89 protein-coding genes, 1 pseudogene and 1 riboswitch (1 of these 91 running past the window's edge) are annotated in these 110,164 nt (G+C 33.7%); of the genes and pseudogenes, 57 read left to right on the top strand and 33 right to left on the bottom strand.

Translation table 11 applies throughout. The features are described 5' to 3' along the window. The 9 genes from HGP29_RS23480 to HGP29_RS23525 all read left to right on the top strand — a co-directional run. Positions 1-179: the end of a hypothetical protein gene (locus HGP29_RS23480; RefSeq protein WP_168884898.1), read on the top strand. The gene continues 295 nt to the left of window position 1, outside the view; the window shows 179 of its 474 coding nt (coding positions 296-474); its start codon lies beyond the left edge, outside the window; the stop codon is at positions 177-179. A gap of 520 nt (positions 180-699) precedes the next feature. Beyond that, positions 700-1,059 (top strand): hypothetical protein, encoded by a 360-nt coding sequence (locus HGP29_RS23490; protein ID WP_168884900.1) that lies wholly within the window; start codon positions 700-702, stop codon positions 1,057-1,059. 43 nt (positions 1,060-1,102) lie between these two features. After that, the gene (gene bioB / locus HGP29_RS23495; RefSeq protein WP_168884901.1) at positions 1,103-2,092 is read left to right on the top strand and encodes a biotin synthase BioB; all 990 of its coding nucleotides are present in this window, start codon (positions 1,103-1,105) and stop codon (positions 2,090-2,092) included. 65 nt (positions 2,093-2,157) lie between these two features. Then, on the top strand, positions 2,158-3,348 hold the full coding sequence (locus HGP29_RS23500; RefSeq protein WP_168884902.1) for an aminotransferase class I/II-fold pyridoxal phosphate-dependent enzyme: 1,191 nt from the start codon (positions 2,158-2,160) through the stop codon (positions 3,346-3,348). Beyond that, positions 3,326-4,003 carry a pimeloyl-ACP methyl esterase BioG family protein gene (locus HGP29_RS23505; protein ID WP_168884903.1) on the top strand — a complete coding sequence of 226 codons (678 nt, stop codon included), beginning with the start codon at positions 3,326-3,328 and terminating at the stop codon, positions 4,001-4,003. Before HGP29_RS23500 ends, HGP29_RS23505 begins: the two co-directional genes overlap by 23 nt. Further along, a complete protein-coding gene (bioC, locus tag HGP29_RS23510; protein ID WP_168884904.1) occupies positions 3,993-4,745 on the top strand; it encodes a malonyl-ACP O-methyltransferase BioC in 753 nt (250 codons plus the stop codon). The genes HGP29_RS23505 and bioC overlap by 11 nt, the downstream gene beginning before the upstream one ends. A gap of 1 nt (position 4,746) precedes the next feature. Further along, positions 4,747-5,382: a dethiobiotin synthase gene (gene bioD / locus HGP29_RS23515; protein WP_168884905.1), complete on the top strand. Its 636-nt coding sequence runs from the start codon at positions 4,747-4,749 to the stop codon at positions 5,380-5,382. Next, positions 5,375-6,685: an adenosylmethionine--8-amino-7-oxononanoate transaminase gene (gene bioA / locus HGP29_RS23520; RefSeq protein ID WP_168884906.1), complete on the top strand. Its 1,311-nt coding sequence runs from the start codon at positions 5,375-5,377 to the stop codon at positions 6,683-6,685. Before bioD ends, bioA begins: the two co-directional genes overlap by 8 nt. Positions 6,686-7,326: 641 nt before the next feature. Then, positions 7,327-8,535 (top strand): BamA/TamA family outer membrane protein, encoded by a 1,209-nt coding sequence (locus tag HGP29_RS23525; RefSeq protein ID WP_168884907.1) that lies wholly within the window; start codon positions 7,327-7,329, stop codon positions 8,533-8,535. Between the two features lie 69 nt (positions 8,536-8,604). On the opposite strand, the gene cysQ is transcribed toward HGP29_RS23525, so the two are convergent. Together cysQ and HGP29_RS23535 are read right to left on the bottom strand one after the other, a co-directional pair. Next, on the bottom strand, positions 8,605-9,363 hold the full coding sequence (gene cysQ, locus HGP29_RS23530) for a 3'(2'),5'-bisphosphate nucleotidase CysQ (protein ID WP_168884908.1): 759 nt from the start codon (positions 9,361-9,363) through the stop codon (positions 8,605-8,607). A 62-nt stretch (positions 9,364-9,425) separates the two neighbouring features. Next, a complete protein-coding gene (locus HGP29_RS23535) occupies positions 9,426-10,328 on the bottom strand; it encodes a bestrophin family protein (protein WP_168884909.1) in 903 nt (300 codons plus the stop codon). Positions 10,329-11,052: 724 nt separating this feature from the next. Between HGP29_RS23535 and HGP29_RS23540 the strand changes: the two genes are divergently transcribed. Genes HGP29_RS23540 through HGP29_RS23550 form a run of 3 tightly spaced genes read left to right on the top strand, consistent with a single transcriptional unit; the run spans position 11,053 to position 13,818 of the window. Beyond that, positions 11,053-12,213 carry a MalY/PatB family protein gene (locus HGP29_RS23540; protein WP_168884910.1) on the top strand — a complete coding sequence of 387 codons (1,161 nt, stop codon included), beginning with the start codon at positions 11,053-11,055 and terminating at the stop codon, positions 12,211-12,213. A 47-nt stretch (positions 12,214-12,260) separates the two neighbouring features. Next, complete coding sequence (locus HGP29_RS23545; RefSeq protein ID WP_168884911.1) at positions 12,261-13,052, top strand: PCMD domain-containing protein; 792 nt, start codon at positions 12,261-12,263, stop codon at positions 13,050-13,052. A 4-nt stretch (positions 13,053-13,056) separates the two neighbouring features. Continuing rightward, a complete protein-coding gene (locus HGP29_RS23550) occupies positions 13,057-13,818 on the top strand; it encodes a porin family protein (protein ID WP_168884912.1) in 762 nt (253 codons plus the stop codon). Positions 13,819-13,873: 55 nt separating this feature from the next. Here the strand turns inward: HGP29_RS23550 and HGP29_RS23555 are convergent, their stop codons facing one another. The 3 genes from HGP29_RS23555 to HGP29_RS23565 form a co-directional block, all read right to left on the bottom strand. Next, positions 13,874-15,286 carry an MBL fold metallo-hydrolase gene (locus HGP29_RS23555; protein ID WP_168884913.1) on the bottom strand — a complete coding sequence of 471 codons (1,413 nt, stop codon included), beginning with the start codon at positions 15,284-15,286 and terminating at the stop codon, positions 13,874-13,876. A gap of 31 nt (positions 15,287-15,317) precedes the next feature. Continuing rightward, on the bottom strand, positions 15,318-17,054 hold the full coding sequence (locus tag HGP29_RS23560; protein WP_168884914.1) for a SulP family inorganic anion transporter: 1,737 nt from the start codon (positions 17,052-17,054) through the stop codon (positions 15,318-15,320). A 178-nt stretch (positions 17,055-17,232) separates the two neighbouring features. Then, positions 17,233-21,984 (bottom strand): T9SS type A sorting domain-containing protein, encoded by a 4,752-nt coding sequence (locus HGP29_RS23565; protein WP_168884915.1) that lies wholly within the window; start codon positions 21,982-21,984, stop codon positions 17,233-17,235. A 285-nt stretch (positions 21,985-22,269) separates the two neighbouring features. Here HGP29_RS23565 and HGP29_RS23570 point away from each other — a divergent pair, with 285 nt between their 5' ends. Then, positions 22,270-22,548 (top strand): co-chaperone GroES, encoded by a 279-nt coding sequence (locus tag HGP29_RS23570; protein WP_168884916.1) that lies wholly within the window; start codon positions 22,270-22,272, stop codon positions 22,546-22,548. Positions 22,549-22,642: 94 nt separating this feature from the next. Then, positions 22,643-24,280 (top strand): chaperonin GroEL, encoded by a 1,638-nt coding sequence (gene groL / locus HGP29_RS23575; RefSeq protein WP_168884917.1) that lies wholly within the window; start codon positions 22,643-22,645, stop codon positions 24,278-24,280. 62 nt (positions 24,281-24,342) lie between these two features. On the opposite strand, the gene HGP29_RS23580 is transcribed toward groL, so the two are convergent. The 3 genes from HGP29_RS23580 to HGP29_RS23590 all read right to left on the bottom strand — a co-directional run bounded on the left by HGP29_RS23580 (position 24,343) and on the right by HGP29_RS23590 (position 26,732). After that, entirely contained in the window at positions 24,343-24,996 is a 654-nt protein-coding gene (locus tag HGP29_RS23580; protein ID WP_168884918.1) for a hypothetical protein, read from the bottom strand. A 158-nt stretch (positions 24,997-25,154) separates the two neighbouring features. Beyond that, positions 25,155-26,141: a YhdH/YhfP family quinone oxidoreductase gene (locus HGP29_RS23585; RefSeq protein ID WP_168884919.1), complete on the bottom strand. Its 987-nt coding sequence runs from the start codon at positions 26,139-26,141 to the stop codon at positions 25,155-25,157. Positions 26,142-26,264: 123 nt separating this feature from the next. Beyond that, positions 26,265-26,732: a SixA phosphatase family protein gene (locus tag HGP29_RS23590; protein WP_211093394.1), complete on the bottom strand. Its 468-nt coding sequence runs from the start codon at positions 26,730-26,732 to the stop codon at positions 26,265-26,267. Between the two features lie 190 nt (positions 26,733-26,922). Here HGP29_RS23590 and HGP29_RS23595 point away from each other — a divergent pair, with 190 nt between their 5' ends. The 5 genes from HGP29_RS23595 to lpxB all read left to right on the top strand — a co-directional run bounded on the left by HGP29_RS23595 (position 26,923) and on the right by lpxB (position 32,558). Beyond that, the gene (locus tag HGP29_RS23595; protein ID WP_168884921.1) at positions 26,923-28,104 is read left to right on the top strand and encodes a putative type IX sorting system protein PorV2; all 1,182 of its coding nucleotides are present in this window, start codon (positions 26,923-26,925) and stop codon (positions 28,102-28,104) included. Between the two features lie 139 nt (positions 28,105-28,243). Next, positions 28,244-29,287, top strand: coding sequence for a tetratricopeptide repeat protein (locus HGP29_RS23600; protein ID WP_168884922.1), 1,044 nt, complete (start codon positions 28,244-28,246; stop codon positions 29,285-29,287). Positions 29,288-29,295: 8 nt separating this feature from the next. Further along, positions 29,296-30,816 (top strand): PD40 domain-containing protein, encoded by a 1,521-nt coding sequence (locus tag HGP29_RS23605; RefSeq protein WP_168884923.1) that lies wholly within the window; start codon positions 29,296-29,298, stop codon positions 30,814-30,816. A gap of 72 nt (positions 30,817-30,888) precedes the next feature. Beyond that, complete coding sequence (locus tag HGP29_RS23610; protein ID WP_168884924.1) at positions 30,889-31,308, top strand: 6-pyruvoyl trahydropterin synthase family protein; 420 nt, start codon at positions 30,889-30,891, stop codon at positions 31,306-31,308. A gap of 119 nt (positions 31,309-31,427) precedes the next feature. Next, entirely contained in the window at positions 31,428-32,558 is a 1,131-nt protein-coding gene (gene lpxB, locus HGP29_RS23615) for a lipid-A-disaccharide synthase (RefSeq protein ID WP_168884925.1), read from the top strand. 41 nt (positions 32,559-32,599) lie between these two features. Here the strand turns inward: lpxB and HGP29_RS23620 are convergent, their stop codons facing one another. The 3 genes from HGP29_RS23620 to HGP29_RS23630 form a co-directional block, all read right to left on the bottom strand. Beyond that, positions 32,600-33,403, bottom strand: coding sequence for a DUF4292 domain-containing protein (locus HGP29_RS23620; RefSeq protein WP_168884926.1), 804 nt, complete (start codon positions 33,401-33,403; stop codon positions 32,600-32,602). 129 nt (positions 33,404-33,532) lie between these two features. Beyond that, positions 33,533-36,160 (bottom strand): valine--tRNA ligase, encoded by a 2,628-nt coding sequence (locus tag HGP29_RS23625; RefSeq protein WP_168884927.1) that lies wholly within the window; start codon positions 36,158-36,160, stop codon positions 33,533-33,535. A 234-nt stretch (positions 36,161-36,394) separates the two neighbouring features. Next, entirely contained in the window at positions 36,395-37,342 is a 948-nt protein-coding gene (locus HGP29_RS23630; protein WP_168884928.1) for a D-2-hydroxyacid dehydrogenase, read from the bottom strand. Positions 37,343-37,406: 64 nt separating this feature from the next. On the opposite strand from HGP29_RS23630, the gene HGP29_RS23635 reads away from it, so the two are divergent. From HGP29_RS23635 to HGP29_RS23660, 6 genes are all read left to right on the top strand, one after another. Then, positions 37,407-37,835 (top strand): SRPBCC family protein, encoded by a 429-nt coding sequence (locus HGP29_RS23635; RefSeq protein WP_168884929.1) that lies wholly within the window; start codon positions 37,407-37,409, stop codon positions 37,833-37,835. 66 nt (positions 37,836-37,901) lie between these two features. Continuing rightward, a complete protein-coding gene (locus HGP29_RS23640) occupies positions 37,902-38,402 on the top strand; it encodes a hypothetical protein (RefSeq protein WP_168884930.1) in 501 nt (166 codons plus the stop codon). Positions 38,403-38,406: 4 nt separating this feature from the next. Then, positions 38,407-38,826, top strand: coding sequence for a thiol-disulfide oxidoreductase DCC family protein (locus tag HGP29_RS23645; protein ID WP_168884931.1), 420 nt, complete (start codon positions 38,407-38,409; stop codon positions 38,824-38,826). 51 nt (positions 38,827-38,877) lie between these two features. Beyond that, positions 38,878-39,984, top strand: a complete 1,107-nt coding sequence (locus HGP29_RS23650; protein ID WP_168884932.1) for a leucine-rich repeat domain-containing protein — start codon at positions 38,878-38,880, stop codon at positions 39,982-39,984. Positions 39,985-40,131: 147 nt separating this feature from the next. Further along, positions 40,132-42,021 carry an amidophosphoribosyltransferase gene (locus tag HGP29_RS23655; RefSeq protein WP_168884988.1) on the top strand — a complete coding sequence of 630 codons (1,890 nt, stop codon included), beginning with the start codon at positions 40,132-40,134 and terminating at the stop codon, positions 42,019-42,021. Between the two features lie 76 nt (positions 42,022-42,097). Beyond that, on the top strand, positions 42,098-42,697 hold the full coding sequence (locus tag HGP29_RS23660; protein ID WP_168884933.1) for a hypothetical protein: 600 nt from the start codon (positions 42,098-42,100) through the stop codon (positions 42,695-42,697). Positions 42,698-42,779: 82 nt separating this feature from the next. Here the strand turns inward: HGP29_RS23660 and gldC are convergent, their stop codons facing one another. Next, positions 42,780-43,124 carry a gliding motility protein GldC gene (gene gldC, locus HGP29_RS23665; RefSeq protein WP_168884934.1) on the bottom strand — a complete coding sequence of 115 codons (345 nt, stop codon included), beginning with the start codon at positions 43,122-43,124 and terminating at the stop codon, positions 42,780-42,782. 97 nt (positions 43,125-43,221) lie between these two features. Between gldC and HGP29_RS23670 the strand changes: the two genes are divergently transcribed. After that, positions 43,222-43,509 carry a putative quinol monooxygenase gene (locus HGP29_RS23670; RefSeq protein ID WP_168884935.1) on the top strand — a complete coding sequence of 96 codons (288 nt, stop codon included), beginning with the start codon at positions 43,222-43,224 and terminating at the stop codon, positions 43,507-43,509. A gap of 56 nt (positions 43,510-43,565) precedes the next feature. On the opposite strand, the gene queD is transcribed toward HGP29_RS23670, so the two are convergent. The 7 genes from queD to carB all read right to left on the bottom strand — a co-directional run bounded on the left by queD (position 43,566) and on the right by carB (position 52,831). After that, positions 43,566-43,922 carry a 6-carboxytetrahydropterin synthase QueD gene (queD, locus tag HGP29_RS23675; protein ID WP_168884936.1) on the bottom strand — a complete coding sequence of 119 codons (357 nt, stop codon included), beginning with the start codon at positions 43,920-43,922 and terminating at the stop codon, positions 43,566-43,568. A gap of 54 nt (positions 43,923-43,976) precedes the next feature. After that, a complete protein-coding gene (holA, locus tag HGP29_RS23680; protein WP_168884937.1) occupies positions 43,977-44,996 on the bottom strand; it encodes a DNA polymerase III subunit delta in 1,020 nt (339 codons plus the stop codon). Between the two features lie 121 nt (positions 44,997-45,117). After that, the gene (locus tag HGP29_RS23685) at positions 45,118-46,179 is read right to left on the bottom strand and encodes a hypothetical protein (protein WP_168884938.1); all 1,062 of its coding nucleotides are present in this window, start codon (positions 46,177-46,179) and stop codon (positions 45,118-45,120) included. A gap of 105 nt (positions 46,180-46,284) precedes the next feature. Beyond that, entirely contained in the window at positions 46,285-48,177 is a 1,893-nt protein-coding gene (locus HGP29_RS23690) for a cytochrome c oxidase subunit I (RefSeq protein ID WP_168884939.1), read from the bottom strand. A 38-nt stretch (positions 48,178-48,215) separates the two neighbouring features. Further along, on the bottom strand, positions 48,216-49,241 hold the full coding sequence (locus tag HGP29_RS23695) for a cytochrome c oxidase subunit II (protein WP_168884940.1): 1,026 nt from the start codon (positions 49,239-49,241) through the stop codon (positions 48,216-48,218). 219 nt (positions 49,242-49,460) lie between these two features. Further along, entirely contained in the window at positions 49,461-49,916 is a 456-nt protein-coding gene (locus HGP29_RS23700; protein ID WP_168884941.1) for a deoxycytidylate deaminase, read from the bottom strand. 98 nt (positions 49,917-50,014) lie between these two features. Next, entirely contained in the window at positions 50,015-52,831 is a 2,817-nt protein-coding gene (gene carB / locus HGP29_RS23705) for a carbamoyl-phosphate synthase large subunit (protein ID WP_168884942.1), read from the bottom strand. A 172-nt stretch (positions 52,832-53,003) separates the two neighbouring features. Between carB and hisF the strand changes: the two genes are divergently transcribed. The 4 genes from hisF (at position 53,004) to rfaE2 (ending at position 55,979) form a co-directional block, all read left to right on the top strand. Beyond that, entirely contained in the window at positions 53,004-53,759 is a 756-nt protein-coding gene (gene hisF / locus HGP29_RS23710) for an imidazole glycerol phosphate synthase subunit HisF (RefSeq protein WP_168884943.1), read from the top strand. A gap of 247 nt (positions 53,760-54,006) precedes the next feature. Then, entirely contained in the window at positions 54,007-54,357 is a 351-nt protein-coding gene (gene panD / locus HGP29_RS23715; RefSeq protein WP_168884944.1) for an aspartate 1-decarboxylase, read from the top strand. A gap of 127 nt (positions 54,358-54,484) precedes the next feature. Beyond that, positions 54,485-55,504 (top strand): lysylphosphatidylglycerol synthase transmembrane domain-containing protein, encoded by a 1,020-nt coding sequence (locus HGP29_RS23720; RefSeq protein WP_168884945.1) that lies wholly within the window; start codon positions 54,485-54,487, stop codon positions 55,502-55,504. Continuing rightward, positions 55,491-55,979, top strand: coding sequence for a D-glycero-beta-D-manno-heptose 1-phosphate adenylyltransferase (gene rfaE2 / locus HGP29_RS23725; protein WP_168884946.1), 489 nt, complete (start codon positions 55,491-55,493; stop codon positions 55,977-55,979). Before HGP29_RS23720 ends, rfaE2 begins: the two co-directional genes overlap by 14 nt. Before the next feature lie 46 nt (positions 55,980-56,025). Here rfaE2 and HGP29_RS23730 read toward each other — a convergent pair whose 3' ends face one another. The 4 genes from HGP29_RS23730 to HGP29_RS23745 all read right to left on the bottom strand — a co-directional run bounded on the left by HGP29_RS23730 (position 56,026) and on the right by HGP29_RS23745 (position 59,242). Beyond that, positions 56,026-56,277: an acyl-CoA-binding protein gene (locus tag HGP29_RS23730; RefSeq protein ID WP_168884947.1), complete on the bottom strand. Its 252-nt coding sequence runs from the start codon at positions 56,275-56,277 to the stop codon at positions 56,026-56,028. 37 nt (positions 56,278-56,314) lie between these two features. Continuing rightward, positions 56,315-56,704 carry a DUF2147 domain-containing protein gene (locus tag HGP29_RS23735; protein ID WP_168884948.1) on the bottom strand — a complete coding sequence of 130 codons (390 nt, stop codon included), beginning with the start codon at positions 56,702-56,704 and terminating at the stop codon, positions 56,315-56,317. A gap of 159 nt (positions 56,705-56,863) precedes the next feature. After that, positions 56,864-58,753, bottom strand: coding sequence for a phosphoglycerate dehydrogenase (gene serA, locus HGP29_RS23740; protein WP_168884949.1), 1,890 nt, complete (start codon positions 58,751-58,753; stop codon positions 56,864-56,866). A 138-nt stretch (positions 58,754-58,891) separates the two neighbouring features. Next, positions 58,892-59,242: an MmcQ/YjbR family DNA-binding protein gene (locus tag HGP29_RS23745; RefSeq protein WP_168884950.1), complete on the bottom strand. Its 351-nt coding sequence runs from the start codon at positions 59,240-59,242 to the stop codon at positions 58,892-58,894. Positions 59,243-59,513: 271 nt separating this feature from the next. Here HGP29_RS23745 and HGP29_RS23750 point away from each other — a divergent pair, with 271 nt between their 5' ends. The 17 genes from HGP29_RS23750 to HGP29_RS23830 all read left to right on the top strand — a co-directional run bounded on the left by HGP29_RS23750 (position 59,514) and on the right by HGP29_RS23830 (position 82,957). Continuing rightward, positions 59,514-61,916, top strand: coding sequence for a TonB-dependent receptor (locus tag HGP29_RS23750; RefSeq protein WP_168884951.1), 2,403 nt, complete (start codon positions 59,514-59,516; stop codon positions 61,914-61,916). A gap of 123 nt (positions 61,917-62,039) precedes the next feature. Further along, a riboswitch (SAM riboswitch) is annotated at positions 62,040-62,145 on the top strand. 127 nt (positions 62,146-62,272) lie between these two features. Further along, complete coding sequence (locus tag HGP29_RS23755; protein ID WP_168884952.1) at positions 62,273-63,319, top strand: homoserine O-acetyltransferase family protein; 1,047 nt, start codon at positions 62,273-62,275, stop codon at positions 63,317-63,319. Between the two features lie 75 nt (positions 63,320-63,394). Continuing rightward, complete coding sequence (locus HGP29_RS23760) at positions 63,395-63,577, top strand: hypothetical protein (protein ID WP_168884953.1); 183 nt, start codon at positions 63,395-63,397, stop codon at positions 63,575-63,577. Positions 63,578-63,720: 143 nt separating this feature from the next. Then, positions 63,721-64,548, top strand: a complete 828-nt coding sequence (locus HGP29_RS23765) for a CheR family methyltransferase (RefSeq protein WP_168884954.1) — start codon at positions 63,721-63,723, stop codon at positions 64,546-64,548. Between the two features lie 11 nt (positions 64,549-64,559). Continuing rightward, positions 64,560-65,168, top strand: coding sequence for a chemotaxis protein CheB (locus HGP29_RS23770; protein WP_168884955.1), 609 nt, complete (start codon positions 64,560-64,562; stop codon positions 65,166-65,168). Positions 65,169-65,217: 49 nt separating this feature from the next. After that, positions 65,218-66,258, top strand: a complete 1,041-nt coding sequence (locus HGP29_RS23775; RefSeq protein WP_168884956.1) for a GAF domain-containing protein — start codon at positions 65,218-65,220, stop codon at positions 66,256-66,258. A gap of 75 nt (positions 66,259-66,333) precedes the next feature. Further along, on the top strand, positions 66,334-69,774 hold the full coding sequence (locus HGP29_RS23780; RefSeq protein ID WP_235958340.1) for a PAS domain S-box protein: 3,441 nt from the start codon (positions 66,334-66,336) through the stop codon (positions 69,772-69,774). A gap of 129 nt (positions 69,775-69,903) precedes the next feature. Then, positions 69,904-70,452 carry a SiaB family protein kinase gene (locus HGP29_RS23785; protein WP_168884958.1) on the top strand — a complete coding sequence of 183 codons (549 nt, stop codon included), beginning with the start codon at positions 69,904-69,906 and terminating at the stop codon, positions 70,450-70,452. Positions 70,453-70,461: 9 nt separating this feature from the next. Further along, positions 70,462-70,824 (top strand): DUF1987 domain-containing protein, encoded by a 363-nt coding sequence (locus tag HGP29_RS23790; RefSeq protein ID WP_168884959.1) that lies wholly within the window; start codon positions 70,462-70,464, stop codon positions 70,822-70,824. Positions 70,825-71,012: 188 nt separating this feature from the next. Continuing rightward, complete coding sequence (locus HGP29_RS23795) at positions 71,013-74,159, top strand: ATP-binding cassette domain-containing protein (RefSeq protein WP_168884960.1); 3,147 nt, start codon at positions 71,013-71,015, stop codon at positions 74,157-74,159. 59 nt (positions 74,160-74,218) lie between these two features. Then, positions 74,219-75,124: a hypothetical protein gene (locus tag HGP29_RS23800; RefSeq protein ID WP_168884961.1), complete on the top strand. Its 906-nt coding sequence runs from the start codon at positions 74,219-74,221 to the stop codon at positions 75,122-75,124. Positions 75,125-75,159: 35 nt separating this feature from the next. Then, a complete protein-coding gene (locus tag HGP29_RS23805; RefSeq protein ID WP_168884962.1) occupies positions 75,160-75,591 on the top strand; it encodes a hypothetical protein in 432 nt (143 codons plus the stop codon). A 151-nt stretch (positions 75,592-75,742) separates the two neighbouring features. Then, entirely contained in the window at positions 75,743-76,816 is a 1,074-nt protein-coding gene (gene pheA, locus HGP29_RS23810) for a prephenate dehydratase (protein WP_168884963.1), read from the top strand. 66 nt (positions 76,817-76,882) lie between these two features. After that, on the top strand, positions 76,883-78,097 hold the full coding sequence (locus HGP29_RS23815) for a hypothetical protein (RefSeq protein ID WP_168884964.1): 1,215 nt from the start codon (positions 76,883-76,885) through the stop codon (positions 78,095-78,097). Between the two features lie 780 nt (positions 78,098-78,877). Beyond that, positions 78,878-80,425, top strand: coding sequence for a PD40 domain-containing protein (locus HGP29_RS23820; RefSeq protein ID WP_168884965.1), 1,548 nt, complete (start codon positions 78,878-78,880; stop codon positions 80,423-80,425). Positions 80,426-80,427: 2 nt separating this feature from the next. Beyond that, positions 80,428-81,000: a YfiR family protein gene (locus HGP29_RS23825; RefSeq protein ID WP_168884966.1), complete on the top strand. Its 573-nt coding sequence runs from the start codon at positions 80,428-80,430 to the stop codon at positions 80,998-81,000. Further along, the gene (locus HGP29_RS23830; RefSeq protein ID WP_168884967.1) at positions 80,987-82,957 is read left to right on the top strand and encodes a HAMP domain-containing hybrid sensor histidine kinase/response regulator; all 1,971 of its coding nucleotides are present in this window, start codon (positions 80,987-80,989) and stop codon (positions 82,955-82,957) included. The genes HGP29_RS23825 and HGP29_RS23830 overlap by 14 nt, the downstream gene beginning before the upstream one ends. A 51-nt stretch (positions 82,958-83,008) precedes the next feature. On the opposite strand, the gene aroQ is transcribed toward HGP29_RS23830, so the two are convergent. Further along, complete coding sequence (gene aroQ, locus HGP29_RS23835) at positions 83,009-83,428, bottom strand: type II 3-dehydroquinate dehydratase (protein WP_168884968.1); 420 nt, start codon at positions 83,426-83,428, stop codon at positions 83,009-83,011. A 111-nt stretch (positions 83,429-83,539) separates the two neighbouring features. On the opposite strand from aroQ, the gene HGP29_RS23840 reads away from it, so the two are divergent. After that, positions 83,540-85,069 carry a hydroxymethylglutaryl-CoA reductase gene (locus HGP29_RS23840; RefSeq protein WP_235958341.1) on the top strand — a complete coding sequence of 510 codons (1,530 nt, stop codon included), beginning with the start codon at positions 83,540-83,542 and terminating at the stop codon, positions 85,067-85,069. A gap of 89 nt (positions 85,070-85,158) precedes the next feature. Here HGP29_RS23840 and HGP29_RS23845 read toward each other — a convergent pair whose 3' ends face one another. The 4 genes from HGP29_RS23845 to HGP29_RS23860 form a co-directional block, all read right to left on the bottom strand. Then, positions 85,159-87,729: a DNA gyrase/topoisomerase IV subunit A gene (locus HGP29_RS23845; RefSeq protein WP_168884970.1), complete on the bottom strand. Its 2,571-nt coding sequence runs from the start codon at positions 87,727-87,729 to the stop codon at positions 85,159-85,161. A 253-nt stretch (positions 87,730-87,982) separates the two neighbouring features. Further along, positions 87,983-88,795, bottom strand: a complete 813-nt coding sequence (locus HGP29_RS23850) for a 2,3,4,5-tetrahydropyridine-2,6-dicarboxylate N-succinyltransferase (protein ID WP_168884971.1) — start codon at positions 88,793-88,795, stop codon at positions 87,983-87,985. Positions 88,796-89,060: 265 nt separating this feature from the next. Then, on the bottom strand, positions 89,061-89,618 hold the full coding sequence (locus HGP29_RS23855; protein WP_168884972.1) for a DUF1269 domain-containing protein: 558 nt from the start codon (positions 89,616-89,618) through the stop codon (positions 89,061-89,063). A 112-nt stretch (positions 89,619-89,730) separates the two neighbouring features. After that, the gene (locus HGP29_RS23860) at positions 89,731-91,383 is read right to left on the bottom strand and encodes a glycoside hydrolase family 10 protein (RefSeq protein WP_168884973.1); all 1,653 of its coding nucleotides are present in this window, start codon (positions 91,381-91,383) and stop codon (positions 89,731-89,733) included. 75 nt (positions 91,384-91,458) lie between these two features. On the opposite strand from HGP29_RS23860, the gene HGP29_RS23865 reads away from it, so the two are divergent. From HGP29_RS23865 to HGP29_RS23885, 5 genes are all read left to right on the top strand, one after another. Further along, positions 91,459-92,025 carry a hypothetical protein gene (locus HGP29_RS23865; protein ID WP_168884974.1) on the top strand — a complete coding sequence of 189 codons (567 nt, stop codon included), beginning with the start codon at positions 91,459-91,461 and terminating at the stop codon, positions 92,023-92,025. 108 nt (positions 92,026-92,133) lie between these two features. Beyond that, complete coding sequence (locus HGP29_RS23870) at positions 92,134-94,488, top strand: S9 family peptidase (protein ID WP_168884975.1); 2,355 nt, start codon at positions 92,134-92,136, stop codon at positions 94,486-94,488. 245 nt (positions 94,489-94,733) lie between these two features. After that, positions 94,734-94,970 (top strand): sulfurtransferase TusA family protein, encoded by a 237-nt coding sequence (locus HGP29_RS23875; protein ID WP_168884976.1) that lies wholly within the window; start codon positions 94,734-94,736, stop codon positions 94,968-94,970. A gap of 23 nt (positions 94,971-94,993) precedes the next feature. Beyond that, positions 94,994-95,596, top strand: a complete 603-nt coding sequence (locus HGP29_RS23880) for a DsrE/DsrF/DrsH-like family protein (RefSeq protein ID WP_168884977.1) — start codon at positions 94,994-94,996, stop codon at positions 95,594-95,596. Positions 95,597-95,612: 16 nt separating this feature from the next. Further along, positions 95,613-96,692 (top strand): PP2C family protein-serine/threonine phosphatase, encoded by a 1,080-nt coding sequence (locus HGP29_RS23885; protein WP_168884978.1) that lies wholly within the window; start codon positions 95,613-95,615, stop codon positions 96,690-96,692. Between the two features lie 3 nt (positions 96,693-96,695). Here the strand turns inward: HGP29_RS23885 and HGP29_RS23890 are convergent, their stop codons facing one another. The 5 genes from HGP29_RS23890 to HGP29_RS23910 all read right to left on the bottom strand — a co-directional run bounded on the left by HGP29_RS23890 (position 96,696) and on the right by HGP29_RS23910 (position 104,059). After that, entirely contained in the window at positions 96,696-97,760 is a 1,065-nt protein-coding gene (locus HGP29_RS23890; protein WP_168884979.1) for an SMP-30/gluconolactonase/LRE family protein, read from the bottom strand. A gap of 85 nt (positions 97,761-97,845) precedes the next feature. Continuing rightward, positions 97,846-98,982, bottom strand: a complete 1,137-nt coding sequence (hemW, locus tag HGP29_RS23895; protein ID WP_168884980.1) for a radical SAM family heme chaperone HemW — start codon at positions 98,980-98,982, stop codon at positions 97,846-97,848. Between the two features lie 1,054 nt (positions 98,983-100,036). Continuing rightward, on the bottom strand, positions 100,037-100,738 hold the full coding sequence (locus HGP29_RS23900) for a hypothetical protein (RefSeq protein WP_168884981.1): 702 nt from the start codon (positions 100,736-100,738) through the stop codon (positions 100,037-100,039). A gap of 125 nt (positions 100,739-100,863) precedes the next feature. Then, on the bottom strand, positions 100,864-103,245 hold the full coding sequence (locus tag HGP29_RS23905) for a polysaccharide biosynthesis tyrosine autokinase (protein WP_168884982.1): 2,382 nt from the start codon (positions 103,243-103,245) through the stop codon (positions 100,864-100,866). 1 nt (position 103,246) lies between these two features. Next, positions 103,247-104,059, bottom strand: a complete 813-nt coding sequence (locus HGP29_RS23910) for a polysaccharide biosynthesis/export family protein (RefSeq protein WP_168884983.1) — start codon at positions 104,057-104,059, stop codon at positions 103,247-103,249. A gap of 638 nt (positions 104,060-104,697) precedes the next feature. Between HGP29_RS23910 and HGP29_RS23915 the strand changes: the two genes are divergently transcribed. The 4 genes and pseudogenes from HGP29_RS23915 to HGP29_RS23930 all read left to right on the top strand — a co-directional run. Continuing rightward, positions 104,698-108,126 carry a hypothetical protein gene (locus tag HGP29_RS23915; protein WP_168884984.1) on the top strand — a complete coding sequence of 1,143 codons (3,429 nt, stop codon included), beginning with the start codon at positions 104,698-104,700 and terminating at the stop codon, positions 108,124-108,126. 99 nt (positions 108,127-108,225) lie between these two features. Next, on the top strand, positions 108,226-108,732 hold the full coding sequence (locus HGP29_RS23920) for a UpxY family transcription antiterminator (RefSeq protein ID WP_168884985.1): 507 nt from the start codon (positions 108,226-108,228) through the stop codon (positions 108,730-108,732). A 418-nt stretch (positions 108,733-109,150) separates the two neighbouring features. Next, entirely contained in the window at positions 109,151-109,675 is a 525-nt protein-coding gene (locus tag HGP29_RS23925) for an ArsR family transcriptional regulator (protein WP_211093395.1), read from the top strand. Between the two features lie 25 nt (positions 109,676-109,700). Then, positions 109,701-110,164 (top strand): annotated as a pseudogene (locus HGP29_RS23930) (nucleotide sugar dehydrogenase); the annotation flags it as partial.

Below are 110,164 nucleotides of genomic sequence, written 5' to 3' on the forward strand. Positions count from 1 at the left end.
CCATTGATAAACTAAATAGTAATATGATGGGATTTGGCCCAGCATGGCAGGATGCATTAAGAGATGCTAAAGAAGAAGTAAAAGAAATCGAAGAAGGAAATAAATCATTTATGAAAAAAGTATTACCAAAAGGATTATTTGGTGGTACTACCTACGAACTTGGAGAAGGGGATCAATAGATCTCCTTTTTTTGTAACACAATAAATAGCTCGTTACCATTAACTTATATTAAAGTAATTATATATAGAGATACATAGTCATTAACATCAACTAAAGCTTAGTTACCTATTCTTTTTTTAATTTTGATCATACCTAATGACCTAAAATTATCATCAAAAACTACGAAAAAAATGAATATTTACAGATGGGCTTTAATAATAATCGCTGCGATTGTTGGTATTGGTAACATTATGCTAATTGACAAAAACAATCTTAGCTTTGAAAACAATGTTTTTGAATATCTTGGTAGTGTAAGCATGTTTGGTGTATCTATTTGGCTAGCCACACAGAACCTTTTTCATAAAAATGAAAAAAAGTCATTTTAATCATAATTAAAGCCATTTTTCTTTACCCGAGACAATCATTGTCTCTTAATTTTATTCCAAAAGGTGACAAGTTTCACCATAAATTATTCAAGTTAATACTTGGACTATCTCCCCTCTTGATTAAATTGCAGGCAAAATAAATTATTTTACTGCAATGGCATTATTTAAAAGATGGTCACGTAAGGGTTATGCAATCTTTAACTCTCTGAAAAGAGAGATTAAAATTTGTGTGCTTAATGTAGCCATGCACAACAATGCACCTGCTTTAATAAGAGAAGTAAACCAATATCAAACTAGTATCACTAGAGAAAGTGAAGATGATGACTTTCCGGATATTGATGAAATACTTTTAAATCTTATACCGCAGGATATTCTTTCAATAGAAGTTGAGAGTGGATCTGGTTCTGTTTTATCTGAAATTTATAACTTAGGACACCCCAAAAGGCTACTCTCTGCCCATCTATTTCCTTCCAATTTTAGCAATTATTTTCCCGGATTTTTTTCAACGATATAATCGTCATGGAACCGGTATGTCCTAACATATATAAATTAAAGAGATGCAAACAGAAATCAGAAACAACTGGACTAAGCAAGAAGTAGAAGAAATCTACAACATGCCTTTGATGGAACTCATGTATAAGGCATCAACAATCCACAAAGAATTTCAGAAAACAGGTGAAGTACAAGTATGTACTCTTCTTTCTGTAAAAACAGGTGGTTGTAAAGAAGACTGTAGCTATTGCTCACAATCTGCACGCTACAACACTCATGTTCAGCCTCATAAATTAATGAGAACTGATGATGTAGTTCAAAAAGCAAAACAAGCGAAAGAAAATGGCTCAACAAGATTCTGTATGGGTGCCGCTTGGAGAGAAGCTAGAAGCAATCGTGACTTTGAAAAAGTCTTAGGTATGGTTTCCGAAATCAACGATATGGGTATGGAAGTTTGTGCAACATTAGGTATGCTAGATGTTGAGCAAGCTGAAAAGCTAAAAGAAGCTGGTCTTTACGCATATAACCACAACCTAGATACAAGTAGAGAATATTACGATAAAGTAATTACTACAAGAACTTTTGATGATCGTTTAGAAACTATCGCTAACGTTCAAAAGGCAAAAATCTCTGTTTGTTCAGGAGGTATTATTGGTCTTGGTGAAACAGACAAGGACAGAATCGGAATGTTGTATACTTTAGCAACTTTACCTCAACATCCTGAGTCGGTACCTGTTAACGCACTAGTTCCTGTAGAAGGCACACCTATGGAAGGTAACAAAATGGTCTCTACTTGGGAAATGATCCGTATGATTGCTACAGCAAGAATCTTAATGCCTAAAGCAATGGTACGTCTATCAGCAGGTAGAACTGAAATGACAACTGAAGCTCAAGCTTTATGTTTCATGGCTGGTGCTAACTCAATCTTTGCAGGAGATCAACTTTTAACGACTCCTAACCCTGAAGAAGATGCTGATAAAGTAATGTTCAATTTATTAGGTCTTACACCTAGAGCATCCTTTAAAGAAGTAAAAGAAGAATCAGTATCCGTATAGGTTACAAAAGAAATAGATTCAAGGTGTGGTATTTATTTACCACACCCTTCACTTATTAGGTAAATATGGACATTAGAGAGCAATTGATGCTCCTTCAGGATAATCACCAGCTTCGTTCTTTAAAAACGGTAGACCGACTTCAAAATGGTCATATCGATAAGAACGGTAAATCACTAGTGAGTTTTATATCCAATGATTATTTAGGAATAGCATCAGATCGAGAATTGCATGAAGATTTTATCCAAAATTATCTTCCTGTAAATTTCCATCATGGGTTTAGTAGTGCATCTTCTAGATTACTAGAAGGAAATGCTAGCATATTTGGTTTATTAGAGGATAAAGTAGCTGCTTCTTATCAAAAAGAGTCATGTATCTTTATGAACAGTGGATATCATGCCAATTTAGGAGTACTTAGTAGTTTACCTCAAAAGGGTGATCTAATTTTATCCGATAAGCTCAACCATGCTAGTATTGTTGATGGGCTAAAATTAAGTAAGGCCCATTTCGAAAGATACAAACACTTGGATTATCATCATTTAGAAAGGTTATTAGAGAAGAATGCTTCACTATTCAGAAATATATATATCGTTTCTGAAGCCCTTTTTAGTATGGATGGTGATTCGGCTGATATTCCTAAACTTGTTGAGTTAAAAAAGAAATACAATACCCAATTAATCATCGATGAAGCACATAGTATCGGTGTTTATGGTGAAAATGGTCTGGGTCTTTGCGAAGAAAATAATGTGATTAATGACATCGATGTCATCATTGCTCCTTGTGGAAAAGCTTTGGGAGGTGTAGGTGCATTGGTTATTACTTCTTCATTAATCAAAGAGTACCTGGTAAACCATTGTAGATCTTTTATCTTCACTACTGCCCTACCTCCAATAAATGTTGCATGGTTATCCTTTATTTGGCAACAACTACCTAATTATAAATCGACAAGAAATAAGGTTTTCAAATTGATAGACCATTTCAAATCGATTATGTCTGCAGGTGACTTCGATTTGGTCTCAGATTCCTATATACAACCCTTTGTTGTGGGAGAAAATCACAAAGCAATAGACCTTTCTAATTTTTTGGAAGAAAAAGGGTTTTATGTTGCTCCTATACGATATCCAACGGTACCTAAAAATTCTGCTCGACTTCGAATTTCTATCACAGCTAATCATTCTATAAAAGAAATAGATCAGCTCGCTGAAATCTTATTGAACTATTTAAAAGCACATAATTATGAAAACGAGTTGGTTGATTAATGCAGGTAATAAAGAGCTTCTAATCTTCTTTGCAGGTTGGGGACAATCGCCAGACTACTTTAAGAAATTCAAGAGTGATCAATTTGATGTTCTAATGGTTTACCATTATCAAAATATTGAATTTGAACTCATCAACAACATAATAGAAGGCTATCAGACTACACATTGTCTAGGGTGGTCTTTTGGTGTAAAAGTCTGTGATCTTTTTATCGATCAAGCTGAAATTAGTGGTGATAAAATGGCCTTAAATGGAAGTTTTCTCCCAGTTCATGAAGAGTATGGCATACCTAAAGCCATCTTCCAAGGGACACTAGATGGATTGTCTCAAAAAAATTGGGAGAAATTCATGTTCCGAATTTGTGGTAATAAAACACTCGCAGAAGAGTTGGTAAATTACAACCTTAGAAGTATTGATACTTTAAAAGAGGAACTACAATACCTTGGAGAGATCTCCAACCTTCCTTCTTCGAATAATTTCAACAGTGTGCAAATCAGTAATAAAGATCGAATTTTTCCAATAAGTAATCTTAAAACTGCTTGGGAAGAAAAAAATGCAAATCTTGTTACTACCAACTTACCACACTTCCCTTTTGAATCAATAACATCTTGGGAAGAGATTGTTTCACCTCAGCCTGAAGTATGCCATGGTAATTAATAAAGAGATCGTAGCACAAAGATTTGGCAAAAATGTTTCTACCTATAACACTGAAGCATTCATACAAAAGAGAATTTGTAAGGAACTGTACAGAAAGCTTATCTCTGTAAAAGATTCTTACAATAGTGTTTTTGAAATCGGATGTGGTACAGGCTTTTTGAGCAAACAAGCCATTCCTCATGTAAGTGATACTTATTTTGCTAATGACCTGGGTGTTTCTTGTACTCATCAGTTATTAAAGGACTACCCAAGCATTAACTTTATTGAAGGGGATGCGGAAAATGTTAAGTATCCAGAAAGGTTAGACTTAGTACTATCAAGCTCAGCATTTCAATGGATGACAGATAGGGAAAGATTACTAAAAAGAATCAATCAAAGTCTAAATAAAGATGGTTTACTAGCATTCAGTACTTTTGGTCCTTCAAATTTTGAAGAGTTAAAAACTACTTTGAATGAAGGATTAGAATATGGCACACTTACACATTGGAGGAGACTTACAGAGGAAGCAGGCTTCGAAGTGTTATCAGCTTGGGAATGGAAAACACAACTGATTTTTTCTCAAGGAACAGATGTATTAAAACATATCAAAAAAACTGGTGTTGGAGGATGTGCAAATGCCAATAGCATCTGGACAAAATCAAAACTGATTGCCTTTAACGACAAATATCAATCACATTTTCCAAAAGAAAATGGAGTGCAATTAACTTATCATCCCATATTTATCATCGCAAAGAAAAAATAGTATGAATATCTTTTTAACAGCCATCGGAACTGATAGTGGAAAGAGTGTTGTGTCAGCCATTCTTACAGAAGCTTTACAAGCAGATTACTGGAAGCCGATTCAAGCAGGATTTCCAACAGATACTGAAACGGTTCATCAGTTATTACCTACAAAAAAAGAAAAGCTAGAGGAAGCTTATTTATTAAAATATCCTATGTCTCCTCATGCATCTGCAAATAAAGAGGGGGTTTATGTTGACCTAGAGACCATTAAGATACCCTCGCACAAAAATGAAAATATGATCATTGAAGGTGCTGGTGGAATTATGGTGCCATTAAATAATAAGGATATGGTCATTGATATTGCTGAGAAATTTAAACTTCCTGTAATTCTTGTAAGTAACATATATCTCGGAAATATCAATCATACGCTTCTTTCAATTAATGAATTAAAAAGACGCGGTTTAAAACTGGCAGGTATCGTATTTAATGGAGACAGAAATATTGACACCGAAAATGTCATTTTAGAACATGCAGAAGCTCCATGTTTATTTCACCTTCCTCAATTAGATCAAGTAACTCCCGATAGTATTAAAAGAGTAGCTGAAGAAGTAAGGCCTCAATTATATCAACTTTTAAATATTGAAAACTATGCATAAGGACTTACTTCAGAGGGACCAACAATATGTTTGGCATCCATTTACACCGCAAACTTTAGCTCCAAAACCACTTGGCGTAAAAGCGGCAAAAGATTGTAAAATTATCCTTGAAGATGGTAAAGAAGTCATTGATGCTATCTCTTCTTGGTGGGTGAATATACATGGACACGGTAATGAAGAACTTGCTGAAACTTTAAAACAACAAGCTTTAAACCTTGATCATATAATTTTTGCAGGTTTCACGCATGAACCTGCAGTAACACTAGCTGAGAAATTAATCCCATTACTACCGGGTAAGTTCGATAAATGCTTTTTCTCTGATAACGGTAGTACTTCAACAGAAATAGCTTTAAAAATGGCTATCCAATACTTTTGGAATACCGGTGACAAAAAACGAAAAAAAGTAATTGCTTTTGAAGGGGCGTATCATGGCGACACTTTTGGAGCAATGTCTATGGCTGGAAGAACTCCATTTTCGGCCCCATTTGAAGAGTTCCTTTTTGATGTCAATTACCTACCATTTCCAACAGCAGAAAATTGGGAAGAAGTAAAAAGCTTAATGGTAGAGTATACAAAAAATGAAGATGCCTGTTGCTTTATTTTTGAACCATTAGTGCAAGGAGCTAGTGGAATGAGAATGTACAAAGCCGAACAGTTGGATGAATTGATTGGAATTGCACAAAGTCATGGTACTTTGTGTATTGCAGATGAAGTGATGACTGGGTTCTATAGAACAGGAAAGTTATTTGCTACCAACCATCTGATAAACCATCAGCCTGATATAGTTTGTATGTCCAAGGCATTAACTGCAGGTATTTTACCTTTGAGTCTTACTTTTTGTACTCAGAAAATCTATGATGCTTTTCTAGTAGATGACATGATGAAAACTTTTTTCCATGGGCACTCCTTTACTGGAAATCCATTGGCATGTGCCGTTGCGATTAAAAGTCTTGAGATGCTTTTAAGTGAAAAAAGGCAAAATCAAATTGATCACATTATTAAGTCACATCAAAAGTTTGCTGAGATATTATCCACTCTACCATTTGCAAAAAATATTAGACAAACAGGTACCATCCTAGCTTTTGATTATGACACGGAAAAAGATACATCATATTTCAACTCGATTCGTGATGAGCTTTATAATTTCTTTTTAAGTAAAGGTATCCTTCTTAGACCATTAGGAAATACCGTTTACTTCCACACTCCTTACACCATCACGCAAGAAGAGTTAGATCATATTTATAACATTGTACATCGTTTATTTAAAGAGGGATTATCAACAATGAAAGCTGATAGATGTTAATTAGTTTAATATTTAACTTTCATCAAATTAACACTTCTTTTATTGCATGAGAAATGATACATTTAAATGTTTTCCAGATATTTTTATACTTTTTCTTGCATAATTGATAAAAAATCCCGTATTTAGTTTACGAAAACAGCAATAAGAAATAGTTTTTGGGTTATTAAAGGAATTGAAAAGGTCTTCACTTTGTGAAGGCCTTTTTTTGATTCACCTTACCATTGTTAAAAAATTAACAGAAAATCAACTTAATGTGAATCCAAATTGTATAAAATCAAGAATATCCAATTAAAAAACGTAATAATCACATTTTTTCTTGCAAAGTTTAAAATAATGTCATTAATTAGTAAACGAAAACAGCAATAAGAAATAGTTTTTGGGTTATTAAAGGAATTAAAAAGGTTCTCATTTTGTGAGGACCTTTTTTTATTTTTCACTAATAAGATTAAATGTTACAACTTTTCATGTCCTTTGCCGTGTTATTCTTGTTACGTGTTATTGATATGCGATAATCTCTTTATATTTTCGTATGATTTTTATTTATGCCAAACTGCAAGTAAAAATTTTTTATATTAGATAGACATAAAGAGAAGCTTATCTATCACTTAGTTTTTCGACATCATTTAACTACCTCAATTTAGATGAAATTTAATTTCATAAAACGTCTTGCTGTTATTTGCTTGATACTTATAAATGTTCAAGTCTTTGGACGAAGCTTTAGCCATTTAAATGACAGTACTAATACATTAAAAAAGGATACAACTAAAGTTGAAAAGAAAAGAAAAAACTTACGTTTTAGTATTCTTGGTGGACCTGGCTATACCCCCGATTATGGTTTCTTAATTGGTGCCAGTGCTTTATTTACGTTTTCAACAGATACAACAGATAAAAAGATGAACCGTTCGGTAGTGCCTATTGCCGGCGCATGGTTGTCATCTGGTGGATTTAACTTGCTAATAAAACCACAACTTTTCTTTAACCATGATCGGTTTAGGTATTTTGGTCAGATCCAATATTTGAACAATATCAACAACTATTATGGTGTAGGATTCGATAATAATCAGAATATCGAAAGAGGGCCTGAAACCACTGAGTATTTCATGAACTCATTTCTTACTTTTGGTTCCTTCCTTTTTAGAATAGGAGATTCTGATTTCTTCTTGGGCCCCTCTTATGATGTAGGCTACAGAAGGTTAAGCGATATTGCCGCAGCAATGGCTGAAGACCCTGTATATATGAAACAGGCAGAAATGTTGGGAGGTGGTGATGAAGGAATGGAACTTTTCAATGTAGGTATAGGATTTGAATTATCTTATGACACAAGAGACATCCCTGCCAATGCATGGTCTGGTATTTACTTCGATCTTACAGCTAGATATTATGATAAATGGTTAGGATCAGATACTCAATGGGGCTTTCTAACTGCTGAATACCGCCAATATAAATTACTACCTTTCTTAGGAGAAAGAAGAGTATTAGCATGGACTGCTAAGGTAAGATCTTCATTCGGTGATGTTCCTTTTACAGAAATGTCGATGATTGGTTCTCCTTTTGATTTAAGAGGGTATTACCAAGGGCAATATAGAGATAAGTCAATGGGCTATGCAATGGCTGAATACCGTCATATGTTCAACTCTAAATCCAAATTACTCAACCGTCTTGGTTTTGCATTCTGGGGAGGTGTAGGTATGGTTGGCCCTGAAGTTTACAACCCAGGTGGAGTACTTCCCAACTTTGGTGGAGGCCTTAGAATTGAAGTACAACCAAGAATGAACTTCCGTATTGATGTAGGTAAAGATCCGATTGCGAATCAAACATTATTATACTTCAATATGACTGAAGCATTCTAATAAAAAATTAATACACAAAAAAGGCCTTGATGTTTATTCAAGGCCTTTTTTGTGTATTACAATCGACGACTATTTACCTAAAACTAGGAAACTGCCATTCAATAAATTCTCTTTATTATAACGGAATAACTCGTCTTCAGTATTTCCTGTATATACATGACCTCCAGCAGCCTCAACAACTGCTTGACCTGCGGCTGTATCCCACTCCATTGTAGGACCATGTCTATAATATAAATCTGCTTTACCTTCTGCTACCATACAGAATTTTAAAGAACTACCTACTGAAATTGATTCCGTTGCACTGTATTTACCAATGATCTCTTCTTCAGCTGGGTTTGCATGTGACTTAGAACGAACAGCAACTCTATTGCCTTCTTTCCATTTCACTTCAATTGGATCTAATATTCCTGCTTCACCTTTCTTCGCTCCAATACCATCAATACCAATATAGATCACTCCTTTTACAGGAACATAAACTACACCTAATACTGGTTTTTTCTCGTGAATCAGAGCTATATTTACAGTGAACTCTCCATTTCTATTAATAAACTCTTTAGTGCCATCAAGAGGATCTACACACCAATAGGTAGTCCAATCTTTACGCTCATCGTAAGACATTTCTTTGCCTTCCTCAGATAAGATTGGGTATTCTAACTTAGTAAGGCCTTCCATTATTACTTCATGTGAAGCCTTATCTGCTAGTGTTAAAGGAGAATTATCGTCTTTAATTTCAACGCCTAAATCTTCTTTTTGATAAATTTCCATGATTGCATGACCTGCATCAATTGCAATTTGCATACAATCCTCAGATAATTTTTCTAAGTTCATTCTTTATGGATTTTGTTAATTGAGATACAAATATAAAAAATAAGTCAAGAGTGTAAACCTTCCTACATTAATACATAAGGAGTTTCTGGCTTCCAAGGGTCAGGTAAATCTCTTTCTTTCAACTCATCTTTAATATTGATCTCTATCGTTCTTGAAAGAGTTAACATCGGTGTATCTGAAGATTTATCTTCAAAAGGGTCTTGCAAGTAAGTGGCAATCCTTTCGATAATAAGAAAAGCCATAGCAAGTGTAACACTAGTTACCAATAACACAACACCATTAGTCTCTACCAAACCATAGGGAACAGAAAAAATGAAAAAATAAATCAGTATCTCAAGTAACAATGTATACATACTTGGGAAGACTGTATTTTTAATTCGCTCACATTTACCCATTGCATCCGTCAACTTACAGAGGGTGGTATCCAATTGAACTAGCTGATAAGTATCTAAATACTTCTCTTTATATAGTTTTCGTAGTAATTGACCTTGTGTAAATAACAATGCATTGGGAACATTCTTACTTGTTTTTAACTCTTCAATCTCCTCTTTGGGCAATAAATGATTGATATCCATTGTTGTATTCTGCTTCCTTAAATGCCTTGTCAAAGCAAAACACCAAGCTGCCTGACGGTATGACATTTCTGTAAGAAGTTCTTTTAACTCCGGATTATTAGGTAAGAAAGTCATGAGTTGTCTTACCCAACTTCTCGAATCATTTACTATGGCACCCCAAACTTGCCTTGCTTCCCACCATCTTTGATAAGATGAGTTGGTTCTAAAAGCCAATAGTAAAGAAATTGCTGTACCAGGGACTGTGATAATACCCAGAGGTAAACTTAAATTGCTTAACATGTGTTCATCATCTAAAATTGATAAGAACAACATATAAATAACAATAAGTAAAACGGAGAACCATAAATCTTTGAAAAGTCTCTTCCAAGGAATGTAAAGTCTTGTAACCATAAATTGGAATTAGAAAAAAGTAATAGTGTTTAAATTCGTATAACAAGTATATAAATTATGCTTTAATATTCTGATTTCAAAAAGTCAGCTTCATAAAATATTGTATTGCCTTTTTTTCGAAGTTTTAATCTAACCATTTTTAGGTATTTTATAATCTAATATTTAATCCATAACATTTTATAGACATTTTGTTTGTGTAATACATCGCTAGTTTTTACATTTGATTTGTGATTTTAGATACCCGAGTTTATAAAATTTAGATATTATTCTTTACCTAGTCAAACGAAAAGTATTCACTTCTTCTTGTCAAAGAATAATCTGATAAAACAGATTAGGGTAAAAAAATTAATTTTTGAAATTTGAATTCATATTCTTATTTTGAAAAATAAATTGTAATACTAAATTCACAGTTGTTTCATAAATATGAAGCGACATTTAATTAGATATAATATTATTATTAAAAAATAGATTATTAGTAGTTAGTTTATCAAAAAGACGAAAGGTTACCTCATATTGAGATAACCTTTTTTAGTTTCATAAATGCATTAATAAACCCAGTTTCTCTGAAATGATAATGTTTTCAAGAAATTTGAAAGGATATAAGAATATACCAAAACCGTTATTTTCAATACATTACGCATTTAAGTAATTAATATTTATTCTATTTCAATAAATACGTTTATCCCTTGTATATTTATATATAGAATAAAATACGATAGATAATATGAAATACGATTTTGATCAAATAATCAACAGAGAAGGATATTCTACTGTAAAATATGATCTTCGAGAAGTAATATTCAACGAAAAAGATATTATTCCTTTATGGGTAGCAGATATGGATTTTGCTACTGCTCCAGAAATTGTTGATGCTCTTCAAAAAAGAGTCTCGCACCCTATATATGGATACACTTTACAAAATGATGAGTTTTGGAATGCAATCATAAATTGGACCTATAAGAGACATCAATGGAAAGTCATCAAAAATGAGTTGGTGTTTGTTCCTGGTATTGTTCCGGGTTTAGGTATGTTAGTACAAGCTTTGACAAATGTGAATGATAAAGTAGCGTTATTCTCTCCGGTATACCCTCCATTTTATGAAAATATCGAGAAAAACAAACGCGAGCTAGTCAATATCCCACTTATCAATAATGATAATTATTACTCTATAGATTTTGGTACATTTGAGGACGAATTAAAAAAGGGCTGCAAGCTTCTTATGTTTTGTAATCCTCATAACCCCTCGGGTAGAGTTTGGAAAAAGGAAGAATTGGAAAAACTATTAGACCTTTGTGATCAATACGATTGTAATATTATTTCTGATGAAATCCATGCCGACCTTACTCTATTTGGCAATAAACATGTTCCATTTGCATCATTATCTGCAATCGCTGAAAAAAGAGTGATCACATGCATGGCTCCGTCTAAAACATTTAATCTAGCTGGTTTAAACTGTGCTTATTTAATCTTTAAAAACCCAAAAATCAAAAGCTTATACCTTGATGAAGTAAAACATATGCATCTAGATTTTGGAGGAACAATTGGAACCGAAGCATTAAAAGCTGCTTATAACCATGGTGAAGATTGGTATCAGGAACTTTTAAAATATATAGAAGGAAATATCAAATATGTTCAAGAAGAATTAAAAGATACACCCATCAAAATAATGCCTATTGAGGCGACTTATTTATTATGGTTAGATTGTCGAGGTATTAATGAAAGTGCTTCAATGATTGTCAACTTTTTTCACCAAAAGGCAAAAGTTGGCGTTCAGGATGGAAGACATTTTGGATACACTGGAGCAGGGTTTATGCGATTAAATACGGCATGCCCCAGATCAGTACTAGAAGAAGCTATAAAAAGAATAAAAGGGAATTTAGAATAGTTTCCTATATTTACTTAAACAACAACTCTTCAATTTATTAAAATATCATGAAATTAACCTTCAAGCTCTTAAGTCTAGGCCTATCATCTTTATTATTATTTAGCTGTGACAGTGATAGTGACGACACTCCACAAGCTGAACCTTATTTTGAAGATAATTTAAGTCTCGATACTTGGGAAGTAACAGAATTTGGAGCAGACAAAACTTACGAAACACCCATCGGTTGGGAAACTTCAAACCCCGGAACATCTTTTTTAAGCTTTGTAAATACCACTCAGGAAACAAGTGATGTTGTTAGTGGAAGTTCTGCTAGAATGGAAACTATTGCTATTCCTTTAACTGGTATTGCAGCAGCAACAGTATATACAGGGAAATTTCAATTGAATACTTCTGACCCCGCTCAAAGTGCTATCCTTGGCGTAGAGTATACAAAGAGACCTAAATCGATGTCTTTTAATTACAAATACACTCCTGGAGATGAATATTTACAATTTGATGGTGCGGTAAGCTCACCTGTAGAAGGTGCTGTTGACTCTTGCCTAGTCTATATGTACCTACAAAAAAGAGAAGGAGAGTCTATTCAAAGAATCGGTACAGCTGCTATGCAACATAGTGATACTGTAACAGAATGGACAAAAGAAAAATTAGAGGTGATTTATGGTGAGATTGAGAACCCTGTACCAGGTTTTCGTTTAAGACCTGAAGAAACGGGTTGGGCTGATGCAGACGCTACTCCTACTCACGTGATCATTACTTTTACATCAACTTCGGCTGGAGACTATTTCAGAGGCGCTATCGGTAGTGTACTAATGGTTGATGATATCTCTATTGAATATTAATTCTATGAAATTTATATATCTATGGGTCGCACTTTTTAGTGTGACCTTTTTCACATCTTCACTTCAGGCACAAACTAGTGAAGAACAAAATAATGAAAAATCACTAGTTTGGGGAGGAAGGTTTAGCATTAACTTTGGTGCATCAGTACCACTCTATTTCCAGGATATTCCAAAAAGGTATTCTTGGTCTACAACATTCAACCCCTCAGTTGGAGCATATGTTGAAATTCCATTAAAAGAAGACCGAAAGTCTGTACATATTGAACTTATTTATACTAGAAAAGGAAATTCAACAGAAGCAACAGTAGAGAACCGTTACTTTAAGGTAAGCGATAATTATCAAGGTTATGTTACTGGTGATGTTCAAACCAATATCAGCCTAAACTATATTGAAATTCCTATTCAGTTTAAGACTAATCTTTCTAAAAAAGATAATGGTTGGTATGCTATCGCAGGTTTATATGTAGCTGCAATGGTCTCAGGAACATTTGATGGTATATTATACGCTGGTGGTACATTAGAAGATATTGTAGGTAGTAGTACTGAAATAGGAAGAGACACTCCCTATGATTATAGTTCAGATTTAGTCAATTTTGATTGGGGTGCCCAATTTGGTATTCAAAAAGAAATTGGTGATCACTTCACTGTCGACACCCAAATTGCTTGGGGATTTAATGGTATATTCCCAAGAGGGTATGACACCGTAGATCCAAACCTCTTTAATTTATATGGTAAAGTAGGTGTACTTTATAAAATTGGAAAATAAAAAAAGGAGTAAGTTAATCGCTTACTCCTTTTTTAATGAAATTTTCGTTTATCCCCTACAGTAAAGTTGATGGGCAAACATATTCTGTTGTTTCAATTCCTGCTTCTTTAATGGCCTTGAAACCTCCTTTCACATCTATGATATTATCAAATCCTCTTGATTTCATAATAGAAGAGGCAATCATTGAACGATACCCTCCTGCACAATGAATATAGTAAGTAGCCTCTTTATCTAGATCACTCCATTCAGTATTAATATGATCCAAAGGCTTGTTGACCACTTTTTCATTACTTATATGTTCAGAAATATACTCAGAGTTTTTTCTAGCATCAATTACATTAATATCATTTGCTAAACGAGATTTAAATTCATCTGCAGAGATTGATTCAATAGAATCTACTTCTTTTCCAGCAGCTTTCCATGAATTAATCCCACCTTCTAAGTATCCCAAAGTATTATCGTAACCTACTCTTGATAACCTAGTAATTACTTCTTCTTCAGATCCTTCGTCAGCAATAATTACAATTGGTTGCTTTAGGTCGACAATTAACGCACCTACCCAAGGAGCGAATCCACCTTTCACTCCAATATTAATAGAATTAGGAATAAAGCCATCCTTAAAGGTTTGTGGTGCTCTAGTATCTAACATCAATGCTCCTTCTGCATTTACAATCTCTTCAAACAACTGAGGACTTAAAGCAACATTTCCTCTATCTAGAATTTGATCAATATTCTCGTATCCCTCTTTGTTTAACTTTACATTTTTAGGGAAATATTGAGGAGGAGTAGCTAAACCAGTGGTTACCTCTTTGATAAATTCAGCTTTTGTCATATCGGCTCTAAGAGCATAATTTGTCTTTTTCTGATTACCAAGAGTATCATGTGTCTCTTTACTCATATTTTTCCCACAAGCTGACCCTGCTCCATGTGCAGGATATACAACTACATCGTCAGCAAGGGGCATGATTTTATTTCTAAGAGAGTCAAATAGCAAACCAGCAAGATCCTCTTGTGTTAAATCTGACTTCACGGCTAAATCCGGTCTACCCACATCTCCGATAAATAATGTATCTCCAGAAAACAAGGCCACATCTTTTCCACTCTCATCTTTTAACAAGAAAGAAGAAGACTCTTGAGTATGTCCCGGAGTATGTAAAACCGTAATTGTGATATCACCTACATTAAACACCTCTCCATCTTCTGCGATATGTGCATCATATGATGTTTTGGCTGTTGGTCCGAAAACTATTGCAGCTCCTGTTTCCTCTGCTAAAGAAACATGTCCAGATACAAAGTCAGCATGGAAGTGAGTTTCAAAAATGTATTTAATTTTAGCTCCTTCTTTCGTTGCTTTTTCTAAGTAAGGCTTTGTTTCTCTTAGTGGGTCGATGATAACAGCCTCACCTTTGGATTCAATATAATATGCACCTTGTGCTAAACATCCTGTGTAAATTTGTTCGATTTTCATAATGCTTAGAAGTTCTATGTTTATATATGTCTTAAATATTTCTCTCTTTAAATTCGTTACTCTGAATCGCGCGCTCAAAGTTACGTCTTATTTCCAATTGATTACCTTTTTTATCATAATAATCTATGGCTGATTGTACATCCAGGAAAAAGTGATCCTTACCTAATCTCTGTGTTAAACCTACCCGATTAAAGAAATCTCTCACTGGACCGATCACCTCTGAAAAATAGGTACGAATTCCCTCTTGTTTGAGATCATAAATCAAATCTTCTAAAGAGGATAATGCCGTTGTATCAATATTGGATACTGATCCAAAATGTAAAACCAACAATTTTAAATCGCCTTTTTTCTGATCAATTTCACATCTTATTTTATCATAAAAATGACTACTATTTGCGAAATAAAGCTGTGCATCCTGACGAATAACAATCACATCCTCTCTCACTTCAGCATCTTTAAAGCGTTGTATATTTCTATAGTCTTCAGTCCCCTTTAACCTGCCTAGTATCGCTATATGGGGTGTTGCTGTTCTTTTCACTAATAATAAAAGGCTTAACAACATTCCAGATAAAATCCCTTCCTGAATCCCCCATAAAAGGGTAATAAGAAAAGTAAAAAGAAGCATGTAAAAATCTTCCCTTTTCGTTTTCCAAAGAAATTTAGGGTATGAAGTATCTATAAGTCCATACACTGCAACTAAAATTATAGAGGCTATGATTGCTTTGGGAAGTGACTCAAAAAATGGTGTCAAAAACAGCAAAGTCACTAATAACAAAACTCCACTGATTATACTTGCCAAATTTGTTTTCGCTCCCGCCTGATCATTAACAGCTGATCTACTAAACCCGCCTGTACCATGAAAAGAGCCAAAGAAAGATCCAATAATATCCCCTATTCCAAGAGCAATAAATTCTTTATTATTATCAATTTCGTATTCTCCCTTATGTCTTTGTTGAAGTGCTTTACTTACTGAAATTGATTCCATGTATGCTATCAATGCTATGGCAAATGCTGATGGAAGCAATTTCAAAACCATATCGTATGTAATGTTAGGAATACTAAATTCAGGAAATCCACTTGGAATTTTTCCCAACACATTTATTTCCAAATTAAAAGAATACATAATCACTAACCCAACAATAACTGCTACCAAAGACCCTGGTATTCCTTTTCCGAATTTCTTTGTTAATCGTATTAATAAAATACCACTAATACCTATTAAAACTGCATACCAATTAAATTGATCAAATTGCTTGAGCGTAGAGAACAATGTTATCAAGGTTGACGATTTATGATCTACAGATATCCCAAAGAAATTATTAAGCTGATCTATACCTATCACAAAGGCAGCTGCAGAAGTAAAACCGCTGATCACTGGCTTACTCAAGAAATTAACTAGAAAGCCAAATTTGATCACCCCGAAAAACAACTGAATCAGTCCTATCATTAACGTTAATAATATAACTGCAGAAATATATTGATCAGTTCCTACAGCAGCTAATGAGGAAACTGCCGCTGCAATTAACATAGAATCGATCGCAACAGGCCCAACAGCAACTTGTCTTGAAGTCCCCAATAATGAATAAGTAAACTGAGGAATCATGGCTGCATAGAGGCCATAAACCGGCGGTAACCCTGCCAAGCTAGCATATGCCATTCCTTGAGGAATAAGCATAATTCCTACTGTTAAACCTGCAGATATATCGCCAGATAAATATTCTTTTTTATAATTCTTAAGCCAAGGTGCTATAAAGTATTGATTTCGCATTTGAAAGTGATTATCTATTACAAAGGTGGGAAAAGAAAATAATAGTTTATGTAACAATCATCACATAAAAAAGAGTATCCACACTTATAGTGAATACTCTCTTTTTCTAGTTAAAACCTAACTTATCATTGTACAAAATGATAGGTCATAAGATAAATAACAATTTAAAGTTTCTTACTTAATTAATGACTTTATAGTTATAAGAACCTGAATTTGAGCTGATTTTTACTATCAACAACCCACTTGAAAAACCATCCGTTTTAATTGACATATTTTCTTTTGAAGATTCAGTAAATAATAATTTACCATTGATATCATAGACTGATACATTATAAGAAGTTAAAGTCGTTTGAATATGAATAACTCCTTCCGTTTTGGTTGGAAACACCTTTATTTGGTTTTTCAGATCATTATCCAATGAAGTTATATCACCATCTATCTCATCCAAATAATCCTCTAAAGAAAGGATAATTGCTACAGCAACTGTATTTTGTAACTCATCACTTCCTACCAATATTAAATCAAGTTCTTCAATTGCTTTTACCCTTGTTCCTGAAGGAAGCTTTGTAACGTCAATAGTAATCGTTAATGTCTCTTCATCAAAAATTACATAATCTGGAATAGATTCTCCATTCGCTTGTATTAGAATAAACTTCTTATCTAAACCTGTTAAACTTGAAAATAATGTTTCATCTACTCTTATCTCAATAACCTCTTCATCTATATTTTCTATAACTAAATGTTCATCTTGGAATTCTTGATAGTTTGAAAACTGATACGTTACATTTATTAAATTTTCACCTTCACTGACAGTATGAGATCTATTTAATGACACATCTTCTTTATCCCCATTCACTAACAATTCATATGTGATATCACCCTTTTCGAAATTATAGACAAAAGTATAAATACCATTACCTTTGTGGCTATAAACATCTCTACTTAATGACACCGATACTCCATTTATATTGATGGATAAAGTATCTTTATCTGGCTCAAATAATAATGCTTCAATTAATGGTTGCATATCAATTTCCCATGTTACCTCATTGAGATGATCGTTGGGCTCTGGTGTAAAAGAATATTCATCTTCTATAAATAAAGTATAATTGAGTTTTTCCTCTTCTTTATGTAAATATTTATGATCCTGATAATTAAGGTATCTATTTTCAAAAGTAATTCCACCAGAAATAATCACTTGATCATTCACTTTTACCATATCCTTTAAACTATAAAAAACTGGTCGTAAAGGTGTCACTTTCTCTCTATTACCGTCTTTAGAATACTTTATCAAAGCGTTATACATTTCTTTAGTAGATGTTGTATAAATACTTTCTTGACCGGATGTAACAACATCAGATCTAATATCTAATAAATAATATAAGTTTTCATCATCAACTAATAACCTAGTGTAACCATAATTATAACCATACTTGTGGTCATAAGGTAAAAATTCACTCCAAACTGGGATACCTTCACTATCTATTTTTATTACAAAATTTGAAAAATCACCTGCCTCTACACCTTCATCTTTCGGAATTAAATGGCCTTCAAATAAAGTATCATTAGAGTAAATCCAGCCTGTTATATAAACAGAATTATCACCTGCCTGAAACCCTGTTGGCCAACCTGTTCCCCCTCCTGATTGACCACTTATTAAAGATTTAGCCCACTTAACAGAACCATCACTAGAATTAATAGCTATCAAAGGAGAATTTACCTCTCTATTTTTAAAAGCTTCCAATTCTCCCTCTTCTGTTGAGATACCTTTGCTAATAAATTCACCGGATAGATATAATAAACCTTGTTTATCAGCGGTCAAAGTAATAAGATAATATGAGCCTATTTGATTAACCGTCAAGAAGGTCACTTCCTCAACCTTCTCAGTATCTAATCGATGTATATAAATAATATCATCATTATGTTCATACTCTGCATAGTAACCTAAACCATCAAAAGTAGTTACCGAGATGTCTTGGCTACTTCCAGTAGATGTTGAATAATTGAGTAAGTTTAATTCATTATCCAAGTAAACTATAACAGATTTAGAATCTGCCATTAAAGAATGTTCATTATTATCATAAGTAAATGAACTGGCATTATTTGGATTCTGTAATACCAATATGACATTCCCCGATGTTTCATCTACTTTTAAGTTATTTCCGAATTCATCTACAGTACCTAAGGAGAAATTCTTGTTTATTAGTACTTCTCCAACACTATTAAGTTTTTGTAAGTTAGACGTATTCTGGTTTTCAATACTTGATCCAAATCTATAAATATTATTTTCTATATCTGACTCAATAGCTGTATAATCATAAATACTATCATATCGAACTTCATTAATCTTTGAAGTCATATCTGTAATGATTTCATATGAAAAATATCCATATTGATAATCTATATAGAATACTAATTGTGCTTTTTGTCCTTTATTTGCTCTTACAGGAAAGCGTATATCAACTGTCCTTTCATCACCAATTAAAAGAGTAGTATCACCATTCAGCATAAAATAGAATTCATGTTCAAGAGCTATTTCTTCTGAAATATATTTGATAATTCCTTTATCAGAATGATGTTCCACCCTACTAATTTCAACTGCTGTACCCAGTTTATCATCAACTTTAGGTAGGTAGGCTACTGAGGTGATTTCATGAAGTGCCACTTTTTTATTGTAAATATCAACGGTATAATAATAAGAAGAATAATCACCATTACCATTAAGTTGATATTCTGTACTTGAAGGAATTAAATTAGACTGTTCATCAATTGAAAGTTTATCTCCGTTATCAGTCATAAAATAGATGCCTGCATCATTTTTTAAGTAATTGATTCCATAAAAAATATTGTCTCTCTTATTTAATACGGAAAGCATACTTCTTGTAACAGAAGATCCACCAATAGTTAGTTCCTTTGATGAAAGAATTGGATGTCTATCTTTAAAACTAGTAGTTGGATCTAATTCAAAATCAATCTGTAGCGTTTTATTATTACTACTGATTGACTCCACTGACTTCTCATTGTAAACAACAGATCCTGAACCTGTTATATTCCCATTTATTTTTATTCCATTGGAAAGATCTATATCTAAATTTGTATAATTTATCCCTTCATAACGTACTCTACCATACCCTTTAAACACATAGTCTTTATAAAATTTAAAAACATTTACACCTGATGAAAATTCATTGATATACATTCTATCAGACTGATCCATGAATATTTCCGTTTTTGATGAAGTGTTTACTACTGCATAATAGTTTTCGAATTGATCTGCTTTTATCGAAATATTTTCCTTATTGATCAAAGATGGATCATCTAAATAGAATGAAGCAAACTTATCAAATCTTTCATTATGAAAACTCGTAATGAAATACCCTTTCGAATAATTATTGGATTCAAAATATCCATAATAGTTAATTAATTCTCCTTCGTAATAAACACCTGTAACAAATGCCTGATCTTGTCCTCCTTCAATACTATAGATTGTTGATAACTTTTCTGGGTTTCTCTGTGAAAACAATGAAAAGTTCCTGATTTGAAATTCAGTATCAATCTTTAATGCAAATAAATCGTTACTTACATGATAAGTACTTAAACTACCATCAAACTGAAATCCATCTGTTACCAAGTCTCCTACTACATAAATATTTCCAGACCTATCAGTGGTCATTATACTTGCTTCAAAATCAGATTTCTGATCAAATGTTAAATTCTTACTCCATTGATGTGATCCTGAAGCGTCCCATTTTGTTAATTGTATAATAGACTCAGATCCAAAAGTCTCATTTATTTCATTGACTGTAACCTCACTATCAGCAAGGTAAAGTTGTGTGTAAATATTGTTCTCTAAATCAATTGACAAATCATAACCATCTTTTTCTATAAGACCTAAATTTGAAGAATTAAAGACCTTCTTAGTATAATTAACGGTTAGGTCATTATTCAACACAAACAGTACTAACTGATCTTCATTAGTTACAGTATAATTGACGTTATTAAATGTGATGCCATTTTCTGTGTTATTATTTACCAATACTGAAATAACTTCACCGTCTTCACTTACTTGAAAAAAAGCTCCCCTTTTATTTTGAAACGTTGTACTAAAAAGAAATTTATCACCATTATTTTTTTGAATATAACCTACTGAATCGCCATCACAATCTAAACAATTTCCGACAACGTATTTATTCCCAACATTATCATATTCAGTTCCTAGAATGATAACATTATTATTAGTTGTGCTTAGACTATTAACCAAATGCTTCTTTTCATTATTTATTGAGATAGATGAAATCCCTAAATCATAATAAAAATCAAAGGAAAAGTCTGTTATTATACCATTATCAGTATTATTATTTAATTGATTCGTATAAGAGAGATTAGAAACAGTAGCACCATACCATTCAAGGGTTTTATCAGCATCTGCTACGATTTTATATCTATCCTGTAATAAAAAACTATACGGCACTTCGAAGGTGAGTACTTTGTTTTTATAGGAATACAATAATTCCATTGGAGTACTCCATTCAGAGTTATATTCATCCAATTTTGTCAATACTGAAAGCCCTTTCAATTCTGTGACTTCATAACTCATATTCATAAGGTTCACATGAATATGAAACAATGCTTGACTTCCTTTTACATCTAAATAAATTGAGGTTCCATTAGAAGATAACACGTTTGATGTACTCTTCCCAATTTGTTCTCCTTCTAGACTTTCGAAAAATACTTCTCCACTTTTAGTTGCATAAAGAATAGTTTCGAAATTTGAGTCTCCTGCTGAAATCAGTTTTAATTGTTCTATGCCAGAGGGCAAGACTTCACCTTTAATAAAAAGTGATTTTGTAGAAATTTGTCCATAAGTTACTTTAAAAGTAGCTAATAACAGTAAAGACAAGAGTAGCGACAATTTGAGCTTGTAGTTCATCTTTAAGTTTAAATAATTATTAATGCTTTAAGTACACAACTTGTTGGATTTAGTCTGTGTGTTTTGTCAAATATAATTGAAGTCATTAACAATTCGAAATTTAAATATGACAACAAACCTTTTAATGATTATCAAATTTCATCTCACCCTGTCGCTTTGTCAGTAAAACTGACAAATCTTATCGATTTTTTACATTGGCACACTTCATGTAAAAAAGGCAATGAAGATTATTTTTTCTTCTATACTTTTTAGAATAACAAAAAATTATAAAACAGATAAATAAAAATGTCACAAGTAAACATTAAACCCTTAGCAGATAGAGTTTTAATTGAGCCTGCAGAAGCAGAAACTCAAACAGCATCAGGTCTATTTATCCCTGACAATGCAAAAGAAAAACCACAAAGAGGTACTGTAGTAGCGGTTGGTAATGGTACTAAAGATGAGCCTTTAACTGTTAAAGTGGGTGATACTGTCATTTATGGTAAGTACTCAGGAACTGAATTAAACTTAGAAGGAAACGATTACTTAATGATGCGTGAGGCTGACATTTTAGCTATCGTATAATTATTAATTAAAGAGTGAGGTTAATCTCACCACTATTAAAACAAAATTTCAACAGAGAAAGCACAAGAACTTCTCTAAAAAATATAAAAATATTATGGCAAAAAATCTTCATTTCGATACTGAAGCAATCGAGGGATTAAAAAAAGGTGTTGATGCTTTAGCAAACGCTGTAAAAGTTACTTTAGGACCAAAGGGACGTAACGTAATCTTAGAAAAATCATTTGGATCACCACACGTAACAAAAGATGGTGTTTCAGTAGCTAAAGAAATCGAATTAGCAGAGCCAATCGAAAATATGGGTGCTCAATTAGTAAAAGAAGTAGCTTCTAAAACTGCTGATGAGGCAGGTGACGGTACTACTACTGCTACTGTATTGACGCAAGCGATCTTCACTACAGGTATCAAAAACGTTGTAGCTGGAGCAAACCCAATGGATTTGAAGCGTGGTATCGATAAAGCTGTTAAAGCTATCGTTGCTGAATTAAAGAATACTTCAAAAACTGTTGAAACAAACAAAGAAGTTGAGCAAGTAGCAACTATCTCTGCTAACAACGATGCTGAGATCGGTAAAATGATCGCTGAAGCAATGGAAAAAGTAGGTAAAGATGGTGTTATCACTGTTGAAGAAGCAAAAGGTACTGAAACAGAAGTAAAAACTGTTGAAGGTATGCAATTTGACCGTGGTTACCTTTCTCCATACTTTGTGACTAACACAGAGAAAATGGAAGCAGATATGGAAACTCCATACATCTTAATCTACGACAAGAAGGTTTCTACAATGAAAGAATTACTTCCTGTTTTAGAACAAGTTGCTCAAACTGGTAAGCCATTAGTAATTATCGCTGAAGATGTTGATTCTGAAGCTTTAGCTACTTTAGTAGTAAACAAAATCCGTGGTGCATTAAAAGTTGCAGCTGTTAAAGCTCCAGGTTTTGGTGACCGTCGTAAAGCAATGTTGCAAGATATCGCTGTTCTTACTGGTGGTACTGTTATCTCTGATGAGACAGGTATGAAACTAGAAGATGCGACTATCGATATGTTAGGTACAGCTGAAAAAGTTATCATCGACAAAGACAATACTGTAGTTGTAAATGGTGCTGGTTCTGCTGACGCTGTTGCTGCAAGAGTTGCTGAAATTCGTGTTCAAATCGAAAACACTACTTCAGACTATGATAAAGAGAAATTACAAGAGCGTTTAGCTAAATTAGCTGGCGGTGTTGCAATTATCTATATCGGTGCGGCTACTGAAACTGAAATGAAAGAGAAGAAAGATCGTGTTGACGATGCTTTAGCAGCAACAAGAGCAGCCGTTGAAGAAGGTATCGTAGTTGGTGGTGGTACTGCCCTATTGAGAGCTTCTTCAGTTCTTGATTCAGTAGAAACAGCTCATCCTGATGAGGAAATTGGTGTTCAGATTGTAAAAACTGCAATCCAAGCTCCTTTAAGAACTATCTTAGGAAATGCTGGTTTAGAAGCTTCAGTTATCGTAAATAAAATTTTAGAAAGCGAAGGTAACTTCGGTTTCAATGCTCGTACTGAAGAGTACCAAGACTTAGTTGAGGCTGGTGTTATTGACCCTACTAAAGTAACTCGTCTTGCTTTAGAGCATGCTGCTTCAGTTGCTTCTTTATTATTAACTACTGATTGTGTAGTTTCTAATGAGAAAGAAGAAGGTGGTGCTGCAGCTCCTGCTATGCCTCCAATGGGAGGTGGTATGCCAGGTATGATGTAATAGACATTATCAGTAGTTATATATATAAGAAAGGCACTCATTCGTGAGTGCCTTTTCTATTTTTAAACTTTTATATCTTTAAAGTCTTGAGTTTCGGAACTATATTTTTTAAGAAGCTTTTCATCGTGTTTCACCTCTTTGTATAAAACATCTACCAAATGATGAATTTTACTATCTATATTTTCTAAGTTCTTCTTGACGACATCCATTAGAAAATTCTTTTCTTCTAGTGAAACTTCTGTGGCTCGAAATAACTCCAAAATACCCAACGATGTAGATAGGTTTCCTCTTAAATGATGGGAAATAAAATCTAATGCATTATTCAAGTTCTTATTGTCTTTCTCTATTTGTCGGATATAGGAGAATGTATCAGACTCATCTGAATACACACTTACAACATATTCATCTTTTAATTTTTGAACTCTATTCGTTCTGTACAGGATATCAGATTTACTCATTTTATATCCTTTTAATGGAACAACTTGAGAAACCCCAGTTTGATAAACCTCTTCTAATGCATCTACTAATCCCATTTCATTAACATTCGGGTAGAGTTCATCTATCATCTTACCCTTGTATGCGACATCCATTGCCCCATCCATTTTTCTTCCCGCCTTATTATAATAATAAAACTCAAACTGTCGCTCTGACTTACGCCTGTATATGGCAACGCCTAATGGAGAATTATCATAATAGTTAAGTAGTTCTTGAGTCATGTAAATTAAGTATAAATCAGTTTTTGTGTTAATCTAAAATAATCCTTTTTTAGGAACTATTATAAAGTACGTAATGTTCTTAGCTAGTTTCTAAAATAAAATATGGAAAAAAAGGTCATTCTCAGTAAAAACATTCGAATGACCTTCTATTAGGGTAGTTATAGTTTAACCACTACTCTACCACTTATTTGCCCTTTAAAGATGGCATTAACTTTATCTTCTAACCCTTCAAGGTTTACTTCTTCTGTAATTTCATCAAGAGTTTCAGGCATCCATGATGCACCAATGTTATTCCATACTTTTACTCTTTCAGCATAAGGGAAGTTTTGAGAATCAATACCAATTAATGAAACCCCTCTTAAAATAAATGGAAACACATTAATAGGTAAATCAAAAGATGCTGCATTACCACAACATGTTACTACTCCCAAAGGATTGGTTGCTTTAATACCAGTAGCAAGATATTCACCTCCAACAGTATCTATAACACCTGCATACAACGGTTTCAATAAAGGACGTTGATTTCCTTCAAGGAATTCTTCTCTTGTAATAACATGTGAAGCACCTATTTTCTTTAGATAATCTGCTTTTTCTGCTTTTCCAGTTACGGCAACTACAGAATACCCTAATTTATTAAGAATAGTAACTGCAATAGAACCTACTCCACCAGTAGAACCTGTAACTAAGATATTTCCATCTTCAGGACTAACATGAGGAATTAATTTATAAACAGACATTGCTGCTGTTAGGCCTGCAGTCCCCAATTCCATACTAGATTTTAATGTTACACCTTTAGGCATTGGAACGACCCAATTTGACGGCACTTGGATATATTCGGAAAATCCTCCCCAAGTGTTCATCCCTAAATCATAACTTGTTACAATAACTTCATCTCCTTCTTTGAAATTATCCGATTTACTAGAAACAACTACACCAGATGCATCAATACCAGGTGTATGAGGATAATTTTTTGTAACTCCAGGTTTTCCTAATGCAGATAAAGCATCCTTATAATTTAAAGATGAATACGCTACTTTAACTAAAACCTCTCCTTCTGGTAAATCCGATAATTCTTTATTTTGAATGGAAGATTTGAATTCTTTCTCTCCTACTTTTTCAGTAACAAAAGCTTTGAAAGTTGTCATTTTAATAATGGGGTTTAATTGTAAAGTCACAATGTACAGCTAAGGTGTACACTAAATAATGACTTTAGACACAATTTACACCCATTATCATCATATTAATTAAACGATCATCAGATTATTTAATCATGAAAAATATTTCTTAGGATATTCATAAAAGAGTTCCTCTCCTTTAGTTAACTCTTTCCAAGAATCAGCTTCTTTAAATTCAATAGCTATAACACCAGCAGTTGGAATATTTTCTATATAGTCACTTAAAAAATGATTTCTTAAATCTGTAATCGCAGGATTATGAAAAACCAACATTACGGTTTCAAGATTTTCGTCTAGATACTTGATAACATCTAAAATTTCATCATGCAAAGCATTGTAAAAATCTTTTTCAAAGTGCAATTGTTTACTTAAAGTTTCTGCTACTTTTTCTGCAGTTAACTTAGTTCGCTTTGCGGGAGATGAAATGATCAAATCAGGCATAAGTTTATGTTCAAATAACACATCTGCCATCTTTACGAGATCTTTCTCTCCTCGTTTGTTTAAAGGCCTGTCAAAATCAGTCAAAAGTGGATTTTTCCAGCTCGACTTGGCATGCCTCATTAGTATTAACCTTTTCAAAATTTATACTTTCTCAATTTTTGACTAAAAATAAGCACCAAAATGATATAATAAAAAACGTTAAAGCTTATATTTAATATATTAAGTATTATTTTAATTTTTGCCTTTGGCATTATCATTTCTTTAAGGCTTAATTAAATCAGCGTGATTTTTTCACAACCCATTTTTAAGAATGACAAGATCATCTAACTCTAAGAATAAATCATTAATACTACAACTGTTCATTATTGTAGGGCTTATCCTTATTTCAAAGCCTTCATTTGCTCAACTTGAAGCTCCTAAATATGTCAATGAATATTTGGCTATTGGTGTTGGTGCAAGAGGATTGGCAATGGGTAATTCTTTAACGGAAACTGTTGATGATGCCACTGCAGGATATTGGAACCCTGCAGGTTTATTGAATATAGAGGACCGTTATACCGCTTCATTAATGCATGCAGAGTATTTTGCTGGTATTGCAAAGTATGATTTCGGTGGCTTTGCTACCAAAATTGATGATCAATCTGCTTTAGGAATAACTTTTATCCGCTTTGGTGTAGATGACATTCCAGATACTCGTTTCTTATTTGATCCTGATGGCAACATTAATTGGGATAATGTACAAAGTTTCTCGTCTGCAGATTATGCCTTCCTTTTTTCATATGCAAGACAATTCCCGCAACTTCCTCACTTAAAATTCGGTGCAAACGCAAAAGTGATTTATAGAAATGCAGGACAATTTGCCAATGCTTGGGGCTTTGGTTTAGATGTTGGATTACAATGGCAAAAAGAAAGATGGTTTGCCGGTGTAACTGCAAAAGATATTACAGGTACATATAATGTATGGACCTACAATCCAGCAACTTTCTATGAAATCTTCAAAGCCACTGGCAATACAATTCCTGACAATTCTGTAGAAGTAGCAACTCCTCGCCTTATTGTTGGAGGTGCAAGAAGCTTTGCAATATGGAAACAAAGTCAGCTAGAAAATGCAGAAGAACTCATTGGAGCCTTGGTCTCTGTTGGTTTTGATATGACTTTTGATGGGAAAAGAAATACTGTGATTAAAACAGATTTAATCTCTGTTGATCCCCACATGGGTGTTGAATTCCATTACAAAAAAATGATTTTCTTAAGAGGTGGAATCTCCCAGCTTCAATACATTAAAGACTTTGACGGGTCTGAATCACTAGAATTCTTACCGAGCTTTGGTGCTGGATTTGCATTTAAAGGCTTTACTGTAGATTACGCTCTTACCAACATTGGCGACGTCTCTTCAGCATCTCTATATTCTCATATCTTTAGTTTAAAGGTTGATTTTGGTAGATCCATCAAAAGAAACGAATCCACTCCGAAAAGTGATAAGTATTATTAATATTAGTTCAAAATACGTTTAAAATAGACATTCTTCTTACTCAATCCATTACTATTCAGTGAATTAATTGACTTTTTTGCATATTACCCTTATAATTGAGGAACTATCTACTTATTTACTGTACTATTACTTCGCTTTAATGGACTCGAATTTCACTTTTAAAAACTTATTTTTTGTCTGTTATTTCATTTTTCTACTTTCAACTGATGTACTAGCACAACATGAAAATGTATATGCGATCCATCAAGAAGAGCTAGCAATCAACAACAGTGACTTTCATAAAATTCTTTTTGAATGCAATGAAACTCTGAAACACGACGCTAATAACAAAGAAGCTCTATACAAGAGAGGTGTGATAAAAACAGAACTTGGATCATTCAAGAGTGCTCAGAATGACTTTACAAAAGCGCTTCATCTAGCACATGGAAACAAAGTCGATATATATTATCGAAGAGGAATCTCCTACTTTCTTGAAAATGACTTCTTAAATGCAATTTCTGATTTTGATAGTGCCATTCACATTCAACCTAATCATGTAAAGGCATTATGGAAGAAAGCCCAATCCTATTATCAAATTGGCGCCCAGTCGTTAACATTAAAAACACTTGATCAAATCAGTATAGTTAACCCTGAAGATGCTGTTACATGGCATGACATGGGAACATTATACCATAAAAATCATCAACCACATAAAGCGAAAGACTGCTTTACTACAGCATTAATACTTGATCCAAAAATGTCATCTTCATACAATCATAGAGGTATGATCTACGAATCATTGGATGAAATTGCAAAAGCTTTTGATGATTATAACAGAGCAATCTTTTATGACTCTGCGTTTGTGGATGCCTACAATAACAGAGGCCTTATCTACCTTAAATTTGAAGATTTTGTAGAGGCTGAAAATGATTTTTCATCGGCGATAACACATGGTATTCATTTACATAAAGAAGCACTTAATAATAGAGCAATAACGAGATATCTTACCGGTAGATTCTCTGAAAGCCTTACAGATATCAATACACTTATTAATAATTACCCGTATTATGCAAATGCTTACATTACTAGAGGTAATATAAAAGAGCGTTTACATGATGATGCAGGAGCTTGCTCAGATTGGCATAAAGCAGCCGAACTAGGCATGCTTGTGGGACTCAAATATGCACAGGGCACTTGTCATTAACTACTTATATGAAGAAAATACTAATTTTATTTACCTTACTCATTAGTTCTTTCCTACTACAAGCTCAAAATATAGTAGACTCAACGAACCATGTCGTAGACCTCGGTCAAAAAGACATGAGTCTTGTCAGAGATTTAGTGAGACTTGGGGATAGTCTATTCTACCAATTACATCAACCTGATGAAGCTTTTAAATATTATTTCGGTGCTTATGATTATATCAGTGAAGAACCTGGAATCAATAAGAAAATTGGGGAATGCTATTTAGCTTCGATTACTGAAGAAAAATCAGATGGAATTACCTATCTCAAAAAAGCCTTAGCCATCGAAGGAGATACTGCATCTTCTGATCTATATTTTAATATTGCAACTACTCTACACTACAACGCTTTATTTGATGAAGCGACTGAATATTATGAAAAGAGTATAAAGGGAAGTGATAAAGTAGAAGTGATTGAAAAGAGAATCAAGGAATGCATCTTTGGCAAAGAATTTTATTCTTCACCCAAACAGCATGTTATTATCAAGAACTTAGGCCCATTAGTGAACTCAAAATATGCAGATTTCTGCCCATTAGTTGATGCTGTGGAAGATGATCTCTACTTCACAACAAGAAGACATGAGTTTAGAACTGATAATCCGGATATTCAAACCCATTTATGGGAAAATATATATCACAGTCACCGCAAAGATTACTCTCACTGGAGTAGTCCTGTACCGCTCCCTAATCCTGTAAATCATGATCATCATACAGCAACAGTATCAATCAGTATGGATGGATCTGAAATGATCTTATTTAGAAGTGGAGATCTGTATATTTCTTACTCACAACAAGACACCATTTGGTCAAAACCTAAGAAACTTCCCAATCAAATCAATAGTATTTTTGTTGAAACATCCGCTTGTCTCAACTACCAAATGGATACTCTGTACTTTGTTAGCAATGATGAGTTTTCTACAATTGGCGGGCTTGATATCTACATGTCGATAAAAGATAGGAATGGCAAATGGGGTACTGCTAGAAATTTAGGAGCTATGATTAACACTCCTTACGATGAAGAAGGGGTTGCCTTATCTAGAGATGGAAATACACTTTATTTTAGCTCAAGAGGACATGACACCATGGGTGGGTACGATGTTTTTAAATCTACAAAAGATTTTCAAGGAAATTGGTCCACTCCGGAAAACCTAGGTTACCCGATTAATTCTCCATATGATGATGTCTACTTTATGATACGTAGTAATGGAAGACATGCTTATTACTCTTCTTCAAGACAAGGAGGTTATGGGGAAAAAGACATTTATCGCATCTCTATCTTAGATGAAGACAAACCTCTATCACTCGATAGAAAAGAAATCGATTTTCTACTCTTAAACAAAGACTCGCTTCAACATAAAAAACATCCAACTCATGTTGATCATTTAAAAGAGGTAAAACAACAAACTTTAGATGCTACAACTGATTTATTAAAAACTCTTATGCTACATGCGCAGTTATCTTCAAAAGATTCTGTTAATCAAATAGAATAACGTCAATAATTTCAACTGAAAAGTAGTACGTAACAGGTAAGTTGTTATTTTTGCATCTCAAATTGAAAAATTATGATTTACATTAATAGAAGAGAGTTTTTCAACGCAGCTCACAAACTTTACAATCCTAACTGGACGAAAGAACAAAACGAGGAGTTTTTTGGGCCGTGCGCAAATGAAAACTGGCATGGGCATAACTTTGAAATGGTGATCACTGTAAAAGGTGAGCCTGATCCAAATACAGGATATGTGATGAATATGAAAGACTTGGGAAAAATTGCCAAAGAACATATCATCGATAAAGTGGATCATAAAAACTTAAACATGGATGTTGATTTTCTGAAAGGAAAAATGACAAGCTGTGAAACTTTGGCTACTGAATTTTGGAAGATCTTAGCACCAAAAGTAAAAGAATTTGCACCTAACGCTCAACTTCATTGTATCGAGTTGCATGAAACTAGAAAGAACTTTGTTCGCTATTATGGTGAATAATTATTCTTAAAGAAATATCCAAAGGATGCTTTTTACAGGCATCCTTTTTTTATTTCCTTTACCTTTATAGCTTTGTTATATATCTTGGTAGAACAATTCCACACACACTAAACTCATTTATGAAGTATTATCTAATAGCAGGAGAAAAATCTGGAGATTTACATGCCTCCAACCTAATGAAAGAGCTTCTTTCAAAAGATCCAGAAGCTGAATTCCGTTTTTGGGGAGGAGAAGAAATGCAGAAGGTGGGTGGAACAATGATACATCACTACTCTGAAATCTCTTTTATGGGTTTTTTAGAAGTAGCAAAAAACCTCTTGACAATTAGACGATACATGAATGAGTGTAAGAAAGATATCTTATGCTGGAAACCTGATGTAGTTATATTAGTAGACTTTTCAGGCTTTAATCTGAAAATTGCCAAGTATTTAAAACCAAGAGGCACAAAAGTATTTTATTACATTTCTCCAAAAGTTTGGGCTTGGAACCAAAGCAGAGCGAAAAGAATAAGAAATGTTGTCGACCGTATGTTTGTGATTATGCATTTTGAAAAAGCATTTTACAAAAAATACGATTACGATGTAGATTATGTAGGTAATCCTCTTTTCGATGCCATAAAACAATTTACACCTTCTCCTACCTTCTTTGAGGACAATCAACTAGATCCAAATAAAAAGATTATTGCTATTCTTCCAGGAAGTAGGTATCAAGAAGTAAGTATGATATTAAAGACCATGCTTACTATTATCCCAAAATACAATAAAGAAGAGTACCAATTTATTGTAGCTGGCGTTGAACACCTGCCTGCAGAATTATATAAAGAAGTGCAAGACCTTGGTGTAAAGTTATTATTCAATCAAACATATGATATATTGGATAAAGCTACTTCTGCGGTAGTTACTTCAGGTACAGCAACTCTTGAAACAGCATTGTTTGAAGTTCCTCAAGTGGTATGCTACCGAACTAGCCCTGTGACTTACAATATTATTAAAGCATTAATCAAGGTTCGTTTTATCTCACTTGTCAATCTAATTGCGGACAAAGAAGTGGTTAGAGAATTGATTCAAAACGACTTTACTACTGAAAATCTAGATAAAGAACTTCAATATACAATCACTTCAAAAAGAGAGAAGATCTTATCAGATTACAAAGAAATGAAAGATAAAATTGATACAGAAGGCACTTCAAAAAAAGCAGCATCACTCATGTATCAATATTTAACAGAAGGAATACCAGAACAGAAGTTCTAAATAAAAAAGCCGATTGACTTAAATATCAATCGGCTTTTTTATTATCTCATCGTTCTTCTCTCTAATTCCGAACGATCAATAATTTTATACTTTGAAGGTATCTTAAAAGGCATCTTCTGTTGTTCTTCCTTTATTTCAATCTTTGAAAAATCAATCGCAACAGTTATTTCTTTCTTTAATTCTTCTTTTGACTCACCAGATCCAATAAAAACATTGGTTTTATGTGGTGCGATTTGATCAGATTCTTCTGAGAGAACCTTAAAATCGGTATAATCAACAACAGCAAGCTTATCATCTTTCTTAAAATTGACAATAATCTCTTCTAACTTCTGATTACTTCTCCCGACCAAAGCCAGCAAAGTTAGCATCTTGTTCTTCTGAGTTAGTGAAAACATATCTTCCTCAACTCTCACTTTTGCATTATCTGCTATTCTTGAAGGCATATCACCCGTAAAAATAGACTGTAGCAGATCATAATCTATCTTTGACCCTAACAGGATCGCAACATCATCATAACTTAAGGTGTAGGCTTCTTTCCCCAACTTATCCAATGCAAATACACTATCCTTGGTAGCAAGAACTCTTAGTCCTTCAATTTTTGCTACTCGCATAGACATCCACATACGTTTATCCTTTTCAATTCTAGTATCAATGGCTACTTTAAGATCCTTTTGGGGTGAATCAAATTCTAACTTCCCTTTGGTTGATAAATAAGTGTAGTCTAGATTTCTTACATCTAAAGTAGACGCTTTACCATCACTAGAAACTCCTGTATTTTTTTTAGCACAAGATGAAATCAGAATGATAATAGAAAAGGATAAATATAATGTGTTTTTAAAATTCACTGTTTTAATTTCTTTTGAGAGGAAATAGCTAATACATATCGTATCAATAACTACTTTCCTTATTTATAAAGTTCAAAAAAAGGCAATTGAGTCATTACCCAATTGCCTTCTAATATAATCAATTTATGATTAGAGCTTTGCTAAAGCTTCTTCTAATGCTTTGATTTTGTCTTCAGCATCTTGTTGCTTCTGACGTTCTTTTGCTACTACAGCATCTGGTGCATTGGCAACAAATCTCTCATTAGAAAGTTTCTTTTGTACAGATTTAATAAAACCTTTAGTGTACTCAAGCTCTTTTGCTAACTTCTCTTTCTCTGCCTCTACATCGATTTGATCTGCTAAGTCGATGAAACATTTATCAGATTTGTAAACAAACTGAGTTGCTCCTTCTACTTCAGAATCTACCATTTTTAGAGACTCTAGGTTTGCCAACTTCGTAATGATACCACCGAAACGATCGTAAACAGTAGAATCAGAAGCTAAAACTGACATTGGAAGAGGTACTTTAGGTCCAATTTGGTTCTTGTTACGAACGTTTCTCACTTGTGAGATAATTTCGAAAGCAGCAGTAGCTTGTTCCAATAATGTTTTGTCGAAAGACTCAACAGTTGGGTAATCCGCAACTACTAAAGCATCTTCTGTTTCTCTTTCACGCACTGCATGCCAGATTTCTTCTGTTAAGAATGGCATGAATGGATGTAAAAGTCTAACGATCTTCTCAAAGAAATTGATTGTCGCTTCTAATGTCGCCTTATCGATTGGAGAACCGTACTCTGGTTTCACCATCTCTAAATACCACGAACAGAAGTCGTCCCATACCAATTTGTACACTGACATTAATGAGTCAGACAATCTATATTTCTCGTAGTTCGCTTCTACATCTTCCAATACTTGATTGAAACGAGATTCGAACCAATCGATCGCAATTTTATTTGATTCAGGCTGTGCTTCTTCACTTACTTCTAGACCTTTTACTAAACGTAAAGCATTCCAGATTTTATTAGCGAAGTTACGACCTTGCTCACATAATTTCTCATCGAAAAGTAAGTCGTTACCTGCAGCTGCAGACAATAACAAACCAACACGAACACCATCAGCACCATATACTTTCATTAAGTCCAAAGGATCAGGTGAATTACCTAATGACTTCGACATTTTACGGCCTTGGTTGTCACGAACCAAACCAGTTAAGTATACGTTTTTGAATGGCAATTCGCCTTTCCACTCATATCCTGCGATGATCATACGAGCAACCCAGAAGAATAAGATATCTGGACCTGTAACTAAATCATCTGTTGGATAGTAATAGTTAATTTCCTCGTTTTCAGGTTTTGTAATACCATCAAACACAGAGATTGGCCATAACCAAGAAGAGAACCAAGTATCCAATACATCCTCGTCTTGAGAAAGTTGGTCGATTGTGATATCAGCATCAATTTTCTGAGCCTCTACCAATGCCTCTTCTGCAGTTTCTGCTACCACAAACTCACCGTTAGGAAGGTAGAAAGCAGGAATTCTTTGTCCCCACCATAACTGACGTGAAATACACCAGTCTTTTACATTTTCCATCCAGTGACGGTACGTATTCTTGAACTTTGCAGGATGTAATTGAATATTATCATTCATTACATTCTCCAATGCAGGCTTAGAAATTTCTTTCATTGATACGAACCATTGTGTTGAGATTCTTGGTTCGATCACTGCACCTGTTCTTTCAGATGTACCAACTTTATTTTGAAGCTCTTCTACTTTAACTAAGTTTCCTGAAGCTTCTAGATCTTTAACGATTTCCTTACGAACAACAAAACGATCTTTACCAGCGTATTGAGCACCCGCTTTAGCGTTAATCGATCCGTCTTCTTCGATAATATCAATTACTTCCAAGTTATGTTTTAAACCTAACTCGTAGTCATTGATATCGTGAGCAGGAGTTACTTTTAAACAACCTGTACCGAATTCAATATCTACATAATCATCACCAAATACAGGAATTTCTCTGTTAGTAGTTGGTACGATTACTTTTTCACCAATCAAATGCTTGAAGCGCTCATCGTTAGGATTCACACAAACACCAGCATCTGCAGGAATAGTTTCAGGACGAGTAGTTGCAATAGTTACAAACTCACCTTCTTTTCCTACGATTGGGTATTGTACATAATATAATTTAGAGTTTACCTCTTTGTGGATTACCTCCTCATCTGATAAAGCTGTTTTCCCTGCCGGATCCCAGTTTACCATTCTTGCTCCACGGTATACCCATCCTTTTTTGTAAAGGTCGACGAATACTTTGATAACTGCTTTCGAAAGCTCATCTTCCATTGTGAAACGAGTACGGTCCCAATCACAAGAAGCGCCCAATTTCTGCAATTGGTTCAAGATGATTCCACCATATTTCTCTTTCCACTCGAAAGCATACTTCATAAACTCATCACGAGAAATATCAGATTTACTAATACCGTGCTCGTCCTTTAACATCTTTACTACTTTTGCTTCTGTAGCAATCGATGCATGGTCAGTACCTGGTACCCAACAAGCTTCGTAACCTCTCATTCTTGCACGACGGACCAAGACATCTTGAATTGTGTTATTCAACATGTGACCCATATGCAACACCCCTGTCACGTTTGGTGGCGGGATGACGACGGTGAATGGCTTCTTATCAGGGTTTGGCTCAGAATGAAAAAATTTGTTCTCTAACCAGAACTGATACCATTTGTCCTCTACATCATGAGGATTGTACTTAGTCGCAAGCTCCATTGCTTTGATTTAAAGTTTCAGAAACAAAAAATAATAAATGCACAAAATTGAGGACACTATGCCTCAAATTGCGAAGTGCAAATTTAATACTATAATTAAGAATAAGGAATTCTGATTTGATAAATGAAGATCCTTCTTGAAAAGATTATTCAAAAGACACTCATTATCAACACCTTTGATATCCAACTTAGAATTTTAATATTATCAAATAGGCTATTATTCAGCGTAATATCACTATTCAGTGTCTATTACTAACTCTTCTACATTCTGGTAAGTAATTTCAAGAAGCTTTTTCCTAGCCTCTTTACTTGCCCATGCAATATGAGGTGAAAACAATACTTTTTTCTTATTATTAATTGAATAAAACACACTGTCTTTACTCATAGGTTCTTTCTCAAAAACATCAACACAAGCCCCTGATATTTCATTATTATTTAATGCATTAACCAAAGCCTTTTCATTAACGATTCCTCCTCGTCCAGTATTCAATAAAACAGCAGAAGGTTTCATTTGTGATAATTCATTTTCATCAACAAAATTCTTAGTCTTGTCATTTAAAGGAGAATGAATCGAAATAATATCACAAGTTTTGAAGAGAGTATCTTTGTCTACTAATTGGTATCGTTTATCTCTGGCAATTCCTGAAGTTGAATAATAAACTACTTCTGCTCCAAAAGCAGTTGCAATTTCTGCTACACGAGTACCAATATTACCTAAACCAATAATACCAAAACGTTTGTTATTCAGTTCAGAAAAACTATTTCCAATCCAAGTAAACGACTGTCCATCACTATAGCTACCTGACTTCACAAAGTCGTCATATTCTTGTATATTATTAAGTAAAGAAAGTAACATTGCAAATGTCTGTTGGGCCACACTTTCCGAGGAATAGTTGACTGCATTTTTTACTTGAATACCTATATTTTTTGCTGCTTCCAAGTCAACATTATTAGTGCCTGTCGCAGTAATCGCGATTAATTTCAGTTGTGATGATGCCTTCATCACCTCTTCTGTAATCACTACTTTATTGGTTACAATGACATGAGCATACTCTACCCTATCTAGTAATTGTGCAGCTGTAGTACTATCATAAAATGTCACATCACCTAACTTACTAAAGGTGTCTAATTGTGGTTTAACATCACTGCCTAATGTTTCTGTATCTAAAAAAACGATCTTCATACTCTTGATTAAATTTTCGTCAAAAATACAAGATTTTTAAACAGTGAGAGAGTAAATTCAAAGAATGAAAATAATCGTTGAAGAAAATATCCCACTTGGACAAGAAAAGTTATGGGAAGTAATAACCCATATCGACCATTTGCATCAATGGTTCTTTAAAGAAGTCCAATCGTTCCAATTAGAAATAGGTTTTACAACTGTATTTGATGTGCAATCAAATACTAGAACATTTCCTCATAGATGGGAAGTTATTGATATTAACAGAGACACTTCATATACATTAAAATGGGAATACGATGGTTATATAGGAACGTCTACGCTTCAATTTTCAATTAAAGCTGTTTCAAACCAAGAAAGTATAATTACTGTAATAGCTGATGGTATTGACTCTTTTCCTCAAGATATTGAAGAATTCAAACCAGAAAGCTGCAGAGCAGGATGGAATTATTTCATTAAAGAACGGCTTAAACCGTACACCATTACATTAAAATAAAAGATATAAATAGAACGATAAGATGATCAATTTCATAACTTGCATATCAATCAAAAAATATCAAAAATGAAAGTTACAAGTTGGAGAAAATTAGATAATATCTGGAAAGAGATCATTTTATTGAGCATCAAGGTTCAAGAAGAAAATATAGAACATTCTAAAGTCATTAGTCTACTCCAAAACACGCAATCTGCTTCAGAAACTTATACAAAATTATTTGATGAAGATTTAGTAATTAATGATTGGCCTGACTTTACATTCTTTAATCGATTATTACCTCTTGAAAAGATCTTTGCTTGTTACTTACCTATTGAAGAAATTGACCCAATCATCTATTTCCCATTAACAAAAGTAGCTCATTTTGAAGGTACAGAAGTATTCGATCTAGACCCGCTTATACTCACATCTTCCCTTCAAGAATTATATCTAGACAATACTTATGTAGATGATTTAGTGCAAGTAATGAATTTGCCCCTTAAAAAATTAAGCCTAAAGGGTTTAAATATCGAACAATCTCAATTGGAGACCGTTTTATTAAGACAACCAAATTGTGAAATTATAGCATAATAAGATGAGTAAAAAAGTAATTCTATTTGACGGAATTTGTAATCTATGCGATAAGAGTGTTCAATTTATTATAAAACATGAAAAAGAGAACACTTTCCAATTTGCGTCCTTACAGTCACCTGAAGGTAAAGAATTATTGAAATGCTACAATTTACCTATTGATTATACAGGAAGCATCGTATTAATTACTCATAACAATGCCTATTTAAAGTCTGAAGCTGCTTTAAAAATCGCTAAAGATTTACGTACACCATGGAATATATTTCGCTTTGGTACAATATTTCCTATGTGGTTCACAGATTCATTTTACGATCTGATTGCTAAAAACAGGTATAAAATCTTTGGCAAGAAGAGCGACAGTTGTGACTTACTTCAACAAAATAAGAAATATAAAGGGAGTTCTGCTTCCTCTAACACAATATGAAGTGATTTCAGACGTAATTAAATTAGACACTAACATATTTAGTTAATAAAGATGATCCCAACATATATTAAAAAAAATATTCTGCTTCTAACACTATTGTGTGCAGCAACCGTTTCTAATGCTCAATCTACATTGAATATGGAATGGTGGAATGGTTTAGACAAATACTGGAAGGGAATATTCACTTCACAGATCATGTGGGACCAAGACGACATGACTGCTGAAGGATTACAAAAAATTGAAGCACTTACTGCTATTAACGCTTCAGGTTATGATGACTTTGGTGATGAAAGAATTGTAACCAGCCTTGAACCTATTGCCCAGTTAACCGCTTTAGAAGATGTTGATATTTCTTATACTCGAGTAAAAGATCTATCTCCTCTAAAAAATATGCACCATCTTAAGCGTCTAAATCTAGCATTTACCAGAGTTAATGACCTTACAGCTTTAGACCATTCGATGACTATTCATGAATTGTTTTTATCTGGAACTAGAGTAAAAACTTTAGCACCAATAGCAAACATTCCTCTTGAAAGCTTAGATCTCTTCCAAAATAAGTCATTTGAAGATTGGGCATCTATTTCCGCTTTCAGGAAAACATTAAAGATGTTGGCTTTAGATGAAACTAAAGTAGAAGACCTTTCTTTCCTTAAGAAAATGAAGAAGCTTGAGGAATTAAAGTTGTCATATACTAATGTCAGCGATATAAGTAGTCTTAAAAAATTAAAGTCACTTACTTATCTTCAATTGCAAAAAACTAAGGTTACAGACCTAAGTTCTCTTAATAAATTGAAGAATATAGAACATTTAAATATTTCGAATACTGAAATAATAGATATTGCATCAGTGGGTGCATTAAAAAATCTTCATACATTTTATTTCTCAGATAGCAAGGTTAAAGATATTACTCCTTTAGCTCAGACGTTATCGATGAATGAACTTACTTTCTCAAATACTCCTGTTAGTGATCTTACACCACTTTCAGATCTACAAAAATTAAGTATTCTGATTATCACAGGGTCACAAGTAAGTAATTTAGCTCCATTAGATGGGGTAACTTCCCTTTCAATTATTTATTTCAGAGATGCACAGGTGTCTCCTGATGATGTAAATAAATTTAAAGAGAAGCATCCGAATATAGAAACAGATTATTTTTAGCACCTGTTCTTTACATAAAAGGCCTTAAATGTCTTATTTCTTCTTATATAATTCACCCAGACTTAATATTTTATGGACTGTTATTTGGGTAAGAGAAGAAATAAGACTTTTTTTGCACTTGGATTTAAATTTAACCTTCCTAGTCCAGTGAGTGAAGTAATTAAACACGAGTGTGGCATTGCAATGCTACGCCTGCGAAAACCGCTCTCATACTTTATTGAGAAATACGGTACGCCTACTTACGCAATCAGTAAGATGTATTTATTGATGGAAAAGCAGCGTAACCGTGGTCAAGACGGTGCTGGTATCGCCAGTATTAAATTAGGTATGAAGCCTGGCAAACCTTTCATTGATAGAGCTCGTTCTGTTGAAGCTGATCCCATCAACGACGTCTTCAAGAAGGTAGGCAAAAAACTAAACAAACTAAGCAAAGACTCAGAGAAATATCTCGACGCAGATTATCTAAGAGCGAACACTCCATTTGTCGGTGATGTTTACATGGGTCACCTTCGTTACGGTACTCACGGTAACAACACTATCAATCACTGTCACCCTTTCATGAGAAATAACAACTGGCGCTCTCGTCAATTGATCATGGCTGGCAACTTTAATATGACTAACGTTGATGAATTGTTTGACAGGTTAGTTGAATTAGGGCAGCATCCCAAAGAAAATGTGGATACTGTGACAGTAATGGAGAAAATTGGTCACTTCTTGGATTTAGAAGTTCAAGATCTTTTCGTAAAGTACAATCAGACAAACTTAACTAACATTGAGATTTCTGAGAAAATCGAAGAAGAACTTGATCTTGGACGCGTATTATCTCGCTCTTGCAAAGATTTTGATGGTGGTTATGCCTTAATGGGCTTAACTGGTTTTGGTGGCGGATTCGTTGCCAGAGATGCAAACGGTATTCGTCCTGCATACTATTATGCAGATGATGAAATCGTTGTGGTTGCATCAGAAAAAACAGCGATCAAAACTGCCTTCAATGCTGATTACAGCAAGATTCAGGAGATCAACCCTGGACATGCTTTAATCATTGACAAGTTTGCCAACTACAAAGAAGTAAAATACATAGAACCTTCTGAAAAGAAATCTTGTAGCTTCGAAAGAATTTATTTCTCAAGAGGAACAGATCCTAGTATCTACTCTGAAAGAAAAATGTTAGGAAAACTATTAGTTCCTAAGGTTCTTGAGGCTATAGATTACGATCTTAAAAACACTGTCTTCTCATACATACCAAATACAGCTGAAACTGCATTCCTTGGTATGATGTCAGGTATTGATCAATATCTTGTTCAGAAGCGTTTAGAAGCTATCGAAAGTGGTGTAAGTGGAGAAGAATTAGAACGTCTAATGTCGTTCAGACCTCGCCATGAAAAACTCGTTATCAAAGATGTAAAAGCTAGAACTTTTATTGCTGATGATACAATGAGAGATGACATGGTTGCCCATGTTTATGACACAACTTTCGAAGTGATCAAAAAGCAAGTTGATACTTTAGTTGTCATCGATGATTCAATTGTTCGTGGTACTACTCTAGAAAAATCTATCATTCAGATGTTAGATCGTTTAGAGCCAAAACGTATCATCGTTGTATCTTCAGCTCCTCAGATTAGATATCCTGACTGCTACGGCATCAATATGTCTAAAATGAAAGAGTTTGTGGCGTTTAGAGCAATGATCAACCTAATCAAAAGAAATGGTCAGGAAGATCTTATGGATGAGATTTACTATCGTTGTAAATCTGCTCTTCGCAAATCTGAAAAGATGGACACAAACTTTGTTCAACAGCTTTATGATCAGTTCACTAATGAGCAAATTTCAGATGAGATTGCTAACATTATTAAGCAACATCATATTAAAGCTGAAGTGAAAGTGATTTTCCAAACAGTAGATAACCTACATGAAGCTTGTCCTCAACACCTTGGAGACTGGTACTTTACAGGAGACTTCCCTACTCAGGGTGGTATGAAAGTAGCTAATAGAGCTTTCGTAAACTACATGGAAGGAAAAGACGGTAGAGCATACTAATTGATTTAATCATCAATTTTTAAAATATTAAAAGGCTTTTGGAAAACATTTTCCTTAAGCCTTTTATTTTTACACTATGAAAGAAAGAATTTTACTCCCTAATATTCGATATATTCATGGCTTTCGAAATAAAGAAGATCGTTTGATTCATCGAGCCTATAACGATTTCTTTTTCAAAGTTTATGATTTACAGAGTGTACAGGATCAAACCAAATTCAAAATGGGCTTTAGTGCTGCTCTCACCCATGTGATCATGAATGCAGAACAGCTTAATGATGAGGATGATATCCTTAACATCATCAATAGTCACTTTCCTGAGAATGAAGCAGATTTCTTTATTGAAGAAGTAGAACTGAAGTTCTCTGATGAAGATTTATTGATGTTAACGCTTCATTACAATCAGAAATTAGACACTAAAGCTATTGCTATCCGAATTGGTAAAAGCGAAAGTGATACGAAAGAAAGAATCGAGAAGATTTCAAGAATGTGGGCTCAAGATATGTCTCTAGAAGAATATTTAACTCAAATTGAAAAGAGAAACATATTCAAAAGAATCAGTGAATTCATGATACCAATTGCTCCTTCTCACCGTAAGAAAATTAAGAAACCTACTGTTGGTGAAATCAAAAAAGTGGAAGAGACATTTTGGCAAAAAGTATTGCGATTTATTAGCTAATTCTCTATCCCAATATATCTTGTAAAAGAATAAAGCTCCCTATATAAAAACTTAGGGAGCTTTATTTATTATAAAAAAGGAATTACTTTCCTTCTTTGTTTCTTAGTTCAACAACATGGTCAGACATGCGTTTACATAACTGATGTATTTCAGCTGCCATTTTTTCATCACCTGTTGCGTTCATGATGTTTTGAGCAATACCACCCATAGCATCAATATAGAAAAACTTCAGTTCTTCTACAGTCATCTCCTTACCCCACAAACCAATACGTAAAGTTTCTTTACGCTCGTGGTCCCAGATGTTTAAATCAAAAGCTCGTGTTTCTTGTAAGCCTTGCTCACCAGAATCATCTGCCTTCCAGAAAATCTTTTCCGGAATATTCTGATCATCCAATTCTACCTTAACACGAATCTGTGACTCTTTCATATGATTAATTTTGTTTGGCTATACCTTCTTTGATAATTCATGCAAAGTTGCATAATTTCAAGGAATAAACACAACTTTCCACAAAACAGATTTATACATGCTACAAAGATTTGTTAGAATGTCATTTCAAGAGGAACACATAAAGACCTTCAAAGAGCTATTTAGCGAAGTTCAACCTAAAATCAAAGAATTTGAAGGCTGTCATTCAGTTCAACTACTACAAGATAGTACTGATAAAAAAGTCTTTATGACTTTCTCTGTCTGGGATTCAGAAGATGCTTTAAATAATTACAGGGAATCAGACTTTTTTAAAGCTACTTGGAGAAAGACTAAGGTACTATTCAAGCAAAAGCCTGAAGCCTTTTCTATGAATATCATTCAATAAAAAAAGAAGTCATAAGTATATGACTTCTTTCTAATATATCTTTTTAAGTGATTAACTTAATCTCCGAAATATTCTGTCCCAGCCTCTGGAGTTTCAAAAATCACTACTTTGTATAAGGCAGGTAATGAAGTCTTAATTTTGTTCCAAACCCACATTGAAATTACTTCTGATGTCGGGTTTTCTAAACCTTCCACCTCGTTAAGGAAATTATGATCTAGAATTTTCCAAATTGGCATAGCCACCTCATCTATCTCATTGAAATCAATTACCCATTCATAAGGCATTACTAATTCGCCGTCAAAATGTAATTCCATTTTCCAAGAGTGTCCATGTATTCTTCTACAAGGATGTCCCTCAGGCATATTTGGTAAAAAGTGTGCAGCTTCGAAAGTATAGGATTTAAATATCTTCATGGTGTTTTTGCATCAAATGTAAAATTCATGCAAAAGTAGAAGATTGATTTTTCTCTAATGAAGGATTTTAAACACCAATTCTTTAAGATTTTCGTCATCAGATAATGATGCTCTAATCCCTTTGGCCTTTAAATCGGCATCTTGAAGGTGTTCTATTATCGTAAGTACTTTTAGTTTCGGGTAATTTGTAGCGGCTATTTTATAATCTTTAACGAAATAAGGGTTAACACCCAAAAGTTTAGATAGTGATTGATCATTTTGAGAATAGTTCTCATGTACTACCAGTATTTTTGAGAAATAGGTAAACAAGGTCCCTACTACAAGAATAAAAGGATTGCTTTTAGCATTTTCATTGAAATACATCACAATTCTATTGGCTTTCAAAACATCCTTAACACCTAATGCATTTTGTAATTCAAATACATTATATTCTCTGCTAATTCCTATATGCTTTGAAATTAACGATTCTGTGATTTCTGTTTCCTCATTATAATTTAACATCAATTTCTCCAATTCATTAGAGATTCTCGTTAAATCATTGCCTATATATTCAGCAATCATATTGACTGCTCGATCTTTAATCTTATAATTTTTCTCTTTACAAAAAGTCTTTATCCAACCAGGAATCTTATTATCGTAAAGCTTTTTAGTATCTAAAAGAACAGCATTTTTATCGACTGCTTTTTTTGCAGCACCTCTTCCGTCTAATTTCTTATTTTTAAGACAAATCACCAACACTGTAGTTGGAACTGGGGTTGTTGCATATTGTGCGAACATTTCCTGACTTGACTTTCTATTTAAATCTGGAAGATCTTGACCTTCTTTTACAATAATAACCTGACGCATAGCCATCATTGGAAAGCGTCTTGCACTTTCTAATACTTGTACTAACGTTGTATCTTTACCGTAAAGAATAGTCTGATTGAAACTTTTCTCAGCATCAGTTAAGGCATTCTTTTCTACGTATGAGGCAATTTGATCAATAAAAAAAGGCTCATCACCTTGCAATACATACAAAGGAGAAAAGTTACCTTCTTTCATCTTATTCAAGATAGAATCTGCCGTAAATGCCATAAAAAAGTTTGTTCTTAATTGTGAAAAATTTCGTGGTGCAATTTAGATGTTGAAAAAGGAAAAGAAAAGTATTACTTAGTGTTTATCATCAATAAAAACAAAGAAGAATAAAAAATAAGAATTATTCACCAGGTTGCACTAGAATTCCATATTCAATTACCTTTTCTTCAATAACAGTCCCTATTTCATTAAAACCATTATAATAGGTCGGGTCCAATATAAACACAACATATACTTTAGTATCTCCAGTTTGACTTGTCTGTGTTTCCCAATCAATCACAGATGGGTTTGAACCACTTTCATTACTAGCTATCCAAGCTTCAATATTTGCTTGTTTTTCTTCATCGGTATCCCCTTCTATAGTCTCGTAATATATTGGGTTAGCTTCACAAGGATCATTACCAAAAAATGGGTTTCTCACTCGTTGTCCATTTCCTAAAGTAATCACCTCTTTATTTATATTCTCCGCCTGACAATATGGATTACCTAAGAGTTCTGCATCATCACTACGTAATTCATAGTACTTCCTCTTGACATCTCTATATTCAGAATAGACTTTACCAATATCTTTCGCGTAAACTACATTCTTTTTCTCCTCAGATTTAGTGACTTCATTTTCAATATCAATCTCTGTAATCTGAGCTGTATTTGTAAAATTCTTATCATCAAAAGCGAAGAACCTACCAATAGATTTAGCAGTATATCTTAAATCAAAACCTGAAGGACTTGTCGAACCTTGGTTATTGAACGCATTTTGATCCCATTGAAGCCTATCGTAAATAGGGTTAACTAACTTAATATAGGGAATACCATTCTCGTACCTGATAATGTTATTGTCTCTATAAGTAACTGCCCAAACGGAATCCAAAACCCACTCTTGATTTTCATCACTCCTTTTATAGCGTTGTAATCGATGGTTAGTATGACCAAACCCGTCTTCATAAGGCTTATCTATTCTTTCCATCAATTGGATTGAATTTTCATAGATAATGCCATCATCTCGGTCTGAACTATCTTGATCAATCAGAATACTATCTATCTCATACGTAATGTACCACCCTTCTTCTATTGGATAATATTGGCTTCCATCAGAAAAATTTGGTCCTTGAAAATCATTTTGAGAACAAGATAAAAGAACCACAAGAAAAAATATGAATAAGGATAATTGGCGAATAACAGTCATTTCTTTGATTGATTATTTAAGTAAATATATAAAAAAAACCCTACCAAATAGTAGGGTTTAAGATACTTCTGATAAAAGTATTTATATAAATAAACTTAAAGTCTATTAAATGAAAGGGTTCTTTTCTCTGTGATCAGCAAGATCTTGGAATTCACCTTCTAACTCAGCTAAACGACCTTCTTCAGGTGTATTTGAAGCTTTTGTTTTAGAGAAAGGAACAGTTTGTGGAATAAAGTCACCATAACCATCATCCTCAGCACCTGGCTTAGAATAATCGTATGGCCAACGATATACAACTGGAAGTGGACCAGGCCAGTTACCGTGACCAGGAACTCTTGGAGTTGTCCACTCTAATGTATTAGACTTCCATGGGTTCAATGGAGCAATTCTACCTCTAAACATACTCCAGAAGAAGTTGAATACGAAAATAAATTGACCTGTTACTGTAACAATCGCTGCAATTGAAATAAAAGTATTTAAATCAGCAAAAGTTGAGAACGCATCGAAGTTTGTGAATGAGTAGTATCTTCTTGGGAAACCTGCGATACCAATGTAGTGCATTGGGAAGAATACCATATAAGCACCTAAGAACGTTAACCAGAAGTGAACATAACCTAAAGCTGTATTCATCATTCTACCAAACATTTTTGGGAACCAGTGGTAAACACCAGCCATCATACCAAAGAATGCTGCAGAACCCATTACTAAGTGGAAGTGAGCTACTACAAAGTAAGTATCATGAAGTTGGATATCTAAAGCAGAGTTACCAAGGATAATACCTGTTACACCACCTGAGATAAATAATGATACTAAACCAATTGAGAACAACATTGCTGGAGTAAATACGATATTACCTCTAAATAATGTTGTGATATAGTTGAATGCCTTTACCGCAGATGGAACTGCAATAATCAGCGTCAAGAACATAAAGATCGTTCCTAAGAATGGGTTCATACCAGATACGAACATGTGGTGTGCCCATACAATAAATGAAAGGAACGCAATACCTAACATTGAACCAATCATCGCTCTGTAACCAAAGATAGGCTTTCTTGAGTTTGTAGAAATAACTTCTGAAGTTAAACCTAAGGCTGGTAATAATACGATATATACCTCAGGGTGACCTAAGAACCAGAATAAGTGTTGGAATAAGATTGGGCTACCACCTGAATGAGATAATAACTCACCTTGGATATAAATGTCAGATAAATAGAAAGAAGTACCAAAACTACGATCAAACACTAATAAAAGTGCTGCTGCAAAAAGTACAGGGAACGATAACACACCGATGATCGCTGTAATAAAGAACGACCAGATAGTAAGAGGAAGCTTTGCAAATGACATACCTGCAGCTCTCAAGTTAATTGTCGTTGCGATATAGTTGATAGATCCTAATAATGACGATGCAATAAAGAATACCATTGACACTAACCATAATGTCATACCTGTACCAGAACCTGATACTGCTTGAGGTAATGCTGATAATGGAGGATAAATTACCCAACCACCAGAAGCAGGACCTGTAGAGATGAACAATGATGCTAACATGATTACTGATGCTAGTGCAAATAACCAGTACGATAACATGTTCATAAATCCTGATGCCATATCACGAGCACCAATTTGTAAAGGAATCAAGAAGTTGGAGAAAGTACCACTTAATCCAGCTGTTAATACGAAGAATACCATAATGGTACCATGCATCGTTACTGCAGCTAAATAAAAAGTTGTATCCATTTTACCAGACTCAGTGATCCAATCACCTAAAAGAGGTCTTAACCACTCTAAGTTAGCTTCCGGGAAACCTAACTGAATACGGAATAATAATGATAAACCACCACCAATGATGGCCCAAAGAATACCTGAAATAAGGTATTGTTTAGCAATTACTTTATGGTCGTAAGAGAACACATAGTTTGTCCAGAAATTGCCATGGTGATCATGGTGATCATCATGACCCACTGCGTTATGTTCTACGTCTAATACTACGCTTGCCATGTCTATGATTCTTTATAGTTATTTCGTTGTATCTAAATTTAGTTTGCTTGAGCTACGCTATCTTTCGACTTCTTAGCTTCCCACTCAGCCATATAGTCAGGATTTTTCTCTAACCAAGGCTTTTGCTTTTGTAACCAAGCATCATACTCCTTTTGCGTTACGATCTTAACAATCTTACGCATACCAAAGTGACCGTATCCACAAACTTCTGTACAAGCTAATTCGTAATTAAATTTAGCATTGTTAGTTTTCTTACGCATCTCCTCAGTAGTAATTGTTGGAGTAAACTTAAAGCGTGTTGGCATACCTGGCACGGCATCCATCTTCACTCTAAAGTGAGGTAAGAATACAGAGTGAATTACATCAATTGCTCTAATCTTCAATTCCACCTCTTTACCTACTGGTAAAACGATTTCACGAGCCATAAAGTCATCTGTAGCATTCACATCATCAAAGTCCACACCCATTGAGTTAGTATTATCGATATTTGCCACATCGTACTTACCCAATTTTAAATCTTTACCTGGGTAGCGAATCTCCCATGCAAATTGTTTACCCATTAATTCAACTTGGATTGCATCGTCATGTGCAGGTGCTGTGATGTCAGACCACGCTCTCCAACCGAAGATTACAAGTACTGCCATTACAATTGCAGGAACTGCTGTCCAAGCAATTTCCAACATATCGTTATGTGGATAATAGTGAGCTTTTCTTTTCTCCGAATGTTGAAAGAAAAATGGGAAAGTGAACAGAAGAATGTGTGTTAATGCAAATGCAGCAAACACAATTCCTAACGTAATGTTAAATAGTGAGTCTGTTTCTTTACCATGGATTGATGCAGCTTCAGGAAGGAAATACTGTGAGGCGTCGTTATACGACCAGTAAATCAAGCCAAACCCTACTACCAATAAAATTGGAAAAATAGCAGCGTTTATCTTATTACTTGATGAAACTTTTTTTTCATCTCCTTTAGCAATCCCTACTAAAGTGATAATTCGATAAACCAAAGCCAATACAGCTATGATTAATATCGCACCCGTGGCAAAAAGTAAAGCCGTTGTCATACCTTCTTAATAGTGTGTAGTTTGTGATATACTTTTTTATAGTGACAATTTGATCGTCGAAATTGTTTTATGTGAAGTTCAGTTCGCATAAAAATTCTCTCAAATATATTAAAGAAAATTGGTATTGATGATAAATATCATGCTTTTTTGATGACTAAATTCGATATTTTATAAAAAGGGCATGAATATCAAGAAGATAAAAACAAAAAAGTCACTTTTTTAGTAAGTGACTTTGATTACTTCAATACCTGCTTTTCTTAATAAATCCAACCCTGAAGTATCCCTATATTCTCTTTTATAATAGAACTTAACTATACCTGCTTGTATGATAAGTTTTGCACATCCAAAACAACAACTATCCGTACAATAAATACTTGCTCCATCTGTAGAATAAGTGGACTTCGCTGCCTTAGTAATCGCATTAGCTTCGGCATGTAATACTTCCTCTTTTGTTTTAAGCACAACTGTCTTCTCACCTGTCTCTTCGTTAGAAGACTCTAATTCAAACTCACAAGCATTATCAAATCCTTTTGGTGTACCGTTATACCCCATAGATATAATATTGCCATTCTTAACAATTATAGCTCCCACTTTCAAGCGTACACATCTACTTAACTCTGCAATAGATTCTGCACATCGCATAAAAGCAATATCAAATTCTTGACCTCGACTCATGACAAAAAGTTTTACGTCTGACGTTAAAAAATTACGATTGTAAAAAAAGCTCACGACTAAATAGCCGTGAGCTTCAAATATATTCTTTTCAGAAAAAATTATCTACTTAAGTAAAGATTTCTTCTAGAGTAAATATCTCTAAAGTACTCATCTTTTAAGTTGTCGATGAAGTAGATTGCTTCACCTGTAGACTTCATTTCTGGTCCTAACTGCTTATCAACATTAGGGAATTTATTGAATGAGAAGACAGGTACTTTGATTGCGTAACCTTTCTTCACTGGCTTGAAGTCAAAGTCAGTTACTTTGTTCTTACCTAACATCACTTTAGTTGCATAATTTACGTATGGCTCTTGGTAAGCCTTACAGATAAATGGAACTGTACGAGATGCTCTTGGGTTCGCTTCAATGATGTATACTTTATCATCTTTGATCGCAAACTGAATATTCAATAAACCTTTTGTTTTCAAGGCAATTGCAATCTTCTTAGTGTACTCTTTGATTTGCTCAATCACTAAGTCTCCTAAGTTATATGGAGGCAATACTGCATAAGAGTCACCTGAGTGAATACCGGCAGGCTCAATATGCTCCATAATACCGATGATATAAACATTTTCACCATCACAGATCGCATCTGCTTCTGCTTCAATTGCACCGTCTAAGTAATGGTCTAGAAGTACTTTGTTACCTGGGATATCTCTTAAAGTTTCAACAACATGTTGCTCTAATTCTTCCTCGTTGATAACGATCTTCATTTTCTGACCACCTAATACATAAGAAGGTCTTACTAATAGAGGGAATCCTAAATCTTCAGCTTTATCTAAAGCCTCATCAGCAGTTTCGATTACATCGAATTTAGGGTAAGGGATATTATTCTCTTTCAATAATGTAGAGAAGCTACCTCTATCCTCTGCTAAATCAAGTGCTTCATAACTAGTACCTAAGATTTTGATACCATACTTAGTTAACTTCTCAGCAATCTTAAGTGCAGTCTGACCACCTAACTGAACGATTACACCTTCTGGTTTCTCGTGTAAGATGATTTCGTAGATATGCTCCCAGAATACTGGTTCGAAGTATAATTTATCTGCAACATCAGGGTCAGTCGATACCGTTTCAGGGTTACAGTTGATCATGATTGTCTCATAGCCCGCCTCTTTAGAAGCTAATACACCATGCACACAGCAGTAATCAAACTCAATACCTTGACCAATACGGTTAGGACCTGCTCCTAATACTACAATCTTTTTCTTCTTAGTAGTGTTTGATTCATTTTCAGAATCAAAAGTTGAGTAGAAATAAGGAGTTTTCGCCTCAAATTCAGCAGCACATGTATCTACTAACTTGAATTGACGTTTGATGCCCATTTCCTCATAACGCTTATTGAATACTTCAGATTCTAAACAACCTAAAGTATGAGCGATTTGACGGTCACCAAATCCTTTTTCTTTTGCTTCACGCATTAGTTCAAAAGGAATTGTATCTACAGTAAACTCAGATATTTTCTTTTCAACTAATACTAGATCTAAAATCTGACGTAAGAACCACTTATCAATTTTAGTAATCTTACGAACAGTTCTCATTGCGATACCAAGCTTCATTGCATCCCAAATTGCAAACAATCTATCCCATGATGGATGCTCCAATTTGTAAAGAATTTCATCTTGGTTCGTATTTTCTTTCCCATCAGCACCAATACCATTACGTTTAATCTCTAAAGATTGGCAACCTTTCTGTAATGCTTCTTGGAAAGTACGGCCGATACCCATTACTTCACCTACAGCTTTCATTTGTAGACCAAGTTCAGTATCTGCACCTTTAAATTTATCAAAGTTCCAACGAGGGATCTTAACAATTACATAATCTAATGCAGGCTCAAAGAACGCTGAAGTAGTACCTGTAATTGGATTTTTCAATTCATCTAAATTGTAACCAATAGCTAATTTTGCTGCAATCTTAGCGATCGGATAACCTGTTGCTTTAGAAGCTAAAGCTGAAGAACGAGAAACACGAGGGTTAATCTCGATACCAATGATTTCGTCGTCGTTTGGTGAAACTGAGAACTGGACATTACATCCACCCGCAAAGTTACCAATTCCGTTCATCATTTTGATTGCCAAATCTCTCATCTTCTGATACACTGTATCAGGTAAAGTTTGAGCAGGGGCTACTGTAATTGAATCACCTGTATGAACACCCATTGGGTCAAAGTTCTCAATAGAACAGATGATAATTACGTTACCAATGTTATCACGAAGTAATTCTAACTCGTATTCTTTCCATCCTAAAATAGACTGCTCAACAAGTACTTCATGAACAGGTGACATTTCTAAACCTCTTTTTAGAGCTTTCTCGAAATCCTCTTGAGAGTGAACGAATCCACCACCTGTACCACCCATTGTGAATGATGGACGGATTACTAGTGGGAAACCAATCTCTTGAGCAATTTCCTTACCTTCTAAGAATGACTTAGCTGTACGACCTGTACATACACCAACATTAAGTTCAAGCATTTTCTGTCTGAAAAGCTCTCTATCTTCTGTTAGATTGATCGCGTCTACATCAACACCGATCATTTCTACTCCAAAATCTTCCCAGATTCCGGCTTCTTGGCAATCAATCGCAAGATTAAGTGCTGTTTGACCACCCATTGTTGGCAATACAGCATCAATTTCATGCTTTTCAAGAATTTCTCTGATGTATTTTTTCTCCAGAGGTCGGAGATAGACATTATCGGCGGTCACCGAATCTGTCATAATAGTTGCAGGATTAGAATTAATCAAGGTTACTTCGATACCTTCTTCTCGCAATGATCTCGCTGCTTGAGATCCTGAGTAATCAAACTCACAAGCTTGACCAATAATGATTGGTCCACTCCCGATGATAAGTACCGATTTGATGTGATTCTTCTTTGGCATTTTGCTATTCTTTAAAAAACATGACTTAACACTCGGGATGCAAAACTAAGCTTATTTTTAGTAAATGCATCAAAAAATTATAAATAAAATAGCAGAATGCAATTAAAATTGAATTATCTATAAAATATAAAAAAGTTCATTTATCTTTGTACTTTTTCTAAAATCTCCCTGTATGCTAACAAAACGAATAATTCCCTGCCTAGATATAAAGGATGGAAAAACAGTCAAAGGCGTTAATTTTGTGGAACTTAGAGACGCTGGAGACCCAGTCGAACTGGCCCAAATCTACTCTGATCAGGGGGCTGACGAACTTGTTTTCCTAGATATCACTGCAACTGTTGAAAAAAGGAAGACTTTGATCGAATTAGTTCAAAAAGTCGCTTCAAAAATCAATATTCCATTTACTGTAGGTGGTGGCATCTCTAGTGTTGAAGACGTATCTGCTTTATTAAACGCTGGAGCTGACAAGGTATCTATCAATTCATCTGCAGTAAAAAGACCTGAATTGATCAACGAATTAGCCAATGAATTTGGAAGCCAATGTATCGTAGTTGCTGTTGACACACGCTTTGTTAATGGTGAACATATTGTACATGTAAGAGGAGGTAGAACTCCAACAGAGCTTAGAACAATTCCTTGGGTACATGAATGTCAGGAAAGAGGTGCTGGTGAAATATTACTTACCTCAATGGATCATGACGGAACAAAAGCAGGATTTGCTATCGAACTAACTAAAGAAATTTCTACTTCTTTGAACATTCCGGTTATTGCTTCTGGAGGTGCTGGATTAGAAGAGCATTTCATTGATCTGTTTCAACAAAACGGAGCAGATGCAGCATTAGCAGCTAGTATTTTCCACTTTAAAGAAATCTCAATCCCTCATTTAAAAGGGCATTTAAAAGAAAGTAATATTGAAGTAAGAGTATAAAAATACTTAATTACCACTTCATAAAATGAACATACATTCATTAGTTGATCTATAAGGATTCCTAATACAATTGTTCATTTAACAAATATATCTTATTATTGCAGGCACGATTATCTAGCAAACAATACAAAATTAAGTTACTAATTGTAAATCAACCATTTACAATAAAAACTTATACATTTAAGTTTCGTATTTTTGTTATGAAAAGATATCGAATGCTTTATTAAGAAGATTTAAGACACAAACCATGTATATTGAAGTTTTAAAATCAAAAATCCACCGTGTGAAGGTCACACAAGCAGAATTAAACTACGTAGGTAGTATCACTGTTGATCAGGATTTAATGGATGCTGCCAACATCATTGAAGGCGAAAAAGTACAAATCGTTAACAATAATAATGGTGAGCGTTTTGAAACTTATGTAATTACAGGAGAACGCGGTAGCGGTACAATTTGTTTAAATGGTGCAGCAGCAAGAAAAGTACAAGTAGGTGATATTCTTATTATTATCTCTTATGCTTTAATGAAACAAAAGAAGGCAAAAGAATACTCTCCAAAATTAGTTTTCCCTAATGACGATAATAAATTAGAAGATTAATTTATACAGTATTAAAAATACATTTGGCCAACTTGATTCAATGAATTAAGTTGGCTAATTTGTTTCTATAAGCAGTTTAGCTTTATCGAAACGTTACTACACAATTCTCTATTTGGAGATACTAACGATGAAAATACAAGACATTTTAAAATATATTTTTTCGATTTTTTTAGCTGGGATTCTTTTGTGGTATGTCTTAAAAGAGCAAAATATTAAAGAAGTAGCCGAATCTATCAAAGATCTTCATTGGGGTTGGCTCATCCTTTCATCATTGACAGCTATCCTCAGTCACTACTTTAGAGGATTAAGATGGGGGCTTATGCTAAAACCATTAAACTTAAAGACAAGCAACTCTAATCTTTTTATGGCAACAATGTCAGGATATGCAGGAAATGTAATCATACCTAGATTTGGAGAATTTTTCAGATGTGGTATCCTCCAAAAGCTATCTGGAATTCCTGCAAAAACATCATTTGGTGCCGTAGTCATTGAAAGAGCTATTGATTTAGTAGTATTTATTATTCTTTTTTCAATTGCCTTTTTCAGTCAATTCGATATTTTATATCAAATGGTACTTCCATTTCTTGAAGGAAATGAAGCCCAAATGAATCAGAAGTTTATATTATTAGGAGCTATCCTACTTTTCTTCATTACAGGGATTTTCATCCTTTATAAAGTAAGAGACCGTTTATCAAAAACAAAGATATACAGAACAATACACTCATTAATCCTTGGAGTTATCGAAGGAATGCAAGCTGTATTTAAACTAAAGAGAAAAGAATTTATCATTTATATTGCCTATACAATTGCAATATGGCTTTGTTACTTTTATATGAGCTATGTCGTATTTAAAGTTTTAGATGAAACAGCACATTTATCTTTATTCGTCGGCTTTGTAATGATGATGATGAGTGGACTAGGTATGGTAATCCCTACTCCTGGAGGCACAGGTTCCGTTCATTTCTTTGCCTCACAAACATTAATGGCCTACGGTATTTCAGCAACTACTTCTATTGCTTATGCCTTAGTAATGCATACCTCTCAAACTGTTATGATCTTAACCGTTGGAGGTATTAGTATTATCATAGCTAATTTCAAAAAAGGACATCAACAAACCACATTAGAAATTCAAAATGAAGCACAGTAAAGAGAAAATTGTTGACTTAAATAAAGCTCTTCAAATAAGAAAAGAGTGGAAAAATAACAATGAAAAAGTCGTTTTCACTAATGGCTGTTTCGACATCGTTCACCTAGGCCATGTAGACTACCTTGAACAAGCTCGATTAAAAGGTTCTAAAATGATATTGGGCTTAAATACTGATGCTTCTGTAAAACGTCTAAAAGGCGATGAGCGACCTATCAATAATGAATATGCAAGAGCTAGATTACTTGCTGCTTTTGAATTTATTGATATGGTAATATTATTTGGAGATGACACTCCCTTAGATTTAATCTCAACACTATTACCAGATGTCTTGGTAAAAGGGGCAGACTATACAATCGACAACATTGTAGGAGCGAAAGAAGTCTTAGAAAATGGCGGAAGTGTAGAAACCATTGAACTTGTAGAGGGTTTTTCTACCTCTTCAATAATAGATAAAATAAGAAAATACGGTTTATAAAAAGAAAGGGTAGTGATTAATTCAAAATCACTACCCTTTCTTTTTGTTATCCTTCTAATTGATTCACAAGAACAACATATTGCGACTCTGCTTCCTCAGCAGAAGTTCCTTCAATTTTTTTCCAGGCATCCCATTTAGCATTACCTTTAAAATCAAACCCTCCGGGTCTTTCTGTATTTACATCCCCTTCTGTCGCTTGCTTAAAAAGGGCATATAATTTTAATAGATCGTCATTCGATGGTCGCTCAGACAATTGGTTTACTCTTACCTGAGCATCTTTAAAAGCTTCTGAAGCCATAATAAATGTGTGTTTTGTTTAAGGTGTATTTAAAAAATTATTGAATTACTCTTTTCCAGACTTCTGTTCTTCCAAACAGTTTAATTCCAACATAGCCTCTCATTTTTAAAACATTTGGACCTGCACTTGTAATACTACCACTGTAAGTCTTTCCAGAATCAGGATCATAAACTTCACCATCTTCCCAAGTACCTTTCCCTTTATATTTAAAACCTGTCAGGATATTCATATTTTCAAGTAGAACTTCCCTCTTTGAGGCATCAGGATTCAACTTATCAATTCTAGGACCTCCATCTTCTTCTTTATCACGAAGCATCCAAACGATCTTTCCTACTGCAACATCACCCTCGATTGAAATCTCAACATGTGCATCTTCAAGACCTGTAAGCCAAATACCTTCAATATTTTTTTGCTGCAAATCAGACATAGTTTTTAAATGATTATCGTTTATCAGTTATAATATTTCAGAATCTATCAATAGATAAGCTCTATTGTAAAAATGATCATTCACTTTTAAAAATGCAAATAAAAAATAGGATACACTTTCATGTACCCTATTCCTTATATTTAACCTAAAATGGTTCTATTAATATAATGTTCTAAACTTAATTGTATTATCGATTGCTTTCATATCTTCTAACAATTCAGGATTGTAAGACTGATCGATATCAGTAATCACATAACCGATCTCTTCATTTGTTTTAAGATATTGACCTAAGATATTACATCCGTGTTTAGCAAAAACGTTGTTCATCTGAGCTAAGATACCAGATACGTTTTTGTGAATATGAAGTAACCTATGTCCGTTTTCTAAACGAGGTAACTGAACATTCGGGAAGTTCACACTATTGAATGAGCTACCTGTATTTACATATTCAATCATTTTACCAGGAACAAAATCGGCAATATTTTCTTGTGCTTCCAAAGTACTACCCCCAATGTGTGGAGTTAAGATCAGGTTATCACCTTTAACTGGAGCATCAAAAGTATCATTATTATTCTTTGGTTCAACAGGGAATACATCAATTGCAGCACCTGCTAAATGTTTTGAATCTAATGCTACTTGTAACGCATCTAATTCAACAACTGGACCACGAGCTAAGTTGACAAGGATTGCACCTTTCTTCATCTTATTGATATGCTCACCAGTAAAGAATCTTTTATTTTCTGGTCTACCATCAACATGCAATGATACTACATCAGAAATAGCTAAAAGCTCATCTAATGATGAAAGTTTTGTAGCATTACCTAAAGCAAGCTTCTCTACTACATCATAGTAATAAACATCCATACCTAACATCTCTGCAAGAATAGATAATTGAGAACCGATATTACCATATCCGATAATACCTAGCTTCTTACCTCTTACCTCAAAGCTACCAGATGCAGACTTACTCCACTCACCTCTATCCATTTGACGTAAACGTCTTGGAATTTGACGCATTAGTAAAATGATTTCACCAATTGCCATTTCCACAACAGAACGAGTATTACTAAAAGGAGCGTTGAATACACAAACACCATGTTCTGTACATGCATCTAAATCTATTTGGTTTGTACCAATACAGAATGCACCTACAATCATCAATCTATCTGCAGCCTCTACTACTTTTCTTGTTAGCATTGTTTTAGAACGAATACCCAAGATGTGAACACCTTTAATCTTTTCACATAATTCGTCTTCGTCTAAAGCTCCACCAAGAAGCTCAACTTGATATCCTTCGTCTTCTAATTTTTGTTTAGCATCTTGATGCACATTTTCTAAAAGAAGAACTTTTATTTTACTCTTTGGGAATGATGTTGCCATAGGATGTTTAATCGAGTATAATATTTCATCAAAACTACTAGCCTCCACATCTGCTTTAGCTAATACTTTTTCTCTTTTCACATTTTCAGTAAACGCAAAAAACGTTTTTGCTAATCCTGCCTCTCTAATTTCATAATCAGTATAACCGTCTCCGATAACATAAACGTCTCCGTCTAATGCTAATTCTTTCATCAACTTCACTTTACCTTTATGCTCAGAAAGTGGATTTGAAGCATCAAAACCAGTCACTTCATCTTTATCATTGTAAGTAAAAGTATTTGCATAGATATTCTCTTCTTTAATACCATACTCTTTTACTACAGGTGTAATGAAGTCTTTAAAACCACTGGAGACAATCAATACATTATCTTTCTCTTTTGTGAAAAACTCTCTGTTTCTTTTTACTGATTCAGAAACTAGTTTTTTCAACTCGTCAGACAATTGAGATACATCTTTTTTCGTCGCCTCCAACAACGCTAAACGTTGCTCCAATGCTTCTCTAAAAGACAGTTCTCCAGCCATTGCCTGATCAGTAAGATCTTTAATTCTCTCCCCTACTTCAATTTTTTTGTCCGTACCTTCATAAAGGATATCACTTAAAATATCCAATGCTTCTACTTTGGTAAACGTACTATCGAAGTCAATTACAAAAAATTTCTTGTCAGCCATGATTACTAATTCTGTCTTTTGTTACAATCGCAAACTCAAAAATATTATTTAATCATCAATTATTTATAATTTTCATCCATTTATTACCAAATTATCAACAAAAAGATAGAATTTATTGATTTTTCACACTTTTACAGATTAATCTACAAGTACGTCCTTTATTTTCTTAGGAAGTTTATCGAAGACCAATTGATAGGAATGATCCACCCATTTTTTCACTTCACTGTCGTCCATATCACTATTTACTACTATAGTATTCCAATGCTTTTTATTCATGTGATATCCCGGTAATACAGAAGTGTATCTCTCCCGTAATTCTATTGCCAACTCTGGATCACACTTCACATTTATACTCTCAAACATTTCTATGTTAGTGATCGTAAACACTTTTTCTCCAACCTTAAAAACTAATGTCGTTTCATCGAATAGAAAGCCTTCTGTCACTCCTTTTTTATTAAGACAGTAATTCCTAAAATCTTCAATATTCATAATAGATTATTTTAATTTTCATTTATTTCTTGGGAGATGAACTAAGATAAAAAAATTAGATTAAATCTTCATTTCCATACAACGAATTAAAAACAAAGCACACGCATGGTGAAATCTCCTTTTTTGTACTTTTTCTAGAATTTTACTGTTAAAATGTTTTAAAAATAAAAAGTCAATTTTAACTTGCATCAACTTATTATCAATCTCCATATTTTTTTAAAACAATTCTTAAAGTTCTGTGTTAACGAATGGAACTTAAGAAACAATTATTATGAAAAACTTTCTAGTACTTTTTAATATCTTCATATTAGCTTCTACTGCTTTTGCACAGAAAGGTATTATCAGAGGAACTGTAACGGAACTTCCAAGAAACGAACCTGTACCGTATGCTACTGTTGTTATTCAAGGCACATCTACTGGTGCTACTACCGACGATAACGGTAAATATCAAATTGAAAATCTAGAACCCGGTCTTTATAACATTGTTGTAAATTACGTTGGTTATGGCCCTGCTTCTCAAGAGGTAGAAGTTTCAAATGCTCGCCCTGCAGTTATTAATTTCTCCTTAACTCCTTCTACCCAAGAGCTTAACGAAGTAGAAGTGATTGCCAATGGCTTTTATAAGTCAGATGAAAGCCCTGTTTCAGTACAAAGAATTGGTGTTACAGAAGTTAAAAGAGCACCGGGTGCAAATAGGGATATTTCAAGAGTGTTACAATCACTTCCAGGCGTTGCATCGACAGCATCATTTAGAAATGATATTTTAATTAGAGGTGGTGCCCCAAATGAGAACAGGTTTTATTTAGACGGCATTGAAATTCCTAACATAAATCACTTCGCTACACAAGGTGCATCAGGAGGACCAGTAGGAATGATTAATGTAGATTTTATCGAAAACGTTGAGTTCTTTTCAGGAGCCTATCCTGCAGGTCGCGGCAATGCGCTTTCATCAGTGATGGAATTCACACAAAAAGATGGACGAACTGATCAACACACAACAAATATTATCCTAGGAACATCTGACATAGGTGTAACATTTGAAGGTCCGGTAACAGAAAAGTCTTCTATCATTGTTTCAGCAAGACAATCATATCTACAAGCATTATTCAGTGTGTTAGGCTTACCTTTTCTACCAACTTACAATGACTTCCAATTAAAATATAAATATGAAATTGACCAACGCAATAAAATATCAATTATTGGCCTTGGAGCAATTGATCAATTTAAATTAGCTGATTCACCAGGTGAACCAACTGATGAGGATTATGAAGAAAACCTTTATATCTTAAATAATACTCCTGAGCAAAATCAATGGAATTATACTATAGGAGCTAAATATGAGCACTTTAGAGACAATTCAACATTTACATTTGTGGCGTCAAGAAACATGCTTACGAATAATCAGTTCAAATACCCGAACAACGATAGATCACAAAGTAAAATTTACGATTACAATTCAACAGAAGCTGAGAATAAATTTAGACTTGAAGGGTTAACTTTCACAAATACTGGATTTACTTTTTCATATGGTGTTAGTTATGAGTATGCTAATTATACTAACCAAACTTACCAAACATTATATGATTACTCCACTGGAGAATTAGAAACAATCAACTTTAATAGTGTACTACCTTTAAACAAATGGGGTGGATTTGCTACTGTTTCTAAAAAATTAGCTCAAGACAAAGTAACTTTATCATTAGGAGCGAGAGTAGATGCCAATGATTATTCTGATTCTATGAATAATTTATTAGATCAGTTTTCACCAAGATTTTCAGCATCGTATCAATTTACGCCTAGATGGAGTTTAAACTTCAACACAGGCATTTATTACCAATTACCTACTTACACCACGTTAGGATACAAAGAGGGTGAAGACTTTGTAAACAAGGACAATGGTTTATTATACATTAGAAACAAACAACTGGTTGGTGGTTTTGAATACAAGATTCCTGAAAAGAACTTAAAGTTTACAATTGAAGGGTTCCAAAAGTTATACGATCAATACCCATACTCTATCAACAATGAAATTTCATTAGCCAACTTGGGCGCTGATTTTGGAGTAATTGGATCTGAAGCTGTAACAAGTACATCAAAAGGTAGATCTATAGGTATAGAGTTTATGGCTCAACAAAAATTCTTCAAGGGTTTTTATGGTATTCTAGCCTATACTTACGTTCAGTCTGAATTTACAAATGCCGACCCTAACGTTTATGCTCCTTCTTCTTGGGACAGTAGAAATATTGTTAGTTTAACTGGCGGTAAGAAACTTAAGAGAAATTGGGAAATTGGTGCTAGATGGCTTTATTCAGGTGGCACACCCTATACCCCATATGATGTAGATGCTTCTATGGATAAACAAGTATGGGACGCAGAAAGAAGAGGCGTAAAAGATTATTCTCAAGTAAATACATTACGTTTATCAGCCAACCACCAATTAGATGTTAGAGTGGATAAATATTATTACTTCGACAAGTGGAGTTTAAATGTTTATTTTGATATTCAGAACATGTACGGGTATCAGTCTAAAGGACAACCAATACTTACTACAGAAGTAGATCAAAATGGAAATCCAGTCACTGATCCAAACGACCCTAGTAAGTACTCTCCGAAATATATCGAGACGACCAACGGAATTGTTCAACCTTCTATTGGAATCATAGTTGAGTTATAATATTTCTAAAAATACAGCTAAAAACCCTCGTTTTATTCAAATAAAAAAGCGAGGGTTTGTTTTTTATTAAATTCTCACTTTACTTTGAAGCATCATACCATTTACATCTAAGTAAGACGTAAGTGTTTATAAAGAAGAGGCCAGAGACTAGGCTCTAAGACCCTCTAGCAACCATCACAAAAGTGAAAAGGTGCTACATCCTAGCCTAAATTTTTAGGAGCTATAAGCAAATATCGGAACGTCTGAAAGGATCCTCCTTCTACTACACACACCAATATTTTGCATCCTAGATTAGGCTGATGTACATCTTCTCATCATTGCTTTTAATAGAACATCAATACCAATCTGAAAATACAATGCAAGAGCATTCTTTTACATATAATAATCAGTATGACCTTGAACTTGGGGAGAGCTTACCTGAATTCACACTGAATTACTTTACTGCTGGAAAAATGAAGAAAGATTTTTCCAATGTAGTTTGGGTTTGTCATGCATTAACCGGTAATGCGGAAGTGTTTGATTGGTGGAATGGTTTATTTGGCAATGACTGCATTTTTAATGAAAAAGATCATTTCATTATCTGCGTTAATGTTTTAGGATCATGTTATGGCTCAACAGGACCAACATCTGTCAACCCTGTTACTAATAAACCTTATTACAATGATTTCCCCAATATCACTATTAGAGACATTGTCGGTTCATTGGAGATTCTAAGAAATCATTTGGGTATTGATAAAATCAATACTCTTATTGGAGGTTCTTTAGGGGGACAACAAGCACTAGAATGGGCTGTTCAACAACCAAAATTAATGGACAACCTAATCATCTGTGCTACCAATGCAAGACATTCTGCATGGGGTATCGCTTTCAATGAAGCACAGAGAATGGCTATCGAAGCAGATCCTACATGGGGAGATAATGATGAAAATGCTGGTATTAACGGTCTAAAAGCGGCTAGAGCTGTTGCTATGCTTTCATACAGAAATTATAGCACTTACGAGGCTACTCAGACAGATAAAGACGATAACATTACAGATAATTATAGAGCCTCTACTTACCAACAATATCAGGGAGACAAGCTGACCAAACGATTTAATGCCTACTCATACTGGACACTTTCCAAAGCCATGGATTCTCATAACATGGGTAGAAATCGAAAGTCTTTAGAAGAAGCATTACAATCTATTGAAGCTTACACTCAAGTAATCGGAATTACAAGCGATGTTTTATTCCCAGTTTCGGAGCAAAGATATATCACTCAACACATTCCAAATGTAACTTATGAAGAGATTACATCCCTGTATGGACATGATGGATTTTTAGTAGAAACACATAAAATTGCTGGTGCAATTAGCTCATTCTTTAAGCAAAAGAGTAAAAAAAGAATTCTGTTATCAAATTAGGCACGCCTTTTGTTTTTTAGTAAATTGTAATAATCGAACTCCGATTTAACATTCTACTTAAAAGACAGAAGCAAAATGAACAATATTAAGAATAGATTCTTCACGACATTAGCATTGATCACTTTGGGTGCATTAGTTTTTTCATGTTCAAGCAGCTCAGGAAATGCATCTTCTTCTTACTTCCAAAAAGAAAGAAAAAAATACGAGGTGATGGATATGCACTCAGATTGCCCACAACTTGTAAAATCTAGAAGATAAGCTAGAACAAATACTTTATATTCAATCCTTTTTTCGTATTTAAATGAAAAAAGGATTTTTTCGTATTTATCATCAGGCTTTATTTAAACAAGAAATTTTTTTATCTAACACTTTTTATAGAAATCCCATTACGTATTTTCAATATGCAAAGAGACATTGAAATCGCAGAGCTAAGAAGGCTAACCCAATATATTGATGATAATTTTGACTATGATTTCAAAAACTACGCAATGTCTTCTTTTACAAGAAGAGTAAGAAGAGTTGTGGAGTTATATAAATTCAGTTCAGTAGATGCATTAATCCGTAAGTTCAAAGACAACCCTGGATTCTTTCAAGATTTTGTCTCAGAAATTACCGTTAATGTCACTGAGATGTTTAGAGATCCTACATTTTGGATTTCACTTCGTGATGAAATCATTCCTGAAATCTTAAACGAGCATCAAAAGATCAATATTTGGCATGCTGGATGTTCTTCTGGGGAAGAAGTTATTTCTATGTGTATTATGCTAGAGGAAATGGGAACTCTAGACAAAGCTACCATCATTGCTACAGACATAGATAAATCAATAATTAGTAAAGCCAAGAAAGCTGCTTTCAACGCAAAAAATATGGAACTTAACCAATCCAACTATGAAAGGTTTGGAGGAAAAAGTTCTATTTATGACTATTTCATCGAAAGAGACGGTTTCTACCATGTAAAACCAGAATTACTTGATAGAGTCTCATTCAGAGTGCAAGATTTAGTCAAAGGAAACCCCTTCTCTAAGTTCGATCTCATTCTATGTAGAAATGTAATGATATACTTCAATCAGACATTACAAAACGAAGTATTGAAAAAACTACACGGAAGTTTATTCAAATATGGCAATCTAGCTATTGGCTCAAAGGAGTCATTAATCTGGTGTGATATCGCTAATAAATTCGTTGTAGTTAATAACGAGGAGAAGGTTTATAAAAAAATTAAAGAGTAAAACAGAACCGGATGAGCAATTTAATTGACAAATCTGTTTTCGAGAAAAAATACAAATGTATTGTCATCGGGGGTTCTGCAGGAAGTTTTAAGCCAATTACTCAACTTTTAGCTGACATACCAAAGGATTTTCCGATACCAATAATTTTATGTCTACATCGTCTAAAACATGTTAGGCATGGTTTTATCGAAGCATTATCTATAAGAAGTTCTAAAACAATTGTAGAACCTCAAGATAAAGAAACGATCCGACCAGGAATGGTCTACCTCGCTCCTGCCAATTATCATTTATGTGTAGAGCTTGGTAATTCAATTTCACTTTCTACTGAAGGTTTAATTAATAATTCCAGGCCGGCTATTGATTTAACATTTCAAACTGCTGCATACACTTTTAAAGAAAAACTCATTGGTATTTTATATTCAGGAGCCAATAAGGATGGAGCACTAGGAATGAAATCAGTCAAAGACAAAGGTGGTGTAACTATCATTCAAGATCCAGAAGAGAGTATGATGAACACGATGCCAATGTCTGCGAAAAATGTAACTGAGATTGATTTTTGCCTTGAAGCAGAAAAAATTAAAAATTTTCTACTCCAATTATACAAGGCTTATCAAAAATAAACGTTAGTTAATAAACTCTTGTCTTTTTTCAAGCAACCTTCATAATATTTTGAAAACAACGCAGAAAAAAACAAATATTCGAAGAAAAGGCTCACGCTCTGATGTACGTAAATATGGAATCATATTTAACGGGGTTTTTACAGCCATTTTTACAACAATTATTTTGTTGGAAATTCAATTCCCGAATATTTTATCTCTTGTAGGTATCTTAGATACCAAGGAGTTTAATAGAGAAACATATCTATTAACGCTAAGATTTTTGGATCTAATATTTATTACTGGTACGGTTTACTTCTATCTAGATAAATCTAAACCTTTCAATATTTATTTAGGTATTCTATTCCTTTTCTTATGTATTTATTCTATTTGGGGTATTCATGACCTTCCTAATGTAATTCTTACTAGCTTGGAAATCACCGATGATAAAATCATTGGACAAATTAGAGAAGTGAGTAACCCAACGTTTTATTCGATTGGATTTACATTTGCCATATTAATTTTCTTCTTATTCCGCTTGATCTCAGACTTAATGAAAGACCCTGAGGATCAGATTATTTATGTTCCTAAATATTACAACAAGGAAAATAAAAGCAACGAAGAAGAACGTATCGATGCTATTAAGGAAAGAGCTCAACTTATTAGAAAAAACATTCGATCTTCTATTCTAACGGTAGAAGACCAAGAAGATAGAGAACAAAAATTACTAAATGCTATCTGTAAAGAGTTCAAAGTCTGTACAGGTATTTATTATAAGGTAAATAAGAAAGAAGATATTGACATCATTCAGTATTCAAAAGGTTTCTCTTTCTTCTTACCTGACTCACAGGTTTTAACTTATGAATTTGGCGAAGGGCTTCCAGGACAGGTAGCAAAAACGAAAACTTCGATTATTTCAAATTCAATTCCTGAAAGATACATTAATGTAGTTTCAGGTCTAGGTGACGCCTCTCCTAACTCCTTAATGATATCTCCAATCCTTAATGATGACGATGTTTTAACCGGAGTAGTCGAACTAGCATCTTTCAATAATTTCACTAAAGATGATAGAGAAATTCTTGACAATGTAACCAAATGGTTCACTGAAAATTAATTGATGAGCTCTTGAAGTAAATTATAATATATGTTCTTCCAAGATTTAAAGATACGTACCAAAATTACAATCATAATGCTACTCGTAGTAACAATTACGGTAGCCATTATATCATTCCTTTCCTATATTCAGACAGAGGATTCTGTTGAACGTAGATACTCGGAAACTTTTGACGTTATCAGTACTCTGAAGTCTGAACAGATTGATCAGAAGTTCAAGTATATCGAACAAAACTTAAAGTATATGGCAAAATCAGCTTTGATTGTATCCAATACTACAAAGTTGAAATACTTGTTCAAGACAAAATCAAGATCATATAAAGACTCAACATACTACGCGATCAAGAGAACACTTGATAATGAACTTTTCCCTAAACAAATTGTAAATGGTTATTCCAATATCATTATTACAGACAACAAGGGTAATGTATTGTATACTTCCTACACTTTTCCTGCATCAGTAATTGTTGGGGATAGAAATAAGAAGTTCGAGAAAATAATCAAACAAGCGAAAACAAAAACATATTTCTCTGAGCCATTTAATACTGAGAAAGGTGTTCATATGTACATTGTTTCTCCAAGAATGAAATCAAGGTATGGAGAACTTGGGCATGTCATTATTCTATATTCACTTCAGAAAAACATCTACCCTATTGTTGAAAATAGGACTGGATTAGGAGACACCGGTGAAATTTTATTATCTAGGATGTCTGAAGGAGCATCTAAAAATGTCACTATTATCTCACCCCTAAAAGGCTCACAAAACCTTCTAACTGAAGTAATTTCAGAAGGAGATCCAAAAAATGTTGCCATACAAAAAGCAGCAAAAGGCGACTCTAAGGATTTTGGTTATGATACAGACTGGAGAGACAAGAAAACAATATCCTACTGGAACTACATTCCAACAACTAAATGGGGTCTCGTTGTAAAAATTGATTACGATGAGATTAAAAGTGGCCTTAATGGCTTAATCTTAACCTTCGTATATACAGCCATCATTATCATTCTTATAGTAATGTTGATTGCTGTCATCTTCTCAAAATTCTTAACTAGTCCTATCATCCGACTAAAGAACCGATTAAATTATATCGCAAAAGGTATCCTGCCACATGAAGTAGCTGACGATATCCAGAACGATGAAATTGGTGAAATGTCGATGGCTGTTCAAGAAGTAGTAAATGGTATGAAGAGAACTGCCAACTTTGCTGAGCAGATTGGTGAAGGGAATTATGACGCCGTATACTCTGCCTTATCAGAAGATGATACACTAGGTAATGCACTTCTTTCAATGAGAGATAGTATCCAAAAAGCGGAGAAAAGAGATCATGAAAGAAACTGGATTATTACGGGTGAAGCTGAGATAGGTCAAATCCTCCGTAACCACAACGATCTAATTGAATTAGGAGACGAAGTCGTAGCATATACAACTGAGAAAATCAACGCCGTACAAGGTGCTTTCTATGTAGTTGAGGGTGCTACAGATGAACTTCCTATAGAAGAACAAAGTATTGAGCTTATCAGTACTTATGCATATAACAAAAAGCGTTTCTTAAAAAAGAAATTCCATTTCACAGAAGGTCTAGTAGGACAAGCTGCTATTGAAATGGAGATGATATTAAGAACAGAGATCCCAAGTAATTACCTTTCAATTACTTCTGGTTTATTAGGTGAAACAAAACCAAAATCAATCCTTATCATGCCATTGATTGCCAATGAAAAGGTATACGGTTTATTAGAGTTCGCCTCATTAGAAGACTTCTCTACTATGACTCTAGAGTTTGTGAAGGAGATTTCACAAATCATTGCCAGAACGATCTTCAACATTAAGATTAACGAAAGAACAGTTCGATTACTGAAGGAGTCTCAACAAATGTCTTCTGAACTTTCTGTCCAACAAGAGATCTTAAGACAGAATGCTGAAGAAATGGAGTCCACACAAGAAGAATTACAACGCACTAATCACAGATTAGAAGAGCAAGTGGAAGAAGTGAAAAATTCTCAAAACAGACTTCAATCATTATTAGAAAACGCCTCTGAGGTGATTACAATTTTTGATAGTAACGCAAAAATCAAATTTGTATCTCCATCATCTAAACGAATTTTAGGGTATAAACCAACTGATTTAATTGACTCATCTTACCTTTCTAACTTACATAAAGAGAGTATTGAACCAGTTAAGAAGTTCATCAATGATTTAGTCGAGTCTGAAGATAAAGCGACATTACAATTAGAGTATCGCTACAAACTTCAAGATGGTAGATATATTTGGCTGGAAGCTACAGGTATTAACCTTAGTCATGTTCCTGCAATCGAAGGTATAGTAATCAACGCACAAGATATTACGGAAAGAAGAAGAGCAGAGACGGAAAGACGTATGAGAACGCAAATGCAGGCACTTTCTGAAAACTCACTTGATCTTATCCAAAGGTTAAACACTGAAGGGCAAATCTTCTACACCAACCCTATTATAGAAGAATTGACAGGTCTATCCGCTGATCTTTTTGTGAATCAGAAACTTGACGACACCTCTCTTCCAAAAACAATAATTGATGAATGGAAGAATTTACTGATTGAGGTATCTTCTACTTCAGAAAAGTCTACGAAAGAAGTCGAATTCCCTACAGCAAGCGGAAATAGATTTATGACCGTAACTGCAATCCCTGAATTCAATGAATCGAATGAGTTTGAAAGTGCTCTGTTTGTTTCACATGATATCACTGAAAGGAAAAAGGTTGAACTTGACATCTTATTAAAGAACAAGAAAATTACAGAGTCTATTAATTATGCCAAACGTATCCAAGGTGCAATCATCCCAGATACTGACCTAATTAAGAGAGACTTAACAGATTGCTTTATCTTCTACAAACCTAGAGATGTTGTTAGTGGCGACTTCCCTTGGTATTTCAAAAAAGGTAAAGACATATATATTGCAGCCGTTGACTGTACAGGTCATGGTGTACCAGGTGCATTAATTTCATTAATTGGTTACTTTATCTTAAACGATATCGTTCAGAACAATGAACACATTACTCCTGGCAATATGCTTGACCTTCTACACCAAGGTGTTACTAAAACTTTAAGACAGGATTCAAACAGTAGTACAAGAGATGGAATGGATATTGCACTAGCAAAAATAGATCTTGAAAGTAAGGTCGTTGAATATGCAGGTGCTCATCGTCCATTGTATGTCTACAAGACTGCTACCGAAGAATTTACCCAAGTTAAAGGTGACAAATTCCCTGTAGGAGGAGAATACAAGACTAGAACTTCATTTACGACACATCAGATTACCTTAGATGAAGGTGACGAGATTTTCATGTTCTCAGATGGATACCCTGATCAATTTGGCGGTGATGAGAACAGAAAATTCGGTGCAAAACGTATTCGTGAGTTAATTATGAATACAGAACATTCATCTATGCAAGAGATTGCCAAAACATTTAGTGAAACATTTATTAACTGGAAAGGCAATGCAAAGCAGACTGATGACGTTATTATGATAGGCATCAGATTCTAAGTTCAGAATTTGTTGTTAGTTATAAAGGTTTGATTATATTTGAAAAACATTTTTTTAACTCTATTTTTTTCCTGGGGTTAAAAGAACATCTCGGTAGTATGACTACTGAATTAAATTGTGTTCGGAAATATGAAATACATCTACGAACTCCATAGGACTATGCTAGACAAAGATCTCATTCTAATTTATGAAGGTGAGATCACCCAAGACATTACTAAATCTGTACTATCCATGGCTGAAAGAAACATGGATTCTTACGGAGAACAATCCAAAATCAAAAGGAAAGTTTTTAATGTTATGGTAGAGTGTCTTCAAAACATAAGCAAGTACGCTGTACCTATGGAAGAAACTTCTGACAAGAAAAACAGTGCTGTTTTTATGATTGGTAAAGAGGATAACTCTTACTTTATCACTTCTGGCAACCCCATTCTTTCTAAAAATGTGAAAGATATTGCTGGCAGATTAGACAGAATTAATGATTTAGACAAAGACGGTCTAAAGAATTTATATAAGGACATTATCAAAAATGGCAAGATTTCCGCAAAAGGTGGAGCAGGTCTTGGATTTATTGATATGGCCAGAAAATCGGGCGAAAAACTTCGCTTTGATTTTGAACCCATCAATGATGAGTTCACATTTTTTTCTCTTAAAACGACAATTCCAAGGAAACTAAAATAACTTTTTTACATGAAAATCCTTAATCTAGCCGGAACGGAGGATACACCGAAAGTCATCTTAGATAAAGAAAATGAACTATTCGAAATCTCGGGTAGATCACTTCCTGAAGATTCAGCAGAATTTTTTGCCCCAATTCTTAATTGGATTGAAGAATACGCTGATGACAAAAATGATGAGACAAGATTTCTTTTTAAACTTGAATACTTCAACACTGCTTCTTCTAAATTAATCTTAGATGTATTATCTAAACTTGAAGAAATTGAAGGTGTAACAGTTGTATGGTACTATCATGAAGATGATGAGGACATGCAGGAAGCTGGAGAAGAATTTGAAGAATTAGTTGAATTAGAATTTGAATTCGAAACTTACTAATTCATGGTTTATCACCACCACAAGCACTTGATTTAGAGAAAATAAATCAAGTGTTTTTCATTTACATGCAGAAATAATCATTGCTACACAATATTTTATTATTTAAATGCATTAAATAAATGTATACTTTTTGCTAGATATAGGTTTATTTAGAAGAATTGAATTTCCGTACTATTTGACGGTCATCTATGAGTGAAGAAATATTAAAAGCACTGACGCAACTATTTGCCATAATTTCTACACAAGACGAAGGGCTAACAGAAACTGAAAGAAACTTTGTAATTAAATTTCTTAAACAGGAACTTGAAAAGCGCTCAGTAGAAGAATATATCCAACTTTACGATCAATTAGTAAAGGATGAAGAAGAACGTATTGCGAAACGTAAGGCTAAAGCTGCTAAGAAAAGAGCTGCCAAAGGAGAAGTAGAACAAGCAGATACCCCACTTGCTGACGCTGTTTCTGTCCGTAACTCAGTACGTACACTTTCTATTTGTAGAAAAATCAACAAAACGCTAGACCAAAAGCAGAAAACCATTGTGATGGTAAAACTGCTAGAAGTTGTAGCATCAGATAAATCATATACACCTCAGCGTATGGATATTATCCATACAGTTGCTGATGTATTTAATATCCCATCAAACGAATACAAATTATTAGAGCGTTTCATTATTGAACAGCATTCTTCTAAAATTGATAATGAAGACATTCTAATATTTGATGATGAAATGCCTCCAGAAGGATCAAAAATCAAATTTATTGATTCAGGTCTATTAGACGGAGAAATCATTTTCATCAGAATGAAAAGTGTTTCATTGTATTTCACTAAATACACTGGAAACGAAATGGTTTATCTTAACGGTCAACCAGTTCAAGCACATAATGTCTATTTATTTAGCCCTGGTAGTATTTTCAAAACACCGAAAGGTGCACCACTTTACTACTCAGATTTAGTAAATAAATACAACTCTGATGAAATTGGCGGAAACATTTCATTTGTTGTTGAAGACCTTGAATTTAAATTCCCTAATGGTCAATTAGGCTTAAGAGATATCAATTTCGGTGAAAATACTGGTCAATTAATTGGTATTATGGGTGCTTCAGGTGCAGGTAAAACTACTTTACTAAATGTACTTGCAGGTTTAGAAAAGCCATCTCAAGGTGAAGTAAGAATTAATGGATATAATATCCATACAGAAAAAGATAAAATAGAAGGTGTTATTGGTTATATCGCTCAAGATGACCTTCTTATCGAAGAGCTTACCGTTTTCCAAAACTTATACTACAATGCAAAGCTCTGTTTTAAAGATATGAACGAAGAAGAACTTACTTCAAAAGTAAATGAAGTTCTTCAAAGTTTAGGTCTTGACAGAATTGCAAACCTAGTTGTTGGTAATGTTCTTAATAAAAAGATTTCTGGTGGTCAACGTAAACGTCTAAACATTGCTTTAGAATTAATTCGTGAACCAGCAGTAATGTTTGTTGATGAACCAACATCAGGTTTATCATCAAGAGATTCAGAAAACGTAATTGACCTTTTAAAAGAACTTTCATTAAAAGGTAAATTAATTTTCGTTGTAATTCACCAGCCTTCTTCAGATATCTATAAGATGTTTGATAAAATGTGGTTACTAGACACTGGTGGATATCCTGTCTTCTATGGCAACCCTATTGAAGCGATTACACACTTTAAAGGTGCAGCTGGACAAGTAGACAGTGATCAAGGACAATGTAATACCTGTGGTAACGTCAACCCAGAACAACTTTTCAATATAATTGAAGCTCAAGTTGTGGATGAATACGGTGAATTTACCAATAAGCGTAAAGCTACACCAGAAGACTGGCACAGAGTATATAAAGATACTTTCACTAAACCTGAAGTTGAAGAAGTACATGTAGATCCGCCGAAAACATTGAATATTCCTTCGATGTTTAAACAAACGGTCATCTTTACAATACGTGACTTCTTAGCTAAATTCAGTAATAAGCAATATTTATCCATCAACCTTTTAGAAGCTCCTTTCTTGGCCCTTCTACTTTCATGGGTAATTTATTACATCAAAGATGGTGATGGTGAATATGTTTTCAGACACAATGAGAATGTACCTCCATATATCCTAATTGCTATTTTAGTAGCATTATTTATGGGTATGACGGTGAGTGCTGAGGAAATCATAAAAGATAGAAAGATCAAGAAAAGGGAATCCTTCCTAAACTTGAGTCGAAGTAGTTACCTCTACTCAAAACTTTTAATTCTATTTGGCTTCTCTGCAGTACAGACATTAACATTTGTATTTATAGGTAATACAATTCTTGAAATACATGATATGACATGGCAGTATTGGTTAGTTCTATTTACTGTTTCTTGTCATGCTAACTTGATAGGATTAAATATTTCATCAGCATTTAATTCTGCAATTACTGTATATATTTTGATTCCGATTCTATTAATTCCTCAAATGATTTTGAGTGGATTGATCTTTGACTTTTCAAAATTAAACAACACTATTAGTCAACATGGTAAAACACCACTAATCGCTGATATTATGGCCTCGCGTTGGGCATATGAAGGATTATCGGTAGAGCAATTCAAAAATAACAAGTTTGAAAAGCCATTCTTTGACATTGATATGGTGTTAAGCCAAAGTAATTACAAGAGTGCATATTGGGAACCAAGAATGGAAGAGATTTTATTCAGTGCCCAAATGAACAGTAAAAATACTAATGATAGTACAGGTTTAATTTTAGCGAATGACATCCTTACACTTCAAAATGAGATCAATTCTGACGAATACTTCTCTACTCATGAAGACAAAAAGAATGAAGCTTTAGCTTTCCTAAGTGATGGAAAGGTTTCTTCTCAAGAAGGAAATCAGTTAAGAAAAATCTTATACGAATCTTCTATATTCTACAACGACAAGTTGATCAAGGCAGAAGAAGAAAGAGATAAAAGAATCTATGCTATGAAAAAAGAAGTTGGAGACAGCTTCAACTTATCAGAAGCAAGAGATTTATACTATAATGACCAACTTGAAATCTTTGTAAAAAATAAAAATGTATTAAATAGAACTGTAGTCGACCATAACAGAATCATTCAATTAATAGACCCTATTTTCTATGTAAAAGAAAATACTTCCGGTCCATTAGACTACAGAACTCATTTATTTGCTCCAAAGAAGAAAGTATTTGGCACATATATTGACACGTTTACATTTAATGTGTTGATGATTTGGATGATGTCGGTTTTACTATATTTTTCACTTTATTTTGAATGGTTAAAGAAAATCATCGAAGGAACGGAATCAATTGTCAGTAAAATCTTCTCCAAAGAACAATAAAATATATTTTCAACATCGTAATAAAAGCGATCAAAACTATCTTTGAAAACCAAAGTAAGATGAAGACCAAATATCTGAATACATTGGCGGCGTCAGTTTTGCTAGCATCATCTGCAGCAGTGGCAAGTGATTTACCAAAAAATAATGATCCTGCAACTCATACAGTTACCATAGCCCCGGATAAAGTTACTCAAGAAGTATTACCAGTTAGTGAAGTTTTGGAATCGATTCCTTCACCGTTGGAGATATCAGTACTTATTAAGGAAAGTGGTACAATCTATAATAAAGCAGATTTAAATGCTCCTGAAGCTGTATCGCGCTATAATACAACCTTCCAAAAAGCCATTAACTTAGGTATTTACGGAACAGACTTAGGGTTCGCAAATATTTATGGCAAAAATCAAGATGCCATTTCATACCTAAATTCAGTGAAAGATTTAGCTGATGGTTTAGGAATTGGTGCATTCTTTGATTATGAAACAATAAAAGAATTAGCTGAAAGTTCAAATCGTTTGGATGAATTGATTCAACAGACTACATTGAACTTTGAGAAAATTAATAACAACCTTAGAGAAAGAAAACGTGAAAATGTTTCCGTTTTAATTCTTACAGGGGGTTGGATTGAAGCTGTATACCTAACTACTGTAATCAACCAAAGAGAACCTAACGATTTATTGAAAGATAAAATTGGTGATCAAAAAGTTGTATTAGACCAGCTATTGTTAGTATTGGATATCTATAAGTCTTCTCCAGGTTTTGAAGATCTTATTAATGACTTAACTGCTTTACAAGAGATCTATGATCAAATTGAAGTAGAAGTTATTGTAGGTGAACCTACTATGGAAGAGATTGATGGTGTTCTAGTGGTAACTGACGGTACTCGTAGTGTTGTTCATGTTACTGACAGTGATATCCAGAAAATTACAAGTTTATTAAAATCAATCAGAAACAAGGTTATTAGATAATAGCTCATTTTTCTAAGGACTTAAATCTCAGAACGATGAAAAAAATATTCTTAGCATTCACAATTATATTCGCTCTTTTCGCTATCAATGAAGAAGCATCTGCTCAATGTAACGCTGAACTTTATGTTACAAAAAGTATGAAGGAGCTGAATCCAGGTTTTCAATTCTCTAAAAGTTATAGAATTGACGGACGTAATGGTACAAGACGTAAAATTGAGTACACTTGCGTATTAGCAAAAGACACTAGCTACCAAATTACTATCTCTGGTAAAGATGGTGGTGCTCAAGGTCTAATCAGTACTCTATATAATGCAAAGAGACGTAAAATCATCTCTAGCTTTTATAACAATAGATTCTTAAATACTTGGACGTACAAGTGTACTTCTACTGGTATTTACTATTTGAGCTTTACTTTTAAAGATTCAAAAAGCTATTGTGGAGCAGCCGTTTTAGGCTTCAAGAGATAACAAATTATATTTCTTATTAAAAAAAGGACAGTTGTTTCACACTTCTGTCCTTTTTTTATTCTCCCCTCCAAAAAAAACAATAGTTTTGTAAATCAGGAACACTACTCCTGAATAAAATTATTTGCAACAATACTAATGTGCGCGGTTTAAAATGGACTTACTATCACTTAGAAATCAAATAGACGCGATAGATAATCAATTATTAAGATTACTCAACGAACGTATGAACGTTGTTAAAAATGTTGGTGAACTTAAAAAACATGAGAAATCAGTTATTTATCGTCCAGAAAGGGAAAAATCAATTATTGATAGACTTACTGTATTATCACAAGATGATAAGGGTACGCTAAATCATTCTGCAATTGAAGCCATCTTTTTGGAAATATTTGCTGTAAGTCGTAACCTAGAATTACCTGAAAAAGTAGCTTTTCTTGGTCCTGAGGGAAGTTATACTCACCAAGCTGCCGAAAACAGGTTTGGTGCGATGAGTGAATATATTCCATTAAAAACAATCAAATCAGTATTCGATAATGTAGAAACTGAAAGGGTTCGTTTTGGAGTTGTTCCAATCGAAAACAATCAAGAAGGTACTGTAGCAGAAACAATTGATCAATTGTGCTATAGAGATGTAAAAATTGTTGCTGAACTTCCTCTGTCTATTAGCTTCAGTTTAGCATCAAACCATGATGATCTAACAAAAATTAAAAAGATTTATTCTAAAGATATTGCGTTTAGACAATGTCGTAATTTCATTGAAGATTACTTTGATGAGGACATTCGTTTAATCCAAGTTTCATCAACATCACGAGCAGCAGAAATGGCTGCAAATGAAGAGGGTGCTGCTGCTATTTGTTCTCATATTGCTGCAAAATTGTTCCAATTACCTATCCGTTACAATAATATTGAAGATAGCCAAGACAATACTACAAGGTTCTTGATTATTGCAAAAGACTTCATTAACCAAACAAGCGGTAAAGATAAAACTTCCATTTTAGCGAAAATTGGTAATCATCCTGGTGATTTGGCAAACTTCTTGGAAGAATTTAGACAAAGGGACATTAACCTCACTAAAATTGAAAGTAGACCAGCAAAAATGAAAGATATTTTCAATTACTGGTTTGTAATCGATTTTGACGGACATTACAAAGATGACAAAGTACAAGATGTTATGCGTGTTTATAAAGACACAATTACTTTCCTTGGAAGCTATGTAAAAATGGTTTGATAAAATAACTTTCAATTTTGGTCGTTCAATAATTAGATAACACTATTCGACCTATATATAAAAGGAATGAAGCAATTTTTTTTCACAGCACTTTTATGTGTGATTAATCTTTTCGTTTACGCAGACAACTCACCTGCAAAAGTTTTATCCACTTTTAATAAGAAATTAGGAGGTGGTAAATATGACATTGGCAAATCAATTGTCAAAGCACATGATGGTGGGTATGTCATTGCAGGAAGATCTGTTGGCACCAGCGGAAACATGGACATGAGTCTATGGAAAGTTGACGAAAGTGGTAATGTGAAGTGGAATTTCAAATTTGGGGACACCGAAACTGAAGAAGTTTATCAAATCATTGCAACAAAAGATGGAGGTTATATAACCGTAGGAAGTTCTGATTCTTATGGTCTAAGTAGAGATATTAAAGATACTTGGGTTGTAAAAGTAAATGCACAAGGCAAGCAACTTTGGATGCAAAACTATGGTGACGAACTTTCTATTGAGGAAGGCACTTGTATCTCTCAGACAGCTGATGGTGGTTTTCTAATTGGTGGTGGTATTATCCATCTAGACAAAGAAGACCCTTCAGAAATGGGTTTCCTTTTTAAAATTGATGAAAAGGGGACTGTTCTTTGGAGAAAAGATTATGGTGGAGCAAAAAATGATAAAATTATCGATTTAATTGTTAACGAAGATAGCTATATCGTTGTAGGTAACACTGAATCATTAGGAAAAGGAAAATGGGATATCTGGATGTTCAAAACAGACCTAAATGGAAATAAACTTTGGGAAAGAACATACGGAGGCGGTGATACTGAAAAAGTAAATAAATTCGTTAAAACCAACGATGGAGGTTACTGTATTGCTGGATACTCATATACATTTGCTGAAGCTAGTTTAGATGCATGGATTGTTAGGACTGATGCTGATGGTCAACAATTATGGCATAAATCTTTTGGCGGACTTAGTTATGATGAAGCTTGTGGAATCACTAAAACAAAGGATGGTGGATATGCTGTTGTAGGTTACACAGAAGTATATGTTCCTGATGAATATGGTGATAACACTAGTATCGAAGGATTTAATATGTTACTTGTCAAAATCAATGATAAGGGACAAAAACAATGGGAGAAATCTATTGGTGGAACAAAAGAACAAAGAGGCCAAGCTGTACTAGAGACAGAAAATGGTGATTTCCTAATTGTTGGTTCTATTCAGACTAGTGAACAAAATAACTTTGGTATATTGTTAGTCAGAACAAATTCACAAGGTTCAATCTAACCTAAAATTAAATTTCAACTGAACTACACAAAATATTATATAGCCTATTTACTAATTATCGTACTTTCTATATCAGTTAAGTCTTACGCTCAACAAGGCCTAACAGATATAGAAAGCGGTGATTTAGCCTTCCAAAAAGGGAATTACCTTGAAGCACTTAATTATTATCAAAAAGCAGAACTTAAAGACATTGACGCTTGCGATATTAAATATAAGGTAGCCCTATGCTATTTACATTCTCCTTTTAAAGTTAAAGAAGCTTTACCCTACCTTAAATTTGTCATCAAACATGAATGCACTGAAGTTGGCAATGATGCACTTTATCACTATGCATCACTTTTACAACTGAAAGGAAAGTTTATTGAAGCAATCAATTATTACAATGAATATCTAGAATACACAGAAGGAACATCTAGAAGTTTTAGTAATGTCAATCTTAAAATTCGTCAATGTGAAAATGGGATTAAACTAGGTAGTCATTCCAAAACATCAACAGAGACTACAGCCATTTTAGAAATTCCTATTAATACTTCATATGACGAGTATGCTCCAATAATTTCTAAGTTAGATAACTTCCTTGTCTTCAGCTCTCAACGACAAATCAATAGCTTTAATTATGTCTATGGGGATCAATATGCTTTCTTACCTGAAAACTTAAAAAGCAACGAAAAAGATGTATACCTTTCTTATAGAAAAGGTGTACAATTCTCACACCCCTACCCGCAATTTGATGGTGAATACAAAGAAATATATCCTCTTTATGTACAAGATGGATCATATATGCTTTTGTATATAGAATATCCAAATGATGAAAGTGGCAAAGGAAATATTTATGAAACTAAAGTCAAAAAAGGGCGCTGGCAAAAACCTAAGAAATTAAATAGCAAAATAAATTCCTCATACGAAGAAAAAGGAGCATTTATAGCTAATAATGGAACGACCATCTATTTTGCATCCAACAGACCTGGTGGATATGGTGGTTTTGATATTTACAAAGCTATTCGAGTTGGAAAAGACGATTGGTCAAAACCTATTAATTTAGGTTCAACAATTAATAGTGAAAATGATGAAATCTTCCCATTCTTACATAACGATAATAAGACCCTGTATTACAGTACAAATGGAGAACTTTCCATGGGTGGTTATGATATTGTCGTTTCTTTAAAAGAAGGAGCTTCATGGGTAACTCCTACTAATTTAGGCACCGACGTTAATAGCCCATTCAATGAATATCAATTTTCGCAGATACCAAGTAAGCGTTATTCATATTTTACATCAGATCGCCAAGATGCACACTCTGTAGGCGGAAAAGATATTTACACTGTGTTCAAACCTGTTCATAAAATGAAAAGAGCCATTGTTACTGGTAATTTCAAAGTAATGAAAAATGATGTCAGTGTTCCTATTTCTTTAGTCGTAAAAGACAATTCCAATACTACTTACAAGAAATACGTTTATGATCCATCTCCTGAACAAGGTAAGTTCTTTATGATACTTCCTCCAGGAAAAAACTATACCATTACAATAGTTTATGATGATGTAGAATTATACAATGTAACCATAGATCTTCCAAAAGATACTTACAGATATCAACTAGACAAAGAACTCACTTTAGAAGATATCTCAGTATTTAATAAAGTAGTTGGCTTTGACATTGTCCCTTCAGAAACTCACTTTGAAATCACCACTTTTGATGATCTTAAAGAGAAAAAGGAAGAAGAAGCAACAGATGCTCGTTATGATGCATTATTGATGCTTATGGAAATGATTGTAGACCGAACTGATAAAGAAGGATTGGCATCATTAAACGCACTTGATGACCCTACTTTTGATGCTATAGCATTGGACAATAGTTCTTCTTCGAATAGTCCCGACCCCTATTACACACCTTTATTAGATCTTATTGAGAAAGCATTTAATGAGGCAAATCCTGATCTTCTAACATCTTTAGATAGTGTTAGAGGTGATATAGGTGATAAAATCGTAAAACTACCTTCTGATTATCTAAATGATGATATTATGGTAGAAGAACGATACTATTTCCCCGAAGAAGAATTTGATATTTCAACAGAAAATAAATCTAGCTTAAATGAATTGGTCTCTTTCTTAAAATCACGAGATAATGTAATGTTAGACATTGTGTGGTTTAGCAAAGAAGAAGAACAAAGTATCAGTAGTATCGATCAGATAAATGAAATGAGGATGAATTCTATTCTAAATTATTTATCTGCTAAAGGTATAGCTAGGTGGCAATATAAAATCAAAAAAGAAAAATATAAGACATCGGCTGATAATTCATGTATCATGCTTTCAGTAAGAATAAAATAGCATTGAACTCACAAAAACAGAACATATCGCCCCTTATTAAAGCCATTATTATTGGTTGTTGTCTGTTCTTTCTTAACCCCATCAAATCCAATGCTCAGTTTGATGAATACGAAAGAAAAGCTGCAATGATCAATACATTTGCAAAATTTGTCAATTGGCCATCACAAGCCTTTAAAGAAAATAATAAACTTGTTTTAGGTATTTTAGGTGATGACCCATTTGGTGAAGTTATTGATAACATGTTTAGAAATAGATATGTAAATGGCAGAGCATGGGAAATTAGACGAGGGCAAAGTATTAAAGACCTAAAAGGGTCACATATTGTATTTATGACTCAAGGTTATTCCAATGATGAAGTAAAATCGTTATTGGGTGAAATCTATGAAAAGAACAACTCCTTTGTGTTGACCATTGGTGATAATATTCCTAACTTCTGTAAAAATGGAGGTATTATCAACCTGACTCCAAATGGGTTGTATACATTAAATATTGTGTCTGCAAATAAAGCACAATTAACCATTGATGTAAAACTTCTTAACCTTGCTAGTGATATAATACCATATGACCCAGATTAAAACCATATTTCAGCAGTCATTACGAGTTAAACTGATAAGTATTATCCTATTAGTAAGTTTATTAGCTTCTTCCCTATCAACAATACTTTTCTGTGCTTACGACTTCCAACAATATAAAGAAAAGTTCATCAATGATACAAAACGGCTAGCCAAACTTATTGGTGACAATAATGATGCTTCAGTAGAATTACAGCAGGTAAATGCTGCTCAGAATAACCTTACTGAACTTCTGTTCAACAATTCTCATATTCTAACTGGGGTAATTTTTGATAAAGAGCAACGTCTCTTCGCTTATTATAATCAAAGTGCTGTAAAAATAGCTCAAACTGATTCAATCGAATCCATAAGGTCTATTTTATTAGATAAAGATTGGCAATTATCACATGCCGACTTTATCCCATCATATACTCAAAATGAAACTAACTTCTCTCTAATTGACAATCACTTAGATATTTATGTCAGTACTTTTGATGAAAACGGAAGAATCAACACCGTATTTCTACGTTCTGATTTAGAAACTATACATGAAAGAATTACAACCTACATCATCATGTTTATTGTCATTGTAGGGTTAGTTGTATTTCTGGTATCCTTCTTATCTCTCCCTTTTCAAAGATCAATTTCAAAGCCTATTTTGGAATTAGAGAAAAAGGCGAATATCATTTCCAAGAAAAAAGATTTTTCAATACGAATAGAAGAGAAAAGACAGGATGAAATTGGTCTATTAATCAATGCATTCAATGAGATGCTTTCAAAGATTGAAGCACAAAATGAATCGTTGATTTCGGCAAAAGATGTCGCAGAAACTTCAGCAAGAGCAAAACAAGAATTCTTAGCCAATATGTCTCATGAAATCAGAACACCTATTAATGGTGTAATGGGGATGGCTGATTTATTACAAGACACTCCATTAAGTTCTGATCAAAGTCAATTATTAAAAGTATTAAAAGGCTCAGCGGATCACCTTCTAGTTGTCATTAATGACATTCTGGATATTTCTAAAATTGAATCTGGTAAACTAACATTAGAGTACAAAAAGATTGATTTATTTGAGCTAATGGATAATATTCTTGCCTCACATAAACCTCAAACAGATCAAAAAGGACTCAATAGTATATTAGATATTTCTCAAAAAGTACCACAGTATGTGATTGGTGATCCTGTACGTTTGAAGCAAATTCTCATCAATTTATACTCCAATGCTATAAAGTTTACTTTTGAGGGGAGTATTATTATAACAGTCCGATGTTTAGAAGAAATTGATGGACAAATCAAATTACAATTCTCTGTAAAAGATTCTGGAATCGGTATTGAACAAAGTAAAATAGATCAAATTTTTGATAGTTTTACTCAAGCTTCCAACGCAACAACACGAAAATTTGGAGGAACAGGTTTAGGATTAAGTATCTCAAAACAATTAGTTGAGATTCAAGGTGGTACAATGCAAGTAGAAAGTAAGCCTAATTTTGGTAGTACTTTCTATTTTGATATTACATTCAAAAAATATATTGAACAAGAAACACAAAAGACAGTAGTTCCTTCACCAAAAGTGATTGATGAAACTCCAATTTTATCTAACAGAACAAAAAAGATACTTTTAGTGGAAGATAACGAGGTAAACCAGATGTTGGTTTTACGACTTCTAAAAAAATGGGGATATGCCACTGAAGTAGCAGATAATGGTCTAATTGCTTTAGATAAATTAAAAGCTGATACTTTTGACCTGATATTAATGGATGTTCATATGCCTGAGATGGATGGATATTCGGCAACAAAAAAAATAAGAGAAGAGTTTGAAGATCCAGTATCTTCCATTCCAATTATAGCAATGACCGCCTCTGCTTTAAAAGGTGAATTTGAAAGGTGTAAAGAAGCAGGCATGGATGATTATATCTCAAAACCATTCAAAAAAGATATTCTAGAAGAAAAAGTTAGAACTCACACAAATAAAAATTAATAGCAAAGCCGAAATAAGCGAATAATTATTCACTTATTTCGGCTTTTTGGCTTATTTTTCAATAAAATATTTCACTCCTAGTTCGTAACCTTTAAGACCTAAACCAGCAATTGTACCTACACAATTTTTGGCCATATAACTATGGTGTCTAAAAGCTTCTCTTGCATGAACATTTGAAATATGCACTTCAATCACAGGGGTTTCTACACCTGCAATCGCATCTGCTATTGCTACTGACGTATGTGTGTAAGCACCTGCATTAAAGACAATTCCATCATACGAAAAGCCTACTTCATGAATATAATCTACTAAAGACCCTTCGTGGTTAGACTGTCGGTATTCTAGCTCTACATTAGGAAAAATCTCCTTTAATTGCTCAAAATATTCTTCAAAAGAAGTATTGCCGTAGATAGTTGGTTCTCTCTTACCTAAAAGGTTAAGGTTTGGTCCGTTTAGTATTAAAATCTTCATTTTGACAAATTATTAATTAAATTAGAGAATCGATGTAAAAACACATTGATAGACTCTAAACTATATTTTATACCTTATATATAATAATCTAAAATTATGTTTATCCCAAGTATGCTACTCAAGCAGCTTTATACTAGAGGTAGCTTAAACAACACTGACACTGGAATTTCATTTTCTTTAAAAAATAGACTTAAAGATGCCGAAATTAAAGAAATTCTCCACATAAAGATAGATGGCAAAGAAGTAAATATCGACCAAGTCTTTATGAACACTTCTGAAGAAGAAAATATCCCTGCCACATCTATTAATAAAGATAATCGTATTGATTTTCCACTGCGTAAGGTAATAAATATTGAAGTAAAAGGACATGATTCATTGGCTATAGAAAGACATGAATTGGAAATTTCTGTAAAGGCATCTCCTTTTGGAAATTTGAAGTTCTCTGTCAATGATTCTATTCCTGACCCAAAAAATCAAGATGTAAGAGTTCCTAGAGATGAAATGGATGATTTTGGTGAGAATATTATCAAAAAACGTCAAGAATTTGTCTCTGAATTTACAGGAAAACCAATAGATCATATTGGCAAGTACTCAATCGATCCACATGAACTAAGTGGCAATATAGAGCACTTCACTGGTGTTGCACAGATACCAATGGGATTTGCAGGTCCTATAAAAGTAAACGGTGAACATGCAATTGGTGAGTTTATGATACCAATGGCCACAACCGAAGGTACTCTAGTTGCATCATACAATAGAGGAATGAAAGTCGCCAATATGTGTGGTGGTATTAAAGTATCCGTTGTTGACGACGCCATGCAAAGGGCTCCAGTGTTTGAATTCGAAGATGCTAGAGGAGCTAGAGATTTTGTGCAATGGGTAAAACTAAATTTTGATACAATCAAAACAGAGGCGGAGACAACTTCTTCAATAGCTGACCTCGTATATATTGACCATTTCTTATCAAATAAGTTTGCCTTTTTACGCTTCAACTTTAAAACTGGTGATGCAGCAGGGCAAAATATGGTAGGTAGAGCTACATTCGCTGCCTGTAGTTGGATATTGGATCAGTATTCTGGAATTAAAAACTTCTTCCTTGAATCTAATTTTGCCACTGATAAAAAAGCTTCTCAGATTAATATCATGAGAACTCGTGGTAAACGAGTAACGGCTGAAGTGACCCTAAAAAAAGAGGTATTACAACAATATATGAGAGTTGACCCTGAACAGCTAGATCACCACTCTAGAATTGCTGCTATTGGCTCTTTCCTTTCTGGAGTCAACAATACAGGTTTACACTCTCCAAATGGCATTACAGCCATGTTTATAGCCACTGGTCAAGATGTTGCCAATGTATCTGAATCCTCAGCAGGAATTATATACACAGAATTAACATCAAATGGAGATTTATATATTTCTATTACTATACCTTCATTAATTATTGCCACATATGGTGGTGGTACTGGTATTGGTACACAGAAAGAATCCCTTGAATTATTAGATTGCTATGGTAAAGGCAAAGCTCATAAATTTGCTGAAATTGTGGCTGCTGTTGTTTTAGCTGGAGAAATCTCGCTTGCGTCTGCTATCTCATCTTCTGATTGGGTAAGCAGTCATGAACAGTACGGAAGAAACCGATAATATTCTACATCGAACAGTCATATTTTTTAATAAAAAAGGAGTTGCAATAATTAATATCGCAACTCCTTTTTTTATTGGTATGATTTCCCTTAGAATAACCTTAGAGAATCATGGCCGTTATTATCATCATCCTTTTTAGGAGATTCCTCTTTATTTTGACTTTCTGTTTCTTCGATTGGATCGTCTTTGCTTAAAAGCTTCGCATCAGTAACTCTATCATGAGGGATTTTGTTACCTAGTGCTTTCCAACCTTTTACTTCAACAAACTCTTTTAGATTAACTTGTTCTTTTTCTCTCTTTCTACCATTCGTATATTTTAATTCCACCAATGGTGACATCTGAGTTGTTACAAGCAATAATCTTGATGCATTTGCCTCATTGATAAACTTAAAGCGTTTATTCATGGTAGACGTCTCTATATGGAAACGTTTAATATAGTATTGGCGATTATTTGTATCGTAATGTACAGCTGAAATTGCTTTGTAAGGTAAAAACTTCTCAATTAGAACTACCTTCTTCGCATCATATCGATTTGTGATTTCAAAGTTGGTCAACTCATATTCTCCATCTTCATAGAAAATGATAATACGATCTTCATCTTTGAATTTACCAAGATACTTCCCGTTTTCATCTTTATTAAGGACTCCAACAGCTTCATCATACCATAAATCAATAGCAGGTAATGTAGAAACACCTTCGCGTTTCAAGGTTACTCTACGTACAGGATATTTTGTCAGTATATTACCTTGTGATCCTCTTCCTTTGATTTCTAAATCTGCAAAGTCATACTCAAATGATTTTACTTTTGCTGAGCAATTTGGTGATAATGATACTCCAACCACTTCCGCTTCTCCGTTAGGGTTTGAAGAGAAATAGGTTACTTTCGATTTAGGAGACCCTTTAGTTACGTTATATTCTTTATCCCTAGTAAAGCTTGGAACTTGGAAACGTTTCACTCTTGTAACACCAGTAGATCCATCTAAATATACCGCATTGTAGACCTTACGTTCATCGCCTTTAACATAAACTTCAGCATGAAGAATATTCTTACCAACGAACTTCTTATCACCAATCTTGGTAATCTTATATTCACCAGTAGCTCTGAAAACGATAATATCATCAATATCGGAACAATCCATTACTTCTTCTACCCCATCTTCTTTCTTTAAGTTGTAACCGATAAAGCCTTCTTTTTTATTTACATAAAGCTTGGCATTATTGGCTGCCACTTTAGAAGCTTGGATAGTATCAAAAGTAGTTAATTCTGTTTTTCTTTCATGATCCTTACCATACTTCTTCAACAAGTTAGTGAAGTAGTTGATAGTGTAATCAATAATATTCGCAAGGTTATATCTCACCTCTTCAAGATCTTCTAAAAGAGATTTTAATAACTCATCTGCTTTAAAACTATCAAACTTAGAGATTCTCTTAATTTTAATCTCTGTAAGTCTAACAATATCTTCTTCTTTGATCTCTCTGTAGAAACTTGGTTTATAAGGTTCCAGACCTTTATCGATGGTCTCAAGTACGGCCTCCCAAGTTTCACATTCTTCAATGTCTCTGTATATTCTATTCTCAATAAAGATTTTCTCTAATGAGCTAAAAAGAATTTTTTCCTGAAGCTCACCTTCTCTAATCTTTAATTCCGTTTCAAGTAACTCTACGGTATAGTCTGTATCTCTTTGCAGGATATCTTCTACACCCATAAAGACAGGCTTGTCATCAATAATAACACAAGCATTTGGTGAGATAGACACTTCACAATCTGTAAATGCATACAGTGCAGCAATAGTCACATCTGGAGACTGACCACTCGCCAGTTGAATTTCAATTTCTACATGCTGAGCTGTATTATCAATAACTTTCTTGATCTTGATCTTACCCTGATCATTCGCTTTGATAATAGAGTCAATTAGACTGGAAGTAGTGCATGTATAAGGAATCTCTTTGATCAATAAAGTCTTATTATCTGGAGATTCTATTTTTGCTCTAAGGCGGATTTTACCTCCCTTTAAACCATTCCCATAGTTTGAGCTATCCATTAATCCACCTGTTGGAAAATCTGGTACAATATGTACTTTCTTTCCTTTTAGGATATCAATTGACCCTTTTATTAACTCTTTAACATTGTGAGGCATAATCTTCGTGGCTAAGCCAACAGCGATACCTTCAACACCTTGTGCTAATAATAAAGGGAATTTAACTGGCAGATTGATAGGTTCTTTCTTTCTACCATCATAAGAAAGTTGCCAGTCTGTAGTTTTAGGATTAAAAACTACCTCTAGAGCAAATTTGGATAATCTTGCTTCAATATAACGTGGAGCGGCAGCACTATCCCCCGTACGGATATCCCCCCAGTTACCTTGTGTTTCAATTAGAAGTTCCTTTTGCCCTAAGTTGACTATCGCGTCTCCAATTGCAGCATCACCATGAGGGTGGTATTGCATCGTTGATCCGATAATGTTTGCTACCTTATTAAATCTGCCGTCATCCATTTCTTTCATTGAATGAAGGATACGACGTTGTACAGGCTTCAGTCCATCATAAATGCTGGGCACCGCTCTTTCTAAGATTACATATGAAGCGTAATCTAAGAACCAGTTTTGGTACATACCATCGATGTGAACTACATTATTTTCTGAATTTTGTCCGTTCTCCACGTTAACTCTCAAAAATTGGTCGTCTAAAAAAATTGCCTAGATCACAAAAATATAGATTTGTTGATCACATGCAAATGAATTTGCTCAATCTCAATCGAAAGTTTTATATAAAATCACAAATTTTTAAACAATGAGTGATATTTAGTCATTTTTCAGTTCAATATTCCATCAAAAGTGAAAAATTGATCAAATAAAAAACCTCTAAAAGAAATTCATCTTCTAGAGGTTTTAGTAGATATATTTTTAGTCCTGATTATACAGAAACATTATTATCTCTTAAAGCATCGTTAAGTGATGTTTTCTTATCAGTACTTTCTTTACGTTGACCGATAATCAAAGCACAGCCTACTGAGAATTCACCTGCTGGGAATTTTTTAGTATAGCTACCTGGGATTACTACTGATCTTGGAGGAACATAACCTTTATATTCTACAGGCTCGTCACCAGTTACATCAATAATTTTTGATGATGCAGTTAAAGTAACGTTTGCTCCAAGTACAGCTTCTTTACCAATATGAACACCTTCTACCAAGATACATCTTGAACCAACGAAAGCACCATCTTCGATAATTACTGGAGATGCTTGAACAGGCTCAAGTACACCACCAACACCAACACCACCAGAAAGGTGAACATCTTTTCCGATTTGCGCACAGCTACCTACAGTTGCCCAAGTATCTACCATTGTACCTGAATCAACATAAGCACCAATATTTACATAAGAAGGCATCATGATTACTCCTTTGTTCACAAATGAACCATAACGAGCAATAGCGTGAGGTACAACACGAACACCTTTATCTGCGTAATCTCCTTTTAATGGAATTTTATCATGGAACTCAAATGGACCAACTTTAATAGTTTCCATTTCAGCTAATGGGAAAAACATAATTACTGCTTTCTTTACCCATTCGTTTACCTGCCAACCATCTTCAACTGGTTCAGCAGTTCTTAAAACACCTTTATCTAGATCTTCAACAGTAGCTTTTACTGCATCAATATATTCTTGTTCTTTTAACAAAGCACGGTCATCCCATGCTGCTTCGATTAATTGTTGTCTAGTCATAATTTTACAGTATTTACTGTATTTTATAAGATAATAAAATCGTATATTTTTCTATTTAACAGCCGGTTGATTGAGGGCTATTAGAAAACAGGGCAAACATAAGGAATCTGTTGGAAGTTTCCACCAAAGTGATAAAAATAAACAAATGCAACATCCTGTGTTAAATATAAAACAAAACCACTTTAAGTTTACCTCAAAGTGGTTATCGTAGATTCCAAAACTGGAATAACTTACTCTATTCAAATATATATTTAGTAGTATCTAATCATACTGTTTCGTTTTTACTTTCCTGTAATACTTTCCAGTCTTTTTCAAATTTCTCAACTACCTCATCTGTAAAAGTATAGCAATGCATCATTTCTGAAGTAGGTTTTAATAAGACTTTCACTTCATCCACCCAATCTTCATCAGCAACAGCAACAATAGCAGAAGTTCCCGGACTAATCGATTCTTTTATATCTTTTAATAAATCATTAGGAATATCTAGAGCGTCACTTTTTAGCCATCCTGCGATAGCTCCTACACCTAAACCGGCTGCAACAGAACCTGCAAATACTTCTGCAGCAAATATAGCAGCTCCATATATTGCACCAATTGGTCCAACTAACATACCTACTAAACCGCCAATTATTGCTCCCCAAAATGCATCTCTTCCTTCAGTATCATGCAGTGTTGTTTTGCCATCTTTGGATTTTGTGATTACAGTATATGCACAGAGATCTAATTCATCACGCTTTTCTTTTTTTGCTAAAAGCTTAAATTCTTGCTCTGCTTTTTGTTCTTCATTATATACTGCTACTATTAATCTTTTATTATTTTTCATAATGGTAAAGTTTTAATTTAAGTAGAAAAACAGATATCTGTGAGATATTAATTGTAATTATTACACATACAATATCATCAATTGAATCTACCTTTCTGATGATGATCATCACCTATTTTAAATCTTTACTCATTGTAATTCCCTGATTATCAATTATACTATTTACAAGCTCCCAAGTCGATTTTAGTACAGCTTGGTTCACCTCTACGATAATATCTTCATTTAAAGGATCTGGTAAAATAACATTCTGATCTTTCGGGTAGATTGGAAGAACCGCCTCACTTTCATTCTGAAATCTATCTAATGAGGATATCAGATAGGTGTACGTTTCTATATAAGAAGTGCGTTGATCTACGAAGCTAGTCTCTCCATTTTTTAGAATTTTCAGAATCTGCCTTGGATCATTTATATCAGGAAGCACACCTTTATCTGCTGAATAAATCACAAAAGTAGTTGGAATATCTCCATCCTCAGCTTTTTCAGGAATCTCCCATTTCAGAGTTACCCCAATTGGCATTTCTTTGATTGTTGGACTTTGAGGAGGTAATGGAACGGTACCATCAATCCATGGCATAGTTGGAAGTAATGCAGGATATTTATAAAATGTCTTTAATGTATCACCTATCCCTCCTTGGTTATTCCAAACTGCTGTCGAGTTATATAAAATAGACCCTTCTACTGCCTGATTATCCCTTGCTGCATATAATTGGTCGGGCATTTCTGTTTTATCTTGCCACCCTCTTTCTAATGAACGATCGACCCTATACACAGCATGCCCTGCATATAAGTGTTTACCAAATGTATTTTCTCCCCACCAATCTAAAAGCTTTTTAAACGGAATATTTTTATGCTTTGTACTTTGATAAAGTTGAGGTGCAACATAGTCAATCCACCCATTCTGTAACCAAAGGCGAACATCAGCATATAAATGGTCATACGATGTATAACCTGACCTTGTCGGCGACCCATCATAATCTTCTCTTTCATTCCTCCATACACCATATGGGCTCACCCCAAATTTCAATGATGGCCTTTTATCTAAAATCAACTGGTGTACTCCTTCAATAAAAGTATTGATATTCGATCTACGCCAGTCTCTTATACTTTCATTGTCTGTTCTGTATTTTCGCCAAGTAGCTCTATCGCCTTTAATTTCTCCATGATCTGGATAAGGATAGAAGTAATCGTCAAAATGAAGAGCATCAATGTTATAATTAGATATTAATTCTTCTATTACTGAATTGACATATTGATGTACTTCCGGAATACCAGGATTTAATATTTTCAGATTGTGATATTTCAACATCCACTCCGGATGAGTCTTTGATATATGGTCATTACAAACTTTTACATATTGGGTGTTGGTAACTGCTCTAAATGGATTTACCCAAGCATGAAATTCCATTCCTCTTTTATGCGCTTCCTCAATCATAAATTTCAAAGGATCATAAAAAGGCTTTGGAGGCATACCCTGTTGACCACTTATAGACAAGGCCCAAGGTTCAATATTACTCGGGTAGATAACATCTGCACTTGACCTCACTTGAACAATAAGTGCATTAGCACCTCTCTTCTGATGAAAATTAAGTAAAGAAATAAAATCTCTCCTCTGCTGTTCCGCAGAATCCTTCTCACTAAAAGGCCAATCGATGGCATTGAGTGTCGCCACCCATACCCCTCTAAATTCTCTTTTAGGATAATTCTCTTGACCAAAAGTGAAAGAGATTGAAAATAATAACAGTATATGTAAAAAAATCGCCTTCATTGTACTTATGTTCTATTGGAAAGCAGAGAGAAAAAAAAGTTTTTATAAATTTGTCTCATTCTCAAAATTACTAAGATGCAGCAATTCTTTAAAGAAAAAACACCATATATCATCATAATTACCTCAATTTTACTAGGAGGATGTAGTTTCTTTGGACTAGATAAGGAACTCAAAGATCTCACCATAAATGATTTATTGATCACAACTGCTAGTGAAATTTACATCCCTTCTTTGGCTGATGAATGGACAGAAGGCAATCCAGTATTATATTCTGATACCAGGGACAGTGTTATTCAGAAGAATTTTATTGATATCAATCAAATTAGAAATGGATCTTTCAGTAGAATACAAATCAGTGCTATTTACCCGGCAGACTCAACATTATATATTTTAGATTCTGTGGATGTCTATCTAGAAGACCTTCATGATAAAAAGGTAAAAATTGGATATTTATATGATATCACAACAACTTCTACTCCTAAAACATTAGATATGGATCTAGAAAGTGCTCCATCAGGATTAATTGGTGAAATTTTCAGATCAGATACTGTGATTATCACTTCAAGGTTTCACCTGAGAAATAATGTCCGTACAGATACCATGACATTTAATGTTGAAGCCACTTATCAATTAACCAACTAGTATATTACCCTTTCGAAATCACCACCAATTCAAGAAAATAATCTCAAGGAACCCTGAGAGTTTACATAAAGCAATAAATCTAAACTTAATAGACCCCTTAAATATATTATGAACAAACATTTCATCTTATTATTTATTTTTTCAACTCTTTATATTTCATCCATCGCTCAGGAAAATCAGAGTGTATTACAACTGGATGATATAATGGGAGGCGAAAATTTCATTGGAAAAACTCCACACAGTCCATTCTGGGCTAAAGACTCAAAGACAGTCTATTTCTATTGGGATAAAGAAAACAAGTCTTTCGATCAGCTTTATAAATTCGATATCAAATCAAAAAAATATTCAAAAGTTGGCGATGAGGAAGCAAAAGACCTTCCAAGTAATAACGGTGTTTGGAATAAAAGCCGAACAAAGAAATTATATACGAAAAGTGGAAACATCTTTATTTATGATTTGAAAAAAGAGACGTCATTTCAACTTACAGCAACCTCTTCGAAAGAGAAAAATGCCACTTTCTTAGATGATGAATCACAAATTGCCTATCAAAATGATATAAATATTTTTGTATGGGATAAAGAGACTGGAGCAACCAAGCAAATCACCAACTTTGTAAGAGGCAATGCCCCTAAAAAAGGTCGCTTAACCGAACAAAACCAATTTCTTCATGATCAACAATTAGAGCTTTTTGAAATCGTCAGAGAAAGAGAAGAAAGAAAGGCTGCCAAAAGTGATTATCAAAAAAGCACAACCAAAGCATCCATCAAGAAAGTATACTTTGGTAAAAAATACCTTTGGAATGCAAGAATCAGTGGTGACGCTCACTTTGTAGTATATTCGTTAGGTACTTCTGTAGGTAATTACAGTACAGAAATGCCTGTTTGGGTTGAAGGTACAGGTTACGTTAAGATGCAAAATGCAAGAGCAAAAGTAGGTAGCCCAGAAGATACATATGAGAATTACATCTACAATGTAACAACTGATTCTGTAGTTAAAATTGATCTTTCTACATTAGATGGAATCTATGATGTACCTGCCTACTACAATGACTATGATCGAAAAGTAGATAGTAAAAAGATGAGAGATGTAGTGATGCACCCTCCTCATTTTTCTCCTAATACTAATCATGCAATAGTAGATATTAGAGCTTATGACAATAAAGATAGATGGATTGCTTTAATCAACTTAAATGATGGTTCTGTAGCACAAATTGACAGACAACATGATGAAGCTTGGATTGGTGGACCTGGTATTAGTGGTTGGAATTTCTGGATCAAACCTATCGAATGGATTAATGAAAACACTTTTTGGTATCAATCTGAAAAGACAGGGTTTTCTCATGTATATACTTACAATGTAGACACAAAAGAGAAAAAGCAGATCACAAAAGGCAATTATGAAATCTATGACACAAAGGTTTCAAAAGATAAGAAAAACTTCTATCTAACTGCGAATAAAGAACGACCTGCAGAAAGACATTTATATAAAGTTGCTATTGAAGGAGGAGAATTGGTTAAAATTACAAATGCGGTTGGTAACCATGAAACATTATTATCTCCAGATGAAAAATACATTGTGGACCACTTCTCCTATTCGAATAAACCTTGGGAATTATATCTTCAACAAAATAAAATAGGAGTAGAAAGTACTCAAATCACAAAATCTACATCCGAGGCTTTCGATAGTTACTCCTGGAGAGATCCTGAAGTAATTACTTTCCCAGCTTCAGATGGTGAGTCCGTTCATGCAAGATTGTATAAACCAACAAAAGAAAAAGACCAAAATAAAGCAGTAATCTTTGTTCATGGTGCTGGTTATTTACAAAATGCTCATAAATGGTGGAGTGCATATCATAGAGAATTTATGTTCCACAATATGTTGGTTGATAACGGGTACACTGTATTAGATATTGATTACAGAGCTTCTGAAGGTTATGGTAGAGACTGGAGAACTGGAATTTATAGACATATGGGAGGCAAAGACCTTTCTGATCATGTTGATGGAGTAAAGTACCTTATTAAAGAACAAGGTATTGATGCCGATAAAGTTGGTATTTACGGAGGGTCATATGGTGGCTTTATCACATTAATGGCCTTATTCAATGAAAGTGAAACATTTAAAGTTGGTGCTGCCATACGTTCTGTTACTGATTGGGCACATTACAACCACCCTTATACTTCTAACATTCTAAATACTCCTGCACTTGACCCTAAAGCTTATAAACAATCCTCTCCCATTTACTTTGCAGAAGGCTTAGAGGGAGATTTACTGATTTTACATGGCATGGTAGATAACAATGTTCAAGTATCAGATGTGATTAGATTGTCTCAACGTTTAATTGAGTTGAAGAAGGAAAATTGGGAAATGGCTTTATACCCTATCGAACCACATGGCTTCAAAGAAACCACAAGTTGGATTGATGAGTACAAAAGAATATTTAAGTTATTTCAAGAAAAGTTATAATTAAAATCTGAAAATAATTTTTCTTTAAACGAGCTAGATAAAAGTTACCTACGTGATTTTTATCTAGCTCTTTTTTTATTTTCAGCCCAATGAAATGATCGTTGAAGCATTAGTTTCAAATCATTTTTTTTAGCATAAAAAACTTTTAATTCCTTTTCACATAGTCTTCTAAATCTCCACTTTTTTATATAAATTCGTTATATACTCTTTTATTTTTTAATCTATTAATAACAAATCACGATTTTATGAGTGAATCTCAAATTACAAAGCTTGACTGTAGAGCTTTGAATTGCCCAATGCCGATTGTGAAAATTGCTAAAGCAATAAGGACTCTATCTGATGGTGACAAAATAGAGGTTGTAGCGACTGACCCTGCCTTTAAAGCGGATGTTGAAGCTTGGATCCGTAAAACCGGACAGCGTTTAATTTCGTTTACAGAAGAAGGAAAAGAAAAAACAGCTATCATAGAAAAAATAAAATAAAGAATTATCTAATTTCTCAACGTATGCAACTTAACGACCCACAACTTAAAGAGTACATAGATCAATTAGTAGAAGCAAAAGTTGAAGAGAAGACAAAAGGATTTCAAGAACAATTAGAATCTCTACAAAACTCTTTAACTACAATAAATAAACAGCCTACCGAAAAAATCACCATGTTAGTCACAAGTTTTGAGCTAGATCAAGTGATTCCTGCATTTATTATTGCTAATGGAGCAGCTAGTTTTGGTATGGATGTTACTATCTTCTTCACTTTATGGGGTATTAACGCTCTTAAAGAGAAAAGTATTTACAAAGGCAAAAACATCAAAGAAAAACTAATTACAATGATGTTACCTGACACTCCTAAAACCACCACTATTTCAAGGTTGAACATGATGGGTATAGGAACAGAGATGATGAAAATGATGATGAGAGAAAACAACATTGAATCATTACCTGACCTTATTGATTTATCCGTTGAGATGGGTGCTAAATTAATCGCATGTCAGATGACAATGGGGATGATGGGTATTTCTACAGATGAAGTAAGAAAAGATGTTGAGTTTGGTGGTGTAGCCTTGTATATCGAGGAGGCTTCAGAATCAAATGTCACACTAACTTTCTAATAAATAAACTCGCTGAATGAATAACGATGAGCTAAGAAAAAAAATCATCGAACTTGAGAACATCATTAAGGACAAGGACCAAGAAATTCATCAATTAAAAGAAAGTGAAATGGCCTTGGCTGATGCCAATGTACGTATTGCTGACCTCTTCATGGACTTAGAAGAAGCCCAAGAGCAGATAATTGACCAGAAAAATGAGATCCTTCAACAAAATGAGGAACTAAGTGAGCACATTGAAGAACTTTCGTTGATCAATGAACAGCTAAATATTGCCCAAACTTTAAATGAGAACCTTCATAAACAGCAAATTCAAGCTGATATAATCAAGAAGGCTCACCAGCGAATCTTAAGCAGTATTCATTATGCTCAGAATATTCAGAAGTCCATTTTCCCTAGTTCTCATCGATTAAAGGATAATATCAAATCCTATTTCAAGTTCTTTTCACCTAAAGATCTCGTTGGAGGAGATTTTTATTGGACAACCCATGTCAATAAAAAAAGCTTCTTAATCGTTGGAGATTGTACAGGACATGGTGTTCCCGGGGCATTTATGACTTTGATTGGTATTGCTTTATTGGAAAGGACCATCAATGTTTTAAAAGTTCATGACCCTGCAAAGATTCTAAAAACTATGGATGCTTTGATCATCCGATTACTTCGTCAAAATAGAATCGAAAGTCATAGAGACAGCATTGATATGACCATTTTCTTAGAAGATCGAGAAAGAGATGAGGTAATAATTTCTAGTGCAAAGAGATGTTTTATTAGAAGTAATTATAACAAAGAATTAGAATCACTTAAAGGTGATCGAAATCCTGTTGGTGATACAAGTATTGCTGAAAAGATTTTTAGTAATCATCACTTTCCAAGACGTCAAGGTGATCGTTACTATATGTATTCAGATGGTATTACAGATCAATTTGGTGGACCAAGGGATAAGAAATTAGGTAATAAACGCCTAATTCAGTTTCTATCTTCTATACAAGATCAACAATTATTTCAACAGCAAATTCAATTTGAAGAGTTTCTTAAAGATTGGATGAAAGATCAACACCAAATAGATGATATGGTCTTCTTTGGTGTTGAAATTACTTAGTGCTTATTTCAGAAGATCCATAGAAATTTTATACAATCCATATTGACCTCTTTTATCTTCAGGTAGATGTATTTGTGATGTTGTAAAATATATTTCTCTATCTAGGTTTTTTGCAAAAGAATCTGCCCATCGAATCTCAGAGCCCTTCAAAACTGTTTTCAATTCTCCTTTTGCTGTGAAAACGTTAATACTATTACTTTCTAATCCACCTAACCATAAATTCCCGTTTCTATCAAATAACATCCCATCAGTAGCAGGTATTTTTGCCACTTTTTCAATATGCTTTTCTACTTCCGTTTTTGTTAATTTTTCGTCCCACAAATAATTAGTATTTATTCTATATAGTGTATGTCCTGTTAGGGCAATAAAATAGAGGAACTGATTATCCGGACTTAAAGCAATTCCATCAGAGTTCACCTTATTTTCCCATTTGATACCATCACAAATCAAGTGTTTCGTTTCATATTTTACAGCCTTATTATTTTCAAAGAATAATTTAGCCTCTCCTGTAATCAAGTTTAAAGTGATGATACCTCCATGGCCTGAATCAGTAATATAAGCCACTTCTTTAGTGATATCTATTCTTACATCATTAAAATAAGAATCTTCAAAATAAGTTTCCTTTGGAAAAGAATAAGACCTCAGTAATTCATTCGTATTCAAATCAAATTCATACAACACAGGCCCACCTTCTAATACACCTCTAAATTGAGGATTATTGGTATCCAACACCCACAACCTACTTCTACCATCACATACCACGCTTTGCACTGCTGTGAACGATGTCACACCTCCAGCAGTGTTCCACATTTCAGATGGGTAAGGTACAGGTTTACCATTTATTATTTCTGCCACCGCAACGGGTACATTCTCTGACCATTTCGGGTAATTAACAAAAACCCTATTTTTTTTACTTACGGCAACTCCTGTCCATTGTGCAGAGGAAGTACTTACTAATTCCAAGGATTTAGATGTTTCAGTTTCATTACTCTTTTTTTCATTTTGAGGAGAAGAACAAGAATATAATAGGGTTAATAAGGAAATGGTATATAATCTTAAAATGAACATTTATCTTGAATAATTATTTAAAAATGTAAGGTTACTAAAACAACGAAAGTACAAAAAATACTTATTGAAAACGTGGTATTAATAATTATTCATCTTCGAATAAATCACTTGCGATTTGATCAGCAAACAACTTCCCCTTTTCAGATAAGATAAGATGATTAGCTTTCCACAACAACCATCCATTTTCATCCATCTGTTTAAGTATTGATTCTCTTTCCTTTTTTAAATCGAATCGATATACCTCTTTCAAATGTTGTAAATCACAACCCCAACTAGTGCGTAATGTTGTTAATAAGTATTCATTAATACCATCTGCCCTACTTAGCGTTTCTTTTTCATAATTCAATTTACCTTCTTCTAAAATTGACTTTATGTATTTAGGGTTATTGCTTATATTAAACTGTCTCGATTGTTTTCCATCAAAAGAGTGGGCACTTGGTCCGATACCAACATACGGTTTCCCTTTCCAATATGCACTGTTATGCTTTGAATAATGCCCTTGCTTTGCAAAATTTGATATTTCATAGTGTTCAAAACCTTCTTTTTTAAGGGTATCAACCAAATATTCAAATTGTTCAGCAGCATATTCATCATCTGCTGGTTTAAATTTACCTCTTTTTGCCCAGTTCCCTAAAGCTGTTTTATCTTCTACGGTAAGGCAATAAGAGGATATATGAGATACATCCAGAGCAATTGCAGTAGCAAGATCGTTATACCACACTGAATGGTCTTTATGGGGTATTCCATATATAATATCAATTGTAAGATTATCAAACCCATAATCTTGAGCTAGCTTCACACACTTTTGACTTTCTTCTGCATTATGAGCCCTATTCATTAACCTAAGATGTTCTTCATGAAAAGACTGTAACCCTATACTTAACCTATTTATACCAATATTTTTCAGTTCTTTTAATTTACTTGAGTTGATATCATCAGGGTTTGCCTCTAAAGTAACCTCAAGATTCTTATCTGATATTGAATAGTTTTTATAAATCACCTCCATTAAATTATTCAATTCCCTTTCTGATAAAAGAGAAGGAGTCCCTCCTCCAAAATATATAGTTTCAATAGATTCATCACAATAATGTTTTTGCCATTCCAATTCTTTTAACATTGCTTCAACCAACTTAGATTTTAATTTTAAAGATGTACTAAAATGGAAATCACAATAATGACATGCTTGTTTACAAAAAGGGATATGGAGGTAAATTCCACTCATTTGAAAATATTTTTAATTTTTTCGAATATTTTTTGTCCACTACTAAATATGAGTTGTCATACTACTGAACAATACAAAAGAAATAAAAATATTATATATACACACTCTATTCATTTGACGATAATGTTGTTTAGAAACGCTTATTAGTAATAAGCGTTTCTTTTTGTATAAAACCTTACCTTTTTTTTATGGTATCATTATATAACAAAGGTTCTCCTTCCTGTTCTATAGAATTAACCCATCATAAAGTTTTATAAAGTTTCAAGACCCTTATAAAAAAACAAAAACTACTAAAATAGTAGTTTTTATTTATTAGAAATTTGTTTTAGTTTTTAGCTAAGTTTATCATATTTTCATGCTTAAAATTGAAAATTAAGTTCCATTTAAGATATGGCAACTGAAAACTCAGCTGCCATATACATCAAATGTGCACTTACTTATTTATGAATCGTGAAGCACATACAGAAAACCCATTAGTATAAATCATCAACCTAATAAAAGGACAATAATAATACATTCTCATATAAAATAATGAGACTATAGAACGCAAAATGAGCGTTTTCCATACGACAATTTAGAATTACGTTTGCTTCTAGTAATAGGAAATATCCTATCTATTTTCTTTATATTATTCTTTGACCTTTATTACATTTAAGGTTAAAATAATAATAAACTTGAAGCTAAAGGGAATTGTAAGCAATGCAAATAACGGACACTTAATCCTGTTTGGTTTTAATTCTTAGTTTATAATAGTTTCATTTTAAGTTTGTAAAAAAAGTAATAGTTTTTAAAACAAGTTAGTTTTCAGTTCCTTGTTCAACAATACAATAATAAAGGTTGATTTTAATATTTACAAATATTTGATAACTATTTTCTGAAAAAACCGAAAATAATTCTTCTAACATTGGTCACTTTTATTTCACTATAGTTACAATAAACTATCTATACCTATAAAGCAGCAAAAACTAATTTTTATCTTCAGAAAAACCTCTTAAAAAACAAAAGCCTATGAATTATCTTCATAGGCTTTTGTTAATAAGTACTTAGATAAATACTATCTCATAAATCTTCTACCTGGAATACGATACGCTACACCAATTGTACCTGTAGCATATAAGTCTACAGGAAGCGGTTGAGCCGAAAGACCATCTAGACCATTAGTTGTAGACATTCTAAACAACATATCCATATTTAGTATCCACTTTTCTTTCATAGCATAGCGAACTCCTAAACCGCCATTTAAGGTTCCTCCTACTTTAGTACTTGATGTACCTCCAACATAATTATTTACATCAGCAGCAAACAATCCTGTACCTGCCATTAAGTACCAATTCCAATGATTTGATTTTTTACCTCTATAGGCTCCTTTTGACTTTGCTTTTTTATCCACCCCTAAATCTAATACCATCATAGGTGAAAATTCAAAAAGTAATGTTCTGAATGCTTTCTGTCCCTGGGTATCAGAAGTATTTCTATTATCCTTTGAGCCTAACATGGCAAATGTTCCTTGAAAACGAAAATGCCACTTTCTAGCAAATTTATGTTGAATATAACCGTTAATCTGTGGTTTTAAACTTGTGATATCAATTGTGCTTAAACCTTGGTTAGCATAACCTCCAGAGTAATAGGCTCCACCAACACTACCACCAATCAAAGTGTAATTAGTCTTTTCAATTAAATTTAGAGTTCTATGATTTTGACCATAGCTTAATTGAAAGAAGAATAGTATTGATAAAAGTAAAAAAAATTTTTTCATGACCGCTTATTTTTGTAAACAGAGCAATAACCCGTTATTTATTTGTAGTTAAATTCAAAAAACAACTTTGCTATAGCTTAGATTATTAAAAGTATAGCAAAGTTATTAAAATATATCGCAATATGTTATTTTTCTAAGTAAGAAATGTAATCTTTTCCATAATAAGAGTACTGATAACCACCCTTCTTATGCATATTAACATCTGTCATAAATAATGCCAACTTTACATCATCCATCTTAGTTAATGGTAGTATTGTTTTCTCTAATTGTGCTTTTGGTGTATATCCTTGACGTACACCAAAACAAACTAGATCAGTATATTGCATTAGATTACGACTATCTGAAACTATTCCGATCGGTGCAGAGTCATAAATCACTACATCATACATTTCTTGTAGTCTCTCTGACAACTCTTTCATCTTTTTCCCTTGCAACAATTCAGTAGGGTTTGGTGGAATAGAGCCTGACAATAATACATCCAAAGCTTCGTTTTCTGTTTTTTGGATATAATCTTCAATATTTTTCCCTGAGCTTAAATAGTTAGATAGTCCAACATTTTCGTTTTGTCTAGGAAAATACTGTTTTAAAACAGGTTTACGTAAATCGGCCCCTACTAATAATACTTTTTTGTCCAATGAAGTATAGAACTGAGCTAAATTACTTGATGTAATCGACTTTCCTTCTCCAGAAATTGAAGATGTAAATGTTACAGAAAATTTTTCTTTATCTCCAATTAAGAACTGAAGATTGGTACGTAGGTTTCTATAACTCTCCGCTACTAATGATCGTGTTAATGGATCTATTAAGCTTTTAGTATTCTCTATACTCGCTAAGCTACCTAAATAAGGAACATCTACGATATCTTCGATATCAGACTCTTCTCTAATTTTAGTATCAAATAATACTTTAACATATAATATTCCTAGTGGCAACGACAATCCTAAGATCAATCCAATTAAAACATTTAACTTACGCTTTGGGAAAATTGGGAATTCACTTGGTTCAGGCACAGAAAGCATAGTATAATCGGAAATTGTACTAGCTGCTCTAATATTATATTCTGCCTGTTTCTCTAGAAGAAGTTTATACAATTGCTCATGTGTTTCAAATAGCCTTTGGTAATCATTTAAAGTCTTTTCTTCCGAAAGTAAAGTATTTGTAGATCTTATTGATTTTTTTAGTTCCTTATTCAACTCATCCAACTGAATTTTCAAGGCTTTCTTTGTACTTCCAACTGCTTCAGCAATTTTATCTTGTAAAGAAACTAATGCTTTTTCTCTTTCAACAGCTTCTTCTTGATAAAGAATTGATTTTTTTAAACGTTGGTTGGATAGTTCATCTTCCAATTTCAACTCAGAGTATTTACTTAACATTTCCGTTAATTGTGTACCTGAGATACCATAAGCCTCTGGCATAAGTACTTCTTCATCCATACTTTGATCAGCCATTTGCTCTAATAGATAATCACAGTAACGAATACTTAACTCTAATTCATTCCTTTTTTCATCTAACTTATAGATTTTTTCAAAAACCAACTCTGCACCACCTGATAATTCTGTATTAGATGTCTTAAGTTTATAAACCTCCGATGCAATCAACTGCATGGAATCAGAAATAATAGCTAATTGGTCCTTAATAAATTGTGAAGATTGTTTGGTTGCAAAGTTTTTGTCAAGAATATCTTTTTCTTGTACAGTAGCAACCAACTCCTCTAACAAATCAATCTCTTTTGCAGGAATATGCCCTTCTGTTTTAATTTGTATTAATGGAAGATCTGTATTTTTTTCACCTAAAATACTAAACTTAAATTTACGTTTTAAGTTTTTCACCTCAGCCAATGGCTGTCTCACCATAATATAAGGGGCAGAAAAAGAACTTAATGCTACATTTTCTTTTTTCAGGGTAAAATAAAAGCCTTTTACCTCTTGAGGTTTATTAAATGTAAATACTTTATCATTTAAATAGTGAGCTATAGAATCTTCTGAAGCATGAATTTTAAATTGAGTATTATTTATTTCTTCAATTTCTAAAATACCATCAAAAGGTCCCCAACTAGATTTTTTTTCATCATAAGAAAAGGTATAGGGTCTGAGGTTATATAAAGAAACCGATTTCAACCACGTTTTATCGTAATAATGGATATTTAAATCCATATTATGGACGAGATCTAATAAAATTTCTCTAGAAGTAAAGTATCTCTGTTCATACTCTAAGTTTAATTTACTAAACTCTGCTCCCATAGCATCAATAGGCAGCATAGACATAAAATCTGCTTGAGAACTCCCCTTTCCTTCAGTTGATTTTTTAACAAGTTCCGCAGATACCGACCAGCGATTTGTTTGCCAAATACTAATACCTACTGATATAAAAAGACCTATACTTACAGAAAGTGCTATCCACTTCCAGTTTTCTAAACATAAATAAAACCACTTCTTAAAGTCTTTAATCGCTTTATCTTCTGGGTCTTGTTGGAATTGTGTTTGGTTATTTTGAGTGAAATTTTCCATTTTAACGATTGACTGTAATAAGGGTAACAATTGATACAAGAGCTGCTGTAATAGAAGCAACAATAGAAACATTCTTCTGAACATATTCTAAAGTCGGTCTTCTTTCAATTGGTAGTACTACGATCACATCTTCCTGTTGTAAATAGTAGTATGGGCTTTGCATAAAATTTTCATCATTAAGATTTAAGTAGATGGTTTCTGTTATATTACCATTCTTTCTTAAAAGTTTTATTTTGGCTCTATTACCAAATTCTTTCACACCTCCAGCTCTTGCTATACCTTCTAATACGGATATTTCTCTTGAATATGTACCATAAGTCCCAGGTCTTTCAGCCTCTCCTAATACTGTAAATCTAAAGTTTAATAGTTTTATTCTCACTGAAGGCTCATCCATCATATTTTTTAAAATGCCTCGCAATTTTGCTTCACCTTCTGTAAATGTAAGCCCTCCTAAGTCTACAGATCCTATTAGAGGTAAATCAACAAATCCCTTTTCATCTACTGTATATCCTAACACACTCCCTTGATCTGGGTTTTGAATATTTGCGATACTACTCCCTCCAATAGCTTCAACATATGCAAATGGGTTATATTCAGGAGGAGTAACCGTTTTCACTTCTACAAGTATCTGATCAAAAGGTCTTATTTTGTTTAATGCTACTGGAACACTTTCTACACTTCTATATACGGAGTCATAGGTAACTTCTTCCTTAATCTCACCTTCATGTTTTAAATAAGATATTTTTTTATTGGATACACAGCCTCCTAATACTAAGGAAAAGAATAGAAAATTTAAAAGTCTTATATGTTTCAAAACTATTTAAGTTGCGAGCAAAAAAAAGCTCAGATCAAAAAATCTAATACAGTAGCATAAAACTTATGCATTTCAAACAAATGGTAAAATAAGGCCTAATATGAGAGAAAAACAACTGTATCTTTAAATAATAAAATTTATGTAACATTAATCGATGAATAAAAATTCATAATTGATATACTTCTAAACATATTTAATGTTATCATTAGCAAAAAAAACACTCTATTCAGAAATAGAAATGCACAATGGGTAAATAGGTATTAATTGAATAAGCATAAAAAATTAGGTAGAATAAATTGATTTCGAGCCAAAACACTCAATTTTAAATACTTATTAGATTGTCTTTTGGTTGGATCTATTAAGGGTTATTTTGAATTACCATAGAATGAAAAGTCTTTGACTAGGCAATAAATCAACAACATATAAACATCATCTAGAGCACCTTTATGGTATTTTCCATTCTTTAGGAATATTACCCTTTTCATCATATTAAACAAAGTGGTTTTCATGATAGGATCAATTGCTTATTAAATACTAGATTAATATTATTTCAGTTTAACTATCTTTACTTAAACAACCCACTTCAATTCGTGAGAAACTTATTTTTTTTAAGTCTATTTTTTTTAAGTGCCAAATTAATGGCTCAAAACACCTCTTATAAGGAAAAGTGGGTTCCTGCTTATGGGTTTATTTTTGATTATGAAATCATCATTCCTGAAAGTATTCAAATACTAAATAGTTCTAATAAGAATATTAAACCAATAATCACTAAGACTAATAAATTGATATTTATTGATTACTCTTCAAAAGACACCTTATCTCATGATGAACAAATAAAAATAGCTTATCGGACTTTACCTTCTTCTCTAAAACAGACGGAACATCGTTCATTTGAAATTTATCAACAAGGTGGATATGGGATAAATAATTACCAAGACTCATATATTCAAAAAGTAGAGAAGAAGAACCAAAAGCAAGAGTTGTTCTATGCTCCAAACATAGAAAAAACAGGCTCTCTGACACGAGGACTTTCCATGGGTAACAATCAAGATGTATTTGTCAACTCTGCCATGAATTTACAGCTTCAAGGTAATATTACGGAAGACGTACGTTTAACCGCGACATTAACGGATCAAGATATACCTTTTCAACCAGAAGGAAACACACAACAAATACAAGATTTTGATAAAGTATATATCGCTTTAGAACATAAACATGCTAAAGTAGAAGCTGGTGATATTGTCATGAAAAATGATGAAAATACATTCTTGAGATACAATAAGAATGTACAAGGAGTTCAAGCTTCGATATATACTGGAAATGACAGTAGTAAAATACAATCCACGACTAAAGTGGGACTATCAGTAGCAAAAGGTCAGTTTTATTCTGCAAATATTCCTCCTATTGATGGTGTAATTGGTCCATATCGACTTACAGGGCCAAATGGAGAAACAAATATTGTGATTATTGCCAACTCTGAAAGAGTATTCATAGATGGACAACTTTTAGAAAGAGGATTTGACAAAGACTATACTATTGATTATAACCTATCTGAAATCACCTTCACTGAAAAAATTGTAATCACTCAATATTCAAGAATACGTATTGATTATGAATATGCTGTTCAATATTACAGTCGAAGTATTTTAGAAGCTTCAAATCACTTAAAGGGCAAAAATTGGGAAACCCTGTTTCAATATTATCAAGAAAAAGATGATAGAAATAGCAGTCTTTTTTACAGTTTATCAGATGAAGACAAACAAATACTCTCCTCAATTGGCGATAGTTTACAATTTGCATATGCTCCATCATATGATACTGTTTCCTTTTTTGATCCTAATAGAGTGTTGTATACAAAAGTAGACACGTTAACAGCAAATGGTTCTCCTGCAATTTGTTTCAGATTGGCTAATTCAAGTGATAACTCCTTCTATCAAGTTGGTTTTACTGATGTGGGGCAAGGAAAAGGCGACTATATTTTAGATGAAGTCACAGCCTTTGGTAGAGTGTACCAATGGGTTTCTCCTATCAATGGCATTCCTCAAGGACGTTATCTACCAATAAGAAAACTTGTTGCCCCCAATCAAAAAAGAATGATAACAATGGGCGGAAAACTCCACCTTTCTACACATGAAGAAATAAAAATTGAAGGTGCGTTCTCTCATCAAGATAATAATCTATTTTCAGATCTAAATGATGAGGATGATTTTGGTGCAGCTGTTAATATTGGCATTAAATCAACTGATAGAGTTTTAAATAAGAATTGGAAAATTTCTTCTTTTGCTGAATTAATGTATTTAGATGAGAATTTTAAAAGTATTGACCGTTTTAGGCCTATTGAATTTGATAGGAATTGGTCAATATACTACGATAGCATCCCATCATCTGAAGAAATCTATATCACTTCAGGTTTTGAAATCCATCAAAATAAAGATAGAAAAATAGCTTATTCCATTGCATTACGAGACAAAGACAGTGTTGTGAATGGTCATCAACACAACCTTCAACTCAAGTACAACCTTAACCAACTTCATTTTAATACGAATGCTTATTTAATGAATGCCCAATTAATCATGAATAATGAACAATCCGACTGGAAAAAACTATCAAGCGAGGTTTTTTATAAATCACCATACATTACACCGGGATATCAATATAACTTAGATCAACAGTCAACCAAAGTACAGGCAACAGATTCAGTGGCTACCACATGGATGAATTACACCGAACATTTTGCCTATCTGAAACAGGGTGATAGTTTACATTGGAATTACCAATTAGGTTTTAAACACAGAGAAGATAAAGCTCCACAAAATGGTGAACTAAAAATAAAAACGATTACAGACACGTATAACTTCTCAATTGGGCAAAAAGGGCGAAATGGAAATATTTCGACTGATATCACTTATAGAAAATGGAAAGACTATTTTAATACTACTCCTCAAAACGAAGAAAGTTTACAAGGAAGAATGAATGGCAGTCTAAAATTTGGTAATGGAATAGGTAAATTTAATGGTACTTATACTGTTTCGTCCTCAAGGGAACTTGAAAAGGAATTTGTTTACATTCGCGTTGAAGATGGAAAAGGAACTCATACCTGGAGAGATCTTAACGGAGATGGAATAAAAGATTTAAATGAGTTTTTCTTAGCTCAAAACCCAGACGAAAGACAATATGCTCGCTTTTATACTCCTACAGATGAATACATACCCGCCTATCGCTCTTCTTTAAATTTACGACTTAATTTAGCCTCCCCGAGAAAATGGAAAAAATTGAATGGATTTCGACATATGGTGTCGAGGTTTTCAAACAATAGCTCTATCCTAATGGAAAAAAAATCTACGTCAGATGATATTTCTGGTAGGTACTTACCATTTCTAAGTACTACAACAACTGAAGACTTATTAACCTACAAGTATTCTCTTCGTAATACATTATTCTTTAATCGAAGTAACCCCATTTATGGTGCTGACTTTAGAGTTGTTATCCTTGAAAACCAACAACTATTAACTCAAGGACGAGAAAATAGACAAGATCAAAGATATACATTAAGTGGTAGAGTTAATTTAGGACGAAAAGTCACTTGTAAATTAGAGGGAACGCAAAGAAATATAAATTCAGGGTCTGACTACCTAGATGACAGAAACTATAAAATTACAGAGCAAATTGCTACTCCTACAATTGCCTTCCAACCTTCTATTTTTATGAGGTTTAACCTTACTTATTCATTAAAAAAGAAATTGGGGGAAGAAAACAATTCAGAGTCCATACAACAAACTTCTAATATTCAAGAAGTCGCATTTGAAGGAAAGTGGAGTAAGGCAGCATTATTTACTATTAGTAGTAAGTTTTCTATGATTTATCAAGACTATTCCGGTGAAGAAAATTCAGCCTTAGGTTACGAAATGCTTGATGCCTTATCTGTGGGGCAAAACTTCAAATGGAATATAAGTTTGATTCAAACTTTATTCAATGGTCTTCAACTAAAAGTAAATTATGATTGGAGAAAATCAAACGATAATAAATCTGTACATATTGGTAGTATGAATCTCACAGCACTTTTTTAGAATTAGCAGAAAAAGTAGAACGTATTTAGTAACTTGCAAATGAAATCAAGACGATTCTCAAACTTTACTAATTAATTTTCATCAAGTTACTCTAAACACATGCAAACTTCAGAACACAAAAAAGTATGGTTAGCTATTTACACCAAACCTAGAGCAGAAAAAAAGGTTGCTGACCGACTAGAAAAAAATGGATTCGAAGTGTATTGCCCTACCTACACAACCATTCGTCAATGGAGCGACCGTAAAAAGAAAGTCGTCATCCCTGCAATCCCCTCCTATTGCTTTATTAAGATTGAAGAACATAAACGTTGGGATGCGTTAAAAGATCCTGGTGCTGTAAGGTATATTTTTTGGCAAGGGAAACCTGCAGTTATTAAAGAACAGCAAATACTAGCTTTTAAGCGATTTATGGGAGAGATCGGTGAAAATGAAGAAATATTTAGTTCTCCATTAAGTGAAGGAGATAAAGTACTTATTCGTTCTGGTTCATTTACCGGAATAGAAGCTGATATTCTTAAAATCAGAAAAACAGAGGTTCAATTAATATTACCAGAATTAGAGTTAAAATTGGTATGTCAAAGAAAAGACATTGACAAAATTGGATAATAGGGTTAATATGGATTTTAAAACACATCTTTCAAAAGGGGCACAAACTCCATCTATTTATTGAGTTCAACAACAATCAAACTCCAAAATTACTTTTGCATGCTACAGAATCAATATATAGTAATATTTACACATATTATACAATCAACTTATTTTCAATCATTTACAAATACGAGTAAAAATAATACTCATTGATAATTGTGTAAAATTTTTACTCATTACATCTTTGTAAGGCAAAGAAAGATGTAGCAGTCATAAAATTAATATTGTGACTGACGTGGCGAAGCCATGTTTAATAGAATATATCATCAATATAAATCACTTCATATCTTTCTTCATTCCCCTTTTCAAAGTATTTACAAAAAACATAGAATTTAGAAGTATACTCTACCTTCTATATACTAGAATCAATATTATCGTGCTAGACGCATTAATTACATCCAAAACTCGTCTCAAGCTTCTTTTAAAGTTTTTTCTGAACCCAGCAAACACCTCCTACCTAAGAGGTCTTGCCTCTGAATTCTCAGAATCAACAAATGCCGTTCGTGTTGAACTGAACCGATTAGAAGAAGCTAATATGTTAGAATCTTTCTTTGAAGGAAATAAGAAGTTTTTTAAAGTAAACACTCAACATCCATTATTTGGAGATATCCAAGCGATAATGTTAAAGTATATTGGGTTAGATACAATCATTGATAAAGTCCTTAGCAATATTGGAAACTTAGAAGAGGTTCACCTTATTGGAGATCTAGCTGAAGGAAAAAATGCAAATAGTATTGATTTATTAATCAAAGGTGATATTAATGAAGAGTATTTACAGAAAGCTATTAAAAGAGTTGAGAATACCATTGATAGGAAGATTAATTATACTTTAGATGATAAAAAAATAAATGATTTATCAAACAAAAACCTTTCTCTAAAAATTTTTAGCAATAACAGATAAAATAAACTTCAATTATAAAATTACGATGAAAGAAATCAAAAATATTTGCTGTATAGGCGCTGGATATGTAGGAGGACCTACAATGGCTGTGATTGCATTAAAAAACCCAAATATTAAAGTAAACATAGTAGATATTAACGCTCAAAGAATAGCTGATTGGAACCATGAAGATTTAGATAAATTACCAATTTATGAGCCAGGTTTAGCCGAAGTAGTAGGGCAGACAAGAGGGAAAAATTTATTTTTCTCAACCGATGTTGTACAAGGAATTAAGGATGCAGATATGATCTTTATTTCTGTAAATACACCTACAAAAACTTATGGTAAAGGAAAAGGTCAAGCGGCTGATTTGAAATATATTGAGCTTTGTGCTCGTCAGATTGCTGAAGTTGCTGTTAACGATAAAATTGTTGTTGAAAAATCTACTTTACCTGTTAGAACTGCTGAAGCATTAAAGGATATCTTATCAAATTCTGAAAGTAAATTTAA

This window comes from Flammeovirga agarivorans, assembly GCF_012641475.1.
Taxonomy (GTDB): domain Bacteria; phylum Bacteroidota; class Bacteroidia; order Cytophagales; family Flammeovirgaceae; genus Flammeovirga; species Flammeovirga agarivorans.

Excerpts from the sequence above, each read along its gene's own strand:
- HGP29_RS23610 (WP_168884924.1), top strand. The coding sequence starts at position 30,889 with ATGATTTACATTAATAGAAGAGAGTTTTTCAACGCAGCTCACAAACTT.
- HGP29_RS23560 (WP_168884914.1), bottom strand. The coding sequence starts at position 17,054 with ATGCGAAATCAATACTTTATAGCACCTTGGCTTAAGAATTATAAAAAA.
- HGP29_RS23815 (WP_168884964.1), top strand. The coding sequence starts at position 76,883 with ATGAAGCAATTTTTTTTCACAGCACTTTTATGTGTGATTAATCTTTTC.
- HGP29_RS23780 (WP_235958340.1), top strand. The coding sequence starts at position 66,334 with ATGCTACTCGTAGTAACAATTACGGTAGCCATTATATCATTCCTTTCC.
- HGP29_RS23695 (WP_168884940.1), bottom strand. The coding sequence starts at position 49,241 with ATGACAACGGCTTTACTTTTTGCCACGGGTGCGATATTAATCATAGCT.
- HGP29_RS23795 (WP_168884960.1), top strand. The coding sequence starts at position 71,013 with ATGAGTGAAGAAATATTAAAAGCACTGACGCAACTATTTGCCATAATT.
- HGP29_RS23755 (WP_168884952.1), top strand. The coding sequence starts at position 62,273 with ATGCAAGAGCATTCTTTTACATATAATAATCAGTATGACCTTGAACTT.
- HGP29_RS23720 (WP_168884945.1), top strand. The coding sequence starts at position 54,485 with ATGAAAATACAAGACATTTTAAAATATATTTTTTCGATTTTTTTAGCT.
- HGP29_RS23735 (WP_168884948.1), bottom strand. The coding sequence starts at position 56,704 with ATGTCTGATTTGCAGCAAAAAAATATTGAAGGTATTTGGCTTACAGGT.
- HGP29_RS23580 (WP_168884918.1), bottom strand. The coding sequence starts at position 24,996 with ATGACTCAAGAACTACTTAACTATTATGATAATTCTCCATTAGGCGTT.
- HGP29_RS23685 (WP_168884938.1), bottom strand. The coding sequence starts at position 46,179 with ATGACTGTTATTCGCCAATTATCCTTATTCATATTTTTTCTTGTGGTT.
- hemW (WP_168884980.1), bottom strand. The coding sequence starts at position 98,982 with ATGAGTGGAATTTACCTCCATATCCCTTTTTGTAAACAAGCATGTCAT.
- HGP29_RS23860 (WP_168884973.1), bottom strand. The coding sequence starts at position 91,383 with ATGAAGGCGATTTTTTTACATATACTGTTATTATTTTCAATCTCTTTC.
- HGP29_RS23855 (WP_168884972.1), bottom strand. The coding sequence starts at position 89,618 with ATGAAAAATAATAAAAGATTAATAGTAGCAGTATATAATGAAGAACAA.
- HGP29_RS23880 (WP_168884977.1), top strand. The coding sequence starts at position 94,994 with ATGCAACTTAACGACCCACAACTTAAAGAGTACATAGATCAATTAGTA.
- HGP29_RS23525 (WP_168884907.1), top strand. The coding sequence starts at position 7,327 with ATGAAATTTAATTTCATAAAACGTCTTGCTGTTATTTGCTTGATACTT.
- HGP29_RS23555 (WP_168884913.1), bottom strand. The coding sequence starts at position 15,286 with ATGAAAATCGAACAAATTTACACAGGATGTTTAGCACAAGGTGCATAT.
- HGP29_RS23820 (WP_168884965.1), top strand. The coding sequence starts at position 78,878 with ATGCTTTTGTATATAGAATATCCAAATGATGAAAGTGGCAAAGGAAAT.
- HGP29_RS23750 (WP_168884951.1), top strand. The coding sequence starts at position 59,514 with ATGAAAAACTTTCTAGTACTTTTTAATATCTTCATATTAGCTTCTACT.
- HGP29_RS23790 (WP_168884959.1), top strand. The coding sequence starts at position 70,462 with ATGAAAATCCTTAATCTAGCCGGAACGGAGGATACACCGAAAGTCATC.
- HGP29_RS23700 (WP_168884941.1), bottom strand. The coding sequence starts at position 49,916 with ATGAGTCGAGGTCAAGAATTTGATATTGCTTTTATGCGATGTGCAGAA.
- queD (WP_168884936.1), bottom strand. The coding sequence starts at position 43,922 with ATGAAGATATTTAAATCCTATACTTTCGAAGCTGCACACTTTTTACCA.
- HGP29_RS23805 (WP_168884962.1), top strand. The coding sequence starts at position 75,160 with ATGAAAAAAATATTCTTAGCATTCACAATTATATTCGCTCTTTTCGCT.
- HGP29_RS23850 (WP_168884971.1), bottom strand. The coding sequence starts at position 88,795 with ATGACTAGACAACAATTAATCGAAGCAGCATGGGATGACCGTGCTTTG.
- HGP29_RS23865 (WP_168884974.1), top strand. The coding sequence starts at position 91,459 with ATGCAGCAATTCTTTAAAGAAAAAACACCATATATCATCATAATTACC.
- HGP29_RS23760 (WP_168884953.1), top strand. The coding sequence starts at position 63,395 with ATGAACAATATTAAGAATAGATTCTTCACGACATTAGCATTGATCACT.
- HGP29_RS23600 (WP_168884922.1), top strand. The coding sequence starts at position 28,244 with ATGGACTCGAATTTCACTTTTAAAAACTTATTTTTTGTCTGTTATTTC.
- HGP29_RS23885 (WP_168884978.1), top strand. The coding sequence starts at position 95,613 with ATGAATAACGATGAGCTAAGAAAAAAAATCATCGAACTTGAGAACATC.
- HGP29_RS23765 (WP_168884954.1), top strand. The coding sequence starts at position 63,721 with ATGCAAAGAGACATTGAAATCGCAGAGCTAAGAAGGCTAACCCAATAT.
- HGP29_RS23490 (WP_168884900.1), top strand. The coding sequence starts at position 700 with ATGGCATTATTTAAAAGATGGTCACGTAAGGGTTATGCAATCTTTAAC.
- HGP29_RS23660 (WP_168884933.1), top strand. The coding sequence starts at position 42,098 with ATGAAAGAAAGAATTTTACTCCCTAATATTCGATATATTCATGGCTTT.
- serA (WP_168884949.1), bottom strand. The coding sequence starts at position 58,753 with ATGGCTGACAAGAAATTTTTTGTAATTGACTTCGATAGTACGTTTACC.
- HGP29_RS23730 (WP_168884947.1), bottom strand. The coding sequence starts at position 56,277 with ATGGCTTCAGAAGCTTTTAAAGATGCTCAGGTAAGAGTAAACCAATTG.
- HGP29_RS23625 (WP_168884927.1), bottom strand. The coding sequence starts at position 36,160 with ATGGAGCTTGCGACTAAGTACAATCCTCATGATGTAGAGGACAAATGG.
- HGP29_RS23630 (WP_168884928.1), bottom strand. The coding sequence starts at position 37,342 with ATGAAGATCGTTTTTTTAGATACAGAAACATTAGGCAGTGATGTTAAA.
- cysQ (WP_168884908.1), bottom strand. The coding sequence starts at position 9,363 with ATGAACTTAGAAAAATTATCTGAGGATTGTATGCAAATTGCAATTGAT.
- aroQ (WP_168884968.1), bottom strand. The coding sequence starts at position 83,428 with ATGAAGATTTTAATACTAAACGGACCAAACCTTAACCTTTTAGGTAAG.
- hisF (WP_168884943.1), top strand. The coding sequence starts at position 53,004 with ATGCTAACAAAACGAATAATTCCCTGCCTAGATATAAAGGATGGAAAA.
- HGP29_RS23770 (WP_168884955.1), top strand. The coding sequence starts at position 64,560 with ATGAGCAATTTAATTGACAAATCTGTTTTCGAGAAAAAATACAAATGT.
- bioA (WP_168884906.1), top strand. The coding sequence starts at position 5,375 with ATGCATAAGGACTTACTTCAGAGGGACCAACAATATGTTTGGCATCCA.
- HGP29_RS23595 (WP_168884921.1), top strand. The coding sequence starts at position 26,923 with ATGACAAGATCATCTAACTCTAAGAATAAATCATTAATACTACAACTG.
- HGP29_RS23545 (WP_168884911.1), top strand. The coding sequence starts at position 12,261 with ATGAAATTAACCTTCAAGCTCTTAAGTCTAGGCCTATCATCTTTATTA.
- HGP29_RS23840 (WP_235958341.1), top strand. The coding sequence starts at position 83,540 with ATGCTACTCAAGCAGCTTTATACTAGAGGTAGCTTAAACAACACTGAC.
- HGP29_RS23870 (WP_168884975.1), top strand. The coding sequence starts at position 92,134 with ATGAACAAACATTTCATCTTATTATTTATTTTTTCAACTCTTTATATT.
- HGP29_RS23565 (WP_168884915.1), bottom strand. The coding sequence starts at position 21,984 with ATGAACTACAAGCTCAAATTGTCGCTACTCTTGTCTTTACTGTTATTA.
- HGP29_RS23745 (WP_168884950.1), bottom strand. The coding sequence starts at position 59,242 with ATGAATATTGAAGATTTTAGGAATTACTGTCTTAATAAAAAAGGAGTG.
- HGP29_RS23690 (WP_168884939.1), bottom strand. The coding sequence starts at position 48,177 with ATGGCAAGCGTAGTATTAGACGTAGAACATAACGCAGTGGGTCATGAT.
- HGP29_RS23550 (WP_168884912.1), top strand. The coding sequence starts at position 13,057 with ATGAAATTTATATATCTATGGGTCGCACTTTTTAGTGTGACCTTTTTC.
- HGP29_RS23505 (WP_168884903.1), top strand. The coding sequence starts at position 3,326 with ATGAAAACGAGTTGGTTGATTAATGCAGGTAATAAAGAGCTTCTAATC.
- bioB (WP_168884901.1), top strand. The coding sequence starts at position 1,103 with ATGCAAACAGAAATCAGAAACAACTGGACTAAGCAAGAAGTAGAAGAA.
- HGP29_RS23585 (WP_168884919.1), bottom strand. The coding sequence starts at position 26,141 with ATGACAACTTTCAAAGCTTTTGTTACTGAAAAAGTAGGAGAGAAAGAA.
- HGP29_RS23650 (WP_168884932.1), top strand. The coding sequence starts at position 38,878 with ATGATCCCAACATATATTAAAAAAAATATTCTGCTTCTAACACTATTG.
- bioD (WP_168884905.1), top strand. The coding sequence starts at position 4,747 with ATGAATATCTTTTTAACAGCCATCGGAACTGATAGTGGAAAGAGTGTT.
- HGP29_RS23535 (WP_168884909.1), bottom strand. The coding sequence starts at position 10,328 with ATGGTTACAAGACTTTACATTCCTTGGAAGAGACTTTTCAAAGATTTA.
- HGP29_RS23785 (WP_168884958.1), top strand. The coding sequence starts at position 69,904 with ATGAAATACATCTACGAACTCCATAGGACTATGCTAGACAAAGATCTC.
- holA (WP_168884937.1), bottom strand. The coding sequence starts at position 44,996 with ATGGCATTTACGGCAGATTCTATCTTGAATAAGATGAAAGAAGGTAAC.
- groL (WP_168884917.1), top strand. The coding sequence starts at position 22,643 with ATGGCAAAAAATCTTCATTTCGATACTGAAGCAATCGAGGGATTAAAA.
- HGP29_RS23800 (WP_168884961.1), top strand. The coding sequence starts at position 74,219 with ATGAAGACCAAATATCTGAATACATTGGCGGCGTCAGTTTTGCTAGCA.
- bioC (WP_168884904.1), top strand. The coding sequence starts at position 3,993 with ATGGTAATTAATAAAGAGATCGTAGCACAAAGATTTGGCAAAAATGTT.
- HGP29_RS23500 (WP_168884902.1), top strand. The coding sequence starts at position 2,158 with ATGGACATTAGAGAGCAATTGATGCTCCTTCAGGATAATCACCAGCTT.
- HGP29_RS23890 (WP_168884979.1), bottom strand. The coding sequence starts at position 97,760 with ATGTTCATTTTAAGATTATATACCATTTCCTTATTAACCCTATTATAT.
- HGP29_RS23875 (WP_168884976.1), top strand. The coding sequence starts at position 94,734 with ATGAGTGAATCTCAAATTACAAAGCTTGACTGTAGAGCTTTGAATTGC.
- HGP29_RS23540 (WP_168884910.1), top strand. The coding sequence starts at position 11,053 with ATGAAATACGATTTTGATCAAATAATCAACAGAGAAGGATATTCTACT.
- HGP29_RS23900 (WP_168884981.1), bottom strand. The coding sequence starts at position 100,738 with ATGAAAAAATTTTTTTTACTTTTATCAATACTATTCTTCTTTCAATTA.
- HGP29_RS23590 (WP_211093394.1), bottom strand. The coding sequence starts at position 26,732 with ATGAGGCATGCCAAGTCGAGCTGGAAAAATCCACTTTTGACTGATTTT.
- HGP29_RS23635 (WP_168884929.1), top strand. The coding sequence starts at position 37,407 with ATGAAAATAATCGTTGAAGAAAATATCCCACTTGGACAAGAAAAGTTA.
- HGP29_RS23915 (WP_168884984.1), top strand. The coding sequence starts at position 104,698 with ATGGCTCAAAACACCTCTTATAAGGAAAAGTGGGTTCCTGCTTATGGG.
- HGP29_RS23645 (WP_168884931.1), top strand. The coding sequence starts at position 38,407 with ATGAGTAAAAAAGTAATTCTATTTGACGGAATTTGTAATCTATGCGAT.
- HGP29_RS23570 (WP_168884916.1), top strand. The coding sequence starts at position 22,270 with ATGTCACAAGTAAACATTAAACCCTTAGCAGATAGAGTTTTAATTGAG.
- HGP29_RS23830 (WP_168884967.1), top strand. The coding sequence starts at position 80,987 with ATGACCCAGATTAAAACCATATTTCAGCAGTCATTACGAGTTAAACTG.
- carB (WP_168884942.1), bottom strand. The coding sequence starts at position 52,831 with ATGCCAAAGAAGAATCACATCAAATCGGTACTTATCATCGGGAGTGGA.
- panD (WP_168884944.1), top strand. The coding sequence starts at position 54,007 with ATGTATATTGAAGTTTTAAAATCAAAAATCCACCGTGTGAAGGTCACA.
- HGP29_RS23670 (WP_168884935.1), top strand. The coding sequence starts at position 43,222 with ATGCTACAAAGATTTGTTAGAATGTCATTTCAAGAGGAACACATAAAG.
- HGP29_RS23640 (WP_168884930.1), top strand. The coding sequence starts at position 37,902 with ATGAAAGTTACAAGTTGGAGAAAATTAGATAATATCTGGAAAGAGATC.
- lpxB (WP_168884925.1), top strand. The coding sequence starts at position 31,428 with ATGAAGTATTATCTAATAGCAGGAGAAAAATCTGGAGATTTACATGCC.
- HGP29_RS23605 (WP_168884923.1), top strand. The coding sequence starts at position 29,296 with ATGAAGAAAATACTAATTTTATTTACCTTACTCATTAGTTCTTTCCTA.
- gldC (WP_168884934.1), bottom strand. The coding sequence starts at position 43,124 with ATGAAAGAGTCACAGATTCGTGTTAAGGTAGAATTGGATGATCAGAAT.
- rfaE2 (WP_168884946.1), top strand. The coding sequence starts at position 55,491 with ATGAAGCACAGTAAAGAGAAAATTGTTGACTTAAATAAAGCTCTTCAA.
- HGP29_RS23905 (WP_168884982.1), bottom strand. The coding sequence starts at position 103,245 with ATGGAAAATTTCACTCAAAATAACCAAACACAATTCCAACAAGACCCA.
- HGP29_RS23920 (WP_168884985.1), top strand. The coding sequence starts at position 108,226 with ATGCAAACTTCAGAACACAAAAAAGTATGGTTAGCTATTTACACCAAA.
- pheA (WP_168884963.1), top strand. The coding sequence starts at position 75,743 with ATGGACTTACTATCACTTAGAAATCAAATAGACGCGATAGATAATCAA.